Annotated in this window: 83 protein-coding genes, 1 tRNA gene and 1 riboswitch (1 of these 85 running past the window's edge); of the genes, 46 read left to right on the top strand and 38 right to left on the bottom strand. The window is 62.9% G+C overall.

Annotation, left to right across the window (positions count from 1 at the left end; genetic code table 11):
• Positions 1-35: 35 nt before the first annotated feature.
• The 5 genes from ACWF6P_RS15965 to ACWF6P_RS15945 are packed head-to-tail and all read right to left on the bottom strand — an operon-like array spanning position 36 to position 4,594.
• A complete protein-coding gene (locus ACWF6P_RS15965) occupies positions 36-446 on the bottom strand; it encodes a nuclear transport factor 2 family protein (protein ID WP_378535202.1) in 411 nt (136 codons plus the stop codon).
• A gap of 9 nt (positions 447-455) precedes the next feature.
• The gene (locus tag ACWF6P_RS15960) at positions 456-1,319 is read right to left on the bottom strand and encodes a TIGR03619 family F420-dependent LLM class oxidoreductase (protein WP_378535204.1); all 864 of its coding nucleotides are present in this window, start codon (positions 1,317-1,319) and stop codon (positions 456-458) included.
• 35 nt (positions 1,320-1,354) lie between these two features.
• Positions 1,355-2,536, bottom strand: coding sequence for a thiolase domain-containing protein (locus ACWF6P_RS15955; protein WP_378535206.1), 1,182 nt, complete (start codon positions 2,534-2,536; stop codon positions 1,355-1,357).
• On the bottom strand, positions 2,536-3,606 hold the full coding sequence (locus ACWF6P_RS15950) for a thiolase domain-containing protein (protein ID WP_317551508.1): 1,071 nt from the start codon (positions 3,604-3,606) through the stop codon (positions 2,536-2,538). The genes ACWF6P_RS15955 and ACWF6P_RS15950 overlap by 1 nt, the downstream gene beginning before the upstream one ends.
• Before the next feature lie 10 nt (positions 3,607-3,616).
• A complete protein-coding gene (locus tag ACWF6P_RS15945; RefSeq protein ID WP_378535208.1) occupies positions 3,617-4,594 on the bottom strand; it encodes a Zn-ribbon domain-containing OB-fold protein in 978 nt (325 codons plus the stop codon).
• Positions 4,595-4,667: 73 nt separating this feature from the next.
• Between ACWF6P_RS15945 and ACWF6P_RS15940 the strand changes: the two genes are divergently transcribed.
• Entirely contained in the window at positions 4,668-5,705 is a 1,038-nt protein-coding gene (locus ACWF6P_RS15940; protein ID WP_378448954.1) for an LLM class F420-dependent oxidoreductase, read from the top strand.
• A 171-nt stretch (positions 5,706-5,876) separates the two neighbouring features.
• On the top strand, positions 5,877-6,851 hold the full coding sequence (locus ACWF6P_RS15935) for a hypothetical protein (RefSeq protein WP_452621621.1): 975 nt from the start codon (positions 5,877-5,879) through the stop codon (positions 6,849-6,851).
• A 104-nt stretch (positions 6,852-6,955) separates the two neighbouring features.
• Here the strand turns inward: ACWF6P_RS15935 and ACWF6P_RS15930 are convergent, their stop codons facing one another.
• Positions 6,956-7,780: a crotonase/enoyl-CoA hydratase family protein gene (locus tag ACWF6P_RS15930; protein WP_452621620.1), complete on the bottom strand. Its 825-nt coding sequence runs from the start codon at positions 7,778-7,780 to the stop codon at positions 6,956-6,958.
• Positions 7,781-7,859: 79 nt separating this feature from the next.
• Between ACWF6P_RS15930 and ACWF6P_RS15925 the strand changes: the two genes are divergently transcribed.
• On the top strand, positions 7,860-9,533 hold the full coding sequence (locus ACWF6P_RS15925) for an acyl-CoA synthetase (RefSeq protein WP_452621619.1): 1,674 nt from the start codon (positions 7,860-7,862) through the stop codon (positions 9,531-9,533).
• On the top strand, positions 9,533-10,648 hold the full coding sequence (locus tag ACWF6P_RS15920) for an NAD(P)H-dependent flavin oxidoreductase (RefSeq protein WP_003945863.1): 1,116 nt from the start codon (positions 9,533-9,535) through the stop codon (positions 10,646-10,648). The genes ACWF6P_RS15925 and ACWF6P_RS15920 overlap by 1 nt, the downstream gene beginning before the upstream one ends.
• 55 nt (positions 10,649-10,703) lie before the next feature.
• Here ACWF6P_RS15920 and ACWF6P_RS15915 read toward each other — a convergent pair whose 3' ends face one another.
• From ACWF6P_RS15915 to ACWF6P_RS15890, 6 genes are all read right to left on the bottom strand, one after another.
• Positions 10,704-10,859 (bottom strand): hypothetical protein, encoded by a 156-nt coding sequence (locus ACWF6P_RS15915; protein ID WP_230814877.1) that lies wholly within the window; start codon positions 10,857-10,859, stop codon positions 10,704-10,706.
• Between the two features lie 67 nt (positions 10,860-10,926).
• Positions 10,927-11,664, bottom strand: a complete 738-nt coding sequence (locus ACWF6P_RS15910) for a FadR/GntR family transcriptional regulator (RefSeq protein ID WP_007734278.1) — start codon at positions 11,662-11,664, stop codon at positions 10,927-10,929.
• Positions 11,665-11,724: 60 nt separating this feature from the next.
• Positions 11,725-12,543: an ABC transporter ATP-binding protein gene (locus tag ACWF6P_RS15905; protein WP_042449495.1), complete on the bottom strand. Its 819-nt coding sequence runs from the start codon at positions 12,541-12,543 to the stop codon at positions 11,725-11,727.
• Entirely contained in the window at positions 12,540-14,618 is a 2,079-nt protein-coding gene (locus ACWF6P_RS15900) for a dipeptide/oligopeptide/nickel ABC transporter permease/ATP-binding protein (protein ID WP_452621632.1), read from the bottom strand. The genes ACWF6P_RS15905 and ACWF6P_RS15900 overlap by 4 nt, the downstream gene beginning before the upstream one ends.
• Complete coding sequence (locus ACWF6P_RS15895; protein ID WP_020906304.1) at positions 14,618-15,577, bottom strand: ABC transporter permease; 960 nt, start codon at positions 15,575-15,577, stop codon at positions 14,618-14,620. Before ACWF6P_RS15895 ends, ACWF6P_RS15900 begins: the two co-directional genes overlap by 1 nt.
• 43 nt (positions 15,578-15,620) lie before the next feature.
• Positions 15,621-17,246 carry an ABC transporter substrate-binding protein gene (locus ACWF6P_RS15890; RefSeq protein WP_378448958.1) on the bottom strand — a complete coding sequence of 542 codons (1,626 nt, stop codon included), beginning with the start codon at positions 17,244-17,246 and terminating at the stop codon, positions 15,621-15,623.
• Between the two features lie 275 nt (positions 17,247-17,521).
• Here ACWF6P_RS15890 and ACWF6P_RS15885 point away from each other — a divergent pair, with 275 nt between their 5' ends.
• The 9 genes from ACWF6P_RS15885 to nagB are packed head-to-tail and all read left to right on the top strand — an operon-like array spanning position 17,522 to position 25,884.
• On the top strand, positions 17,522-18,580 hold the full coding sequence (locus ACWF6P_RS15885; protein WP_452621618.1) for a Gfo/Idh/MocA family protein: 1,059 nt from the start codon (positions 17,522-17,524) through the stop codon (positions 18,578-18,580).
• A complete protein-coding gene (locus ACWF6P_RS15880; protein WP_452621617.1) occupies positions 18,577-19,572 on the top strand; it encodes a Gfo/Idh/MocA family protein in 996 nt (331 codons plus the stop codon). The genes ACWF6P_RS15885 and ACWF6P_RS15880 overlap by 4 nt, the downstream gene beginning before the upstream one ends.
• The gene (locus ACWF6P_RS15875) at positions 19,569-20,627 is read left to right on the top strand and encodes a Gfo/Idh/MocA family protein (protein ID WP_452621616.1); all 1,059 of its coding nucleotides are present in this window, start codon (positions 19,569-19,571) and stop codon (positions 20,625-20,627) included. The genes ACWF6P_RS15880 and ACWF6P_RS15875 overlap by 4 nt, the downstream gene beginning before the upstream one ends.
• A 46-nt stretch (positions 20,628-20,673) precedes the next feature.
• Positions 20,674-21,603 carry a dihydrodipicolinate synthase family protein gene (locus ACWF6P_RS15870; protein ID WP_452621615.1) on the top strand — a complete coding sequence of 310 codons (930 nt, stop codon included), beginning with the start codon at positions 20,674-20,676 and terminating at the stop codon, positions 21,601-21,603.
• A gap of 1 nt (position 21,604) precedes the next feature.
• Positions 21,605-22,534 (top strand): ROK family protein, encoded by a 930-nt coding sequence (locus ACWF6P_RS15865; RefSeq protein WP_452621614.1) that lies wholly within the window; start codon positions 21,605-21,607, stop codon positions 22,532-22,534.
• A complete protein-coding gene (locus ACWF6P_RS15860; RefSeq protein ID WP_452621613.1) occupies positions 22,531-23,238 on the top strand; it encodes an N-acetylmannosamine-6-phosphate 2-epimerase in 708 nt (235 codons plus the stop codon). The genes ACWF6P_RS15865 and ACWF6P_RS15860 overlap by 4 nt, the downstream gene beginning before the upstream one ends.
• A 5-nt stretch (positions 23,239-23,243) precedes the next feature.
• Positions 23,244-23,927, top strand: a complete 684-nt coding sequence (locus ACWF6P_RS15855; RefSeq protein ID WP_452621612.1) for an SGNH/GDSL hydrolase family protein — start codon at positions 23,244-23,246, stop codon at positions 23,925-23,927.
• Positions 23,924-25,093 (top strand): N-acetylglucosamine-6-phosphate deacetylase, encoded by a 1,170-nt coding sequence (locus tag ACWF6P_RS15850; protein ID WP_452621611.1) that lies wholly within the window; start codon positions 23,924-23,926, stop codon positions 25,091-25,093. Before ACWF6P_RS15855 ends, ACWF6P_RS15850 begins: the two co-directional genes overlap by 4 nt.
• A gap of 11 nt (positions 25,094-25,104) precedes the next feature.
• Entirely contained in the window at positions 25,105-25,884 is a 780-nt protein-coding gene (gene nagB, locus ACWF6P_RS15845; RefSeq protein ID WP_452621610.1) for a glucosamine-6-phosphate deaminase, read from the top strand.
• Between the two features lie 9 nt (positions 25,885-25,893).
• Here the strand turns inward: nagB and ACWF6P_RS15840 are convergent, their stop codons facing one another.
• The 3 genes from ACWF6P_RS15840 to ACWF6P_RS15830 all read right to left on the bottom strand — a co-directional run bounded on the left by ACWF6P_RS15840 (position 25,894) and on the right by ACWF6P_RS15830 (position 29,902).
• The gene (locus tag ACWF6P_RS15840) at positions 25,894-27,525 is read right to left on the bottom strand and encodes a long-chain-fatty-acid--CoA ligase (protein WP_452621609.1); all 1,632 of its coding nucleotides are present in this window, start codon (positions 27,523-27,525) and stop codon (positions 25,894-25,896) included.
• A 61-nt stretch (positions 27,526-27,586) separates the two neighbouring features.
• Entirely contained in the window at positions 27,587-28,708 is a 1,122-nt protein-coding gene (locus ACWF6P_RS15835) for an acyl-CoA dehydrogenase family protein (RefSeq protein WP_452621608.1), read from the bottom strand.
• A 12-nt stretch (positions 28,709-28,720) separates the two neighbouring features.
• Entirely contained in the window at positions 28,721-29,902 is a 1,182-nt protein-coding gene (locus ACWF6P_RS15830; RefSeq protein WP_003945878.1) for an acyl-CoA dehydrogenase family protein, read from the bottom strand.
• Positions 29,903-30,167: 265 nt separating this feature from the next.
• On the opposite strand from ACWF6P_RS15830, the gene ACWF6P_RS15825 reads away from it, so the two are divergent.
• From ACWF6P_RS15825 to ACWF6P_RS15770, 12 genes are all read left to right on the top strand, one after another.
• Positions 30,168-30,359 carry a ferredoxin gene (locus ACWF6P_RS15825; RefSeq protein WP_007734330.1) on the top strand — a complete coding sequence of 64 codons (192 nt, stop codon included), beginning with the start codon at positions 30,168-30,170 and terminating at the stop codon, positions 30,357-30,359.
• Positions 30,360-30,468: 109 nt separating this feature from the next.
• Complete coding sequence (locus ACWF6P_RS15820) at positions 30,469-31,386, top strand: 3-oxoacyl-ACP reductase (protein WP_317551499.1); 918 nt, start codon at positions 30,469-30,471, stop codon at positions 31,384-31,386.
• A 513-nt stretch (positions 31,387-31,899) separates the two neighbouring features.
• Entirely contained in the window at positions 31,900-32,664 is a 765-nt protein-coding gene (locus tag ACWF6P_RS15815; RefSeq protein ID WP_003945687.1) for an MlaE family ABC transporter permease, read from the top strand.
• 64 nt (positions 32,665-32,728) lie between these two features.
• The gene (locus ACWF6P_RS15810) at positions 32,729-33,580 is read left to right on the top strand and encodes an MlaE family ABC transporter permease (protein ID WP_283307006.1); all 852 of its coding nucleotides are present in this window, start codon (positions 32,729-32,731) and stop codon (positions 33,578-33,580) included.
• A gap of 11 nt (positions 33,581-33,591) precedes the next feature.
• Positions 33,592-34,776: an MCE family protein gene (locus ACWF6P_RS15805; protein ID WP_378448970.1), complete on the top strand. Its 1,185-nt coding sequence runs from the start codon at positions 33,592-33,594 to the stop codon at positions 34,774-34,776.
• The gene (locus ACWF6P_RS15800; protein ID WP_452621607.1) at positions 34,776-35,795 is read left to right on the top strand and encodes an MCE family protein; all 1,020 of its coding nucleotides are present in this window, start codon (positions 34,776-34,778) and stop codon (positions 35,793-35,795) included. Before ACWF6P_RS15805 ends, ACWF6P_RS15800 begins: the two co-directional genes overlap by 1 nt.
• Positions 35,792-36,850 (top strand): MCE family protein, encoded by a 1,059-nt coding sequence (locus ACWF6P_RS15795; protein ID WP_378535244.1) that lies wholly within the window; start codon positions 35,792-35,794, stop codon positions 36,848-36,850. The genes ACWF6P_RS15800 and ACWF6P_RS15795 overlap by 4 nt, the downstream gene beginning before the upstream one ends.
• A complete protein-coding gene (locus tag ACWF6P_RS15790) occupies positions 36,847-38,151 on the top strand; it encodes an MCE family protein (RefSeq protein WP_452621606.1) in 1,305 nt (434 codons plus the stop codon). Before ACWF6P_RS15795 ends, ACWF6P_RS15790 begins: the two co-directional genes overlap by 4 nt.
• Complete coding sequence (locus ACWF6P_RS15785; RefSeq protein WP_452621605.1) at positions 38,151-39,398, top strand: MCE family protein; 1,248 nt, start codon at positions 38,151-38,153, stop codon at positions 39,396-39,398. Before ACWF6P_RS15790 ends, ACWF6P_RS15785 begins: the two co-directional genes overlap by 1 nt.
• Positions 39,395-40,789: an MCE family protein gene (locus ACWF6P_RS15780; RefSeq protein ID WP_378547763.1), complete on the top strand. Its 1,395-nt coding sequence runs from the start codon at positions 39,395-39,397 to the stop codon at positions 40,787-40,789. Before ACWF6P_RS15785 ends, ACWF6P_RS15780 begins: the two co-directional genes overlap by 4 nt.
• Positions 40,789-41,559, top strand: a complete 771-nt coding sequence (locus ACWF6P_RS15775) for a hypothetical protein (protein ID WP_452621604.1) — start codon at positions 40,789-40,791, stop codon at positions 41,557-41,559. Before ACWF6P_RS15780 ends, ACWF6P_RS15775 begins: the two co-directional genes overlap by 1 nt.
• Positions 41,556-42,083 carry a twin-arginine translocation pathway signal gene (locus tag ACWF6P_RS15770; protein ID WP_452621603.1) on the top strand — a complete coding sequence of 176 codons (528 nt, stop codon included), beginning with the start codon at positions 41,556-41,558 and terminating at the stop codon, positions 42,081-42,083. The genes ACWF6P_RS15775 and ACWF6P_RS15770 overlap by 4 nt, the downstream gene beginning before the upstream one ends.
• Positions 42,084-42,170: 87 nt before the next feature.
• Here the strand turns inward: ACWF6P_RS15770 and ACWF6P_RS15765 are convergent, their stop codons facing one another.
• Positions 42,171-43,634 (bottom strand): alpha,alpha-trehalose-phosphate synthase (UDP-forming), encoded by a 1,464-nt coding sequence (locus ACWF6P_RS15765; RefSeq protein ID WP_378647926.1) that lies wholly within the window; start codon positions 43,632-43,634, stop codon positions 42,171-42,173.
• 103 nt (positions 43,635-43,737) lie between these two features.
• Positions 43,738-43,911: a hypothetical protein gene (locus ACWF6P_RS15760; protein WP_214886961.1), complete on the bottom strand. Its 174-nt coding sequence runs from the start codon at positions 43,909-43,911 to the stop codon at positions 43,738-43,740.
• A gap of 156 nt (positions 43,912-44,067) precedes the next feature.
• Between ACWF6P_RS15760 and ACWF6P_RS15755 the strand changes: the two genes are divergently transcribed.
• Together ACWF6P_RS15755 and ACWF6P_RS15750 are read left to right on the top strand one after the other, a co-directional pair.
• Positions 44,068-45,822, top strand: a complete 1,755-nt coding sequence (locus ACWF6P_RS15755) for an ABC transporter ATP-binding protein (protein ID WP_452621602.1) — start codon at positions 44,068-44,070, stop codon at positions 45,820-45,822.
• 23 nt (positions 45,823-45,845) lie between these two features.
• Entirely contained in the window at positions 45,846-47,612 is a 1,767-nt protein-coding gene (locus ACWF6P_RS15750; RefSeq protein ID WP_452621631.1) for an ABC transporter ATP-binding protein, read from the top strand.
• Positions 47,613-47,626: 14 nt separating this feature from the next.
• On the opposite strand, the gene ACWF6P_RS15745 is transcribed toward ACWF6P_RS15750, so the two are convergent.
• Entirely contained in the window at positions 47,627-48,562 is a 936-nt protein-coding gene (locus ACWF6P_RS15745) for a methionyl-tRNA formyltransferase (RefSeq protein WP_452621601.1), read from the bottom strand.
• A gap of 111 nt (positions 48,563-48,673) precedes the next feature.
• Between ACWF6P_RS15745 and ACWF6P_RS15740 the strand changes: the two genes are divergently transcribed.
• A complete protein-coding gene (locus tag ACWF6P_RS15740; protein WP_283306994.1) occupies positions 48,674-49,477 on the top strand; it encodes an alpha/beta fold hydrolase in 804 nt (267 codons plus the stop codon).
• 71 nt (positions 49,478-49,548) lie between these two features.
• On the opposite strand, the gene ACWF6P_RS15735 is transcribed toward ACWF6P_RS15740, so the two are convergent.
• The 3 genes from ACWF6P_RS15735 to ACWF6P_RS15725 form a co-directional block, all read right to left on the bottom strand.
• On the bottom strand, positions 49,549-49,818 hold the full coding sequence (locus tag ACWF6P_RS15735) for a metal-sensitive transcriptional regulator (RefSeq protein ID WP_230814895.1): 270 nt from the start codon (positions 49,816-49,818) through the stop codon (positions 49,549-49,551).
• A 90-nt stretch (positions 49,819-49,908) separates the two neighbouring features.
• A complete protein-coding gene (locus ACWF6P_RS15730; RefSeq protein ID WP_452621600.1) occupies positions 49,909-50,319 on the bottom strand; it encodes a DUF302 domain-containing protein in 411 nt (136 codons plus the stop codon).
• Positions 50,320-50,421: 102 nt separating this feature from the next.
• Positions 50,422-52,569 carry an MMPL family transporter gene (locus ACWF6P_RS15725; protein WP_452621599.1) on the bottom strand — a complete coding sequence of 716 codons (2,148 nt, stop codon included), beginning with the start codon at positions 52,567-52,569 and terminating at the stop codon, positions 50,422-50,424.
• A gap of 159 nt (positions 52,570-52,728) precedes the next feature.
• On the opposite strand from ACWF6P_RS15725, the gene ACWF6P_RS15720 reads away from it, so the two are divergent.
• From ACWF6P_RS15720 to ACWF6P_RS15705, 4 genes are all read left to right on the top strand, one after another.
• Positions 52,729-53,313: a class I SAM-dependent methyltransferase gene (locus ACWF6P_RS15720; RefSeq protein WP_452621598.1), complete on the top strand. Its 585-nt coding sequence runs from the start codon at positions 52,729-52,731 to the stop codon at positions 53,311-53,313.
• A gap of 100 nt (positions 53,314-53,413) precedes the next feature.
• Positions 53,414-70,105 carry an amino acid adenylation domain-containing protein gene (locus tag ACWF6P_RS15715; protein WP_452621597.1) on the top strand — a complete coding sequence of 5,564 codons (16,692 nt, stop codon included), beginning with the start codon at positions 53,414-53,416 and terminating at the stop codon, positions 70,103-70,105.
• A gap of 150 nt (positions 70,106-70,255) precedes the next feature.
• Positions 70,256-71,602, top strand: coding sequence for a lysine N(6)-hydroxylase/L-ornithine N(5)-oxygenase family protein (locus ACWF6P_RS15710; protein ID WP_452621596.1), 1,347 nt, complete (start codon positions 70,256-70,258; stop codon positions 71,600-71,602).
• Positions 71,599-71,847 (top strand): MbtH family protein, encoded by a 249-nt coding sequence (locus ACWF6P_RS15705; RefSeq protein ID WP_003945538.1) that lies wholly within the window; start codon positions 71,599-71,601, stop codon positions 71,845-71,847. Before ACWF6P_RS15710 ends, ACWF6P_RS15705 begins: the two co-directional genes overlap by 4 nt.
• An 84-nt stretch (positions 71,848-71,931) precedes the next feature.
• Here ACWF6P_RS15705 and ACWF6P_RS15700 read toward each other — a convergent pair whose 3' ends face one another.
• Positions 71,932-73,359 (bottom strand): threonine/serine ThrE exporter family protein, encoded by a 1,428-nt coding sequence (locus tag ACWF6P_RS15700; protein ID WP_452621595.1) that lies wholly within the window; start codon positions 73,357-73,359, stop codon positions 71,932-71,934.
• Positions 73,360-73,481: 122 nt separating this feature from the next.
• Here ACWF6P_RS15700 and ACWF6P_RS15695 point away from each other — a divergent pair.
• Positions 73,482-73,553: transfer RNA gene (locus ACWF6P_RS15695), tRNA-Thr, on the top strand.
• Between the two features lie 128 nt (positions 73,554-73,681).
• On the opposite strand, the gene ACWF6P_RS15690 is transcribed toward ACWF6P_RS15695, so the two are convergent.
• From ACWF6P_RS15690 to ACWF6P_RS15670, 5 genes are all read right to left on the bottom strand, one after another.
• Positions 73,682-74,479: an ANTAR domain-containing protein gene (locus ACWF6P_RS15690; protein WP_452621594.1), complete on the bottom strand. Its 798-nt coding sequence runs from the start codon at positions 74,477-74,479 to the stop codon at positions 73,682-73,684.
• A 478-nt stretch (positions 74,480-74,957) separates the two neighbouring features.
• Positions 74,958-75,773 carry an ABC transporter gene (locus ACWF6P_RS15685; RefSeq protein ID WP_230814902.1) on the bottom strand — a complete coding sequence of 272 codons (816 nt, stop codon included), beginning with the start codon at positions 75,771-75,773 and terminating at the stop codon, positions 74,958-74,960.
• 47 nt (positions 75,774-75,820) lie between these two features.
• Complete coding sequence (locus ACWF6P_RS15680; RefSeq protein WP_230815099.1) at positions 75,821-76,135, bottom strand: DMT family transporter; 315 nt, start codon at positions 76,133-76,135, stop codon at positions 75,821-75,823.
• Between the two features lie 14 nt (positions 76,136-76,149).
• Positions 76,150-76,212, bottom strand: a riboswitch (guanidine-III (ykkC-III) riboswitch).
• Positions 76,213-76,258: 46 nt separating this feature from the next.
• On the bottom strand, positions 76,259-77,533 hold the full coding sequence (locus ACWF6P_RS15675) for a hypothetical protein (RefSeq protein ID WP_452621593.1): 1,275 nt from the start codon (positions 77,531-77,533) through the stop codon (positions 76,259-76,261).
• Positions 77,520-77,954, bottom strand: a complete 435-nt coding sequence (locus tag ACWF6P_RS15670; protein ID WP_452621592.1) for a hypothetical protein — start codon at positions 77,952-77,954, stop codon at positions 77,520-77,522. The genes ACWF6P_RS15675 and ACWF6P_RS15670 overlap by 14 nt, the downstream gene beginning before the upstream one ends.
• Positions 77,955-78,003: 49 nt before the next feature.
• Between ACWF6P_RS15670 and ACWF6P_RS15665 the strand changes: the two genes are divergently transcribed.
• Both ACWF6P_RS15665 and ACWF6P_RS15660 read left to right on the top strand, forming a co-directional pair.
• Positions 78,004-78,720, top strand: coding sequence for a response regulator transcription factor (locus ACWF6P_RS15665; RefSeq protein ID WP_007734368.1), 717 nt, complete (start codon positions 78,004-78,006; stop codon positions 78,718-78,720).
• Entirely contained in the window at positions 78,717-80,168 is a 1,452-nt protein-coding gene (locus ACWF6P_RS15660) for a sensor histidine kinase (RefSeq protein WP_452621591.1), read from the top strand. The genes ACWF6P_RS15665 and ACWF6P_RS15660 overlap by 4 nt, the downstream gene beginning before the upstream one ends.
• A gap of 24 nt (positions 80,169-80,192) precedes the next feature.
• Here ACWF6P_RS15660 and ACWF6P_RS15655 read toward each other — a convergent pair whose 3' ends face one another.
• Together ACWF6P_RS15655 and ACWF6P_RS15650 are read right to left on the bottom strand one after the other, a co-directional pair.
• Positions 80,193-81,464: an alanine racemase gene (locus tag ACWF6P_RS15655; protein WP_452621590.1), complete on the bottom strand. Its 1,272-nt coding sequence runs from the start codon at positions 81,462-81,464 to the stop codon at positions 80,193-80,195.
• 86 nt (positions 81,465-81,550) lie between these two features.
• Entirely contained in the window at positions 81,551-83,026 is a 1,476-nt protein-coding gene (locus tag ACWF6P_RS15650; protein ID WP_452621589.1) for an amidohydrolase family protein, read from the bottom strand.
• 203 nt (positions 83,027-83,229) lie between these two features.
• On the opposite strand from ACWF6P_RS15650, the gene ACWF6P_RS15645 reads away from it, so the two are divergent.
• From ACWF6P_RS15645 to ACWF6P_RS15615, 7 genes are all read left to right on the top strand, one after another.
• Positions 83,230-84,075 carry a M55 family metallopeptidase gene (locus ACWF6P_RS15645; protein ID WP_007734371.1) on the top strand — a complete coding sequence of 282 codons (846 nt, stop codon included), beginning with the start codon at positions 83,230-83,232 and terminating at the stop codon, positions 84,073-84,075.
• Positions 84,076-84,344: 269 nt separating this feature from the next.
• On the top strand, positions 84,345-85,562 hold the full coding sequence (locus ACWF6P_RS15640; protein WP_452621588.1) for an MFS transporter: 1,218 nt from the start codon (positions 84,345-84,347) through the stop codon (positions 85,560-85,562).
• Between the two features lie 14 nt (positions 85,563-85,576).
• Positions 85,577-86,434, top strand: a complete 858-nt coding sequence (locus ACWF6P_RS15635; protein WP_452621587.1) for a tryptophan 2,3-dioxygenase — start codon at positions 85,577-85,579, stop codon at positions 86,432-86,434.
• 159 nt (positions 86,435-86,593) lie between these two features.
• Entirely contained in the window at positions 86,594-87,688 is a 1,095-nt protein-coding gene (locus ACWF6P_RS15630) for a M20 family metallopeptidase (RefSeq protein WP_378448990.1), read from the top strand.
• A gap of 2 nt (positions 87,689-87,690) precedes the next feature.
• The gene (locus ACWF6P_RS15625; RefSeq protein WP_452621586.1) at positions 87,691-88,629 is read left to right on the top strand and encodes a GNAT family N-acetyltransferase; all 939 of its coding nucleotides are present in this window, start codon (positions 87,691-87,693) and stop codon (positions 88,627-88,629) included.
• On the top strand, positions 88,626-89,741 hold the full coding sequence (gene menC, locus ACWF6P_RS15620) for an o-succinylbenzoate synthase (RefSeq protein ID WP_452621585.1): 1,116 nt from the start codon (positions 88,626-88,628) through the stop codon (positions 89,739-89,741). The genes ACWF6P_RS15625 and menC overlap by 4 nt, the downstream gene beginning before the upstream one ends.
• A gap of 47 nt (positions 89,742-89,788) precedes the next feature.
• Entirely contained in the window at positions 89,789-91,408 is a 1,620-nt protein-coding gene (locus ACWF6P_RS15615) for a PucR family transcriptional regulator (RefSeq protein ID WP_378547702.1), read from the top strand.
• Between the two features lie 70 nt (positions 91,409-91,478).
• Here ACWF6P_RS15615 and ACWF6P_RS15610 read toward each other — a convergent pair whose 3' ends face one another.
• The 3 genes from ACWF6P_RS15610 to ACWF6P_RS15600 form a co-directional block, all read right to left on the bottom strand.
• Entirely contained in the window at positions 91,479-92,375 is an 897-nt protein-coding gene (locus tag ACWF6P_RS15610; RefSeq protein ID WP_378535290.1) for a serine hydrolase, read from the bottom strand.
• A 156-nt stretch (positions 92,376-92,531) separates the two neighbouring features.
• Positions 92,532-93,167 (bottom strand): ScbR family autoregulator-binding transcription factor, encoded by a 636-nt coding sequence (locus tag ACWF6P_RS15605; protein WP_378535293.1) that lies wholly within the window; start codon positions 93,165-93,167, stop codon positions 92,532-92,534.
• Between the two features lie 238 nt (positions 93,168-93,405).
• Complete coding sequence (locus tag ACWF6P_RS15600; RefSeq protein ID WP_019747035.1) at positions 93,406-93,834, bottom strand: HIT family protein; 429 nt, start codon at positions 93,832-93,834, stop codon at positions 93,406-93,408.
• 87 nt (positions 93,835-93,921) lie between these two features.
• Here ACWF6P_RS15600 and ACWF6P_RS15595 point away from each other — a divergent pair, with 87 nt between their 5' ends.
• Both ACWF6P_RS15595 and ACWF6P_RS15590 read left to right on the top strand, forming a co-directional pair.
• Complete coding sequence (locus ACWF6P_RS15595; RefSeq protein WP_452621584.1) at positions 93,922-95,163, top strand: glycosyltransferase; 1,242 nt, start codon at positions 93,922-93,924, stop codon at positions 95,161-95,163.
• Complete coding sequence (locus tag ACWF6P_RS15590; RefSeq protein WP_452621583.1) at positions 95,160-97,286, top strand: ArnT family glycosyltransferase; 2,127 nt, start codon at positions 95,160-95,162, stop codon at positions 97,284-97,286. The genes ACWF6P_RS15595 and ACWF6P_RS15590 overlap by 4 nt, the downstream gene beginning before the upstream one ends.
• Positions 97,287-97,372: 86 nt before the next feature.
• On the opposite strand, the gene ACWF6P_RS15585 is transcribed toward ACWF6P_RS15590, so the two are convergent.
• Positions 97,373-98,671, bottom strand: a complete 1,299-nt coding sequence (locus ACWF6P_RS15585) for a DUF222 domain-containing protein (protein WP_452621582.1) — start codon at positions 98,669-98,671, stop codon at positions 97,373-97,375.
• A 201-nt stretch (positions 98,672-98,872) separates the two neighbouring features.
• Between ACWF6P_RS15585 and ACWF6P_RS15580 the strand changes: the two genes are divergently transcribed.
• Positions 98,873-99,121, top strand: a complete 249-nt coding sequence (locus tag ACWF6P_RS15580; protein WP_452621581.1) for a hypothetical protein — start codon at positions 98,873-98,875, stop codon at positions 99,119-99,121.
• Positions 99,122-99,227: 106 nt separating this feature from the next.
• Here ACWF6P_RS15580 and ACWF6P_RS15575 read toward each other — a convergent pair whose 3' ends face one another.
• The 5 genes from ACWF6P_RS15575 to ACWF6P_RS15555 are packed head-to-tail and all read right to left on the bottom strand — an operon-like array spanning position 99,228 to position 104,258.
• Complete coding sequence (locus ACWF6P_RS15575; protein WP_452621580.1) at positions 99,228-99,875, bottom strand: ABC transporter ATP-binding protein; 648 nt, start codon at positions 99,873-99,875, stop codon at positions 99,228-99,230.
• 1 nt (position 99,876) lies between these two features.
• Complete coding sequence (locus tag ACWF6P_RS15570; protein ID WP_452621579.1) at positions 99,877-100,794, bottom strand: oligopeptide/dipeptide ABC transporter ATP-binding protein; 918 nt, start codon at positions 100,792-100,794, stop codon at positions 99,877-99,879.
• Positions 100,791-101,612 carry an ABC transporter permease gene (locus ACWF6P_RS15565; RefSeq protein WP_378535310.1) on the bottom strand — a complete coding sequence of 274 codons (822 nt, stop codon included), beginning with the start codon at positions 101,610-101,612 and terminating at the stop codon, positions 100,791-100,793. Before ACWF6P_RS15565 ends, ACWF6P_RS15570 begins: the two co-directional genes overlap by 4 nt.
• On the bottom strand, positions 101,605-102,639 hold the full coding sequence (locus tag ACWF6P_RS15560; RefSeq protein ID WP_378547832.1) for an ABC transporter permease: 1,035 nt from the start codon (positions 102,637-102,639) through the stop codon (positions 101,605-101,607). Before ACWF6P_RS15560 ends, ACWF6P_RS15565 begins: the two co-directional genes overlap by 8 nt.
• On the bottom strand, positions 102,636-104,258 hold the full coding sequence (locus ACWF6P_RS15555) for an ABC transporter substrate-binding protein (protein ID WP_452621578.1): 1,623 nt from the start codon (positions 104,256-104,258) through the stop codon (positions 102,636-102,638). The genes ACWF6P_RS15560 and ACWF6P_RS15555 overlap by 4 nt, the downstream gene beginning before the upstream one ends.
• 171 nt (positions 104,259-104,429) lie before the next feature.
• Here ACWF6P_RS15555 and purD point away from each other — a divergent pair, with 171 nt between their 5' ends.
• On the top strand, positions 104,430-104,817 hold the 5' end (the start) of the coding sequence (gene purD / locus ACWF6P_RS15550) for a phosphoribosylamine--glycine ligase (RefSeq protein WP_452621577.1). 869 nt of this gene lie beyond the right edge of the window; only the first 388 of its 1,257 coding nucleotides appear in the window; it begins with the start codon at positions 104,430-104,432; its stop codon lies beyond the right edge, outside the window.

Genomic DNA, 104,817 nt, shown 5'->3' with positions numbered 1-104,817 from the left:
GTCGATGACCGGGGCCGCGCTCGTACTGTGGGTTCTCAGGCTTTGCGTGCCGTCTTCATCGCACGATCCACTTCCCAGAATGCTCGAAGCGACGCGATCTGGCCGGCGTCGTTCACCCGGTAGACGAACACGCCTTCGGCGTCGATGATCGAGCCGCCGATGGTGGTCCGGATCTTGCCGATGTTGACGTTCTCGTTGCCGCACACCAGGGAATCGTCGATCAGAAATTCGAGCTTGTCCGCGTTCGCGATCGTCATGTCGTAGAACTTGGAGATCGCTTCGCGCCCGTGATGCCCTTTGCCTTCGGGATCGAAGCCCGACGGCCCGACCGGATCCTCCACCCAACCGTCCTCGGCGAAGAGGTCCAGCCAGGCTTCCTTGTTCTTGCCACTCGCTGCGGCGCGCGAAGCGTTACCCGCGACGCGGGCGGGGTGTTCGTCACTCATCGCGGCTCCTCAGTTGATGTACTGCTCGGCGAATTTGCGCATCGAATCCTGCTTTGCCTCCAGTGGGGCATCGAATCCGATTCCGTCGAAAACCCAAGGCACGGTGATGATGTCCGTGACGCCGGCATCTTCGAGCTCTGCGTAACCGTCCTTGCCGAAACGGTCGATGCATACCGTCTGGATTTCGAACGGCTCGTTCTCGCGTCCGTACTCGGCGCGCAGTTCACGCAGTCGGGCGATGACACCGACAAGATCGTCGAACTTGATCATTGCCGACGTCCAACCGTCGCTCACGCGCGCAGCACGTTTGAGTGCGACCTCGGTGTGGCCGCCGACGTAGAACGGAACCGGCTTGGTGGGAGCCGGACTCATCTGCAGGCGATCGAAATCGAAGAACTCGCCGTGATACTCGACCATGCCGCCGCCGAGAATCAGTTTGAGGACGTCGATCATCTCGTCCACGCGGGCGCCGCGACGCTTGTACGGCGCGCCGCACCACTCGAACTCTTCCGGAGCCCAACCGATTCCGACGCCGAAGCCGAAGCGGTTGTTCGTCAGTGCCGCTACCGATCCGACCTGCCGCGCGAGCAGGACCGGATTGCGGCTACCGAGCTTGAGTACCTGGGTGTAGAACTCGATCTTCTCGGTCACCGCGCCCATTGCGGCCGCGGCGATCAGCGGATCGACCCAGGGGGTCTCGGCATTCCACATCCGAGACCCATCCGGGGTGTACGGATAATCCGCCGCCTGCGTTTCCATGAAGAACAGTGAATCGGGGAGAGCGATCGACGAAAAGCCGCATTCCTCGGCAGTTTTAGCGATACCGGCTAACTGGTCCAAGGGGTTCATGGCAACCCCGACGGTGTACTTCATCTTCGGCCTCTTCCTGATCGGCGTGTGTGCTGCTGTTACGTGGTGGGACGTTCGGAGCCGACGACCCACATCGAGAAGTACTGCGAGCCACCGCCGTACGCATGGCCGAGAGCCTTGCGAGCGTCGGCCACCTGGTGGTCGCCGGCGCGTCGCATGACCTGCATCGCGGACTCGGCGAAACGGATCATGCCCGAGGCGCCGATCGGGTTGGAGGAGAGAACACCGCCAGAGGCATTGACCGGGAGCTTTCCGCCGATCGCGGTTTCGCCGGCCTCGGTCAGCTTCCAGCCCTGGCCTTCCTCCGCGAAGCCGAGGTTCTCGAGCCACATCGGCTCGAACCACGAGAAGGGGACATAGATTTCGGCGCAGTCGATCTCGTTCAGCGGATCGGTGATTCCCGCGGACTTCCACAGTGCGGCCGCGGCATCGCGTCCGGCCTGCGGATTGACCTGATCGCGTCCGGCGTAGAACGTCGGCTCGGTGCGCATGGCTGTCGCGTGGATCCAGGCGACGGAACGACCCTCGGCCTCCACCTGTGCGGCGGCTTCTTCGTTGCCGATCACCAGCGCGCAAGCGCCGTCCGAGGACGGGCAGGTTTCGTCGTAGCGGATAGGGTCCCAGAGCATCTGAGATGCCTGCACCGATTCGAAAGTGATGTCCGGCTGGCGCAGATGCGCATAAGGATTGAGGCTGCCGTTGAGCCGATCCTTCACCGCGACGAGGTAGCCGATGTGCTCCGGTGCGTTCGATCGACGAATGTACGAACGGACGTGCGGGGCGAAGTATCCACCGGCACCGGCGCCGACGGGCATATTGAACGGAACAGGTACGGACAGGGCCCACATCGCGTTCGACTCGGACTGCTTCTCCCAGGAAACCGTCAGAACCCGCTTGTGGACACCGGATTTGACCAGGCTGGAGGCGACGATAGCCGTCGAACCGCCCACCGAGCCGGCTGTGTGAACACGCAGCAACGGCTTTCCGTTGGCGCCCAGGGCATCCGACATGGCGAGTTCCGGCATCATCGAACCCTCGAACAAGTCGGGGGCCTTTCCGATCACCACGGCGTCGATGTCGTCCCAGCCGACGTTGGCGTCGACCATGGCGGCGTCGATGGCTTCTCGGACCATGCCCGCCATCGAGACGTCGTGACGCTTTGCGACGTAGTGAGTTTGGCCGGTGCCGAGCACGGCCGCGAGTTGAGGCGTTCCGGCCATCAGTTCCGTCCCTCCAAGACTGCTACCAGGTTCTGCTGCAGCACAGGGCCGCTTGTTGCATGGGCCAGAGCGCGATTCGCCTGGCCGTCGAAGATTGCCTTGGCGGCGTGGCCGATTCGTTCCAGACCACCGGCGAACAGCGGGTTGCCGCTGAGCGGACCGCCGGACGGGTTGATCGTGGTGGCGTCGGTCAGACCGATCGCTTCCTTCAGGATCAATTCCTGGTGAGTGAACGGGGCATGCAGTTCGGCGACGTCGATGTTGCCGACCTCGCCGCCCGTTGCCGCCTTGGCTGCCGACGTAGTGGACGGCGACGTCGTCAGGTCACGTGCACCCAGGTTGGGGGAGTCGATGCGATGCTCGAGTCCGGTGATCCACGCCGGCCGCTCGCACAGGTCTCGCGCACGGGTGCCCGAGGCCAGGACGATTGCTGCCGCGCCGTCGGTGATGGGCGCACAATCGTGTGCGCGCAACGGATCTGCAAGGAATGGACTTGCAAGCAGGGCCTCGATGTCGACCTCGCCTGCGAGCTGAGCCTTCGGATTGCTCAGCGCGTGGCGACGGCTGCGAGCGGCAACCTCCGCCATGTCCTCTTGCGTCCACTTGCCCGCGTCGAGTCCGAGCCGGGCTTGAAGTCCGGCGATCGAGACGGAGTCTGGCCACAGCGGAGTGACGAGGTACGGATCGAGCTGCATGGACAGGATCTTGCGCAGGTGCCCGGCGGAGGATTTGCCGAAGCCGTACACCAGCGCGGTCTCGACCTCGCCGGTCAAGATCTTGATCCACGCTTCGTAGAACGCCCACGCGGCGTCCATCTCGACGTGAGATTCGTTGATCGGCGGTACCGCTCCGATGGAGTCGATGGCCGAGATGAAGGAGAACGCACGTCCGGCCAGGTAGTCGGAAGATCCGGAGCACCAGAAGCCGATGTCGGACTTGGTGATTCCCAGATCGCTGTAGAGCTGCTGGAAGCACGGGACGAGCATCTCGACGCCGTTGGTGGTGCCGTTGGTTTCGCGGACGTGGGGTGCCTGAGCAAAGCCCACGACTGCGATGTCTGCAGAAGTCATTTCAGGAGCCTCACAGGTGGTGTTGGAAGGTGGAGTACTCGGCGTCGGGTTCACCTGTCGGCCGGAAGTATTCGATGTTCTCGAGGGTGTAACCCCACTCTTCGCGAGGCTTCCACTTGGCTTCGACCCGCATGCCCATCCGTACGTCCGCGGCATCACATTCGAGGATTAGGTGCAGGAACGGAATGTCGGCCCCGTCGAGGAGCACGTAGGCGGCAACGTAGGGAGGTTTGATCCGCTGCCCGAGGAACGGGACGTTGACGATGCAGAAGGTGGTGACAATTCCCTTGTCCGGCAGTTCGATCTGCTCGCTCGTCGGCTTCCCGTTGGTGGGATTGGCGCCGCGCGGAGGGATGTAGATCTTGTCCTCGGGTCCGCTGCGACCACCGATCAGCTTGCCCTCTGCGAGACCACGGAGGTAGAAACTCTCCTCGGCCGAAGCGGAATGCATGAAGTGCAGGTCGACGGGGGTCGTGATCATGGTGACAGGATCGGCGTTGGAATCGACTGTCGCGATTCCATTTTCGCTCTCACCTGGTTCGAAGCACTCGATGTCCTTGATCTGCCCGATCCGCTCCGACGCCCAGCGAGCACGGACCCGCAGGCCGGTGCTGATGTCGTCGGGGGAGTCGACGTCGACTGCGTGGAGCATGGACGTGTCCGCGCCGTCGAGCTTGATCAGGGCCCACGCGAAGGGTTTCGTCAGGGGTTGCCCCTCGATGGGTTCGGGCATCCACGTCCAACTCACGACCGTTCCGCCGTCGGAGACCCCGACGAAGTCGGTCAGTGGTTCGGCCGTGTCCGGATCGAATTCCGGTGGCGGCACGAAGACACGACCGTTCGACCCACGGGCGCCGATCACCTTGCGATCACGCAGGGCAGTCACGAACGCGCCGATGGTCGGTCCCGTCGATCTGGTGTAGTCGAAATGGAGATTCAATGGTGCGCTCAGGGGCTTGTCGGCCACCCCGCTCTTTCCGATGGTCACAAGATCGAGTAGAACAGGTTCTAGAGATTGTGGCAAGAGTCACTTCTGATCACCGGCAATGTGGAGGCCTGCGATGAAGCTTGGGTTGCAACTCGGATACTGGGGCGCGCAGCCGCCGGCAAACGCCCCGGAACTGATCGAGGCCGCGGAAGGCGCGGGATTCGACGCGGTCTTCGCGGCGGAGTCGTGGGGCTCGGACGCATTCACCCCGCTCGCCTGGTGGGGATCGCGCACCGAGAAGGTTCGGCTCGGTACGTCCGTCGTACAGATTTCGGCGCGAACACCGACCAGTTGCGCCATGCACGCGCTCACTCTCGATCACCTGAACGGCGGACGAACGATCCTCGGACTCGGCGTATCCGGACCCCAGGTCGTCGAAGGTTGGTACGGCCAGCCTTTCGAGAAGCCGCTGGCTCGCACCCGCGAATACGTCTCGATCGTGCGCCAGGTTCTTGCCCGTGAAGCGCCCGTCACCAGTCCCGGACCGCACTACCCTCTGCCCTATGCGGGACCGGGCAGTTCGGGACTTGGCAAGCCGCTCAAGGCCATTACGCACCCGTTGCGTGCGGACATCCCGATCTGGCTCGGCGCCGAAGGGCCGAAGAACGTCGCGCTCGCCGGCGAAATCGCAGACGGATGGCTGGCGATCTACTACACCCCGCGCCTGGCCCCGATGTACAACAAGTGGCTCGACGAAGGGTTCGCGCGCGCCGGGGCCCGTCGTAGCCGCGAAGACTTCGAGGTGGCCGCCACATGTCAGGTCATCGTGACCGACGACCGTGCTGCCGCCATCGCCGCTCTCAAGCCGATGACCGCCCTCTACGTCGGCGGAATGGGCGCCCCGGAGTTGAACTTTCACGCGCAGGTGTACAAGCGGATGGGTTACGAGAAGGAGGTCGACGAGATCGGCCGTCTCTTCATGTCGGGCCGCAAGGACGAAGCCGCTGCCGTCGTCCCCGACGAAATGGTCACCGAGACCATGATCATCGGCAACGTCGACGAGGTGCGCGCCGACGTGAAGCGTTGGGAGGAAGCCGGAGTCACGATGCTGCTGGTGACCTGCCGCGACGCCGACCATGTGCGAGAGCTCGCGGCTGCGGTGGGTGGTTGAGCGAGGCCTGCCCTTTCTCGAGCGGTACCCCCCTTTTTTTCGAGCGAACGGCACGTTCAGCGCATCTGAGGCGCTCAACGTGCCTTTCGCTCGCCCAAAGTTATCCACAGGCACACCGAAACCCCAGGTCGGCGCGGGGGCCCGCGCTGCTGCTCGAGTCATGCTGCAACCATGCGGCGTGGAACGTGGGGCGATGATCTGGACGCGATTTACCGCGTCAGTCGAAGCGGAGTGATCCGAACGGCGGAGTTGGCGCGATTGGGCGTGTCCAACTCAGCAGTGCACACCCGGTGTCGGGTGGGTGGACCGTGGCAGCGCATATTGCCGGGGGTCATCCTGCTCAGGAACGGTCAACCGACGCCACGTCAACGCTCGATCGCGGCGCTCATGTTGAGCGGTGACGAGTCCCTGCTAACTGGGCGATCTGCCATGTCGGAGTACGGATATCGAACGCACTCGGGGGATGTGCAGGTGCTCATCCCCATCGACCGTCGAGTTCAATCGGTCGGGTTCGTCACGGTAGAGCGCACTGTTCGATTGCCTGAGCCGGAGATTCGGAACAGTCTGCGCTGTGCGCCGCTGCCGCGAGCGCTACTCGACGCTGCGAGGCGGTGCAAGGCCCTCGACCCCACACGGGCACTCATCGCTGAGGCTGTTCAGCGCGGCGACGTCTCGGTGCGCGAACTTGCGAAGGAACTCGACGCCGGTAGCAGTCGGGGTTCCGCGCTACCTCGCGGCGTGTTGCGCGAAGTGAACGCGAACGCCCATTCGGTGCCTGAGGTCCACGCGCGAAAACTCTGGCAGCGGAGTGGACTGCCGGAAATGTTGTTCAACCATGAGATCCGAGATGCGAAGGGAGACTTCATCGCAATTCCGGACGGATGGATCGATTCGGTTGCCTTCGCGTGGGACATCGACTCGTTGGAATGGCATGCAGCGCCGACGGACTACAAGCGCACGGTGGAACGCCGGACGCGTATGCAGAATGCGGGAATCATCGTGTTACCGACGGTGCCCAGTGCACTTCGAACGGACCCCGATCGCGTGATCGAGGACCTTCGTGCGCACTACAGATTGGCGCAATCACGGCCCCGGCCGCAGGTGTCGGTGAGGTCTAGGTGGGTGAAACTGGACGAAACCGGCTGAGTGAAAGTGCCTTTCGGCGCACTGAAGGCGCCGAAAGGTACGTTCGCTCGGAAAGGGGGTGGGGGACCGAGAGGGTGCACCGAGAAGGGGGAGGGAAGGGGTGGTCAGACGCCCTTGAACTGGGGCGCTCGCTTCTCGCCGAACGCCCGCGGGCCCTCCTTGGCGTCGGCGCTCATGAACACCTTCATGCCCAACTGTGCGTCGATCTGGAAGGCCTCTTCCTCGTGCATGCCCTCGGTGTCGCGGATGGTCTTGAGGATCGCCTGCACGGCGAGAGGGCCGTTGGCACTGATCAGGTCGGCGAGTTCCAGCGCCTTGTCGAGTGCGTGGCCGTCCGGGACGACGTGGCCGATGAGTCCGATCTCCTTGGCCTCCGGAGCCTTGATGTGACGGCCGGTGAGCAGGATGTCGGCTGCGATCGTGTACGGAATCTGGCGCACCAGACGCACTGCGGATCCACCGAGCGGGAAGAGTCCCCACTTGGCCTCGGAGACGCCGAACTTGGCGCTCTCACCCGCAACGCGAATGTCGGTACCCTGCAGGATTTCGGTTCCGCCGGCGATGGCTGCACCCTCGACGGCGGCGATGAGCGGCTTGGTCAACCGACGACCCTTGAGAAGGCCTTCGATCTTGGACATGTCGACTCCGCCGCCCGCGAAGGAATCTCCCGGCGGCTTGGCGGACATGTTCTTGAGGTCGGCGCCGGCGCAGAAGTCGCCGCCTGCACCGGTGAGGATGGCGACGCGGATCTCGGGGTCGTTGTCGACCTGGTCCCAGGCATCGACCATGATCGCCATCATCTCGCCGGTGATGGCGTTCTTACGCTCGGGGCGGTTCATGGTCACGATGAGGACGTGACCGCGCTTCTCCACGAGGCAATGCGGCGCGGTTTCCGAAATATCTGATTTTTCGGTCGTCGAAGTGGACACTGATGGCTCCTGGCGGGTCTGTGAGCTGGCTCTCAAATTGGGTCTTGCCAGAAACGGTAACACGTTCTACTTTGATCTCGTGGCCCTTAACATCGCAGACTTCGTAGAGCACGCAATCGACCTCGTTCCGGACCGCGTTGCGCTGGTCTCGGACAATCGCGAGTCGACTTATGCGCAGTTGGAGGACCGGGCGAATCGCCTCGGTCACTACCTGCGTGAACATGGCGTTCAGCCGGGTGACAAGGTCGGCATCTACTGCCGGAACGTCATCGAGGCGATCGAGGCCATGGTCGCGGTTTTCAAAATCCGGGCCGTGATGGTCAACATCAACTACCGGTACGTCGAGAACGAGTTGCAGTACATCTTCGACAACTCCGACATGGTTGCGCTCATTCACGAGCGCCGCTACTCGGACAAGGTCGCGAACGTCCTGCCGAACACTCCCAAGGTCAAATCCGTCATCGTGGTCGAGGACGGCACCGATCTGGACTTCAGTGCTTTCGGCATCGGCTACGAGGACGCACTCGCGCAGAGTTCGGGTGAGCGCGATTTCGAAGATCGCAGCAATGACGACATCTTCATGCTCTACACCGGCGGCACGACCGGTAGCCCCAAGGGCGTCATGTGGCGTCACGAGGACTGGTGGCGTGTGCTCGGCGGCGGCATCAACTTCGTCACCGGAGTTCCGGTCGAGGACGAGTACGAGATGGCGAAGGTCGGGGCTGCCAACCCGAGCATGATCCGCTACCCGATCCCCCCGATGATTCACGGCGGCTCCCAGTCGGCGGTGTTCCACAGCCTCTTCGGCGGCGGAACCTGTTTGATGCACCCGGAGTTCGACGCCCACGAGGTGTGGCAGAACATCGACAAGCACAAGGTCAACCTGATCTTCATCACGGGCGATGCAATGGGCCGCCCGATGCTCGACGCACTGATCGCCGGAAACCCGGATACCGGTGAGCCGTACGATCTTTCGACGCTCTACGTGATGGCCAGCAGTGCTGCCCTCTTCTCGCCGAGCATCCAGGAGCAGTTCCTCGAACTGCTGCCCAACCGCCTGCTGACGGACTCCATCGGCGCGTCCGAGACCGGCTTCGGCGGACTGGCAGTATTGAGCAAGGGCCAGAAGCACACTGGCGGTCCGACGGTCAAGATCGACGCCTCCACAACGGTTCTCGACGACGACGGTAACGAGGTCGAGCCCGGTTCGGGCAAGCGCGGCATGCTCGCTCGCAGGGGCAACATCCCGCTCGGTTACTACAAGGACGAGGTCAAGACGGCCGAAACCTTCCGCACGATCAACGGTGTTCGTTACTCGATCCCCGGCGACTACGCGCAGGTCGAAGCCGACGGCACGGTCACGATGCTCGGCCGCGGTTCGGTGTCCATCAACAGCGGCGGCGAGAAGGTGTACCCGGAAGAGGTCGAGGGCGCTTTGAAGGCGCACCCGGACATCTTCGACGTGCTGGTGGTCGGTATCCCCGACGACCGGTTCGGTCAGCGCGTTGCCGCAGTGGTTCAGGTACGCGAAGGCACGTCGCCGACGCTGCACGACATCGCCACCGCAGCGCGCAAAGAGATTGCCGGATACAAGGTTCCGCGCAGCGTGTGGTTCGTGGACCAGATCAAGCGCAACCCGGCAGGCAAGCCCGACTACCGCTGGGCGAAAGCCGAGACGGAATCGCGCGAGGCTGACGATCACAACGGAAACGGCGCTCCTGTGGCGTCACCGGCAGAAAGCGTGGAAGCCTGATGCGTTCGGATCTCGCCGACAAGTTCGGCATCGAATACCCGATCTTCGGATTCACTCCCTCCGAGCACGTCGCGGCCGCCATCAGTCGCGCGGGCGGTCTTGGTGTTCTCGGTTGCGTCAGGTTCAACGACCCGGAAGAGCTCGAAGCCGCACTGACGTGGATGGACGAGAACACCGACGGTAAGCCGTACGGCGTCGACATCGTCATGCCGGCCAAGGTGCCGACCGAGGGCGGCGCCGTCGACCTCGACAAGCTCATTCCGGAGGAGCACCGCGCCTTCGTCAATCGCACACTCGACGAGTTGGGTGTGCCGCCACTTTCCGACGACGTCGAGCATGCGACCGGCGTACTGGGATGGCTTCACTCGGTGGCGCGATCTCACGTCGATGTTGCTCTGGGACATCGGATTGCGTTGATCGCGAATGCACTGGGATCGCCCCCGAAGGACGTGATCGATCAGGCACACGAGAAGGGCGTGCCGGTGGCAGCACTGGCCGGCGCCGTCGAGCATGCGCGTCGTCACGTCGAGAACGGCGTCGACATCGTGATTGCGCAGGGCTACGAGGCCGGCGGTCACACCGGCGAGATTGCGTCGATGGTTCTGGTTCCGGAAATCGTTGATGCACTCGGCGATTCGGCTGCCGTGCTGGCTGCCGGCGGTATCGGCAGCGGCCGTCAGGTGGCTGCTGCACTCGCGCTCGGTGCGTCCGGAGTGTGGATGGGCTCGTACTGGCTCACCACGTCCGAATACAAACTCGGCAGTGCATCGGGCGAAGGCCCGTCCGCTATTCAGCGTGCACTGTTGGGCGCGACGTCGGCCGACACCGTACGTTCGCGCATCTACTCGGGTAAGCCCGCTCGGTTGCTCAAGACCAAGTGGACGGAAGCCTGGTCGAACCCGGGAGCACCGGCGCCCTTGCCGATGCCGCTGCAGAACCTACTGGTCAGCGACGCTCATCAGAGAATCGCTGCATCGGAGAACCCGGAAGTTGTGGCAATGCCCGTCGGTCAGATCGTGGGACGGATGAACGAAATCCGCCCGGTCGCCGAGGTCATGGCCGAGCTGGTGTCAGGGTTCGAGGACGCGCGAACCCGACTGGATTCGATGAAGTAGTAGATGACACGTACGTATGCCCTCGGCCGAGTTTCGGTCGAGGGCATACGTCGTTTCAGCCGGCGAGGTCGTCCGGCCCGACGCTGTCCGACAACCATTCTCCGCGGCTGAGAACGCCGTCGTCGCGGCGACGTGCGATCACGAAAATGACCAAGGCGGCAGCGAGGACAACTGCGAGAACGCGCGAAGGCGTCAGGTTCGGGTTCTTCATACCCGTAATTTTGCCGGAAGAACGGGCGCGATGGTGAGACAGCGGAGCAAAATCACGTGTTTCGAGATTACTGCGCTTCGGACGCATGAAGACTGGCGATCCGCTCGCGCAGGCCACCGAAGTGCACATCGAGAGTGTGCGCCGCCTCGACTGCATCACCCGTACGGATCGCGTCGAGAATCGCACGATGCTTCGACGCGATGTCGATCAGTGGCGTATCCGAATGCCCGATGGCCTGCTGGATCTCGCTGTACACCTGCCAGAAGACGTCCATCAACTGAGCGAGGACCTGGTTGTCGAGCGGGGAGTACAGGCGGGAGTGAAAGGTCGCGTCGATGTCGGAGAAGTTCTTCCCGGCGGCGGCACGGACCTCCATACCGGTGACGAGTTCGTCGAGGTCAGCATGGTCGGCCGACGTCATCTCGGCCATCGCCGCACCGATCAGTCCGGTCTCGAGTGCTTGACGAATGTCGACCAGTTCCATCGCCTCGTGCCCGGTGCCCTGCAAGGACAACCGGCCACGGAAGGTCAGGCCGTCGGCGAGAGCGTCGAAGTTGCTCGGGGCGACGAACATTCCGAAGCCGTGACGGATTTCGACGACGCCCAAGGCCTGCAGAACCTTGAGCGCCTCTCGGAGCGTATTCCGGCCGATTCCCAATTCCTCGGACAGTTCGGCTTCGGTGGGCATCGGGTCGCCGGGGGAGAGTCTGCGTTCGAGGATCAAGTTCATGATGTCCGTCTGAAGTGCGCGCATGCGGTTTTGCGCGCTGAAACGAGCGCCCTGTGTGCCACTCCGGACAGACATCGATTCCCCTTTTCTGATACGAACGTCCTTCATCCTATGTCCGGTCATCCGCTCCATTGGTCAACCCACGTCAACGGTGCGTTGCAGGAGACTGGGCGCCGCACCCAGCAGTTTGGCCGTGTACGCATCCGACGGGTTGTCGAATACTTCCTGCGCCGTTCCCTGCTCGACGATCCGCCCGGCGTTCATGACGACGATGGTGTCGGAGACGTACCGCACCGTCTGTATGTCGTGCGAGATGAACACCATGCCGAGCCCCAACCGAGCTTTGATGTCGCTGAGCAGGTTCAGGATCTGCGCGCGCACCGAGACGTCGAGAGCCGACGTCGGCTCGTCGGCCACGATCACGTCAGGTTCGAGCGCGAGTGCACGTGCGATCGCGACACGTTGACGCTGACCGCCGGAGATCTGGCTCGGGATGACTTCGAGTGCAGATTGGGGGAGCCCGACCAAACCGACCAGCTCGCGAACTCGGGCGGTCCGGCTCGCGCGGTTCCCGATGCCGTGGACGTCGAGCGGATCGGTGAGGATGTCGGCCACCGTCATTCGCGGATTGAGCGCGGTAGCCGGATCCTGGAAGACTATCGAGATCGCCCGCCCGAATTCCTTGCGCACGCCCGCCGACCGGGTCAGAGCGCTTCGGCCGCGGAAGACCACGTCGCCTGACGTCGGTTTCTGCAGTCCGACCATGACTTTCGCCAGAGTGGACTTGCCACAACCCGACTCGCCCACGATGCCGATCGTCGTCCCTCGTCGTACGTCGATACTGACATCGTTGACCGCGTGAACCGTGCCGGGTTTGAAAAGTGATCCCGAACGGGTCTTGTGGACGACGTGAATGTTCTTCAGTTCCAGGATGGGTGCTTCAGCTGTAGTCATCGCACGCTCTCCAATTCCGATTCTGCATGTGCGGGAGTCGCGGACTGGTTGGCGAACCAATGCTCGGTCCCGTCGATACGGACCATCTCCGGCTTTCGCAGGGGATCGGAGTCCGGGCGAGTGGAACGCTCGGCGAAACGGTCTCCCGGCGCGAAGCTTCCGGGTGAGGGCACAGTTCCCTGAATCTGATGCAGTCGCGGCGCTTCGTCCTCGATCGAGAGAACGGCACCGAGAAGGCCCTGGGTGTATTCGTGGCGGGGATCGACGAGCAGATCGCTTGTCGGGGCTGATTCGACGACCTGACCGGCATACATCACCGTGATCTTGTGGGCCAGGGAGGCAACCAGTGCCAGGTCGTGGCTGACGAAGACCATTGCAAATCCCAGCTTTTCCCGAAGGTCGTTGAGCAAGTCCACGACCTGGGCCTGGACGGTGACGTCGAGAGCAGTGGTGGGCTCGTCCGCGACGATCAACCGCGGACTACGGGTGAGCGACATGGCGATCAGGACGCGCTGACGCTGACCACCGGACAACTCGTGCGGGTAGCTGGCGAGAGTGCGTACCGGATCGAGTCCGACGAGTTCGAGCAATTCCTCGGCCGTGCGGGTACCGCCACGCTTGGTGAGCTGTTTGAACTGGGCGCGGATCAGCATCGCCGGATTCAGTGAACTCAGCGCATCCTGGTAGATCATGGCCATGTCGTGCCCGCGCAGCTTGTTTCGCTCGCGGTTGTTCAGCTCGAGGACGTTGACTCCGTCGAACAGGATCTCGCCGGTCACCACTGCCGTCTTGGGTAGCAGGCCCATGATGGCCAGCGAGGTGAGCGACTTTCCGCAACCGGACTCGCCGACGAGCGCCATCGTCTCGTTCGGGCGGACGGTGAAGCTCACGTTGTCGACGATCGCCGTGTCTCCGTAGCGTTCCGGGAACCGGATCGTGAGATTGCGGACCTCGAGGAGTGGCGCTGCATCGCCCTCGTACACAAGACGATCGGAGCGAGACCGCTCGGTTTCCGCCAGGATCTTCAGGTGAGTTTCGAGAGGCGTCGGCTCCGCGGCCGGCTCGAGAGCATCTTTCACGACGCTCGGGTCGGCGAAGTCGTCGGACAACTCCGGAGTGTCGGCGCTCAGTGCCGCTTCGTCCTCCAGAATGAGTTCGTTGGAGGTCTCCTCCGCTGCGGCGGTCTGCGCTGCTTCCAGTGCAGAGGGCGTCTTCTTGGTCTTCTTCAGGCTCGGGTCGGCCATCGCGTCGGTGAGCCCCTCGGCGAGCACGTTGAGGGAGAGCACCGTCAGCAGAATGAGCAGTCCGGGGAACACCGTTGCCCACCAACCACCGAGAAGGACCATGTTCTTGCCGTCGGCGATCACCGAGCCCCACGACGGATCCGGGGGACGGACACCGGCGCCGATGAACGACAGGCTGGCCTCGAGCACGATGGCGTCGGCGACCATGACGGTGCAGAAGACGAGAACGGGCGCAGCGCAGTTGGCCACGACGTGCTTGACGACGATGTGCGAAGTTCTTGCGCCGATGACCTTTTCGGCCGCGACGTAATCCTCGCCGTACTGAGCGAGAACGTTCGCCCGAACGACGCGGGCAACCATCGGTGTGTAGAGGAACGCGATAGTGACGATCAGAACCGGGATGGAACCACCGAATGCTGCGACGAGTACGGCAGCGAGCGCGATGCCCGGGAACGCCATGACCACGTCGAGCACACGCATGATGGTCTCGTCGACGCCTTTTCGGCTCGTTGCGGCCACCGATCCGATGAGAGCGCCGGCGCACAGTGCGAGGAAAGTGGAACCGAGACCGATGGTCAGTGACCAGCGTCCGCCGTAGAGCAAGCGGCTGAACAGATCTCGGCCGAGACTGTCCTGTCCGAACCAGTGTGCGGAGCTGGGGCCGGAGGTACCGACCGCCTGTTCGAGCGGCGTGTACTGCGTGATCAGCGGCGCGAACAGGCAGGCGAGCACGATGATCGCGAGAACGGCCATCGAGAGCCAAGCCGAGAGGGGGAAGCGAGAAAAGGTGATGCCGGGTCGCGAAAGCTTCTCGGTGAGTTTTCTTCTCATCATGCTGCGCTCCGAAGTCGTGGATTGACGAGCAGGTAGAGGATGTCGACGGCGAGGTTGACGACGACGAAGCCGACCGCGATGACGATGACAACACCCTGAACGACTGCGGGGTCACCGTTGGTGACGCCGTTGATCATCAGCTGACCCATGCCGGGCAGGCCGAAGATCTGCTCGATGACCACAGCGCCACCGAGGAGATAACCGACTCGTAGACCCAGGACGGTGAGCGGGTTGATCAGCGCGTTACGCAACACGTTTCGGCCGATCACCACGTGATAGGGCAGGCCGCTGCCGATCGCGGTTCGGACGTAGTCCTTGTCCAACTCCTCGACCATGGACGTACGGATGATGCGCGTGAGTTGTGCTGCGACGGGCAGTGACAGGGACAGAGCGGGGAGTGCCATGTACCAGAGCCAGTCGGTGACGGAGTCGCTCGGATTGACGTAGCCACCGGTGGGGAACCATCCGAGTTGGACGGCAAGATACTGAATCATCAGCAGTGCCAACCAGAATGACGGTGCGGCCACACCACCGAGTGAGATCACCCGGATGACCTGATCCGGCCAACGATCGCGGAACAGTGCACTGGTGACACCGAAGATCAGTGAGAGCACGATGGCGATCACCAGTCCGAGAACCGTGAGCTGAATGGTCAGTGGCAGAGCGGTGGAGATCGAATCCAACACCGGGGTACCGGAAATCAGACTGTCACCCATGTTGCCGCTGACCAGATCGGTCACGAAGTGAACGTATTGCAGCGGAAGCGGATCGAGCAGTCCGTTCTCTTCTTTGAACTGCTGCAACTGCTCCGCAGTCGGGTTGCCGCCGTTGAACGCCGCGGTTGCGGGATCGGTAGGCGCGAACTGCATCACGATGAAGACGAAAGCGATGATGCCGAGGATCAGGGGGATCAGTATCAGTAATCGCCTGATCAGCATAGGGAGGACTCTTGCCATCGGGGGATCTCTCAGTTGTGGGAAACGGCCGAGCGCACGGGTGTCAGGCCGGCTTCGCCTGAAGCAAGTTGACGCCGGGGTACGGCAGCGGAGTGACGTCGGCGATCTTCTTCGGATCCCACGCCGTCAGGAGTTCCTGATGGAGAACCGGGTAGTAGACGGCGTTTTCGGCGATCTGGTTCAGGTACGACTGCACGAGGGTGCTGCGCTTGGCCGGGTCGGTCTCGCGGGTGGCCTCGTCCATGGTGGCGTAGATCTTCTGCGCCTCAGGGGTGTCGTCCCACTTGGCGTAGGTCTTCGTCCACAGGCCGCCCTTGCTGTACGTGTAGCGGACCAGCAGGTCGACGTCGCTGCCGAATGCCTGCGGGTTGGACGTACCGGCAGCGATCTGGAACTTCTGGCCGCTGTTGAGCTTGCTGACCATGGCGCTGGTGTCCTGCGGTTCGAGCGTCGTGTTGAATCCGACTGCATCCCAAGACTCTTTGATGGTCGGCAAGCAGTCGGCCAGCCAGCTGACGTTGGTGGAGAGCAGCGTCAGGTCGAGACCACTGACGCCGGCGGCAGCGAGGAGCGAGCGCGCCTTGTCCGGATCGTAGGAGTAGACCGTCGACGCTCGCGCGTAGTCGGGGTTGCGCTCGTACAGGTAGCTCGAGGCCGGTGCTGCCTTGCCACCGAGGGCGATCTCGATCATCTTCGGGGTGTTGATCGCGTAGAACATCGCCTGGCGAACGCGAACGTCGTCGAACGGCGCCTGGGTGGTGTCGAAGAGCAGGTACATGAGGTTCATGCCCGGGTTGCCCTCGACGGTGCGCCCACCGGAGGTGAGGGTGGGGACGTTGGCGACAGGAATGTTGTCGGCGAGTTGTGCACCGGCATTGTTACCCGAGACTCGTGCGATGCGTGAGGAGGTGTCGACGATGGACAGCCAGTTCATGGTCGCGAAGTTGGCCGGACGCGGCCCGTTGTACGCCTCGAAAGCCTCGAAAGCGGTGTTGCTCTTGGGAGTATGGCTCTTGAGCTTGTACGGACCGGAACCGACGACGAGCGCCCCGGACTTGGCCTCGTCCCAATGCCCGTCGAAGACGTGCTTGGGCATGATCTTGGCGATCGAGAGACGCTGCGCGGCAGCGCTGAACGGGTAGTTGAAGTTCAGGGTCACCGTCTGGTCGTCGACCTTGGTGACGGACTGCAACCAGGAGGAGAAGAAGGAGCGGATCAGTACATTCTGCTGCGGATCGAGGATGCGATCGAAGGTGAAGACGACGTCGTCCGAGGTGACGGGAGTGCCGTCGTGCCAGGTTGCGCCTTCGCGGATCTTCATGGTCCAGCTCGAGGCGGTGGCGTCGGTCGGGACAGCCTGTGCGAGCGCCGCATACGTCTCACCGGTGCCGGGATCGTTTTCGAGCAAGCCCTCGTAGACGTGGTTGACGGCTGCCATGAGGAAACCGGATGCAGTCTGCATCGGGTCGAAGCTCTGGTCGTTTCCGTATCCGATGGCGGTGGTCAGATCGCCGGTGCTCGCGGAACCGCCGACAACCGAGGTCGACGACGGGCCGCCGCCACAGGCTGCGAGAGTCGCGGTGATACCTGCTGCAGCTCCCAACAGCCCGGTGTACCGGAACAGGTCTCGGCGGGTGAACGCGGAGCTCAGCGGTCGTTCGTTCTTCAAGGCGGCCTCCAAGGCGGGGAGCGGGACATCAAGGCGAGTGGATAGGGGATGTCCTATGTTCGACGTCCGATGTTGCGTAACTTACATTGTGGATCAGAAAGCGTCTAGAGAATCTTCTGAACTCGCGTCGCCCAACTTCGCCTTTCGGCGGGTTTCGACGCAGAAATACTGCCTCTACCTGCATAGATGAAGACTGTGTTACCGACCTCGAATTGACGGCCGATGGCGCTGGCCGTATAACATAGGACATCCCTCATCCAATCTTTGGAGACTTCATGACCCGATACAAAGTCGGTGTGGTCGGTTGCGGATTCTTCGGTAGTTCCCTCGCTCGCGAGCTTGCTGCCCATCCACGTTTCGAACTGGCGATGCTGTGTGACCGCGACTTCGAGCGGGCAAAGGACGTCGCCGCGGAGTTCTCGGCAATCCCGACAGACGATCACGACGCGGTGGCTGCCCACCCGGACGTGGACCTCGTTGTCGTCGCAACGCCCAATCACGCGCACGCAGAACCTGCCATCGCAGCACTCGAACACGGCAAGGCAGTTTTTGTCGAAAAGCCACTCGCCGTCGAACTGGTCGATGCGCACAACATGATTGCGAGCGCCGACGCGAGCGGTTCACCGTTGATGGTCGGGCACATCATGCGGATGATGCCGGGTGTACGACGGCTGGCGGACCTGCTGACTTCGGGGGAACTCGGGGAGGTCGCTGCCATCGAAGCGTCGCGCTCACGATGGATCGACACCGGCGGCGCAGATCCACAGTGGTGGAAGCTCGACAAGAGTCGAACAGGTGGAGAACTGACTCACGAAATTCACGAACTGGACCTGATGTGCTGGCTCGGCGGCGAGGTGACTGCCGTGTCGAGCATCGCCACGGCGGATGACGGCTTCCGCAACACTGTGGTCTCGTTTGCCGGCGGCGCGATCGGCAGACACACCATCTCCACGCGTTCACACACCTCTTCCTGGGAGCTGACGGTCAATGCCGCCGAAGGCTCGGTTCACGCGGACTTCCACACCGGCCGGGTCAGCCGACTGCGCGGGGGACAGGTCGAAGAGTCGTGGCCGATCTTCGACGTCGACGCCGAGAATCAATCCTTGATCGACTCCGCCAGCAGGACGCAGAAGTACAACTCGGGCAACGGAGGATCCTCGCTGTGGATGCAGGCTGCGATTCGCCACGAAATCGACGAGATGGCAGCAGTTCTCGACGGCGAGGCTGATCCCCACTCACCGTTGACATACGCACGCGAACGCGCACTCGTCGTCGCCGAACAGGTACGACTCGGTGGCGGCGAACCGGCAGCGTTGTCGGGACGTGCGAAGTGACCGTGCGCGTAGCCGTCATCGGCAGCGGAGGAATCGCGCGGGACCACGTCAGCGCTCTGGCGCGCATTCCGTCGGTCGAAGTCGCCTACGTATTCGGCAGTGACATGGACCGGGCGGCATCGGTCGCGGCGTTGGCTCCAGGCGCGAAGGCCAGTACCGATCTGGCGAAGATTCTTGCAGACCCGACGGTCCACGCGGTCAACGTCGTCGGGGCCACTCCCGACCACGCGCCGGTGACGATCGCCGCCGGCCGCGCGGGAAAGCATGTGCACGTGGAGAAGCCGGCCGCGCTGACAGTCGCGGACTTCGACGCCATGGTCGAGGCCACCGAAGGTCGCGGCACCTCACTGATGGTCGGACAGACCGTACGATTCCAGCCGTCGATCACCTCGATCGGAAACTCGGTTGCTCGAGGCGCCATCGGCGACCCCCGGTTGATCCACCTCAGTTGGTACACCGGGCACGTCTGGCCCGGAGGTTGGCGAGGCTGGCAACACGACAAGGCCCGCTCGGGTGGTCACCCCGTTCACAACGGAACTCACGCACTCGATTTGGTGACGTGGCTGATCGGTCGTCGTCCGATCCGCGTGTTCGCTCGTAGTTTTCCGACTTTCGCGGCGGGGATGCCCGTGCACGACAGCTTCCATCTGACTGTCCGCTTCGAGGACGGATCACTGGCACTCATCGAATTAGCGTACGCACTACCACAATCGGGAAAGATGGTGCGCCGGATCGTGGTGTCCGGAACTTCCGGCACACTCGCGCACGACACCGGAGACGACCCGGGACTGATGACGGACACGACCAACGCGCCGCCGTCGTCGATCGAAGATGCGATGGCGCATCAGATGCGCCACTGGATCGCCACTCTCGACGGTTCCGCGACCCCGATAGTCGAGAACTGGCAGGTGCGTGCAGCTCTCGCGACTGCCGTCGCTGCCCAGCAATCGCTCGACACCGGCCGCGCTGTCTCGATCGGAGAAAACCAATGACCGGCACCGGTTCGATCCGCGTCGGATTTGTCAGCGGCGTCAGGCATGCCGGCTCCTATGCGGACCTGTTGCGTTCCGATCCTCGAGTGAGCCTGGTCGGGGCCTCCGACGAATCCTCGGTTCCCGATTGGATTCGTGAGGACGGAATCGCGATGGCAAAGGCCGCAGACATCGAGTGGATCGACGAACTCGGCGAGCTGCTCGACCCCGAACGGATAGACCTGGCGATCATCTGCAGTGAGCCGACCAGGCATGCACGGCTTGCGATTGCCGCATTGAACGCGGGACTCGACGTCCTCGTGGACAAGCCGGTGGGCATCGACGAGGCGGAGGCAGCGGCGGTTCAGCAAGCCGCACGGTCGAACGGGCGAATCTGCACGGTGGTGAACCGCACTCATTCACCTGCGCTCCGGCGACTGCGCCGATGGATCGACGCCGGAAATCTCGGACTGCCGCGCCACGTGGACATCGAGTTCCTCGCAAGCGGAACACATTTCGCGACCTCGGTGGAGCGTCCCGAACTTGTAGTGGATCCCGCGCTGTCAGGCGGGGGAGAAGTTATGAACTTCGCCGGTTACGCCGCCGACTACCTCAGGTACCTCACCGGCTTGGACGTCACCGAGGTATATGCCGAAATGAGCACTCTCTACGGCGGGGCCCACGAGCAGTTCGGCGTCGAAGACACGGCGTTGATCTCGCTCGCCCTGGAAAACGGCGTCACCGCGACGGTGACCGTCGGAAGAATTCCCGCAGCACCGGGTTTCGGCGCGAATACCGCGACGGTTCGGGTCCTCGGCTCCCACGGATACGCGAGTTCCGACGACGACAAACCCGCGGTGACCCACTTCGCGTCCTCGGGAGACGTGACCGCACTACCCATCGGCGGCTTCGGTTCCGACAACGCGGTGTCGAGCTTTCTCTCTCACGTGCTCGATCGACTTCCCACACGGACCGCACCCGACTACACCGTGGCAGACGCCCGCGCGTCGATGCGCGTGATCGATGCTGCCTATCTGTCCGCCTCGAGCGGTCAGCCGGTCTCCGTTTCTCCCTGACAGCCGCACCCACAACTCAATCCGACAACCAACATATGGAGACCCCATGAGCACGGAAACCACTACCTTCAGCGGAATCGTCCCGCCGATCGTCACACCCCTGACGCTCGAGGGCGAGGTCGACACCAAGTCCCTCGAACGTCTGCTCTCACTGCAGATCGAAGCCGGAGTCGACGGCTTGTTCGTCCTCGGTTCCTCGGGCGAGGTCGGTTACCTCACCGACGCTCAGCGTGCCCAGGTGGTGCAGACGGCCATCGGTCACGTCGGCGGCCAGGTACCGGTCCTCGTCGGAGTGAACGACATGACCACCAACCGGGTCATTGCCGTCGCCGAGCAGGCGCGCGAAGCGGGTGCGGATGCCATCGTCGCGACGGCGCCGTTCTACGCGATCACCGATGCAGCCGAGACGGCAACGCATTTCCGCTCCATCCACGCCGCAGTGAATCTTCCGCTGTTCGCCTACGACGTTCCGGTTCGCGTCCACAGCAAACTCAACCCGGCCATGCTGGTCGAGCTCGGCCGCGAGGGGGTCATCGCCGGCGTGAAGGATTCGAGCGGCGACGACGTCAGTTTCCGTATGTTGCTCCGTCAGTCGGCCGGGCTCGAAAACTTCGCCGTCTTCACCGGGCACGAGGTAGTCGTCGACGGATGCCTGCTGATGGGTGCCTCGGGCGCAGTGCCCGGCCTGGCCAACGTGGACCCGCACGGCTACGTGCGACTGTGGCGCGCTGCGCAGGCAGGAGACTGGGCCGCGGCGAAGGCCGAACAGGATCGACTCACCGATCTGTTCTCCATCGTCGAGGCGCCGACGCCGGGTCGCGTCAGCGCCGGTGCCGCGGGTCTGGGCGCGTTCAAGACGGCTCTGGCCCTGCGCGGCGTCATCACCGGCAATACGATGTGTGCCCCGATGCTCTCGCTCGACGAGTCCGAGACCGCAACGATCAAGGTCGTTCTCGAACGGTCCGGGCTCCTCTGACATGACATCTGGGCAGAAGCGATGGATCGGTATCGACATCGGCGGCACCAAAGTGGCTGCTGCGGTGGTGACGTCCGACGGAGACGTGATCGACACCGTTCGTGCGGCAACACCGACGGCGGGTAGAGAAGCCGTTCTCGGGACCGCTACCGCGTTGATCGACCGTCTGAGGGCGAATCACACGGTAGCCGGAATCGGAGTCGGTGCACCGGGAATCATCGATCGGGTGCGTGGCCGCGTCGTCTTCGCCTCCGACATTCTGTCCGGATGGAGTGGCGCCGAGGTTCGCGGAGAACTCGAGGCGCACTCAGGCCTACCGGTGACGGTGGACAACGACGTGCGCGCGATGGCCCACGGCGAGAACATGATCGGCGCCGGTCGCGGTCGAACCTCTGCACTGTTCGTCTCGATCGGTACCGGAATCGGTGGCGCGTTGACCGTGGGCGGTCAGCTGTACCACGGTGCCCACGGAACAGCCGGAGAGCTTGCCCATCTGTTGGTTCCGGTCTCCGGGGCGATAGGTTGCGGTTGCGGCAGAACCGATCACCTCGAGGCAGTCGCCTCTGGCCCGGCGATGGCGGCCGAGTACGCAGCGCGGGCGGGTGTGCCCACTCAACCGTTGCAGAAAGTAGTGGCACTCATGCACTCCGGCGATCCGATCGCCCGTGCCGTGATCACCGACGCCGGTACTCTGCTGGGTCGCGTTCTGGCCGGGGTCGCCACCGCATTCGATCCCGAGGTGATCGTCGTCGGCGGCGGCGCAGCTCAGATCGGAGCGGACCTCCTGTCGCCTCTGACGTCCGCTTTCCGGGTGGAAGCGATGGGTCCCATAACCGAAACTGCCATTCTTCCTGCCCGTTTGGGTACCGATGCGCCGCTCGTCGGTGCTGCGCTCCTGGCCGCCGCAACACGAATCGAGGTAACACCGTGACTGTCGAAGAGTTGCTCACGATCATCAGCGGAAAGCTGATCGTGTCCTGTCAGGCCGGACACGGCCATGCCTTACGTGACACCGGGACCATCGAGAGGATGGCCCGCGCCGCGGTCGACGGCGGAGCAGTGGCGATCCGCTGCGGCGGTGTGGGTGGAACCCCGGATGTAGCCGCAGTCGTGTCTGCCGTGAAGGTGCCGGTGATCGGTTTGACGAAAATCGGCACGGAAGGTGTGTTCATCACGCCGACAAGGGAATCAGCTCTCGAAGTCGTCGATACCGGTGCACAGATCGTGGCTGCCGATGCCACACTGCGACCTCGTCCGGACGGGCTGACGTTTGCCGACACTGTCGCCGCGGTCCATGATCGCGGCGGTCTCGTCATGGCAGACTGCGGAACCGTCGAAGACGGCATCGCTGCCGCCGCGGCGGGCGCCGACATCATCTCCAGCACACTCGCGGGATATACCGAGAACAGCAGACGGCTGGAAGGTCCGGACCTGGAGCTGATCTCCGAACTGCGGCAGTCACTTCCAGATGCGATCCTCATCGCCGAAGGGCGCTACCACAGCCCGGAGGATGCGGCACGCGCCATCGCCCTGGGTGCAGACTCGGTGGTTGTCGGAACTGCAATCACGGATCCGGCGTTCATCACGTCGAAGTTCGCAGCGGCAGTGTCGAGCGCTGAAAGGCAGAGGGGATGACCCCGATGTCGAAGGCTCTGAAGTCCACGACTGCTGAACGGATTCGACTCGAGGCTTTGCTCGGCGACTCCTCGACGCCGATCCGATGGGTCTTCACCGGCGACAGCATCACTCAGGGATTGACGCACACCGACGGCCACCGAAGCTACGTCGAACACTGCGCCGAGCGCATCCGCGGTGAACTCTCCTTGTTCAACCACATCCTGGTCAACACCGGAGTCAGCGGCAACCGATCCTCCGATGTGCGTGCGGGTTTCGCGCACCGCATCGAAGTGTTCGAACCCTCGGTGGTGTTGATCATGCTCGGAACGAATGACGCCTTGGACGGCGAAGAAGGACTGGATCGGTTTCGAGACGATCTCTCGGACACGATCTTCCGGACGCGCGCGATCGGTGCGGTCCCGATTCTGCAGACGCCGCCACCGATCGACGTCGAGAACGCTCCCACCCGAGCGGGGTTGGTTCGGTACGTCGAGGTCGTGCGGCAAGTAGCAGTCTCGACGCGCGTGGTGTTCGTCGACCACTACGCACAGTGGTCGGCCCATTCTCCCGAAGGCCCACCGCCGGCACTCCTGGCCGACGCGTTCCATCCGAACGAGCACGGGCACTATGTGCTCGCGGACGCGGTGCTTCGCGAGCTGTCGATCGCGGATACCGAGGTTCCCGTGGTACCGAAGGTGATGTCGTGATTCTTCGTGGACAGTTGGTGACCGGTGGTCGACTTCTTTCGGACGGAGTCGTCGAGATCTCCGGTGATCGTGTGGTGTGGGCCGGACCAGCTTCACAGCGAACCGACCCGATACCCGAGCGAGCAGCGCCGGGAACAACGATCATCCCGGGACTCGTGGACGTTCACTGCCACGGCGCCGGTGGTTTCGGTTTCCCCGAGGCGGACGAGGTCGGATCAACCGTGGCCGCCGATCATCATCGGACGAACGGCACAACTTCGGTGATCGGCTCTCTCGTCTCCGCGCCGCCGCAGATCCTGCGCAGTCGCATCGAACTCCTGGCGACACTGGTGGACAAGGGCACGTTGGCCGGAATTCACCTGGAAGGTCCGTTCCTCTCGGTACTGCGCTGCGGCGCCCAGGATCCCGACAGCATCCGCGATGGCGACCCTGCCGTGCTGGAGTCGCTGCTCGAAGCCGGCCGCGGGCACATCCGCTCGATGACGATCGCTCCCGAGACAGCACACTTCGACGAACTTGCCTCGTTGCTGGAGCGTCACGAGGCCGTCGTGAGTATCGGACACACGGATGCGTCCAACCCGATCGCGACACGTTCGATCGCACACTCGGCGCATGCACCGCTCAGTGCCACTCACCTGTTCAACGGAATGGCGCCGATGCATCATCGCGCTCCCGGCGCCGTGGCGGCATGTCTTGCCGCGGCCGCGAAAGGACAGATGGTGGTCGAGTTGGTCGGGGATGGAGTACATCTGGCCGACGAGACGGTGGCGACGGTGTTCGACCTGGTCGGTCCGCATCAGATCGCGTTGGTCTCCGACGCGATGGCTGCCGCCGGAATGCCCGACGGCCGCTACCCACTCGGACCACTCGCCGTCGACGTGGTCGGTGGTGTGGCGCGATTGGCCGGCCAGGGGGACACGGCCATCGCCGGCGGGACGAGTCGGTTGATGGACATAGTCCGCAGAGCCGTCAATCACGCAGGCGTCGATCTGCTTTCGGCCGTCATCGCAGCGACATCAACGCCTGCTTCGCTGGTGGGGCTGGCCGGAATCGTCGGCGATCTCGTGCCGGGTTGCCGCGCCGATCTGATCGTCACCGGTCCCGAACTCGAAACCCGCGCCGTCATGGCCGCTGGAACCTGGCTCACGAACTACACCGAAAGCTGAGGAATCAACCGATGGAAATTGTCATTGTCGACAGTGCAGAGGCGGCCGGCACTGTTGTTGCCGACATCTTCGAGCACGCGGTGCATTCAGGCGCAAGGACTTTGGGCCTGGCGACAGGATCGTCACCGCTCTCGGTGTACCGCGAACTCGCGCGTCGACACCGCGACGACGGTTTGAGTTTCGCCGGCCTGCAGGCATTCCTGTTGGACGAATACGTCGGCCTACCCGCAGACCACCCGGAGTCGTATGCCCAGGTGATCCGAACCGAGCTGGTGAATCACCTGGACCTGGACGCGGCAAGAGTATTCAGCCCCGACGGAACCGCACCGGATCCATTTGCCGCCGCGGCAGCTTACGACCGTGCGATTGCGTCGAATGGTCCGGTGGACGTTCAACTTCTGGGCATCGGCGGCAACGGTCACATCGGTTTCAACGAACCGACGTCCTCGCTGAATTCGAGGACCCGGGTCAAGACGCTGACCGAACAGACTCGAACCGACAACGCCCGGTTCTTCGACAGCCCGGGCGACGTACCACGGCACGTGATCACCCAGGGACTCGGAACTATCTGCGAAGCAAATCATCTGGTGATGATCGCGACCGGCGAGCACAAGGCCGCTGCGATTGCCGCTGCCGTCGAGGGGCCTCTGGCCGCGGTGTGCCCGGCATCGGTCCTCCAACTGCATCCACACGCGACGGTGGTAATCGACGAGGCAGCGGCATCACAGCTTCGGCTCACCGAGTTCTACAAAACGGTGTCGGCGCACAAACCGCTTGCTCAGCCCTACTGACCGATCGGGTTAGACCGACTCTCGCGTCTTCTCGAGGCCGAGTGCCATTTCGGGAGTGAGCAATTGGAAGTCGGCTTCACCGCGCCGGCGGATCCACACCGGATCGGAGGTGTTCCAGCGTTCGGCGCTCTGCGTTCGGGTGACCACCTTGAACGTTGCCGTTCGCGGGAACTCACTGCAGACGCGGATCAAGGTCGGCTTCTGCTTCGGCCCGAGTTCCGGCCGGGAATCGATGTATTCGGCCACCGCGACCGGGTCGAAATTGTCGACGTCGCCGACCGGAATCACCGACGCCATGACGCGGTCGCCGACGTCGCTGTCGGGGACCGCGTACACGGAAACCTGCGCGAAGCCCGGGTAACCGACCAGGGAGCGTTCGATGGGTGCGGCGCCGATGTTCTCGCCGTCCACTCGTAGCCAACCGGAACTGCGGCCGGCGAAGTAGACGTAGCCGTCGCCATCGGTGTACGCCAGATCGCCACTCCAGTACTGGCCGTTGCGCATTCGCTCGGCGTCGGCTTCCGGGTTCTTGTAGTACCCGGCGAACGTGCCTGGACCGGTGACATTGACCAGTTCACCGGTTGCCTCGTCGGCGTTGGTGATCCGGCCGTCGGCGTCGAAGACTGCAGGCGGGCAGGGTGCTCCGGTCTCGGGATCAAGAATCTTGACGCCGTCCGGGAGCAGTCCGAGGGCACCGGTCCGCGGAACCGGTGCGGCGGAGATCGAAATGCCGCCCTCGGTGGAACCGAATCCGTCGATGACGCGGGCGTCGAAACGTCGGACGAAGGTGGCGACGGCGGGAGCCGAACCCTCGTTGCCGTACATGATCCTCAAGGTGTTGTCCCGCTCGTTCGGCACCTCGGGGGTGGACGCGATGAAGGACAACGGCTTTCCGACGTAGTTGGAGTACGTGATCCCGTACTTGTGAACGTCGGGCAGAAAACCTGAAGCGGAGAACTTGCGTCGCATGGCAATTCCCGCGCGAGCGTGCAGCGCGACCGTCCACGCCGCCATCATGGCGTTGGAATGGAACATGGGCATCGCCATGTAGACGACGTCGTCGGCGCCGAGGCCGAAGCGATCTGCAAGCATGACCCCAGGCGAGGCCAACTTGTGGTGCGTGCAGCGAACCGCTTTGGGATCACCGCTGGTTCCGGAGGTGAAGATGAGCATCAACAGATCGTCGGGCTGCGCCGTCGACGCGTAGGCCGGCGTATCGGCGAAGGGTGCCAACAACTCCGTCCAGGCCGGAGAATCCACGTTGATCACCCGGACGCCACCGAGATCGACGTCGTCGAGAAGGTGTGCCTGGTTGTTCTCGGTGAAGATCACCTGGCAGTCGGAGAGCGCAATGTCCCGCGCCAGTGCCGGTCCGCGCCTGGTCGTGTTCAGTCCGGCTGCAACCGAACCCGAGAACGATGCCGCGCCGAGCAGTAGTGAGAACTCGGGGACGTTCTCCATCAGAAGACCGAAATGCCTGGGTCGCGCTCGATCGAGCAGCGTGTCCAGCAGCGCTGCTCGATCGAACGAGCGTTGAACGTGCTCGCGCCAGGAGATGACCTGGTCCTCGAAACGGATGCCGCGGTCGTCGATCTCGCTGACTCCGAGGAGTAGATCGGAAACAGTGGGGCTCTGACTCATAGCTGCATCATCATCGATTCGTCTCGGACCGGGTCATGGATTTCCACTCGGTGGGACTCGTTCAGGCAGGGACTGCGGCGAGTTCCCTGCCCAGTGCCCGTAGCTGATCGGTGGCGCTGCCGAGCAGGAACTCGTGATGCTTGGCAGCGAGGAAGTAGCGGTGAACCGGGTGGTCCTCGTCCAGACCTACACCGCCGTGAACGTGAACCGCAGTGTGCCCGACACGGTGTCCCGCATCTGCAGCCCAGAACTTGGCCGTCTGTACAGCGCCGTCGGACGGAAGTCCTTCGCTCAGTCGCCACGCGGCAGCCCACAGCGTCAGACGAACGCCCTTGACGTCGATGTACCCGTCGGCGAGGCGCTGGGCGACAGCCTGGAAACTACCGATCGGACGACCGAACTGCACACGCTCGGTGGCGTATTCGGCGGTCAGCTTCAGCGCTTGATCGAGCACCCCGTACTGGTAGGCGCTCGAACCGAGTTGGATTCGTTCGACGATCCATGCTGCGATGTCGGATCCCTGGGCAACCGAGCCGAGAACACGATCGGCCGGGATCTGCACCGAATCGAATTCGACGAGACCCGCACTCGAGAAATCGGTGGTCGACTGCCTGGTGACGCTCACGCCTGCGTCCGACGGTTCGACGAGGAGGACCGCGACACCGTCCTCGGTGATCGCGGGGACCAGGAAAAGATCTGCCAGCGGGGCACTGTCGACGGTGATCTTGGCACCGTCGATCCGCCAACCGTCAGCCGTCTTCTCCGCGCGCGTGATCGGGTGGGCCGGGTCGTCGTTGTATTCCTCGGCGAGGGCCGCGGTGAGTATCTTCTCGCCGGCGGCGGCAGCGCTCGCCCATTCGTCTCGCTGCTTGTCCGAGCCGAATTCCGCTATCGCTGCGGCGGACCCGACGATGGACGTCAGGAACGGAACGGCTGCGACGCCGCGTCCGAGTTCGGCGAGGATGCTGCACTGCTCGAGGACACCGAATCCGTCTCCGCCGACCGACTCCGGCAACGCCGCGCCGAGAACGCCGGCCGAGGCCAGAGCGTTCCACAAGATGGCGTCGAAACGGTCTTCGGCGGCGTCGAGTTCACGAAGACGGTCGTTGGTCACCAGTTCGGTGACGACGGATCGTGTCAGGCCGGACAGGTCCTGCTGGGCCTCGGTAAGGGTGAATTCCATGATCGTGGGTCCTTATCGCTTCGATGCGGGAAGCCGCAGAGCTGTCATTCCGATGATGTCGCGTTGCACTTCGTTGGTACCGCCGCCGAACGTCAGGATCAGCGAAGAACGATGCATACGTTCGATGCGGCCGCGCAGAAGAGCGCCGGGGGAGTTCTGCCTGATCGTGGCGGAGGATCCGAGGATCTCCATCAGCAAGCGGTAAGCCTCGGTGGCGAATTCGGTACCGAACACCTTGTTGGCCGACGCCGCCTCCGGACCGGGAGCGTGGTCGGTTGCGGAGGCAATTTCCCAGTTCATCAGCTTCAGGTACTCGGCTTTGGCGTGTACACGCGCCAGATTGATCTGCACCCATTCCTGGTCGATCATGCGTCGGCCGTCGGGCAGTTTGGTGTTCTGTGCCCACTCGCGGACCTCGCGCTGCGCGGTGAGAATCGGTCCGGCCGAGGTGAGCGCAACGCGTTCGTGGTTGAGCTGATTGGTGATCAGTGCCCAGCCGCCGTGTTCTTGACCGACTATCGACGACGCCGGGACCCGTACGTCCTGGTAGTAGGTGGCGCTGGTGTCGGGACCGGCCATGGTGTGAACCGGGGTGTAGGAGAAGCCTTCTGCCGTGGTGGGGACGATCAGCATGCTGATTCCCTTGTGCTTCTTGGCTTCCGGATCGGTTCGGCATGCCAACCACACGTAGTCGGCGTACTGGATCAGGCTGGTCCACATCTTCTGCCCGTTGATGACGTAATCGTCACCGTCGCGGACGGCCGACGTGCGCAGCGACGCCAGGTCGGTACCGGCCTCGGGCTCGGAGTACCCGATCGCGAAGTGCAGCTCACCGCGGGAGATCTTGGGCAGGAAGAAGGCCTTCTGCTCGTCCGTGCCGAAATGCATGATTGTGGGTGCTACGGAGTTGATCGTCAGGAACGGCACGGGCGCACCGGCGATGGCAGCTTCGTCGGTGAAGATCAGCTGGTCCATCGCGGAGCGTTCCTGTCCGCCGTACTCTTTCGGCCAACCCAGGGTGAGCCAGCCGTCCTGGCCCATCTGCGCGACGACTTCGCGGTACACATTGCCTTCGCCGTACTCACCCGTCGTGGCGGCGAGTGCTTCACGCCGCTCGGGAGTCATCAGTTGTGCGAAGTAGGCACGCAACTCCTCCTGGAGCTGTTGCTGCTCAGGGGTGTAGGTGATGTGCATGGTTACCTCTCCATAGAGATACGAATCAAAGCGCCAACCATTCGATTGACACAGGTTCTATCGATGCGTACATCGGCGACAAGGGGCGCCCTCGCCGTCTCCGGCGGATCGTTCGACGTCCGTTCTCGGTACTTTTTCGAATCATTGCACACGACTGAAACAGGTTCTAGTGTTATCGCCAGGAACGGTGTGCGGCACAGCCCTGCGGCACTCGTTTCGTATCCGTGTTCGAGTCAGTAGTTGTGAGTAGAGAAGAGGAATCGCCATGGAGGTCAGGGTTGATCTGGACCGTTGCGAGGCAAACGGTGTGTGCGTCGGGATCGCACCCGATATTTTCGACCTCGACGACAACGAGGAACTCGTGATCAGTTCTGTGCGCCCGCCGGAGGATCGCTGGGAGGATGTCCGTTCCGCGATCGCTCAATGCCCGCGCGCGGCGCTGACCGAACATCCGTGACGATGGTTGCCCAAAATAAGAACACGTTCTAAAGTTGCGAACTCGTGGGTCACGGCAATCGAGCCGGGTAACTCGACACACGACCGCAGAGAACCGGGAGAGCGCTTCGATGAATGCTGTGAACAGCCCAGAAACCAGTCTCGAAGGCAAGGTCGCCATCGTGACCGGTGCCGGATCGGGGCTCGGAAAGTTCGAGGCCATCGGTCTGGCGAAGGCCGGTGCGTCGTTGGTCGTCAACGACCTGGCACCGAACGAGGCCGTCGAAGCAACGCTCGAGGAGATCCGCGGCCTCGGCGCCAAGGTCGAATTCGTGGCAGGCAACGTCGGTGAGCGTTCCACTGCGGATGCACTGATGGAAGCAGCGCAGGGGCAGTTCGGCAGTGTCGACATCGTCGTCAACAATGCCGGTGTCGTGCGTGACCGGATGCTGTTCAACATGTCCGACGAAGACTGGGATCTGGTACTCGAGGTTCACCTTCGAGGCCATTTCCTCTTGTGCCGCAACGCCGCTGCCTACTGGCGGGCGAAATCCAAGGAAGCCGGTGCGCCGGTGTACGGGCGCATCGTCAATACCTCTTCGGAGGCGGGCCTCCTCGGACCGGAAGGGCAGCCCAACTACGGCGCTGCAAAAGCCGGAATCACGGCGCTGACGTTGTCGGCCGCACGTGGGCTCTCGCGCTACGGCGTTCGCGCCAACGCGATCTGCCCGCGGGCGAGGACGTCGATGACCGAAGGCGTGTTCGGTGACGCACCGACCGACGGTATCGATCCGCTCTCACCCGAGCACGTGGCGTCGCTCGTTTCGTACCTGGCGTCACCGGCGGCCGACGCCGTCAACGGCCAGGTATTCGTGGTGTACGGCCCGATGGTTGCGCTGATGGCTGCGCCCGTCGTCGAGCAGAGGTTCGACGCAGACGGAGATTCCTGGTCTCCGGAAGCCCTGTCCGCGGTGATGGGTGACTACTTCGCAGACCGTGACCCGGCAAAGATGTTCTCGGCGTCAGCGGCCCTGCGAGCGCTGGGCTGATCGGCGCGCAGGGCGCTGGGCTGATCAGCGTCCGCGACACGTAGAGCCGTTGTTCGCACATAAACGGCTCTACGTGTCCAGTTCTTGGTAGAAATAGCGTGTTCACGAGTCGGTGGGCGCGGTGCTCTGCCTGCGTTCTGCAATGAGACCAACGGTCTCGAAAAAACTGGACTGTGTTCCAATTTTGCATTTCCATGAGCGGTGCGATATCGCATCGACCCGGCGACCGGGGCAAGTATCGAAAGCCGAATTTCGGTCCCGGGGCCGAGAAGTGCGGATCAGTCAAAAGTATTAATTTCCAGGATATTTCGGCGAGAATCCCACCAAAAAGAGATGCTTTCCTCGTTCCGGATCTTCGGGTTTCGGTTCGGCGCCGCGAGGCTAATTCTTAGAGTTGGACACTTGTTTTTGACAGGTGAACACGTTCTAGTTAATATGACCTGAGTCACAAGCTGTCGGGGGCTGGACTATGAGAACAGACAGTACTGCGGCAACCAAGGACGAGGAGGGCGAATGGTAGACCTCGTCGAGGTGCCATTACGAGCGGTCGGTGGCTTTTTTCAGATGTCCGCCCAAACCTTGCGGGCAGTCTTCTCCCGCCCCTTCCAGCGTCAAGAGTTCATCGATCAGGCCTGGTTCGTGGCCCGAGTCTCGATGGTGCCGACGGTGCTGGTCGCAATCCCGTTCACGGTGCTGGTCAGCTTCACCATCAACATTCTCTTGCGTGAGATCGGTGCAGCCGACCTCAGTGGTGCCGGAGCCGCGCTCGGTACCGTCACGCAGGTCGGACCCATCGTCACCGTGCTGATCGTCGCCGGCGCCGGCGCGACCGCCATCTGCGCGGACCTCTCGGCCCGAACCATTCGCGAAGAGATCGACGCCATGAAGGTGCTCGGTATCAATCCGATCCACCGGTTGGTCGTTCCCCGGGTGCTCGCGTCGACGGGAGTGGCACTGCTCCTCAACGGACTTGTCTGCACCATCGGCATCCTCGGCGGTTTCGTCTTCTCCGTGTTCATCCAGGACGTGAACCCCGGCGCCTTCGTCAACGGCATCACGCTGCTCACCGGATTCGGTGAGCTCATGCTCTCCATGGTCAAAGCCGGACTGTTCGGCATGATCGCCGGTCTGGTTGCGGCCTACCTCGGACTCAACGTCAAGGGCGGCGCCAAGAGCGTCGGTGACGCGGTCAACCAGACCGTCGTGTTCGCGTTCATGGCGCTCTTCGTCGTCAATGTGCTCATCACGACCATCGGTATCAAGTTGACGGCCGGATGAGGCACACGGCAGTCGGAGAGACCGAAGTGGACAGAACGACAAACGACGGACGGGAGGAGATCTGATGGCGTTGGCCGCAGCGGGACGCTTCCCGCGCACACGTCGACAGATCGGATCGATCTCTCGCGGTATCGACAGCATCGGTGATCAAGCGCTGTTCTTCGCGAAGGCTCTCGGTCACGCTCCCAAAGCGCTGATGCGCTATCCGCGTGAAACTCTGCGACTGATCGCCGAGATCAGCATGGGTACAGGCGCGCTCGCCGTCATCGGTGGCACCGTCGTGATCGTCGGCTTCCTGACACTGTTCACCGGTGGAACCATCGCCGTTCAGGGCTACAGCTCGCTGGGCAACATCGGTGTGGAAGCACTGACGGGCTTCTTCGCCGCCTTCATCAACGTTCGCATCGCGGCGCCGGTCATCGCCGGAATCGGCCTCGCCGCGACCATCGGCGCCGGTTCCACCGCGCAGCTCGGCGCAATGCGCGTATCGGAAGAGATCGACGCCCTGGAGACGATGGCGATCCCGTCGATTCCGTATCTGGTCAGCACCCGCGTCATGGCCGGCATGATCGCCATCATCCCGCTGTACTCACTGGCGGTGATCGCGTCGTTCGTCGCCAGCCGCTTTGCGACGGTGTTCCTCTACAACCAGTCCGGCGGTGTGTACGACCACTACTTCACGACCTTCCTGATACCCACGGACATACTGTGGTCGTTCGCTCAGGCGATAGTCATGGCGCTGGCCGTCATGCTCATCCACACCTACTACGGCTTCAACGCAACCGGTGGCCCGGTGGGCGTCGGCGTCGCGGTGGGTAACGCAGTGCGCGCCTCGTTGATCGCGGTCGTCACGGTCACCTTGCTCATCTCACTCGCCATCTACGGCGGGTCCGGCAACTTCAACCTGTCGGGATAGGCGGGCAAGCGATGACCGTACCCAGATGGCACAAGAAGTTGGCCGCAGCCGGCCTGGTCCTCGGACTCGTGGCGATCGTTGCCGTTGCCCTGACCATGTTCTCGGGTGGGTTCACCAAGAGCACGCCCATCACCGTGACGTCCTCGCGCGCCGGTCTGGTCATGGAACCGAATGCGAAGGTGAAGCTGCGCGGAGTGCAGGTCGGCCGCGTCGAATCGATCTCACTCGTCGGCGACCAGGCAAACCTGAAGTTGGCGATGGATCCGGGACAGATGTCGAAGATTCCGTCGAATGCCCGGGTGGAAATCAAGACCACCACGGTGTTCGGTGCGAAGTACGTCAACATCGTGATTCCCGACGATCCCTCGACGCAGCCGATCCAAGAGGGTGCCGTCATTGCCTCGGACAGCGTCACCGTCGAGTTCAACAGTGTCTTCGAACATCTTTCGGACGTACTCGCGAAGATCGAACCGGAGAAGCTCAACGCCACGCTCGGCGCGATCTCCACTGCGCTCAACGGGCGCGGCGAGTCGCTGGGCGAGGTTCTCGAGCTCGGTGACACCTACCTGAAGAAGATGAATCCGGTTCTGCCGCAGCTACAGGAAGACTTGGTCGGAGCCGCCGATGTCACCAACCTGTACGCCGACGTGGCGCCGGATCTGATGCGCATCCTCGACAACGCCACCGCGACAAGCGGATCGATCGTGGCGGAACAGGCGAACCTCGACCTGCTGCTGCTCAACGTCACCGGCCTCGCGAACACCGGCAACGCCTTGTTGACCGACAACGAACAGAACCTGACCACCGCCCTCGACACTCTGACCGCGACGACGACCCTCCTCGACAAGTACTCGTCGGGTCTGACGTGCTTCATCGTCGGCTTGAACGACGGCCGGATCAAGTTCGAGCCATTGGCCGGCACCGGCGACAAAGCGGCGCTCATGCTCAGCGCGAGCTTCATGTACGGCGCCGAGGCGTACCAGAACCCGCAATCTCTTCCCAAGGTCGCGGCCTCCGGCGGACCCAATTGTTACGGTCTGCCCGAATTCGATCCGAAGGTCGACGGGCATGCCCCGTTCGCAGTCACCAACACCGGCAACGTGCCCTTCGTTCCCAACACCGAACTGCGCGTCACCGTGCCGACCATTTTCCAGTACCTCTTCGGTGACTCCTACGAGCAGGAAGACGGGAAGTGATGAGACCGACCACGGTCAAGCTGCTGATTTTCACCGTCGTCATGGCGGTCATCTTCGCCGGACTGGCGATCGTTTTCAGTCAGGTGCGTTTCAGCAGCAGCAACGGATTTCACGCCACCTTCTCGGATGTCTCGGGCCTCAAGTCCGGCGACAAGGTACGTATCGCCGGTGTTCCGGTCGGGTCGGTGACCGGAGTGTCCATCGGTGACTCCAACCAGGCCGAGGTCGAGTTCGACGTCGACACCCAGTACTCGCTGATGAAGAGCACCAAAGCGACTGTGCGCTACGAGAACCTGGTGGGCGATCGCTACATGGAACTGCTCGAGGGCGCCGGTTCCACCGAGACGCTGCCGTCAGGTGGATCCATTCCGGTCGACCAGACCTCACCCGCTCTCGATCTGGACCTGCTGCTCGGGGGGTTCAAGCCACTGCTGCGCTCACTCGACCCCCAGCAGGTCAACGACCTCTCCGGGGCTTTGCTCCAGGTACTCCAAGGCCAGGGCGGGACGTTGGTTTCGCTTCTGGGAAACACCAGTTCGTTCACCAGTACGCTGGCGGACCGAGATCAGCTGATCGGGGACGTCATCACCAACCTCAACGACGTACTCGGCACGATCAACGACAAGGGTGATCAGTTCTCCACCACGATCGATCAGCTCCAGCAGTTGGTCAGCGGATTGGCGAAGGACAGTGGCCCGATCGGTAACTCGATCACCGAGATCGCCGGTGCTACCGGAGATCTCGCGTCGTTGCTGCAGGCGACACGTCCGGACATCCAGACCCTGATCGGAGAGACCAACCGAACGATGACGCAGCTGGACCTCGGCAAGGACGACATCAACACCGCTCTCGGTCGTCTGCCGTCCGACTACCGGAAGCTGATCCGAGTGGGCACGTACGGAGCGTTCTTCCAGTTCTATCTGTGCGCCAACACTTTCAAGTTCTCCGGACCTGACGGAACGACGATCATCTTGCCCACGGCAGTCCAGGACACGGGAAGGTGCGCAAAAGTCTCATGACCCCTACCCGTGAACGCAATCCTGTACAGATCGGTGTCATCGGTCTCGTACTGGCGGTGGCAACCGTCGGTGCCGCACTTCAATACGATCAACTCCAGTTCATCAACGGCGGCATTCGCTACTCGGCGTACTTCCAAGATGCCGGCGGCCTGGTCGCCGGCGACAACGTGACCATGGCAGGCGTGAATGTCGGCAAGGTCAGCGACGTCGAACTCGACGACCAGAAGGTACTGGTCACTTTCACCGTTCAGGACGGTGTCGCCCTGGGCGAGCAGACGGCTGCCGACATCAAGACCAACACGGTGCTCGGCCGGAAGTCGTTGGCGGTACGGCCGGAAGGATCCGGACTGTTGCGTACGGATACGCCGATTCCGATCGAACGCACCAACTCCCCGTACTCGCTCAACGACGCGCTCGGCGACCTCGGGACCACGGTGTCCGAACTCGACACGGAACAGATCAACGATTCGCTCAACGCGATCTCGGACACGCTGGCCGATACCCCGCCGGAACTTCGCACCGCATTGGACGGAATGACGAGGCTCTCGCAGAGCATCAACTCGCGCGACGAAAGCCTGCTCCAATTGCTCTCGCGGGCCGAAGATGTCACAAAGATCCTCTCCGACAGAAGCGGTCAGATCGATTCGTTGCTTGTCGACGGCAACAAGCTGTTTGCCGAACTGAGCCTGCGGCGTGACGCGATCAGCGAACTGATCGTCAATACTGGCGCAGTCTCACGCCAACTCTCAGCGCTGGTGCAGGAGAACGAAGCCCAGATGGGACCGACCCTCGAGAAACTGAATTCCGTCGCCGAGGTTCTTCAGCAGAACAAGGACAACATCGCCGGGGCGCTCGACGGCCTCGGACCGTATATCACCGCGCTCGGTGAGACCGTGGCCAGCGGCCCGTTCTTCGACGCCTTCATCATCAACATTCTGCCGAGTAACTGGTGGAAGACCCTGGTGGACACCAGCGTCGCGCCCGAGCAGGTCCCGGGCGACCTGGAAGACTTCTTCCCCGGTCTTCCTCCGACGATCAGGGGGCCGGGAGAATGACCGAGACATTGGATTCACGGGACTCACAAGGCTCCACCAACTCACGCAAGAAGTGGGTGCTGATCGGCGCGGGTGTGCTGGTCGCTCTGCTCGTGGCCGGAGCGGCATACCTCTTCATCCCAGGCCTGGACAAGACCAAGATCTCCGCGCACTTCGTCTCGACCACCGGTCTCTACGAGGGTGACGTCGTGCGGGTGCTCGGTGTCAACGTCGGCAAGGTGACCAAGATCGAACCGCGTGATCGGGACACCTACGTCGAGATGAAGATCGACTCGGGCGTGGACGTTCCGGCAGATGCCAAGGCGCTCATCGTTGCTCAAAGCCTGGTGTCCGCACGTTTCGTGCAATTGACCCCGGTGTATTCCGGCGGGGAGCAGATGCCCAACGGCGGCGAGATCCCGATCGAGCGCACCGCCGTACCGGTGGAGTGGGACGAGATCAAGACCGAGCTCACCAAACTGTCGGACGCACTCGGACCGGAAGGGCTGGACGATCAGGGCTCCCTCGGACGATTTATCGACACCGTCGGAACGAATCTCGACGCCAACGGCGAGTCCATTCGGTCGACGCTGCGCGAACTTTCCGCCACGATGCACACGCTGTCCGAAGGCCGGACCGATTTGTTCTCCACCATTCGGAACCTGCAGGCGTTCGTCACTGCATTGTCCTCGAGCAACGAGCAGATCGTGCAGTTCAGTGGTCATCTCGCCTCGGTGACAAGCGTTCTCGCGAGCAGCTCCGACGAGTTGGGCACCGCACTGAGCGATCTCGACCTGGCGGTGGGCGACGTTCAGCGGTTCGTCAAGGACAACAGCGAGGGACTGAGCGAATCGGTCGCGCGTCTGGCTGATGCCACCCAGGTACTGACGGACAAGCGCCCCGAGATCGAGCAGGTTCTGCACTCCGGACCGACCTCGCTGGCCAACTTCTACCAGATCTACAAGCCGGCGCAGGGCAGCATGACCGGCGCAATTGCACTGAGTAACTTCAAGAATCCGATCCAGTGGATCTGTGGTTCCATCGAAGGCATCGACAGTGGTAACTCCCAGAACAGTGCTGATCTGTGCAAGCAGTACCTCGGCCCGGTGCTCAGCACGATGATCGGCAACTACCCCGGATTCCTGTTCAACCCGGTCGCGGGCGTGCAGGCTTTCCCGGACCAGATCGTCTACACCGAACCGGGATTGCAAGCGGCAAGTCAGAATCAGCCGGAAACCGTCGCAGGACCGATGTCAGGTGCTCCCATGACGAGTGTTCCCAAGGATCTCGCCGAACTCTTCAACATGGGCGGAGGGAACTGATGCGGGTAGCTCGCAAGACCACGGTTGCCGTGTTGGCCACAGCAGTGGCTCTCGGCGCCAGCGGTTGTGAATGGAACGGCCTCAACTCGGTGCCGATGCCAGGCACTCAGGGCCGGGGCGAAGGAGCGTACGAGGTTCAGATCGAGATGCCGAACGTGACTACGCTGTCGCAGAATTCGCCCGTCCGGGTGGATGACGTCGCAGTGGGAAGCGTCTCGAACATCGAGGTTCAAGGCTGGCACGCTCTGGTGACGGTGTCGCTGAACCCCGAGGTCCAGTTGCCGGCCAATGCGACGGCAAAAATCGGTCAGACCAGCTTGCTCGGCTCTCAGCACATCGAGTTGGCGCCGCCGGTAGGGGAGGAGCCCGAGGGCCGACTCGAAGCCGGTGACCTGATTCCGATCGAGCGGGCAGGCGCTTACCCGACGACGGAACAGACGCTGTCGTCGCTGTCGGTGGTGCTCAACGGCGGCGGTCTCGCTCAGGTGCAGGACATCACGAAGGAACTCAACGCCGCTCTCGGTGGGCGTGAAGATTCCGTTCGCGACCTCCTGCCTCAGCTCGATCAGCTGGTCGGCAGCCTGGACAAGCAACGAGGCGACATCGTTTCGGCGATGGAGGGACTCGATCGACTGTCCTCGACGGTCCAGGCCCAGCACGACACCCTGAACAAAGCGCTCGAAGGTATTCCGCCGGCACTCGAGGTTCTTGTCGCTCAGCGTCAGGACATCACCAACGCCTTGACCTCCCTCGGTGGTCTCAGCGAGGTGGCGAGTCGCGTCATCCAGGAGAGCGGTGACGATTTCGCGACCAACGTTCGCGCGCTGTCGCCGACTCTGAAAGCGTTGGCGGATTCGGGTAACGCTCTCACCCAGGTTCTCGGAGTCCTCTTGACGTTCCCGTTCCCACAGAACGGAATCGACAACGTCATTCGCGGTGACTACGCCAACCTGGCCATGACCATCGATATCTCGCTGCCCCGACTGGACGCGAACTTCCTCACCGGAACTCCGTTGGCCGGAACGCTCTCCGGACCGGAAGGTGTGTTGGGTAAGCAGGCTGGGCTGGCCGGACAGACAGGCAACCCGTTGAGCGATCCGCTCAAGCCTGCCGCACCGCCCGCACAGGCCCCTACCGGACAGGCTCCCGCAGGACAGACTCCGGCAGCGGATCCGAATACCATTCAGATTCCGGGACTTCCGCCGATCAACATTCCAGGACTTCCTCAGGGGGCACCGGCACCATGATGCTCACAAAGTTCGTCCGCATCCAGCTCATCATCTTCGCCGTCTTGACGGTCGTCGGATTGATCGTGATGGCCACTCAGTACGTGCGTGTTCCCGCGATGGTCGGTATCGGCCGGTACGACGTCACCGTCGAATTGCCCGCCACCGGTGGACTGTACAAGAACTCGAACGTCACCTACCGCGGTCAGACCATCGGCGTCGTGAACGCGGTGGAGCTCTCGGAGACGGGAGTGAACGCGCGTCTGTCTCTCGAGAGTGGCGTCAAGGTGCCCTCGGACGTCGACGCAGCAGTCAAGAGTGTGTCGGCGATCGGCGAGCAGTTTGTCGATCTGATTCCGCACACTGACAGTTCCGGTGCGATCGTGGTGGACGGTCATCTCGAGAACGGATCGGTGATTCCCGAAGACCGAACCAGCATCCCGCAGGATGTCGGCGCGATGCTCGACCAGGCAGATGTGTTGCTGCAGAGCATTTCCGACACCAAACTCAAGACCGTCATCGACGAATCCTTCAAGGCGTTCAACGGAGCCGGCCCGGATCTGCAGAAGCTGATCGACTCGGCTCGGCTGTTCGTCGAGGAGGCGAACAACAACTCCGACGCGACCAAGACGTTGATCGAGCAAGCCGGTCCACTCCTGGACACTCAGGTGGTCAGCAGCGACGCCATCCGTTCCTGGACAAGCAATCTGGTGACGTTCACCGACCAGCTCCGAGCCAGCGACCCAGACCTGCGTGCCGTCATCCAGAAGGGCCCGGCAGCTGCCGCGGAAGCGAATACTCTTCTGCAAGACTTGCAGCCGACATTGCCGATTCTTCTGGCGAACCTGGTGTCCGTCGGACAGGTCGGGGTGATCTACAACAACGCGATCGAGCAGATTCTGGTCATCTACCCGCCGCTGGCCGCAGCGCTGGTCACGGTGGCCGGCTCCGGTCCGGCTGCGGACGGCGCGCTGGTGGACTTCCACATGGAGGTCAACGACCCGCCGCCGTGCACAACGGGATTCCTACCCGGAGACCAGTGGCGCAGTCCGAAGGACGAATCACCGATCGAGACGCCGTCGGATCTGTTCTGCCAGGTTGCCCAGGATTCGCCGATCGCGGTGCGCGGCGCGAGAAACCTTCCCTGCGAGGAGTATCCGGGACGTCGTGCGCCGACGGTCGAGCAGTGCCGTTCCGGCTACGTACCGATGGGCACCAACCCGCAATCCGGGCCTCCGGAACCGATAACCGCGACCCCGAGCTCGTACACGTCGACGCCTTCGGTCTCGGCGCGTCGGTACGATCCGATTACAGGCAAGTACATCGGGCCGGACGGAAGGACGTACTCGCAACCGAACCTCGGTGGCGGCGACGTCAGTCTCGAACAGTTCATGAAGGGTCAGCAGGGTTGATGACAGACGAAGATCCACAGGCCGGGCAGCGGGTGCGCCGTCGCGCGTCTCGCAGCGCCGGACCCACGGGTGCGGATGCAGACGCTGCCGCGGTAGTAGTGCCCACCGAAAAGAAACCAGCCGAACAGAAGCCGACCGAACAGAAGCCGGCCGAACAGAAGCCGGCGGTCCCAGTTTCTCTGGGCAAGACCGATACTCCACCTGAGAAGGTCGTCAGCAGTGGCTCGGAAACCGTCACGGCCGGCGAAAGTTTCACCACTCCAGCTCGTTCCGAGCACAAGCCCAAGCCCAAGGCCGGGCTGGTAGTCGGGATCGCCGTAGCTTCGGTGATCGCCATTGCTCTTGCTGCCCTGACGGTGTTTCTCCTCGTCGATCGAAACAAGGCGTCCAATGCCGACGAGGACCGAGCGCGCTACGTCGCCGGAGCCCGGACCACCGCACTGAATCTGACGACGCTGCATGCGGATACAGCGGCCGCCGACCTCGACAAGTTCCTCGCCGGCACCACCGACGAGTTCAAGTCGCAGTTCGACGGACGTAAGGATTCGTTTGTCAACGTCCTAGGGCAGGCCGGAGTTCAGACCGACGGCGAGGTGCTCGAGGCCGGGTTCGAGAAGTCCGACGGCGATTGCGGGACTTCCCTTGTCGCGGTGCGAGCAATGCAGAAGAACGGCGACGAAGCGCCTGCCGAACGCAACTACCGACTCAGAATCACCATGTGCGACGTCGACGGGCAGTTGCTTGCCTCGAATGTGGAGTTTGTGCCATGACCCCAGAAGAAGTCCCAGAGACGGCCAAGCGCGTCTCACCGCTGGCCATCGTTCTGTGTGTGGTCAGTGCAGTGGCCATCGCGCTGGCGGCAGTATCGGCCATTCTCTACTTCGGTCCGGGCGGAACGCGTGACACCGCAGCAATCGATCAGACCAGAGACGAAGTGGCGCAGGCTTCTTCCGACCAGGCGGTCGCGATGTTCCAGTACGACTACAACAACGTCGACCAGCAGTTGCATGCGGCCACAGATGGTTTGACGGGTGATTTCCAGGGCACGTTCACCAATCTGATCGAATCGATGATCATTCCGGGCGCCAAGGAAAAGTCGCTGACCGTTCAGGTCGTCGTGCAGGGCGCCGCGGTTCTCGACGCCGAGGCCGACAGTGCGACGACGATGCTGTTCCTCAATCAGATCACCACGTCTTCTGAGTCGCCCGAAGCCGTCGCCAGTGGCAGTCGCGTCAAGATGAGCCTGGAGAAGCAGGACGGGCGTTGGCTCGTGAACAACGTCCAACCCTTCTGATCAGACACGCGAACGCTAGCGCCGGACATGAAACAGGCTGGAGTCGAGGAGATTTAACTTCCTCGGCTCCAGCCTGTTTGCACTGGCCTAGTGCTCTCCGGATTCGGCCGGGGCGATCAGCGCCGGGCCTGCTGCGCCGCCGTGCGCGAGCGCGTCGAGGAACGAACGTGCCCAGCGGTCGACGTCGTGCGTCAGGACCTGACGACGCAATGCTCGCATGTGGCGACGGCCGTCCTCTCGCGGTTGATTGAGGGCCTTCTCCATCGAATCCTTGACGTCGTCGAGGTCGTGGGGATTGCACAGGAATGCCTGGCGGAGTTCTGCTGCAGCACCGGTGAATTCGCTGAGCAGCAATGCGCCACCCAGATCACTGCGGCAGGCGACGTATTCCTTCGCGACCAGGTTCATGCCGTCGCGAAGCGGCGTGACGAGCATGAGATCGGCAGCGACGAAGAACGCGACCAGTTCGTCGCGTGGGATCGGCCGATGGATGTAATGGACGACGGGGCGGCCGACTTCGCTGAACTCGCCGTTGATTCGGGAGACCTTCTGCTCGATGTCTCCGCGCATCTGTACGTAGCTTTCGACGCGTTCGCGGCTCGGGGTCGCCAACTGCACCATGACGGTGTCGGCGGGATCGATGCGCTTCTCCATGAGAAGTTCGTGGAGTGCGGCGAGCCTGACGTCGATGCCCTTGGTGTAGTCGAGGCGGTCGACGCCCAGCATGATGTGCTTGGGGTTTCCGAGTTCTTTGCGAATCTGCTTGGCGCGGTCCCGAATTGCCTTGGTGCGCGAGAGTTCGTCGAGCTTGCCGGAGTCGATGGAGATGGGGAAGGCGCCGACGCGGACGCTGCGGAAACCTACTTGCACCACACCGAGTTTGGAGCGGACGCCGACGGTTCCGCGTGAAGTCTGCTGCCCGGCAAGGCGTCTCGCCAGGTAAAGGAAGTTCTGTGCGCCACCCGGAAGATGGAAGCCGATGAGGTCGGCGCCCAGGAGGCCTTCGACGATCTCGGTTCGCCAGGGCATCTGCATGAACAGCTCGACCGGGGGGAACGGAATGTGCAGGAAGAAACCGATGGTGAGGTCGGGACGAAGCATCCGCAGCATCTTCGGTACCAACTGCAGCTGGTAGTCCTGGATCCAGACGGTCGCGCCCTGTGCCGCTGCCTTGGAAGTGGCTTCGGCGAACCGCCGGTTCACCTCGACGTAGGCGTTCCACCATTCACGGTGATACTCGGGTTTGACGATGACGTCGTGATAGAGCGGCCAGAGGGTGGCGTTGGAGAATCCCTCGTAGTACTCGTTGATCTCCTCGGCGCTCAGCGGCACAGGGTAGAGCTCGAGTCCGTCTTCGACGATCGGGTCGAGGTCTGCGTCCGGGACGCCGGCCCAGCCCACCCAGGCGCCCTGATTGCTGCGCAGGATCGGCTCGAGGGCGGTGACCAGTCCGCCGGGGCTCCGCTTCCAGCGGGTGGTGCCGTCGGGAAGTCGTTCCAAGTCGACGGGCAGGCGGTTCGCTACGACGACGAACTCGGCCTGCCCGGACACGGTGTCACCGGTCGAAGAAGCAGGTGCGCTGTCAGAGAGGGTTGAACTGGTCGAATCCGGACTGACAGGCACGTGGTTCCTTCTCGGTCGGTGAGGGAAAGATTCAGTCGAGCTTGGCGGCGGGGGAGATACCGAGCATCGAGAGCAGCATCCTGCACTCGTCGGCATCTTCTGCGTAGGCAGCGACAACGCGCTGCGCCATGCGCGCTGTTTCCTCGGCGACGGTCTCGATTTCCTCGTCCGCGATCTCGGTTTCGACGGTCGTGTTCTCAGCCATCATGTTCCTCTCGTGCTTGCCTGCACGGCGCAAGCAATGATTCTTACTCGCGACTCTATGAGAACTGGGCGTGTCGACGCTAGTTGCTCATGTATTAGGGTCGACTTACTTATCTCTGTACTCAACTTTATCGCTTCCATCGATGCTTGGAGTTCCATGAGTTCGACCCCCTCGAGTGTGACCGTCGACTCGGACGAGCCGGAGAGTGGCAATCACAGCGGTGCTGCGATTTTGCGACGCGTCCTGGTCCGCAACCGTGTCCCGCTCGCTATCGGCACTGCCCTGGTCTGTCTGCACCAACTCACCGAGACGGCGGTGCCGATCTCCATCGGTGTGATCATCGACCGTGCAGTGGAGACTTCGGACACCACAGCCTTGATCGTCTCGATCCTCGGTCTCGCCGCTCTGTTTCTCGTTCTGACGGCCGCGTGGCGTTTCGGCGCCCGGTTCATCGTCACCGCGATGCAGCAGGAGGCTCATCGTCTCAGGCTCGAGGTGGCGCACCGCGTCCTCGATCCACGCGGGGTGCGTACTGATCTGCGATCGGGCGAATTGCTGACGGTTTCGACCTCGGACGCCGAACAGACTTCGTGGATCGCGGACATCGTCCCGCGTGCCGCTGCGGCCCTGACCGCTGCGGTGGCGTCGGCGGTGGCGTTGGTGTGGATCGATCTGTGGCTGGGACTGGCCGTTCTGATCGGTACTCCGGTCATTCTCGGTCTGCTGCAATTGGCGGCGCCGCTCATCACGTCGCGGGCCACCGGTCAGCAGGCGTCGATCGCTCGGGCGTCGGCGATGGCTACGGATCTGGTCAGTGGACTGCGTCCGCTGCGCGGTATCGGCGGTGAGAAGACCGCGTCGACGCGCTACCGCACGGTCAGCCGGCAGGCGCTCGCGTCGACGATCGGCACGGCGAAGGCCACCGGTATCTACACCGGTGTTGCCGCGACCATCAGTGCGTTGCTCGCAGTCGGTGTTGCCGGCTTCGCGGGTTACTTCGCGCTGCAGGGCCGGATCACGGTCGGTGAACTGATCACCGTGGTGGGGCTCGCGCAGTTCATCATCGAACCGCTCGGATTGCTCGCGTCGATTCCCGGATACTTCGCGGTGGCGAGGGCGTCGTCGGATCGTCTGGCATTGGTCTTGGACGCGGAGCCGCTGCGGGGTGCGGGTTCGCAGACCGAGCTCGAAGGTACCGACCTGACCCTCGACGCCGTCGAGTACAAGTCTCTCAAAGGCATCGATCTGCACCTGCCTGCCGGAGAACTGCTGGGTGTCGTCGCTTATCAACCGCAGGATGCCGACGCTCTTGTCGCCGTCCTGTCCGGTCAGCTGGCGCAGGATGCGTACCGCGGCGTGGTCCGAGTGGGCGGAATCAGCCTGTCCGACATGGACTTGCGATTGGCGCGTCGCACAGTGCTGGTGGAGCCGCACATCACCGATCTGTTCTCCGGATCCCTCGCGTCGAATGTCACCGCGGGCGCCGGTGATGCCGCTGCTCTCGAAATCCAGAGCGCTTTGACCGCCTCTGCGGCGGCTGATGTCGTCGACGCGCATCCGGACGGCCTCGACCTCGAGGTGACCGATCGAGGCGCGAGTTTGTCGGGAGGCCAGCGTCAACGCGTCGCCCTTGCACGCGCATTGGTGGCAAAGGCGCCCGTGATGGTCCTGCACGATCCGACTACGGCGGTCGACGCGGTGACCGAGGCGTCGATCGCCGAAGGAATCGCGGAACTGCGGCACGAGGGTGCCGGTGGCATCCACACGACGGTATTGATCACCAGCAGCCCAGCTCTTCTGGCCGTGACGGATCGAGTGATCGTGTTGAACGACGGAGTGATTGCCTCGATCGGCACACATTCCGAACTCTCTCGCGGCGACGCGAACTACCGAGGAGCGGTGCTGCGGTGACGGCCACGGACATGACAACCGATATGCCGGCCGCAGAGAAGGTGACAGAGCGCGAGTTGCTGCCGATCGCGAGTGGTCGCCAGACTTGGAAGTGGTTGCGGGCAGCGCTGGCCGAACACCGGATGCAGAGCCTGCTGGTCCTGATCGTCGCGGCTTCGGCGTCGGCGATGGCCTTGGTTCCGATTTACGTCTTCGGTGTCCTGGTCGACCGGGTCCGGGACAACGCGCCCACATCGACGATCGTCGGGGTGGTCGTGATCATCGCCGCCGCCGCAATCGTGGGCGGTGTGTTCACAGGTGTGGCTGCCTATCTGATCAAGCGACTCGGCGAGACGATCCTGGCGGATCTGCGCGAGCGAACCGTGGACCGGGCGTTGCGCCTGCCGATCCAGACCGTCGAGAAGGTGGGAAAGGGTGATCTGCTCTCACGAGTCGGCGACGACGTGTCGGTGATCGCCAAGGCTGTGTCCGACGTGGTTCCCGGCATGATCGCGGCAGTTCTGCTCGTGGCTCTGAGCATGGTGACCATGCTGGGCCTCGACTGGCGACTCGGCCTCGCCGGAATGGTCGCGCTGCCGATGTACGCGCTGGCACTCAAGTGGTACCTGCCGCGATCGGCTCCCATTTACGCTGCCGAGCGAGTTGCGATGGGCGCTCGTTCACAGGCGCTGATCAGTAGCCTCCAGGGCGCCAAGACGGTACGCGCGTACAGCCTCGAGAAGGAACATCTCGGTCAGATCGATGCGGCGTCGGCAAAAGCGCGTGATCTGGCCGTCGGAGTGTTCGGTCTGTTCACGAGATTTGCCGGTCGCGGTAACCGTGCCGAATTCGTGGGTCTGTCCATGATCCTCGTCGTCGGATTCCTGCTGGTTCGTGAGGACGTCGTGACAGTCGGTCAGACGACGACGGCTGCACTGCTGTTCCATCGCCTGTTCAACCCGATCGGCTCACTGCTCTACACCTTCGACGAAGTGCAGTCCGCCGGCGCCAGCCTCGCGAGACTGGTCGGCGTTGTCGAGATCCCCGAAACAGAACGTTCGACGGATACGGGTTCCGTTCCGACCGACGGCTCCCTTCGTCTGGACGACATCCGACACAGCTACGACGGCGGTCACGAGGTACTCCACGGAGTGACGCTCAGCCTGCGAGCGGGGGAGCGGGTGGCGCTCGTCGGTTCGACCGGAGCCGGAAAGACGACGCTTGCTGCGATCGCTGCCGGTTCGATCACTCCGACGTCGGGGCGCGTGTCGATCGGCGGTGCCCCGCTTGCCGACCTCGATGACCTACGACGCCACATCGCGATCGTGAGTCAGGAGGTCCACGTCTTTGCCGGACCCCTGATCGAGGATCTGAGATTGGCCGCTCCCGAATCCTCGGACGAGGACGTTGCCGCTGCGCTGCGGACCGTCGGCGCGTACGAGTGGGTTGAGGCTCTCGACGAGGGAATGCTGACCGTCGTGGGCGAGGGCGGGCACGAGATGACGGCAGCGCAGGCGCAGCAGTTGGCCTTGGCGAGACTGGTATTGGCCGACCCTGCCGTCGCTGTACTGGACGAAGCGACAGCGGAGGCAGGTAGCGCCGGAGCACGGGAACTGGAAGCGACTGCCGAAGCCGCTACCGAGGGGCGTACCACTCTGGTTGTCGCACACCGGCTTACCCAAGCCGCGGGCGCCGACCGAGTGATCGTGCTCGAGCACGGGCAGATCGTAGAAGAAGGCCCGCACCGCGAACTGGTGTCCGCGGGCGGGCGTTACGCGCAACTGTGGGCGGCCTGGGAGGGTCGCGACTGAGGGCGTTCAGACGATCAGGTGAGGTACCCGCCGCCGTGGGGGAAGAACTCGGCGGCGGTGTACTCACTGCCGTCGTCGAGTCGGATGCGCTCGATTCGCAGTCCCTTGTTCTTGCCCGACCACGCGTCGGGGCCCGCGACGATCACCATGCCGTCGTCTTCCTGGATGAAGACTCGGCCGGGGGTTCCGCCGTAGTGCCCGCGTGAGACGGACGCCTTCAGGATGCGGATGCGCTGGCCTTTGAACTCCGCGAAAGCGTTGGGGTACGGATCGGACTGGGCCCGGACGAAACGCTCGATGACCTCGGCCGGCCAGGACCAGTCGACGTGGCTGTCCTGCGGTGCACGCTTGTGGAAGAAGGTGGCCTGCGAGCGGTCTTGCGGCGTCCAGTCGGTCCGCCCGGACGCGATCAGATCCAGGGCGTCGAGTGTGATGGGGCCGATCATGTCGATCGTGCGGTGGAACAGATCGGTGACGGTGTCCGTGGGGCCGACCGTCGTCGAACGCTGCAGGACGATGTCGCCCGCGTCGAGTTCCTCGTCCATCAGGTGCGCCGTGAGGCCGACTTCTTCTTCGCCGTTGATCAAGGCCCAGATGAGCGGGGAGAACCCCGTGTACTTGGGCAGCAGCGAATCGTGGATGTTGAGGGTGCCGTACTTGGGCGCGTCGAAGACCTCCGCGGGCAGCCAGGTGCGCCAGTTGTTGGCGACGATGATGTCGGGCGCAGCTTCGGCCAGCGCGGCTTTGAAGGCGTCGTCAGGCTTGTTCGCCACGTGAACGGGTACACCGTTCTCGGCCGCCAGATCTGCAACCGAGTCCGCCCACATCTGTTCGTAGACGTGATCACTCTTCGGGTGTGTGATTGCCAGCACAACCTCGTGATCGGAGTCGATCAAGGCCTGCAGGGTACGGTGGCCCCAGGTTTGGTATCCGAGCGTAGCGACTCTCAACGGGGGTCCTCCTGGACGAGCATGGGCTGGGGCTGGCGGTCACACGACCGCCCATCAGCTTAGGCTATCCAACCAAAATTGTTGATCACACGTACGAGGAGGAAGGCTGACATGACGGTCGCCACAATCAACGGAATCCCCATCAATTACCAGGTCAAGGGTGATGGAGATCTGGTGGTGCTCATCATGGGGACCGGTAGCCCCGGCCGCGTCTGGGATCTGCACCAGACTCCGGCATTGGTGGCCGCCGGCTATCGCGTCGCCACCTTCGACAACCGCGGAATCGCACCGTCCGGCGAGAGCCTCGGCGGCATCACGATGCCCGACATGGTTGCAGACACCGCCGGACTGATCGAGCATCTCGGCGGCGGCCCGGCCCATGTCATCGGCACCTCGATGGGCGCCCGGGTTGCGCAGGAACTGACGCTCGCCAGGCCGGATCTGGTTCGCAAAGCAGTGTTCCTCGCCGGCCACGCTCGGATGGATCATTTCCAGCAGGTTCTGACCGAGGGTGAGCGTCAGTTGTTCGACAGCGGCGTCGCCCTGCCGGCCAAATACCGTGCGGCAGTGACGGCGGTGATGAACCTCTCGCCGGCCACGCTGGCCGACGATCACTCCGCGCGTGACTGGATGGACATCTTCGAGTTCACCGGCGGCGCAACGTCACCGGGTGTTCGCGCGCAGCTCGGCATGGACCGTGCTTTCGATCGACGTAACGAGTACAAGTCGATCATGCGCCCGTGCCTGTCCGTCGCTTTCGCCGACGACCGCATGATCCCGCCTTACCTCTCCCGCGAGGTGGCGGACTGCATCGCGACGGCGTCGTACGAAGAGATTCCCGACGCCGGGCACTACGGATACCTCGAGCGTCCGGAGGCCGTGAACAAGGTGCTGATCGACTTCCTGGCGAAGTAGTTTTTCGCAGTTCTTTCGCACGCGAGAAAGGGCCTGATCCGCTACCTGCGGGTCAGGCCCTTCCTCTTGTTTCATGCCAGTGCCAGGAACAGCTTCTCGAGTTCGGCCTCGGTCATCGGTTCCTGACCTTCGGCGCTTTCGCCGGTGAGGCATTCACGCAGCCCCGAAGCGACGATCTTGAACCCTGCTCGGTCCAGCGCTTTGGACACGGCTGCGAGCTGCGTGACGACGTCCTTGCAGTCGCGGCCGTTCTCGATCATCGAGATGACCCCGGCAAGTTGGCCGTGAGCACGCCGCAGTCTGTTCAATACGAGCGAAATGCTCTCTTCGTCGCCGGTCATGGTGGCCCCTTCTCGAGTGTTCGTGCTGCGACCGAGGGTACCCCTGGGGGCATGTCTGTGTTTGATCCAGTGTTCGATCCGACTGTGGTGTCAGATGATCGAGGTGACTGCCGCGCGCAACTTGACGGCGGCGTCGGCAGCTACGGACTCCAGGCCTGGTTCGCCGGAAACCTGAACCATGAGAGCGGGATTCATCGCTTCGACGAAGAACGAGTTCTCGTTAGTCGTATCTTCGCGGACGACGACGTTGCACGGCAGTAGGAGGCCGATCTGACGATCCACCGACACTGCCTGATGGGCCAGCGGCGGATTGCAGGCACCCAGGATCAGGTACTTCTCCATGTCCTCGTCCAACTTTTCCTTGAGGGTGGCCTGCATGTCGATCTCGGTCAGGATGCCGAAGCCCTGCTCGGCGAGCGCGGCACGCGTGCGGGTGACGACCTCGTCGAAAGTTCCGGTGACCTTGGTTGCGATCGCTATCGGTTCCGTGGGGGTTGTCATTGCCCGCTCCTGTTCGTTGGTTTCGATGTCTTCGGCTTCGATTTCCGTTGTCTCTATGATACCCCTGGGGGTATCAATTCAACAGTGATGTCGGGTACACGGTCAGCCATGCGAGAAGCTGATGTTCGGCAGGATGCGTCGTAGCCATGCCGGTGTCCACCAGGCTGCCCGGCCGGTGAGACGCAGGAGTACGGGCAGGAGCACCAAGCGGACGAGCACCGCGTCCAGGAGCACAGCCACACCGAGGATGATTCCCATCTCCTTGGGCGGCAGCGGATCTGCGAGCGCGAAAGTGAAGAAGACCGCAACCATCACCGCTGCCGCCGCCGCGATGACCCGACCCGAATGCGCGAGGCCGTCGATGTGTGCGATCTCGGGGTCACCTGTCCGTTCGTAGTGCTCCTTTGCGCTCGAGAGCAGGAACACGGTGTAGTCCATCGCGATGGCAAAGATCATGGCGAAGAAGAAGACCGGACCCCATCCGTTCAGAAATCCCTGGGGATCGAAACCGAGCAGGCCGGATCCGTGACCGTCCTGGAATATCAGCTTCGCAATTCCGAACGCGGCCCCTGTGGACAGTAGGCTGACCAGCGTGCCGATCAAGGCGATCAGAGGTGCCTGAAGAGCGATCAGCAGCAACAGGAATCCGAGCGTCAGAATCACGACCACGACGATGGGCAGGTAGTCGTTCAACGCCTGCTGAAGGTCGAGATTTTCGGCCGGAGCGCCGCCGACGAGCGCTGATTCCGGCAGCTGCGACCGAAGGTCCGCAAGGATGGTTTCCATCGCAGGATCCGACGGGTCGACAGTGGGAACTGCTTGCAGCATAACCAGATCGGATCCGTCGGCTGCGTGCTGCGCCGGCGTGACCATGGCCACGCCGTCAATGTTCACGGCAACACGCGAGGTGTCTGCTGCATCGTCTGCGGACGTGACGATCTGCAACATTCCGGGAGCGCCGTCACCGAATTGCTGCTGCGCCAGTTCGTAACCCTGCCGAACCGGGGCGTCCTCGGGAACCACGGCGATGGAGGGCATTGCCACCTTCAGTCCGAAGACCGGCACGACGAGTGCTATCAGGATGAGCAGGGCGCCGACGCCGAAGGGCCACGGGTGCTTGTGCAGCAGCGACGCCCAGGCTGCGAACATCGGGGAGCGGTGCTGCTGGCGCTTTGCGTACGGTAGCGAACCACCGTTGACCTTGGCTCCTATCCTGCCGAGCACGGAGGGTAGCAGGGTGAGGGTTGCGGCGAGAACGAAGATCACGGCGAGCATGATGCCGACAGCCATCGTGCGTACGGCGGGAGCCGGAACGAGAAGAACCGCAGACAAACTGACCAGAACTGTGAGGCCGGAGAGGACAATTGCTTTGCCGGCGGTGTCCATCGTCTGGGCCACGGCGGCCCGCGGATCCGGATCGGTTCGCAGTGCTTCTCGGAACCTGGCGACGAGGAAGAGTGCGTAGTCGATGCCGAGCGCGAGGGCGAACATCATCGCGAAGTTCATGGCCCACACGGAAATCGGCGTGATCTCGTTGAGGATCACGAGTCCGCCCGCCGAAGCGACCAGGCCCGCAAGGGTCAGCAGTAGCGGGAGTCCCGCGGCAACCAGGGATCCGAAGGCCAACACCATGATCGCGAGAGTGACGGGCCAGGACATCATTTCGGCCTTGATCATCGCTTCGTGATTGGCCTTGTTGAAATCGCTCCACAACGCCGACGCGCCGGTGGGGTACACCTCGATCGTGTCCGTGGACAGTGCCGTGAGTTTCTTGCCGAGTTCGTCTACCGCGCGCACCATGTCGTCGGTATTCGCATTGGCACCCGCGATCATGATTCCGGTATGTCCGTCCGGGCTGATGGTCATGCCGGGCTGTGGGGCGATCACTTCGCCGAAACGAGGGTCCGCGGTAAACAGTTCGGTTGCCGCGGCCAGAGTCTGCTGCATCGACGGATCGGTGATGGGTAGAGAATTCGAGTGAACGACCACTTGCACTGCGGCGGAGGAGTTTCCGCCGAAATGCTGCTCGGCCAACTCGCGAACCTGCACCGACTCGGATCCGTTTGCCTGCCAACCCGCGCCGGCCAGGGAGGTGAAGACACTGGGCGCTGCGGCGCCGAGTGCAACCAGCGCGATCAACCAGACGCCGACGACCAGGCGGGTGTGCGCCGCCATCGATCGACCGAGTCGCGCGAGTATGCCGTCGGCTTGGTCGGGTGGGTCCGCGGTGACAGTTCTGGTCGCTGACATCTTCACTCCTGATACGGGTGGGGGTATTCCTGACTGTTCCTTGTATACCCCTAGGGGTATCTGATTGTCACTTCCGAAGGTTCTCTATGCTGCTGGGGGCGCCGTCTGATCAGTGACGGTGGAACGAACTTCGGTGATACGGATATGGGGAGAGCGATCGTGGACGCACAGGACTGGGACGAGCGATACCGAGCGGTGACGGAGCCGTGGGGAGTGGACCCGGCGGGAACCGTCGCTACAAGAATTGCCGACCTGAGGCCGGGCACCGCGATCGATCTGGCCTGCGGCGACGGCCGTCACGCGCGGTGGATGGCCGGGCAGGGTTGGTCGGTGACCGCGGTCGACTATTCGTCGGTGGCGATCGATCTGGCACGGGCGAGTGACCGGGACAAGGCCGTCGACTGGCGGGTCGGCGATGCGACCACGTGGCAACCGGAAGGTTCGGTCGACCTGGTGTTGGTCAGCTTTCTGCACCTCGAGGTCGACGAGTTGGCCGAAACGCTGAAGCGCGTCGGGCAGTGGGTTGCTCCCGGCGGACGCGTCCTCTATCTGGGGCATTCCATCGAGAACTTCCACCGTGGGGTGGGCGGCCCACCCGAACCGACCATTCTGCCCGGTATTTCCGATCTAGCCAGGGCAGCGGAGGGATCGAGGGTCTACGCACTCGAACACGTGGTTCGGCCACAGGACGGTAAGACGGCAATCGACGTTCTGCTCGAATTCGGTCCGTGGGACCAGGTCTGACCAGGGCGGGAGTGCACCTTCACGTTCCTGGGTAGCCTACCCTAAACTGGCGAGGGTGTTCGTCGTTCGATGAGCATGAACGACGATGATCGGATTCTCGATGTCTGACCACTCTCAGGTAGCTCACCCGGCTGTATCGGGCGGTGGCCATCTGGACGCAGCGCTCCCGGCGACGGCCGCTCAGCGTGAAGTGTGGGTTGCTCAGAACGTCGATCCGAACAGCCCGGTCTACAACATCGGACTGGTTGTCGAGGTCGACGGCACGATCGACGTCGAGCGCGCGGCAGCGGCGATCAAGGCCACCGTCGGCCGCGTCGAAGCGCTGTTCGTGCACTTTCAGGTGGATCCCGACAACCGGCTGATTCAGGTGCCGATTCCGGAGGCGCACTGGGACGTGGAAGTACTCGACCTTCGGGGCGAGTCGGATCCCGATTCGGCTGCGCAATTGTGGATGGACACCGACATGGCTCGGGTCTTCGGTCCGGACGATCTGCTTTTCCGCCAGGTACTTCTGCTGACCGCCGACGATCGAGTCATCTGGTACCAGCGCTATCACCACAGTGTGGTCGACGGGTACGGCATCTCGCTCATCGTCGCCGACGTCGCCGAACGATACGACGATCCGAATCTCGAGACTGCCGCACCGCTGTGGACACTCGGTGCGGTGGTTGCAGCCGATCTGGAATATCGAAACTCTCCACGGTTCTTGCTCGACCGTCAGTACTGGGTGGAGCGAGTTGAAGCAGGACCGGAAGCGACGCGCATTCTGCATGGGCAGGTGGACGATTCGCTGCCGCCGATCTCGGCGATGCTCACGCTCGATGCCGATCGCGCAGCGCAGCTCTATCGCTATGCGGCCGACGCCGGGATTCGACGAACTCGCCTGCCCATGGCCGCGCTGATCGCATACATTGCGCGCACCACCGGACAGCACGACGTCGTCGTCTCGGTGCCGATGGCAGCTCGGGTGGGCCGCGACATGCGTCGCACCCCCTCGATGGCGTCGACGATTCTGCCGCTGAGTATTCGAGTCGAGCGCTCGGAAACCATCGGCCAGTTGGCAACTCGTCTCGACACCGCCCTGATCTCGATTCTCAAGCACGGGCGGTACCGGGGCGAGGATCTCGCTCGCGACATTCGGGCGATCGATCCCGACCGTCAGGTCTTCGGCCCCGGCATCAACTCGATGATGTTCGAGCACACTCTCACCTTCGGCGGTTGCCCGGTGCGCGTGCGTAATTCGGTAACCGGGCGGGTCGGCGACCTTGATCTGAGTGTGCGCGGCGGACAGGACGGGGAACCGATCGAAATCGACGTCCGCGCACCGTTCGGATTCGACCGCGAACTGGCTGATCACACCGCCAGAATCGAACAGTTCCTCGATCGGTTCGTAGCCGAGCCGCAGCTTCCGATCTCGGCACTCGACCCCATGGCGCCGGCCGAGCGAGAACTCGTGCTCCACGGGTGGAACGACACAGCAGAGCCGCAGCCCGTCACGACGGTGCCGGATTTGTTGCGTAGCAGCTTCTCCGCCGATCGGGACGCCGTCGCCGTGGTCGACGGCGACGTCCGGCTGACCTACGGCGAACTCGAATCTCGGGTATCGCAGCTCGCCGCACACTTGATCTCTCGCGGTGCTGCATCCGAAACCGTTGTGGCAATCGGGCTTCCGAGATCCGCCGAGATGGTGGTGGGGTTGTTGGCCGCCATGTGCGCCGGTAGCGCTTTCGTGCCGCTGGATCCGTCGTGGCCCGCAGAGCGCCGCGAATCAGTGCTCGCCGATGCCGGTGCCACACAGGTGCTCACCTCCGACGGCGCTGACGACTCCGTTCCGGTCGATCTCTCCGCGTGGGCGTACGAGGACGGCCCTTGGCGCCTGTCCGAGGTCATGACCCCCGACGTCCGTATTCACGGTGCCCAACTGGCGTATGTCATCTTCACGTCCGGTTCGACCGGTCGTCCGAAGGGCGCCATGATCCGCCACGAGGCAATCTGTGCAAGATTGCTGTGGCAGCGGGAGCGGATTCTCGGGTTCGGGTCCGGCGATGCCTCTCTGTTCAAAGCTCCACTCTCGTTCGATATCTCGATCAACGAGATCCTGCTCCCGCTCGTATCCGGCGGTCGATTGGTGATCGCGAAGCCCGAGGGGGAGCGCGACCCGCAATACCTGCTCGACCTGATCGCCGGAGAATCGGTCACCTTCGTCTACCTGGTTTCGTCGATGCTCGACATCCTTCTGGACCTGGCGAACGGGACTGATCAGCTCGATTCGTTGAAGCACGTGTGGTGCGGCGGTGAAGTTCTCACGCCTGAACTCTTCGATCGGTTCCGCGCCCAACTGTCCACGACGCTGTATCACGGCTACGGGCCGGCGGAAGCGACTATCGGTGTCTCCCATGTGATCTACCGCGAGGACGCGGAACGAATCGCCACATCCATCGGGCGCCCGAACCCCAACACTCGCCTGTACGTATTGGACGGCGACCTGCAACCGGTTCCGGTCGGCACCGGCGGCGAACTCTACGCGGCGGGCTTCCTGCTGGGGCGCGGATACGTGGGTGCGTCGGCATTGACCGCGTCTCGTTTTGTCGCGGATCCCTTTGTTTCCGGTGATCTGGCCGGATCCCGGATGTATCGCACCGGTGACTTGGCCCGATGGACCGCGGACGGCACCCTCGACTTCCTCGGACGCACGGACAATCAGGTGAAGATCCGTGGCATGCGTCTCGAACTCGAGGATGTCGAAGCCGCCGTGATCTCGCACCCCCAAGTGCGTCACGTGGCAGTTCTGGTGCGTCAAGCACCCACAGGCGCAAAGTATCTCGCCGCCTACGTGAGTGCAGCGTCGGGGGCTAACCTCGCAATCGACTCACGGGACATTCGCGAGTGGGCGGCGAGCAAGCTGCCCGACTACATGGTCCCGACCACCGTGACTGTCCTCGACGAGTTTCCGCTCACGGCCAACGGCAAACTCGACCGCCGCGCACTTCCCGAGCCCGATCTCGCCGAACTGAGTGCGCATGTCGCCGCGAGAAACGAAGTAGAACAACAATTCTGCACGTTGATCGCGTCGGCAGTCGGACTCGAGTCAGTCGGCGTGACCGACGACTTCTTTGCACTGGGCGGCGACAGCATCGTCGCGATCTCGCTCGTGACCGCGGCTCGTGCGGCCGGTTTGTCGATCAGTCCACGCGAGGTGTTCCAACTGCGCACCGCAGAGGCCCTGGCGCGTGCCCAGTCCGGCCGAACGGCTGAGATCGTCGACCACAGGGACCAGCCGATCGGCCACGTAGCCACGACGCCGATTGCCGCCAGGGTTCTCGGAGTGTCGGATGCACTGCGAACCTTCCACCAGCGTGCGCTGATTCAGACCCCGTCAGCCTTGACATCCGAGCATGTCCAGGCGGCGCTCGACGCCCTGGTGGCGCGCCACGATGCACTTCGTGCGACGTTGACGTCCGAAGGAACGCTGCTTGTTCCGGAGGCAAACGAAGCGGCTGTGGTCTTCGAGACCTGTGCACTGCCGGCACCTCTCGAAGAATGCGGACCGTTGATCCTCGCCGAGACCGAGCGAGCCGTCGGTCGTCTGAATCCGGCCGCCGGCACGATGGTCAGTGCTGTTCTGTTCCGCACCGTGACCGGTCCAGGACGACTGTTGCTGGTCGTCCACCACGCAGTGGTTGACGGAGTCTCCTGGCGCATCATTCTCGAGGACCTCGCGCGCGCCGGCATCGCAGCGATGAATGGCGACGAACCCGAACTTGCTCCGGTCGGCACGTCGGTGAGGAGATACGCCGAACTCGTTACAGAAGCGGTTGGAGCAGGGCGACTGGACACCGAGATCGAATTCTGGGACTCGGTGACGGCCGCACAACAGTCGCGTCTCGGGCGTCGGGCACTCGACCCGGCGATCGACATCGCGCGCACCGCTTCGGCGCGGTCGATCACCTTACCTCCAGAATTTGCAGATCAGCTGTTGGGCAGTGTCCCAAGGGCGTTCGGGGCCGATGTGAGCGAAGTGCTGGTCACCGCACTTGCCGTGGCGCTGACCCGTTGGAGCGGGGCCGGATCGGTGACGATCGACCTGGAGGGGCACGGACGCGACGAAGACATCGTTCGCGGCGACGGCGCTGCGCACGTGGACCTGACACGAACTGTCGGTTGGTTCACCACGGTGTTCCCGGTTGCGCTCGAGATCGGCACAGCCGCTCCGGATCTCGACGCGACTGACGATCTGGCGGGGGTTCTCAAGAGCGTCAAGGAGCAACTTCGACGGGTTCCGAACGCAGGCTTCGGGTACGGAGCATTGCGACACCTCGGCGGCTCGGATCAGTTGCGTAGTTTTGCAGCGCCCGAGGTGGTGCTCAACTATCTGGGACGCACGGCCGCGGCGAAAGGGGCCTGGTTCCCGGTGTCGATGGACGGCGCTGCCGATCCGTCCATGCCGTTGGGACACGCGTTGTCTGTCGACGTCGTAGCCGAGGACGCCGCCGGTGGACCACGCCTGCGAGCCACTCTGACCTGGGCGTCGAACATCTTCCTGCGTAGCGACATCGACAGGTTTGCGCGGCTGTGGCTGGACTCGCTCAAGGCCGTGTCCGGGCTCGCAGCCTTCGGCGGAGCCACACCCTCGGACTACCCTCTGGTGGCGCTCGCTCAGGCAGATGTGGACGAGTTGCCGAAGGCTGAAGAGATTCTCCCACTCACTCCGCTGCAGGAAGGGATCTACTTCCATTCGGCGTTTGCCGATCCGGGGACGGATCAGTATGTCGTGCAACAGGTTGTGGAGCTGACCGGCACCGTGGACAGTGCGGCGCTGCGCCGTGCGCTGCAATCCGTCGTCGATCGGCATGAGGCGCTGCGCACCGGATTCTCGGTCCTGGGTGACGGCCGTGTGGTGCAGGTGGTGCACCCGAGCGCTGTCGTGGAGATGGCGGTAGTCGAGGTTGCCGGCGCCGACGTCGATGAACTGCTCTCCGCCGACCGTGCGCGTGGGTTCGACCTCGCGCAACCGCCACTCGTCCGCTACACACTTGTCCGTGCAACTTCGGAGAAATATCTTCTGCTGCAGTCGATTCACCACGCGGTTGCAGATGGATGGTCGGTCCCGGTGATGCTGCGGGAACTGATGGCGTCGTACAGCGTCGGCGATTCCCACGTCGTGTTCCCGGCGCCGGCGGCGTACCGCAGCTATCTCGAATGGCTGGCCGGTCACGATCACGAGGCTTCGGCAGCAGTGTGGAAGAAGGCACTGAACTCTCCCGGTCCCGCCGTCGAACTGCCCGCCCCGAGTGCCGGCAGCAGCGGAATCCGCGCAACTCGGGTCGAACTGACCGGCAGTGACACTCGCGCACTGACGACCAACGGACGCTCACACGGACTCACGCTGAGCACACTGGTGCATGGCGCCTGGGGATTGGTGCTCGGCCGAATGGCCGGCCGAACGGACGTGCTGTTCGGCTCGACCGTATCGGGGCGCGGCGGCGACCTACCCGGTATCGAGACCATGGTGGGCTTGTTCATCAACACTGTGCCGGCCCGACTGCGCTTCGACCCGGCGGAGCCTGCCTCGCAAGCACTTTCTCGCTGGCAGGAAGAACAATCGGAACTCCTCGACCATCAGTACGTGGGGCTGCCCGAACTGCGACGGACCGGCGGACTGGAGCAGAACTTCGAAACACTGGTCGTATTCGAGAACTATCCCCTCGGTAACACGGCAATCGCTGATCCGACGGATTCGGTGCGACTGACGGGAATTCGATTCGACGAGCGACCGGCCTACCCACTGACGCTGATCGTCGTCCCCGGCGATCGGTTGGCGTTGGAGCTGAAGTACGACGCCGCTCAGGTGGACGGCAACGCCGCGCAGGCGCTGGCCGAAGCTCTCGCAGTGGTGCTCACAGAGCTTTCCCGCGATCTCGAACAGGTGATCGGCCGGATCGCGCTGGCACCCGTCCAGCCAGGGAGCGTCGGCACGGTCTTGGACCAGCCGCGTGCAACGCTGACCGAGCTGCTGCGGGATCAAGCTGAGCGCGCGCCCGAAGCCACCGCTGTGATCTTCCGCGACGAGGTGTTTACCTACGCCGAACTTCACTCTCGCGCTGATCGTTTTGCGCACCTGCTGCGCGAACGGGGCGTCGGACGCGAATCGTTGGTGGCCGTTGCCTTGCCGCGCTCGATCGAGCTGATGGTCGCGATACTCGGCATCGGCAAGGCCGGGGGAGCGTACGTTCCCCTCGACACCGGCTACCCAGCGGAGCGGCTGACCTACATGCTGGGTGACGCCGATCCGGTGTGCGTCGTGGTGTCGGAGGATTCTTCACTCGATTCGGGTTCGGTTCCGCGGGTGACGGTATCGGAGTCCGCGCAGTTCCCCGCCGATCCGCTGAGTGTTCCGGGATCGCCCCCGGATGCCGCGTACATGATCTACACCTCGGGTTCGACCGGTCGCCCCAAAGGTGTTGTGGTCACCCACGAGGGGGCGGTCAACCGATTGCTCTGGGCGCAGCAGATACGTCCGATGGACACCTCTGACCGGATGCTGCAGAAGACCCCGTCGAGTTTCGACGTCTCCGTCCCCGAATTCTTCTGGCCGTTCCTGGTGGGGGCAACCCTGGTGATGGCCGAGCCGGACGGGCACAAGGACCCGGGCTATCTGGCCGACGTCATAGTCGAACAGTCCGTGACCCGAGTGCACTTTGTTCCGTCGATGCTCGAAGTGTTTCTCGCGGAGCCGAAAGCGGCACTGTGCACGTCCCTCGAAATCGTCAACTGCAGCGGTGAGGCACTGCCCGTTCACGTTGCACGCAAGGTCGCGGACATCCTGCCGAATGCTCTGGTGGACAACCTGTACGGCCCCACCGAAGCTGCCGTCGACGTCAGTTGGCAGCCGTCGGTGCAGGACACTCCGGCCGACGCCGTCAGCGTCCCGATCGGCGCACCCGCCGCCAACACAGGACTGTTCGTTCTCGATCCGTATCTTCAGAACGTTCCGGCCGGTGCCACCGGTGAGCTGTATCTGGCAGGGCCACAACTGGCGCGTGGCTACCACGGACGTGGGGGATTGACCTCCGAGAGATTTGTGGCGAACCCGTACGGACATGCAGGCTCGCGGATGTACCGGACCGGTGACATCGTGCGTTGGAATGCCGACGAAGTTCTCGAGTACCTCGGCCGCGTCGACGAGCAGGTGAAGGTTCGTGGATTCCGCATCGAACTCGGTGAAATCGAAGCTCAGTTGGCGCTGTGCCCCGGAGTCGCGGCAAGTGCCGTGATCGTCCGCTCCGACGGTCCGAGTAACCGCGCACAGGTGGTTGCCTACCTGGTCGGAGACGTTGACGAAGCTGCGGTGCGAGGGCAGTTGTTGTCGGTGCTTCCGGAGTTCATGGTGCCCAGCGCCTTCGTGCGGCTGGAGTCACTGCCACTGAGTCCGAGCGGCAAGCTCGACCGGAGGGCACTGCCTGCACCGGATTTCGCGGCACAGGTGGGCGAAACGGTGGGAGGTATCTCTTCGGGTGTTGCAGACCTCCTCGCCGGGCATTTCGCGACGGTTCTCGGACTGCCCCGCGTCGGGGTGCGCGACGACTTCTTCACGCTGGGCGGCGACAGTATTCTGGCGATCCGACTGGTCAACCTGGCTCGTCGGGATTCGGTAGTACTGACCCCGCGTCAGATCTTCGAATTGCGTACTCCCGCTGCGATCGCCGCAGCAGTGGGTGATGTTGTCACCTCGGCAACTACTGTCACGACCGACATCGGCGTGGGTGATCTGGTTCCGCTGCCGGTGGTCCACCGCTTGTCCGAATGGACGGGCAATACCGATCGCTTCAATCAGTCAGTTCTGATCCATTCTCCGGCAACATCTCTCGAATCGATCACCGGCGCGTTGCAGGCCGTACTCGATCACCACGACGGGCTTCGGCAAACCTTGATCCGACACGACCGCGGAATGTGGTCGGCGCGGGTGCAGGAACCCGGCAGCGTCCGGGCAGCGGACATCGTCGAACGAGTCGACGCGCGGGGACTGGGCGACGCCGAGCTGCGAACACGCGTCACTGAGCACTCCGAAACAGCGACCAGTCGATTGGATCCGTCTGCTGGGCGGATGATCTCGGTGGTCTGGTTCGATTGTGGTGCCGAGAATCTCGGGCGGCTCGCCATAGTTGCGCATCACCTGGTCGTGGACGGCGTGTCCTGGGGAACCCTGCTCGAGGACTTGGCGATGGCCTGGGTGGCGGTCGAGGCCGGAGAGCCCGCCGCACTCGATGGTGTCGGAACTTCGCTGCGCACCTTCTCCCGCACGGTGGCCGAACACGCCCACTCGGCTCATCGATTTGCCGAACTCGATCACTGGCTGACGGTGACCGCTCCGGGCGCGCATCTGATTCCCGGTGTCGAGGGCTATGCCGTTGTATCCGGAGGCTCGAGACGCACGGTCACGGTGGACGGAGCAATCTCCGAGGCGGCACTTGGATCGGTTGCGGCACTGGTGGGTGCGGAGGGAACGGACGTTCTGCTGGCAGCACTGACGATGTCCGTCGATCACTGGCGTCGTTCCACCGGTCGTAGCGAGCGTGAACTTCTGGTCGATCTCGAAAGGCACGGCCGCGAGGAATTGGTACCGGGAACCGATCTGTCGCGAACAGTCGGCTGGTTCACCACCATCGCGCCCACGCGACTGCACGCCGGGACCGACCCGGTAGCCACACTGCGCGAGGTGAAGGAGAGCCTGCGCAGTGCACCGGACGGCGGTATCGGCTACGGAATGTTGCGGTACGTGAACGCCCGCACGGCACCGACATTGGCGGGGCGATCCGAATCTCAGATCCTGTTCAACTACCTCGGACGTTCGGCGGCTGCTGGATCGACCGCATGGTCCCTGGCAGCCGAATCCGAAGCCATGTCCACCGATCCCGACGCGGACATGGGAGGGCCGTACCGGCTGATCGTCAATGTCGTCAGTGTGGATTCGGAGCTTCGCGCCGACTTCGCCTGGGCAAGTGAAGATTTGTCCGAGGAGGACGCGCGGGCACTGTCCGACGGCTGGGTTTCGGCGCTCGGTGATCTGTCGGTCGCGGCTGCGGAGCACGACGGGCCTCCCATCCTGACTCCGTCCGATGTGGGGTTGCTCGACCTGAGTCAGGCCGAGATCGACGCGATAGCCGACGCGAGCCCGACAGGTGTCAGCAGCATCCTCCCGCTCTCACCCTTGCAGGAAGGCCTGTACTTCCAGGCCGGATACTCAGACAGCGGTGACAGTGCTGGCGGGGACATTTACACGGCACAGTTCTCGATGGACTTCGGACACACGCTCGATGTAGACAGGTTGGCTGCGGCCGCCCGGACACTTCAACGACGAAATCCCACCCTGCGTGCGGGATTCGTGAGCGAAGGTCTGAACGAGCCGGTGCAGTTCTTCAGCGTGGGACTCGACGTTCCGGTTGCCGTCCACGATCTCCGTGAACTGGACGACTCGACTGCGCGTGAGCGCGCCGACGGCATTGCTGCCCAAGACAGAGTGACTCCATTCGACCTGACCGCGCCGCCGCTGTGGCGTATGAGCGTGCTGCATCTTCCTGGGGGACACGATCGCCTGGTGATCAACAGGCAGTTCCTGCTGTGGGACGGCTGGTCCAACGGCCTTGTCGTCAGCCAGCTTCTGGCGCTTTACGACACCGGCGGCGACGACAGCACCTTCGGCGAACCCGAGGGGTCGTTCGAGACCTACCTCGCCTGGTTGGCCGGCCGCGACGGAGCTGCCGCCGACGAGGCGTGGCGCGGAGCGCTGGCGGGACTCGAAGAGCCGACGCTTGTTGCCGAGCCGGCGCCGGGCGCCGAACGTCAGCTTCCGGATCGCCGTGATGTGGTTCTGTCGGAATCGCTTTCGCGTGCATTGCGTGAGCGCGCTGCCGCGTCCGGCGTCACGTTCAACACGGTACTGAACGCAGCGCTGGCACTGGTGCTGGCGTCGGCCACCGGTCGACAGGACGTCGTCTTCGGCTCCACCGTTGCCGGAAGGCCTCCCGAGGTGCCGGGAATCGACACCGTGGTGGGAATGTTCCTCAACACGGTTCCCGTTCGGCTGCAATTGAATCCGAACGAGAGCGTCGAGGAATTTCTTCGCCGCACGCAGGCGGATCGTCTCTCGCTGATGCCGTACGACTACCTCGGCTTGGCATCGATCCAACGTGTCTCCGAGCATCGTCAGTTGTTCGACGTGCTGATAGTCCTGCAGAACTTCGTGGACGAGAAGCAAGTAGACGCTCTCAATGCCGCCCACGACGTCAGTGGCAGCGACAGCATCGATCACACGCACTATCCGCTGACCGTCGTGGTCACACCGGGCGCCACCGTCAACGTCAAGTTCGAGTTCCATCCGCATCTGGTGACCGCGCGTCGAGCCGAGGACCTACTGGGTCACTTCGTCGAACTGTTGCAGAGTTGGTCGCAGGACATGACAGGTTCGGTCGTTGCGACACCGGTTCCCGCAGTGGTGCAACAGACGCAGAGCCGAGAGTTGCCGGAGCGCACCATTGCCGACCTGTTCGAAGAGGCGGCGTCGGCGCAACCGAACGACACTGCACTCGTGTTCGGGAAGCGCCGGATGACCTACGCCGATCTCGACGGCGAGATCAACCGGATGGCGCGGTTGCTGATTAACTGCGGTGCCGGCCCGGAAAAGATCGTGGCTCTCGGTCTACCACGGTCGGTGGACATGGTCGTCGCCCTCTTCGCCGTATTGCGGACCGGTGCCGCCTACCTGCCCCTCGAACTCGACCACCCCGCCGAGCGGTTGGCCGTGATGATCGACGACGCGCATCCTGTCGTGTTGCTGACGACCGTTGCCGCCGCATCGAAGTTCGAAGGAGCGGACGTCCGCACTATCGTGATCGACGAGCCGGACACAGCGGCAAGGAGACTGACGATCTCGGCGCGGGCGCTCTCCGCGTCGGAACTCGGAGCATTCGCCCCGGGGACACCGCATCGACTCGACCACCCCGCGTACGTCATCTACACCTCCGGTTCGACCGGCAAGCCCAAGGGCGTGGTCACCGGTTACCGCGGCCTGACGAACATGCAGTTCAACCACCGCGAGGCGATCTTCGAACCGGTGATCGCCGCGGCGGGCCGACGCCTGCGGATCGCGCACACCGTGTCCTTCGCCTTCGACATGTCGTGGGAGGAACTGCTGTGGCTCGTGGAAGGCCACGAGGTGCACATCTGCGACGAGGATCTGCGTCGTGACGCCGAGGCGTTGGTTGCGTACTGCGACGCACAGGACATCGACGTCGTCAACGTGACGCCGACCTACGCGACGCACCTGATCGAGAGCGGACTTCTCGACGACGGTGTGGGACAACACCGCCCGCCGCTTGTCCTGCTCGGGGGTGAAGCCGTTCCGGATTCGGTGTGGAACAAGCTGCGCGACACCGAAGGAACCGTAGGTTACAACCTCTACGGACCGACGGAATACACGATCAACACCCTCGGCGGCGGAACGTCCGACAGCGACACCCCGACCGTCGGCAAGCCGATCTGGAACACGACTGCGCACATTCTCGACGGCTGGCTGCGTCCGGTTCCCGACGGAGTTGCCGGCGAACTGTACATTGCCGGAGCCGGTTTGGCTCGCGGCTACCTCGGACGCTTCGCGCTGACGTGCGAGCGTTTCGTCGCCGATCCTGCCGGGACCGGAGAACGCATGTACCGCACGGGCGATCTGGTGCGTCGACGCGGTGACGGAAACCTGGACTTCCTCGGCCGCACCGACGACCAGGTGAAGATCCGAGGTCATCGGATCGAGCCGAGCGAAATCGTCTCCGTTCTCGAATCCGACGAACACGTGCGTCAAGCAGCGGTGGTGGTCGACGTCGGGGCAGGTGGAGTCAAGAGGCTCGTCGGTTACGTGACACCGGTGCGCCTGGGCGTCGCGCACGATTACCGTGCGCGAGCACGAGTTCTCCTACCCGACTACATGGTTCCGGCTGTGGTGATCGAAGTGGAGGCACTACCGATGACCGTCAACGGAAAGCTCGACGTCAAGGCGCTGCCCACGGCCGATTCAGTGCTGGGGGAGCGGAGTGGGATGGCGATCGCGCCCCGGAACCACACGGAAGAGGTCCTGTGCGAACTCTTCTCGGACGTGCTGGACGTGGAGGGTATCGGTGTCGACGACAACTTCTTCGACCTCGGTGGGCACTCGCTTCTGGCCACCAAACTGATCAGTCGCACGCGGATCGCCATTCCCAACAGTCTGACCATGCGTGATCTCTTCGAAGCGCCGACTGTCGCGGAACTCGCGGAACGTATTGTGGCCGAGCAGGGATCGACGCGGCCGGTACTGGTGGCGAAGCCTCGACCGGATCACCTTCCTCTTTCTGCAGCTCAACAGCGATTGTGGCTGATCGGACAGATGGAGGAGAGCTCCGCGGCCTACAACTTCCCGATCGTGCTCCGCCTGGACGGTGCTCTGGACGCGGATGTGTTCGCGGCGGCGCTGGATGACGTCGTGGAACGACACGAATCGTTGCGCACGGTGTTCCGGTTGGTGGACGGAACACCGGAACAGATCATTCTCCAATCGGCGACGGTTCCGGTCGAGACAGTTCATATCGAGACAGTTCCTTCAGCGGAATCCGACGTCGCCGGCGAAGTTGCAGTGGCAGTGGGTCGTCCGTTCGACCTGTCGAACGAGATTCCGATCCGCGCACGTCTGATCTGGGCGGACGACGCCGTAGTGGTCGTGATCGTCCTGCATCACATCACTACCGACGAATGGTCCGATCGCCCCTTCCTTCGGGATCTGATGTCTGCCTACTCCTCTCGTATTCAGGGCGAAGAACCAGCTTTCGAACCGCTTCCCGTTCAGTACGCGGATTACACCCTGTGGCAACGGGAATTGCTGGGCAGCGCCGACGATCCGTCGAGCGTCCTGAGTGCGCAGTTGGACTTCTGGGCGAAAAGTTTGGACGGAGCCCCGGAAGAACTGCTGCTCCCCACCGACCGGAGCCGACCGGCAAGACCGAGTTTCTCCGGTGGTGCAGTGGTGACACGGTTAGGCGTAGACACCACTGCTGCACTGCGAGATCTGGCGCGCGAGAGCCAGAGTTCGATGTTCATGGTCCTGCACGCGGCGTCGGCGGCGTTGCTGACCGCGCTCGGTGCTGGTGAAGACCTTCCGCTCGGGGCTCCCGTGGCCGGGCGCAGTGAACAGGGGCTCGACGAACTCGTCGGCTTCTTCGTCAATACCATTGTGCTTCGCACGGATACGTCGGGTAACCCGACGTTCCGGCAGTTGGTGGATCGCGTTCGCGAGGGAGATCTCGAGGCCTTCGCCAACGCCGACGTTCCGTTCGAAACTGTGGTGGAGCGTCTCAATCCGTCGCGTACTTTGGCCCGCAACCCGCTGTTCCAGGTCATGGTCGGCTATCACAGTCGCGAGGAAATGGGCGGGGATCCGTTCGAACTCGAGGAATACACGGCCAAGTTCGATCTGGTGTTCAATTTCACCGAGTATCTCGGCGACGAAGGCTGCATCGATATCCGGCTCGAATACGGCAGCGACCTCTTCGATCGCGAGACCGCACAGCGAATTTCGAATCGATTGGAATCGGTGATCGCGGCAGTCGTGGAATCGGCCGACATCGAGATCGGTGAGATCGACATCTTCTTGCCAGGCGAACTCGAACAGGTTGTCACCTCGTTCAACGACACCGCCGTCGACGTGCCGGAAGAGACGTTCTACGACGCTTTTGCGCGTGGGGTCGTTGCTACACCCGAGGCGATCGCCGTGCGCGACGAGGCGGGGCAAGTCACCTACCGCGAGCTTTCCGAGCAGTGTGATCGGATAGCCGGTCTGCTGTATCGGCACGGAGTGTCGGTCGAAGACGTGGTGGGACTTGCCGTCCCGCGCTCGGTGGAGATGGTCGCGTCGGTCCTCGCCGTGCTCAAGCTGGGGGCAGCGTATCTTCCCCTGGACTTGAGTCACCCGAGCGAGCGCATCACGTACATGCTCACCGATTCCCGCGCCTCGATACTGCTGTCCACCTCCGAGGAGAGTTCTCGAATCGACGATGTGGTCGGTGTCGAGCGAATCCTCCTGGACGATCCGTTGATCCGGAGGGAACTGGACGAGGCAGTGATCGTCGAGACCCCCAGGCCACCAGTCGGCGTCAGCCACGCGGCGTACGTCATCTACACCTCGGGATCGACCGGCAAGCCGAAGGGAGCTGTCCTCTCCCATGACGGTATCCCGAGCCTTGTTGCCACAGCCGAGGTTCGGATGCGACTGGTACCGGGTTCGGTGGTGATGCAGTTCGCTTCGGTCGGCTTCGACGTCGCGGTATTCGAGTTGGCCATGGCTCTGTGCACGAGCAGCACCCTGGTGATCGTGCCGCAGAACGCCCGCGTTGCCGGTCCGGCGCTCACGGATTTCATGACGAGCAATCGCGTGACCCACGCAATCATCCCTCCCTCGTTGCTGGCCGCCCTGCCGGCAGGATGCGAAGTACCGCAGGGTTGCACGGTGTTGGTAGGAACCGAGACGGTGCCGCCGGAGCTGATCGGGCGATGGGCGGAACGGCTGAATTTGCTTGCCGCGTACGGCCTCACCGAAGCCACGGTGAACAACACACTGTGGCAGGCGGAGCCCGGTTGGAACGGTGCTGTGCCCATCGGAATCCCCGATCCCAACGAACAGGCGTATGTGCTCGACGATCAACTGCGTCCGGTTCCGCCGGGGGTATCCGGCGAACTGTACATCGCAGGCCGCGGCTTGGCCCGAGGGTACCTGGGCCGATTCGATCTGACGGCACAGAGATTCATCGCAGATCCCTTCGGCGCGGGCGATCGTATGTACCGCACCGGGGACCGCGCACGGTGGCGCTCGGACGGGAACATCGACTTCCTCGGCCGCGTGGACGATCAGGTCAAGATCCGCGGTTTCCGAATCGAATTGGGTGAAATCATCGGAGCACTCAGTGCCCATCCATCGGTGAAGCAGGCGACGGTCGTCGCGGATCGACAGGGCGAAATCACGCGCCTGGTCGGGTACGTGTCACCGGAACCCGGTGTTGTCGTCGATACGACGGCAGTGCGGAACCTCGCGGCAGTGTCGTTGCCCGACTACATGGTTCCGACCTTGGTTGTCGCCCTTGACGGTCCGCTGCCGCTGACGCCCAACGGAAAGCTCGACCGTAAGGCGCTGCCTGCCCCGGACTGGTCGGAGCTGGCGGGAGATGTTGCTCCTCGCACGGCGGTGGAGTCCACGGTCGCGGCTGCCTTCGCGGAGATACTGCAACTCCGGAGCGTCGGAGTCCACGACAGTTTCTTCGAACTCGGTGGGCATTCGATGGCATCGATGAAACTGGTCGGTCGCATTCGCGAAGCGTTCGGCGTGGACGTCAGTATTCGAGACGTTTTCGACGCGCCGAGTGTTGCGGAGTTGGCCGCCGTCGTTGCGCGTTCGGAAGGTGGGCGTCCGATCCTGGCGCCGGCGGTGAAACGTCCGGAGACGATGGGTCTGTCTGCGCCGCAACGTCGTCAGTGGGAGTTGTTCCGCGCGGCCGGCGAGCACGCGCAAGCAAGCCACGCTCTGGCACTGACCCTGAAATCGAAGATCGATCCGGAGATTCTCGGCCACGCCTTGGACGATGTGACGTCGCGGCACGAACCACTGCGGACAACCTTCGTCGAGGTCGACGGCATCGTCGTGGCAAGAGAATCGGTGCGACCGACTGTCGATGTGGTCGATGTCGGCGCCGGCGATGTGGGTCGAGTGGTGTTCGAACTGGCTCAACTTCCGATGGATCTGCGTGAGCAATCGCCGTTGCGGGTTCATCTGGTGCTCGGTGAAGACGGCTCTCGGACACTGCTTCTCGTCATGCACTACATCGCCGTCGACGAGTGGTCCGTTGTGCCCTTGCTGGGAGATCTGGTCTCGGCCTATGCGGCCAGGTCGCAGGGAGATCAACCGATCTGGGACGAGTTGGCGTTGACGTACGCCGACTACACCGTGTGGTCCGACGAGCTGTTGGGAGACCCCTCGGATGGCACCAGTCGTGCGTCGAAGCAACTTGCGTACTGGCAGGATGCGCTCGACGGAATACCGACCAGTGTGAATCTTCCGTTGCCGGAAGGTGACTCGGAGCAGCGAGGTGACGTGGTCGCTGTCGACATCGACGCGGATCTGCACGCCAGAATCGACGCCCTGGCTGCGCGCACCGGCACGAGTATGTTCATGGTCCTGCAGGCCGCACTTGCCAGCGTTCTCACGAAGGCCGGCGCGGGTACCGATCTTCCTATCGGTTCATTGGTTGCGGGCAGGTCGGATCCCCGTCTCGAACCGATGATCGGATCGTTCTTCAATGTTGTTCTCCTGCGCACGGATACGTCCGGTAGTCCGACGTTTGCAGAGTTGCTGGCTCGCATCCGGGAAAACAATCTGGAAGCGCTGAGCAATCAGGACGTCTCATATGTGTATGTCGAGCAGGCACTGGGTAATCCGGCGACCATGAGACCTCAGGTGATGGTGATCCATCACCAACAGGCCGATTTGGACGGGCTCGGCGACTTCGGTTCTCTCGTACCGATTCCGGTGGGAGTGCCCGATGCCGATGTGGCGTTGAGTTTTTACGAGCCGGTCGGCGAAGGGCCTGTTTTTGCAACTCTCGGGTTCCGTGCCGACCGCGTCGATGCGGGCGCGGTCCGTGAATGGGCAGGTCAGCTGGTCGACGTGATCGAGGCTGCGGCGCTCGTCGAAGGCGATGACGTGAGCGAGGGGGCGAAACTATGACATACGTCGCATCGCTCCGCGGGGTCGACCGCTATACGGGGGCTCGCAGTGTTGATACCCTCACCTCATTAAGGGTAGCCTTTGCTACTTACTTCGGGACATCGATTGGCGGCCGTACCAGGTCGTCCCGTCGGGGATGGACTACCTGTAATGAGTGAATCACCGAGAGACTCCAGCGCCGAACCCGCCGTGGTCGACATCGTCGGCGTCGGGTTCGGTCCGGCCAACCTTGCGCTGGCCATCGCTGTCGAAGAACACAACGCAAATTGTGCAGCCGTTGATCGGGTGAACGCGCGGTTCTTCGAAAAGCAGTCTCAGTTCGCGTGGCATCCCGGGATGCTGCTCGACGGTGCCACGATGCAGATCGCGTTTCCGAAGGACCTGGTGACGTTCCGCAACCCGCAGAGTGGATACAGCTTCTTCTCGTATCTGTTCGAGCAGGGGCGTCTGGTCGACTTCGTCAACCACCAGACCTTCTTTCCCACGCGCCACGAGTTCAACGACTACCTGTGCTGGGCAGCTCGACGAGTCGACGCGGACGTGCAGTTCGGTACGACCGTCGACGGGGTCGAGGGCATCAGGAACTCCGACGGCGTGATCGATCGCTTTGCGGTTCGCACGGCCGACGGTGAAACGGTGATCGCGCGCAACATCGTCGTCGGCGCCGGACTGAAAGAGCGGATCCCGGAGTGGGCAACGCCGTCGTCCCGGTGCTTCCACAATCACCAGTTCCTCTTCCACCTCGAAGCAATGCCCGAGCCCGTGCACAACAGGTTCGTCGTTCTCGGCGCCGGTCAGAGTGCCGCGGAGATCGTCGACTACCTGCACGCGAACTACCCGAACGCCGAAGTCCACAGTGTTTTTGCCCGCTACGGCTACAGCCCGGCAGACGACAGCCCCTACGCAAATCGCATCTTCGATCCCGAAGCCGTCGACCAACTGCACGGCGCCGACGCCGCGGAACGACGTCGACTTCTCGATTTGCACCGCAGTACCAATTACTCGGTCGTCGACATCGAACTGATCAACAAGCTCTATGCCACCGAGTACCAGGAGATGGTTCGCGGGCCGCGGCGGCTGTTCATGCGTCGGGCCTCGGAGATCACGAGTTCCGTGGAGACCGAATCCGGCATCGAACTGGCTGTTCGTAGCAATCTCGACGGCTTGACCGACACGCTCTCGTGCGACGCACTCATTCTGGCCACGGGTTTCACCCCGGCACCGCTGGACAATTTGTTGGGTGAACTCGTGCCGGATTCGTCCGTTCCGCGTAACGTCAGTCGGGATTATCGACTGGCTGTAACGGAGGACGTGACAGGCGGTATCTATCTGCAGGGTGGGACAGAACAGACTCACGGATTGACGTCGTCGCTGCTGTCGAACGTGGCAGTGCGGGCGGGGGAGATTCTGGCGTCGGTACTGAGCCACCAGAACCGAACTGGTGCGCTTGCTAGTCTGGGCGCACAAGACACGTACGTAACGAGTGAGGCGAGATGAGCACTAACCCTTTCGATGACGAAGACGGCCGCTTCTACGTGCTGGTGAACGACGAGGACCAGCACTCGCTGTGGCCCACGTTTTCCGAGGTCCCCGCCGGCTGGCGCGTGGTGTTCGGTGAAGACAGCCGCAAGGCATGCCTCGAATACGTCGAGGCGAACTGGACCGACATGCGTCCGAAGAGCCTGCGCGAAGCCATGGAAGCCGATCAGGCTGCCGGCGGAAAGCACGCAGTCGAGAGCTGATTCTCTCACCGCTCGGAAACCCCCGAGTGAACAGAAAAGAGCTGGGCACCGTCGGGTGCCCAGCTCCTTCTGCTTGAACGACGCCTATCTCTCGGTGATGGGAACTCGACGCCTTCGCTTGCGGACCATCGGTCGACGTAGCGAGTCCACGCGCATCAGAATTCGTGGACGACGCAGCGTCCGCGCTCCCCATTCGCCGAGCGTCACGCCCGCGGCGAGGGCGCAGCCGATACCGAAGGCCGACAGCAAGGCGGTCAACCCGATCAGTACCTGGTCGTTGAGCAGCGCGTACAGGCCTCGGTACAGCGAAAGACCGGGGAGCAGCGGAGTGATGCCTGCGACCGCGACAACCAGCGGAGGCGTCAGGGCGCGGCGAGCCATCAGACCACCGGCAAGGCCGACGACTGTCGCTGCGATCGCGGCCGCGATCACGGGGCCGACGTCGAGTGTCTGCACGAAGATCGACACACCACTGCCTGCCGCACCGCCCAGGAACGCCGCGGTGAGTGCACGACGCTCGGCGTAGCAGGCGAGTGCATAGAAGACCGACGCACAGGCGCCGGAGAGCATGAGGATCGGCAACTGGGTGATGGTCGATACTTCGACGTTGATCGGTGGAAGCGTCGAACCCAACATTCCGGTCATCCGCAGTGAGATTGCGACACCCGCGATGATGCCGCCCGTCATCATCACCACTTCGAAGAACCGCGCGACAGCTGTAATGGGTGCACCCATGATCGCGTCCTGGACCGAGCCCACCAACGACAGCCCGGACAGTAGGACGACAACTCCGGCCGCGATGACCAACGACGGCCGGATACTGATCCCCAGCTGGTCCTGAAATGTATAGAGCGTGGCAGCGGGCGCAGCCGCGATGAGACCGCCGACAACCTGCTGGAAGAAGAACGGCAGGCCGAACCGGTTCAGCACACGGTTGACGCGGTCGATCACCATCGTCGTCAAGAACGCGACTGTGGCAACGAGGAACCCGCCCCCGAGCAGGACGGAGACCGAAGCCGCCATCGCCGCCCAGGCCATTGTCGCGGTCCACCGGTTGTACGGGTGCGGCGCCGTCGTGATGGCTGTGAGAGCGTCGTGCGCTTGGTCCGGGGTGATCGCCTCACGGCGGATGCGACGCGTCAGACGGTCGACAGCCGCCAGTCGCGTGAAGTCCATCGACCGGTAGTGGACGATGCGCATCGTGCTCGCCGGCGGTCGCGTGGGGCCGCGATAGGCAGAGAGCACAATCGAGTTGTACGTGACGTCGACGTCACACTGGGCCAGGCCGTACGTGGCGGCGATGAACTGCACCTGCTCAGCGGTGTCCATGGCTGCGGTTCCGGATGCGAGGAGGACTTCGCCTACCCGAACCGCGAGGTCCAGGACCTCTGCGACGACGGCGTCGTCTGTCAGGTCGATCGGTTGAAGCGGCGCGGGAGCCGACGTGACCGTGTCGACGGTGGCTTGCCGGTTTCCCGTCAGGCGTGTGAGTACTTCGGTGAATTTCGCCATCAGGGGGCGGAGTGGGAGTTGCGCATGGGGCCCACGCTATCTAACGTGACCCGGGCGCGGCCACCGTGACGGCTTGGATATGATGGCTCCGCAAAGTCAGTCGCGGCAACGCGTCGGTCTTCGCCTCCTTAGCTCAGTGGTAGAGCACTCGCCTTGTAAGCGAAAGGTCGTCGGTTCAATCCCGACAGGAGGCTCCGAAAACTCAGAGGCACTCACCGAGAATGTGGTGGGTGCCTCTGTGTTTGCTCGGGTGCTGTGTTTGCTCAGGTGCTGCGTTTGCCGAGACGCTGTGTTTGCCAGGTCTCTCGGCTGCCTGCCAGGTTCAGTTGGTCTCAGGCTTGTTCGAAGCCTGGCGCGGGTCGATCGCGCCGTCGATGTACTGCTGGGCAATCACTCGCAGTTTGACGTTGCTTCGCTGCGAGTCCTGGATGAGGATGCGGAAGGCTCGGTCGGCGTCGACGCGGTGGGTGCCCATGATGATGCCCTTGGCCTGTTCGATGACGCCTCGCGATTCGAGTGCACGCTCGAGGTCCATCGCGTGCTTTCTGGCCATGTCGAGGCGCTGCGAGCTGTGCAGTGCGTAGGCCGAGGTGACGGCGAAGAGTTGGAGCAATGCCGCGTCGGCTCCGGTGAAACCTCGGAGGTCGTGGCTGTAGAGATTGAGAGTTCCGAGCGGGCGATCTCTACCGGGTAGCGGCATCGACAAGAAGCTGACGGCGCCGACTGCCTTTGCCGCGCTTGCGAATTGAGGCCACCGGCTGTGGGCTTCGCTGGCATGTGCGCGTACAACCGTGCCGGTGCGTGATGACGTCACGCTCGGTCCGTAATTCAGTCGGAATTGGATCGAGTCGACGGTACGAACAAGTTGGTGGGTGGCGGCTACGGTTCGAAACGTCGAATCCGAACCCCCGATGGCAATGCCGGCCATGTCGGCGTCGGCGATGAGGTCGACGGCATGCTTGCAGACCTGTTCGAGGAATTGCTCTGCCTGGGCATGTGGATCGAGGTGTGCGTAGAGCGATTGCAAGGCGTCCGAGGCGGCATCCAAGCTGTCCTGCGCAGCGGAATTTCGGCCCCCGGCAGGGGTGCGGTGTTCCCTGGCAATGCGCGGCGCCGTCATTGTCTCAACCACCCTTCCCCATCACGTCGCAGGCATGTCCGATTCGTCTCATTGTTGCACCGGACTAACTGTTGTGCACTCTGTTTCGGTGGACAAGTGTCTGATGGGCCGGACGGTTATGTGGGGCGCGCCACGTATGCCCAATCGTGATGTTTGATTCGGCCATTAGCGGGTAGTGCGCCAACTTCGGAATTATGTTGTCCTGCAACAGTTAACGTGAAAACTGCGACCGAAGTACAAGTTTTCTCCGCAATGGCGCGCAGGTCGCGAACTTGGCCTATTGTCAGCGCCAGCGCACAATCTTGTACGCGTAACCCGTAGACAGTGAAGGGGATACGACGATGAACGGACTGATCGCGGCTCTGAACAGTGGAATGACGGTCGGCTTGGCCAACACGATCCTGACTTTCGGCGGAATCATCATCAATCTCAATATCGTGATCAACAACTGACCGCGTAATCGGCGAGTAACCGTCTGTTATGCCGATTCGATCGGAAGGTCCGGCCCTGGGCGATCGCTTCGGCTCTTGAGCCATCGATTGGGAAGTTTGCCGGCCAGTTCTCCGAGTGGACCGACTGCAGCACTGAGGATTCCGACTGTTTCCTGAAGTACCTCGATGCTCGCGCTCATACGCTCGAGGTTGGGAGCAAGCGAAGTCAAGGTGTCGGACAGTGCAACGATCTGGTCAAGCGGGCCGCCTTCGGCGATGAGCCGTTCGAAGGCACCGTTCTCCGCCAAGAGTGTTTCGAGGATGCCGTTCTCGGCAAGTGCGCGATCGATGACGCCGTCCTTGGCAGTCAGGCGTTCGACGGCACCGTCCTGTGCTGTCAGGCGTTCCAGTGGGCCGTCCTCGGCCATCATTCGGTCGAGGAGTCCGTCCGGGGCGAGCAACCGCTCCAAAGCGCCATTCTCGGCGAGCACTCGATCCAACGGTCCGCCCGGGGCCAGAAGTCTTTCGAGTGGTCCGCCGGGAGCGAGTAGTCGTTCGAGTGTGCCGTCGGGTGCAGTCAGTTTGTCGACCGGACCGCCAGGTGAGAGCAGCCGGTCGAGCGGCCCACCGGGGGCCAAGGCCTGCCCGATGGGCCGATCGTCTGCAGTAAGCGAAGACAACTGCTGGATCATCTGCATGGGTCCGCGGGGGCTTGCCAGGGTGGCAGCGCCCGCCGTCACGGCACCGGTATTACTGACGGCGATGCGAACTGTCGTCACCGTCAGCTCGGCGATCCCCAAACTGATCTCTGCGGCTGCAATGCCCGCACGTAGGGGAAGCGTGAGCATCTCCAGCAGTTTCATGCGTTAACTGTAACCGGTAACACACAAACACTCACCTGGATCGCCGGTCAGTGAAGGACCTTCAGGCCGACGACACAACCGACGATTCCCAGGATCAGCAGAATCTTGACGATCGACGTGGACTCCGCGCCGGTGACCATCGCATATCCGACGGTCAGGGCGGCGCCGATGCCGACCCAGACCGCGTACGCAGTCCCGATGGGAAGGGTGCGCATTGCATACGCGAGGCCCGCCATACTGACGATCAGGCCGAGGATGAAGACGACGGTGGGGGACATTTTGCTGAATCCGTCGGACTTACCGAGTGCGGTAGCCCAGACAGCTTCGAAAAGTCCGGAAATGACGAGCACGATCCATGCCATGGTGAACAACTCCCAAGGCACCGTCTTTTCGCTGGCCGGGTACGGTGCGCTCGTCCGGATGTCGTCGTTGACCAACCAACCATAGCAACAGAATTCTGCGCTACGACCTGATCAGGTGGCGATTTAGGTCACCACCGCCGGTCGAACCCGCTTCAGATGGATGGTCACCATGGCCACCACGATGGTCGCCGTTGCAGCGAGAACAGCCAGAGGAATCGGCGTGTTCACCGAGACAGGGCCGTGTTCGACGAGCGGACCGGTCGACCACCCGAATTCTTGTGCGGCCGGCTCCAAGAAGGTCGCTGAAACCGAGAACAGCGTAAGAGTGAAGGGCAGTACCGCCCCGCTCGAGACTGCCCCGACGGCAACAGGCAGGCAAGACGTGACGGCCAATCCCAACGCGAGCGGCAGAACAACGACGTACGAAACCGTGGTCAAGGGGCTGTCCGACAATCCCGAGAGTGCGGTCACGCCAAGGAGTCCCAGCCCGAGTTGGGGCATCGGTCTTTTCCAGCCGACGACGACACCGAGCGTCAGGGCAGCAGCGCCCGCGGGCGCCGCCCAAGTCCAGTCGGACGAAAAGTGGGTCGTACTGACCGAAACCGCGCTGACTGCCAGTCCGACGAGTATGAAACGGCCGTCGTGTGGCGACAAGCGCCAAGCCAGCGCGACCGTTACGGCAACCGCGATCACCACTGCAGTAACCCAGGACCCAGGTGATGTCGACGTCGAGCCCAACGTCACATAGAGAGCCGTGAATGCCAGGGGCAGAACAACTCCCAGCGTCACCAGGCGCGTGTCTATGTCGCCCGGCTCCTGATTCGGTCGTGCGACTGCGGCGACTCCACCCACGAGAAGGGTTGCAGCGAGCAGAATCCAGACGGGAACCGTGGACGGCGCGGGGTAGGAATCGCCCGGAAGTGTGAGCGACCACCTGGCGACGCGATCGCGCCACAAGTCTGCGGCGCCGAAGTACAGGGTCGTCGCGGTCACCCCGAGTGCGAGAGCAATTTGTGCTGCGCGGTGACTCTTCGTCGGATATGCCGCTGCTGCGAGGAAAGCGCCGGCTCCGATTGCGTTCAGAGTCACCGAAATCTGGGCGGAGACGGGGACGAATGCAGGTAGCGCGATGGCGAGGGCGCCGGCTACAGCGAAGACGGTCGCGAGACTGCCGCGAGCCCAGCGCTGTAGTAGTGCAACTCCGACGGCCGCAACCACAGCGGCAGTTGCTCCCGCCCACTGCGGCGTGATCACCACCGAGGTGAGGCCGTCGTCGGAGAACGAGAAGTCGTCGACTCGGGACTCGGCCACTGCGTACACAGCCACCACACCGCCGACCAGCGCAGACGCCACCGGGCCGTAGAGCTGAGCGATTTGAACTGGGCTACGTTGCTGCATAATTCGTCGAATTTTCGCACAACTCGCCGATACGACTGATCGTCACATCGCCGTGCGGATCCATCCACACCGGTTCCCCGTCTCGAAGTCGAGGAAGAAGCAGATGGCGCCCTCGGCTCGGCCACTGAACGAAGTCGTATCCGGCCAATTTGGTCTGAACGATATCGGCGACCCACACCGCAGCGTCCGCGAATTCAGTATCCATCGACAGTGCGTTGAAGTAGCTGAATCCGCTGATGTCACGTGCGCCTTGCCAGCCGATCGTGACGTTGTAGTCGCTGTTTATCGAAAATTCCCAGATCAGACGATCGACAACAACTTCAGGTCCGAATCGCAGGCAACGCAGATCTTGGGCAACAGCCGCGAGGGCTTGTGCCCAAGACTCCTGCACTCGGCCATTCACCTGCACCCAGCCGTTCACAGGAAGCTCCCAGGGAACATACAGCGAGAATCCAGTGGCAGGGGAGAAGATGGTTCTCGTGACCGACAAGACCCCCGAAGCCCGCATCCTCGTCGTCGACGACGAACCCACCATCGTGGAGTTGCTCTCCGTGAGCCTCCGGTTCCAGGGCTTCGAGGTGGCAACTGCATCGAGCGGCGCCCAAGGCCTGGACGTCGCACGGACATTCCGTCCCGACGCGATTGTTCTCGACGTCATGATGCCCGGGATGGACGGCTTCGGTCTGCTTCGACGCCTCCGTGCCGACGGTGTGGACGCACCGGTCCTGTTTCTGACGGCGAAGGATTCGCTCGACGACAAGATCAGCGGCCTGACCCTCGGCGCGGACGACTACGTGACCAAGCCGTTCAGCCTCGAAGAGGTCGTGACGAGGTTGCGGGTCATCCTGCGCCGCGCCGGCCGCGGTGTCGCGCCGGAGCAGTCGCCGCGGGTGAAGTTCGCCGACATCGAACTCGACGACGACACCCGCGAGGTCTGGAAGAAGGGCGAACTGGTTGCACTCTCGCCCACCGAGTTCACATTGCTCCGATACTTCATGGTCAACGCCGGGACTGTTCTCAGCAAGCCTCGGATTCTCGACCATGTCTGGAACTACGATTTCGGCGGGGAGGTCGGAGTTGTCGAGTCCTACGTGTCCTACCTACGTCGCAAGGTGGATACGGGGGAGACGCCGCTGATCCACACGTTGCGTGGGGTCGGCTACGTGATGCGTGAACCGCGGCAATGATCGCCGCCGCGGAAAACGATCAGCTTACGAAGCGGGGTCGTTTCCGTCTCCACTCACTGCCGCTGCGCTTCACCCTGGTTGCGGCCTTGCTGGTGTTGGCGGCGCTGGGGTTGTTGGCGTCGGGCGTGGCGGTCACTTCGGCGCTCGAGAATTCACTGACCCAGCGAACCGACAAAACGCTGTACGAGGCGGTCGACGGTTGGGCAAAGCCGCACACAAGAGATCTACAGCCGCCCAGTGACGTCGGCCCGGGCACCCGCCCACCCAGCCCCTTCTTCGTCCGGACAGTGACCCCGGACGGTCGGGTGATCGTCCTGAACGACAAGTCGACGACCACCGAACCCGACCTGTCCAAAGATTCCACCAACGGTCCGATCACCGTCGGATCGAGCGATGGTTCCGACGTGAACTGGCGAGTTCTCACGACGGTCCGCGACGGCACGACCACGACTATCGGTGTGCGACTGACGGATAACGAGCAGACCGTCGACGACTTGGTCGGGCTGCAACTCGGCATCGGTCTGGTTGTTCTGCTGATCCTCGGCGGCGGAGCGTATTTCGTCGTTCGTCGGAGCCTGCGTCCTCTCGTCGAGGTGGAGGAAACCGCCGCTGCCATTGCCGCCGGCGACCTTCATCGACGCGTTCCGGAGCGTGACGACCGCACCGAAGTCGGCCGATTGTCCGTGGCGCTCAACGGAATGCTCGCGCAGATTCAACACGCATTTGCCGCGACCGAGGCTTCGGAGGAATCAGCACGGCGTTCCGAGGAGAAGATGCGTAGATTTGTCGGCGACGCGAGCCACGAGTTGCGCACACCCTTGACGACTATTCGTGGGTTCGCCGAGTTGTATCGCCAAGGCGCCATGACTGATACGGAAACGCTGATGAACCGGATCGAGGGCGAGGCGTCGAGGATGGGACTTCTGGTCGAAGATCTGCTCATGCTGGCCAGACTCGACGAACAGCGACCACTCGAGAACAAGCCGGTGGATCTGCTTGCAGTTGCGGCGGATTCGGTACAGGCGGCGCGAGCGATCGCACCGGATCGAATCGTCAAACTGCAGATGACCGGCGGCCCAGGCCTACCCGAGGTGCACGGCGACGAGGCCAGACTGCGTCAGGTAGTCGCCAATCTGGTGGGCAACGCGATCAAACACACGCCGTCGGATGCACAGGTCACAGTTCGTGTCGGTACAACCGGGAACTCCGCGGTGGTCGAGGTTTCGGATACCGGTCAGGGCCTGAGTGAAGAGGATGCCGCGCGGATCTTCGAGCGTTTCTACCGCGCGGACACCTCTCGCACCCGCGAGACCGGAGGCGCCGGTCTCGGCCTGTCCATTGTTTCGGCTTTGGTTGCCGCGCACGCCGGAACCGTCAGCGTCGAGACGGCCCTCGGGCAAGGGACGACGTTCCGCGTCGAATTGCCGCGTGATCCGAAGGACGACTGACGAGGAACTACCGGAACCGGTCTCTCAGAAGTAGGTGTGCACCGTACCGACGACGCGGTAGTCCGAGTCCACCTCGGGAATCAGTGACCACTTGTCGAAAGTGGTGCAGGGGTGCGAGATTCCGCAACCGAGCAGATCGCCGACCTTCACGTCGAAGTCAGCCGGAACGTCGACGTACGCGTGCTGGTCGTTGAGGGCGGTGATCGTCAGCTCTCGCGCCGATCGGTTGGATCCGTCGCGTCGGCGCCACAGGACTATGGGGAAGCCTGCGTCGGATCCGACGTCGCGACGACCGAAGCCCAGGATCGCGCGGCCGGGCTCAGGTATGGAGAGCACTACGCCCCAGACCTCAGCGGCTCCCTGCAGGGTTCGCGGACCATCCGCCCACGGCGAAGTCTCGGCATAGAGACCGTGATCGTGGGTGATGTAGCAACCGCTGCGCAGTACGACGCGTACACCGTTGTCGAGTGCCCACCGGCCGGCCAGCTCGCGCACCACAAGATCGTGGAATGCGCTGCCGCCGAACGTGACCAGTGGCCTGGGAGCCTTCGCGGAGTTGTTCTCGAACAGGTTCTCGGCGACACAGATTTCCGTGAACACCCGCGCGGATTTGAGATATGAATCGACGGAAATGCGGCGGGCAGCCACCGAGGCTCCGGGCATCATGCCCTCGAATCCCTCGACTCCGGTGACTGTCAACGAAGGAGCCTGCGCCGCCGCACGTGCAACGTCGAGAGCTTGCTCGACAGTGCGAGCACCCGCGCGTCCGCTGTCGTATCCGAGTTCGACGAGAACCCGGATACGGCTGGCCGGTGAGACTTTCGCGATCAACTGTTCCATCAGCCGGACGCTCTCGACGGAGTCGACGAGGGTGGTGACGAAGAAATCGGGGTCGGTGGCCTGAGCGTCGCAGATCCACCGAATGCCGGCGGGATCGAGAACCTGGCTGGCGATGATGATGGTGTCCACACCGAATTCACGCAGAATGCGTGCCTGCGCAACGGTTGCCGCCGTCATCGCCCAAGCACCGGCGTCGAGTTGGCGACGAACCAGTTCGGGGCTCATCGTGGTCTTCGCGTGAGGCGCCAGATCCACGTCGTGATCGGAACAGAACTGAGCCATGAGGTCGACGTTGTGCGCGATCGCCGCACGGTTGAGTGTCATCACCGGCAGCAAGAGGTTGCCGTCGAGTGCAGAGATCCCCAGTGGCTCGAGGTCGGAGCCGTCGCGACCTTCGAGGTCGGTGCCGAATGCCTTGTGCTGCCAACCGATCGGGGGGTTCGCGAAATCCGTCATGGCATCGATTGTGCCGTCAATTGCAGGCGAAGTGTTCATGTGTAGTGACTTTCTGTCAGAACTATGCAGGTCAGAACGTAATCGGGCTACGAGCGGCGTACCGGACGACCGGGCAACGCGTCCTCGAGCACGACACCGCCTTCGACGACGGGTACTCCGCCGACGAGCACGCGGCTGATTCCGGTGGAGGGGCGGGTGCCGTCGATGTAGGTGGCGTTGTCGGTGATCCGCTCGGGGTCGAAAACGAGGATGTCCGCGTCGCTACCGGGGCTGATCCGACCTTTCGACGCCATCGAGGGAACCGACTCCTCCAGAATCTGCGCGGGGATCAACGAGCAGCGCGCGATGATCTCCGACAGCGACAGCAGTTTGCGCTCGCGGTACAGGGTACGAATCGCACGTGCGTAGGTACCGGCGCCGCGGGGATGGCCGAGTGCCTTCTCCGGCAACGGCCACTGCAATGCATCGGCAGACGAACGGCCAGGCCAGGTCAGTGGCATCGCGTCGCTCGCGATGGCGGCGCGGTCGAAAGTCATCGCCCTTTCGAGGAACTCGCGCTGCACGGTGTCGTTCTCGTCGAGGAACTCCACCAGCACCAGTCCACCGGGGTCGGTTGCCCGAAGGTGTTCCAGCTGTTTGCGGTCCGCGATACGTTCACCGGTGGGTACGAATGTCAGCGATCGTGGTGTCAGATTCATCAGATGAAGTTTGTCGGGATCGAGAAACGCAGCGCCGACGGCCGTCGACCCGGAACCGTACGGATACGCTTCCGTCGTGACGCGTGATCCGGCAGCCTGAACTTGTGCCACCACCGACAACGCATGGTCGACGTGCATTCCCGAGGTGCTGTTGACGTGGCAGTAGTGCATGTGTGCGCCGGTTTCGGCTGCTGCACGGGCGATTTCGACGGCGCCGTCCACCGGGCTCGACGGATCGGCCGAGATGAGCGGGCGCGCATGGGTGTAGGTGGGAACACCGGCGCGGGCCGCGAGATCCGCCACCTGCAAGTACTCGGTCGGATCGGATTTCGGGGCGTACCCGACCACCACACCGATACCGAGAGCGCCTGCGGCCAGATCGTTTTCGAGAAGTTCGAGAATGTGTGCACGCTGCGAGGCAGAGGGTTCGCCCTGCCAGCTCGGGGAACCGAGATGGTGCAGGAGCGTTCTGATGTCGCCGTCGGGATCGGCTCCCGAGAGTTCGATCATTCGGGCGTGAGCCCACGACGTCGCGTAGCCGTAGTTGATCGGGCGGCCCTCGGCGCCGGCCCGCGCATATGCTTTCGCGACAGGAATGACACCGGCTTCCAGTTCGAGGGCCGTCGTGACTCCGTCCAACGCCTGAAGTCGCTGCTCGGCGATTTCCTGTCCGTGGCTGTGCAGGTCGATGAATCCGGGGCAGATCACCTGACCGGTCACGTCGATCGTCTGCCGGGCTTCGATCGCGTCGTGACCCCACGCCGAGACCTTGCCGCCGGTGATCGCGATGCCCCGAACCTCGTCGGTTCCCGATGCGGGATCGACGACGCGGCCGCCGGTGAACACGATGTCGTGGACCTGCATCAGAGTTGCACTCCTGTCGTTGGTCGAACCGCCTGGCCCGGCGAATGTCCCGATGGTTTCACGGCTCGGGTATCGGATTCTGGTGTGAACGTCCCAAATGGAGGCCGACTCACCGTTCGAGCGGACAAGAAACGGATGCGCTCGAGTGTGAAGGTGAAAGCGAAGTTATCAATTCAGCCGATTGAGATCGATGGAGGACAGGAATGCACGTCTATATTTCGGTGGACATGGAGGGTATCGCGGGTATCGCGACGCTCGATCAGACGATCCGCGGCGGTGGCGGCTACCACCGTGCGCAGATGCTCATGACCGCCGAGACCAATGCTGCGATCGCCGGTGCGTTCGACGCCGGTGCGACGAGCGTCCTGGTCAACGACAGCCACGGAACGATGGACAATCTGCTTCACGCCGACCTGGATCCACGGGCGCGTCTGATCTTCGGAACACCGAAGATGCAGTGCATGGCGGAGGGACTGACGTCCGATCACGACGTCGCCCTGTTCGTCGGCTACCACGCACCCGCCGGTGGCCCCGGCGTCCTGGCACACACGTTCTCGAGTTTGTTCGCGGACGTCCGCCTCGATGGCAAGTCCGTCTCCGAGACCGACGTCAACACTCTCTACGCTGCGACGCAAGGCGTTCCCGTCGGCCTGGTGACGGGTGACGACATCATCTGCGGCCTGGTGGACGCGGCCTCGCCGACCACGGAGACCGTCGAGGTGAAGAAGGCGCACGGTTGGTCGGCAACCAATTCGCTGCCGCCGTCGCTGGCGTGCGAGCAGATCCGAGCAGGCGCCGAGCGTGCAGTGCGCAAGGCCGACACACTGAAGCCGGTCGAGCTGCGTGACGAATGGACCCTTGAGATCGTTCACCCCACCACCACGGGAGCTGAACTGGCCGAGGCTGTTCCCGGCTCGCGACGGATTTCGGATCGTACGATTTCGCACACACTCGGCAGCGTCGACGACATTCTCGGTCTGATCACTGTCAATGCTCGGCTCGCGGCCGCAGGCGTCTCGACGATCGTGGCAGTCGCCAATCGCACGTAATGCAGTAACGACTCGACCTCGAATGCCGCCGACACCGTGTGTGTCGGCGGCATTTGTCATCTGTTGGGGCAGAACATGTTCCGATCGACCAAACGTTGCTTCGGGTATTGGTGGGACGAACCAATGCGGTAGACGTGTTCGCTGTCACACTTCATCAGGCTTTCAATGTTCTAGTCCATGCGGCACAAGACAATCCGGGAGGCTTGATGAAGGCGGAACGCGTCACAGTCGAAGAACCATCGCACACAAGTGGTGGAGCGGTTCGAAAAATGATGGACAACAAGTCGATTCGACGCACAACCACCGTTACGGTGGGACTGCTCAGTACGATCTGGTTGATCGACATGGTGGATCGTGTGATGATCGGGCTTGCGCTTCCGATGATCGGCGACGAATTCTCGCTCAGCAGTACGCAGTTGGGTGGCGTGGTCTCGGTATTCGCGATCTTCTACATGCTCGGGCAGGTCCCCGGCGGCATGCTGGCCGACCGCTACGGACCCCGGCCACTGTTGATCGTGGCTTTGATCCTGTGGTCGGTGTTCACCGCATTGACAGGGTTCGCGTGGGGTCTCGTCTCGCTGATGGTCATGCGTGCGATGTTCGGCATCAGCCAGGGGCTCTTTCCGGCTGCGTCGTTCAAGGCGTTGGCAGAGCGGACGCGTCCGAAAACCAGAGCAACCGCGATGGGTTTCATGCTCGGTGCCAACAATCTCGGCCCCGGCGTCGCACCGCTGATCATCGCGCCGGTTCTCATGGCGGTGGGGTGGCGTGACGCGTTCTGGCTGGTGGCGATCGTCGGCGCCGTGATCGGCACGGTGGTGTGGTTGGTGCTGCCGGCACCGTTGGACACGGAAATCTCGGAAGATCCCGAGGCTGCGCTGCAACCGCTGGCGAGTGAGCACTCGCGCGCCGCGGTGTTCAAGTCCGCGTCGGTCTGGAAGTTTGCGATTCTGTTCTGCTTGGCCAACATGTCCGCGTACGGGCTGATGACCTGGGTGCCGAGTTATCTGCTCAACGACAAGGGGCTCTCGCTGATCGACACGGGGATCTTCGCCGCGATCCCCTTCATCGTCACGGCGCTGGCCACGATTCTGGGCGGTCGATTGGTGGACAAGTACTTCCACGACCGGGCCCGGATCCTTCTGGTTCCGTGTATGGCCACGTCGGCAGTCCTGTTGTTCCTGATGACCACCGCTGACACCGTCGCGATGTTCACGTTCTACGAGACGTTGGCTCTAGGCATCAGCGGTCTGTGTTCGATGTCGATCTTCGCGATGCCGTTGCGGGCACTTCCGGCCGAATTCCTTGGTTCCGGAATGGGTTTGATCAACGGTTGTGGTCAGTTCGCCGGTTTCATCACCCCGCTCGTGATGGGATGGATGGTGGACCAGTTCTCGTACATGGCTGCATTCGGAGTCCTGGTCGGAGTTACGAGCGCTGCCGCATTGGTGGCCATGATCGTTCCGCAGACCCCGGCGAAATTCTGACAAGGAGACCGAAGATGTCGGCAACGGACGGCACACGAAAGATCGAAGACGACGTCGTCACCGATTTTTCCGGGAAGATGAGTTACGGGGCCTACCTCGGACTCGATACCCTCCTGGATTCGCAGCATCCGGTGAGCGATCCGGAGCACCACGACGAACTCTTGTTCATCATTCAGCACCAGACCAGCGAGTTGTGGCTCAAGCTGTTTCTCCACGAGATACGGGCGGCCAGAGCAGCTATAGCTGCCGACGACATCCGGGTCGCTTTCAAGCGCATCGCGCGCGTCAAACACATTCAGGCCACACTGACCGAGCAGTGGTCGGTGTTGGCGACACTGACGCCGGCGGAGTACGCGGAGTTCAGAGGCGTTCTCGGTAACTCGTCGGGGTTCCAGTCGTACCAGTACCGCGCCGTGGAATTCGTGCTCGGAAACAAGAACGCGGACATGCTGAAAGTCTTCGAATCGGATCCGTCTGCCCACCAATTGTTGGAAACCTTGCTCGGGGAGCCGACACTGTACGACGAGTTCTGGCGATACCTGTCCAGGCAGGGCTACGACGTTCCGGCGTCGGCTCTCGAACGAGACGTCAGCGCGCCCTACGTGCGCAACGACGAGTTGATTCCGCTGGTCAAGGCAATCTACGAAAACGTCGAACAGCACTGGACGGCGTACGAGGCATTCGAGGAGTTGGTCGACCTCGAGGAGAGCTTCCAGTTGTGGCGGTTCCGGCACCTTCGGACGGTGCTGCGGGTGATCGGCATGAAGAAGGGGACCGGTGGATCGAGTGGTGGTGCCGGGTTCCTGCAACGAGCGTTGGAGTTGAGCTTCTTCCCGGAGCTCTTAGCCGCCCGAACCGAGATCGGAACCTGACATACCTGCTTCATGACACGGCTGCCTATTACAGGCAGTCGTTCGTGGCACACGACGAATCCCGGCCCGAAGGACAGGAGTCTTCGACAAGATCCAACCGGGGTGGTTCGACCAAGCTGAACTTGCGAAGTTGCAAGTCGGTGACAGGAGAGCGTCGGAGTGGACAAGAAGACAATGGTGGCGGACCTGGCGGCACTGGTAACCGCCGAGTCGCCCAGTTCCGACCTCAGCGCAGTCGATGCGTGTGCGGACGTGGTGGCCCAGATCGGTGAACGCCATCTCGGGAGCGCACCGGAACGTATTCGCATCGACGGTCGTCAGCACTTGCGTTGGTCCTTCGGCACGGAACCGAAGGTGATGCTCCTGGGCCATTTCGACACTGTCTGGCCGCTCGGAACGCTCGCGGAGTTGCCCTGGTCGGTCACCGACAACATCGCCACCGGACCCGGAGTCTTTGACATGAAGGCCGGCATCGTCCAGCTCTTCCACGCGCTCGCATCGCTTCCGTCGCTCGACGGGGTGGTCGTGCTCCTCAATTCCGACGAGGAAATCGGCTCCCCGACCTCGCGCGCACTGATCGAGGAGCAAGCACGTCAGGTCGACGCGGTGCTGGTCCTCGAGGCCGCCGCCGACGGCGCGGTGAAGACGGCACGCAAGGGCATGTCGCTGTACTGCGTCGATATCGAGGGACGCGCTGCACACGCCGGACTGGAACCGGAACGAGGTGTGAACGCTGTCGTGGAGCTCGCACATCAGATTCAGGCGGTTGTGGAGCTCGCGGACCCGGCGGCGGGCACGTCGGTGGTTCCGTCCGTGATCAGTGGCGGCACGACCACCAATACCGTTGCAGCGCAAGCGCAACTGTGGTGTGACGTTCGCATGTGGTCGGCGAAGGAGCAGGAACGCATCGACCGTTCGATCCGTGCACTGACACCGGCGCTGGCCGAAAGTCGAATTTCGGTGTCCGGAGGGCCCAACCGTGGACCACTGGAATCAGCGTCTTCGGAGAAGCTGTACTTTCTCGCTCACCAGGTCAGCAGTGAGAGCGGTTTGGGGATGCTGCGCGACTGCGCCGTCGGCGGTGCCTCGGACGGAAACTTCACCGCTGCAGTCGGAACCCCGACGTTGGACGGCCTCGGTGCCGTTGGCGGTGGGGCCCATGCAGCCACAGAACACGTAGAGATAGATCAGATGATCCCGCGCGCCACGTTGCTGGCCGGTCTGGTGACTCGAGTCCTGGAGGGAGGACTGTGACGATGACGTCGCCGAACAATGTCCAACGCAAGATTGCTCAACCGGTGGGAGGTGTTTCGCCTTCGCGGATGCGTCAGGCGATCAGCCAAGCCGAACAGGCAGCTCTGCTTGCGTGTGTGACCATCGAAACCGTCACCGGGCATGCCGAGTTGGAACAGGTATTCGGCTTGTTCGAGAAGGTATGGCAGCCGGAGAGCGGAAATCCGCCCGTACACCGGGACATGATGAAAGCACTCTCGCACTCCGGTAATTACGTCGCCGGTGCTTTTCGTGGCGGAGACCTGATCGGCGGCTCGGTTGCCTTCTTCGAAGAGCCACAACATCGTTCGTTGCATTCGCACATCACGGGGATTCTCCCGAACGTGCAGAACGGGCACATCGGCCTGGCGTTGAAACTGTTCCAGCGGGCGTGGGCACTGGAACGGGGAATTCTCCACGTGCGGTGGACTTTCGACCCGCTCGTCGCGCGCAATGCCTATTTCAACGTCTCGAAACTCGGTGCGTTTCCGGTCCAATATCTGCCGCGTTTCTACGCGCCGATGAACGACAGCCTCAACGGCGGCGCAGACAGCGACCGGTTGTTGATCGACTGGGAGATCGGTAGCAGCAAGGTTTCCGACGTCGTCGCCGGTTCGGGAGAAGTCCCGACTCCCGAGTCCTTGGGGGCGAGCGAACTGCTGTCCGTCTCCGAAGCCGGCCTGCCCGTGTTGAAGTCGACGAAGAATCGTTTTGTCACGGTGGCTACGCCGAATGACGTCTACGCACTGCGTAAGTCGGACCCGGCGGCGGCGAACGATTGGCGGCTGGCCGTCCGCGAAACTCTCGGGGGCGTGCTCGCCGAGAACGGAGTGGTTCTCGCCGTCACCAGAACCGGAAAGTACGTGCTGGACCGTGCGCCGGGAACACAGGTCGGCAGGACAACAGCGGAGGCTACATCGTGAAGATCGACGGAGTTGAATTACGCCGGGCGGCAATGCCGTTGAAGGCGCCGTTTCGAACCTCGTTCGGCACCGAGACCACCAAGGACGTGTTGTTCGTCAAGGTCGTCACCTCGGAGTCGGAGGGCTGGGGCGAGTGCGTAGCGATGTCCGATCCTCGCTACTGCTCCGAATACACGGACGGCGCCGCCGAAGTCCTTCGCAAGTTCCTGATTCCGTCTCTGGGTGAACTCACCGATCCCGACGTGCACGCACTGAGCGCGACGATGGAACAGTTCGCCGGGCACCCGATGGCCAAAGCTGCCCTGGAAACCGCCTTCCTCGACGCCGAATTGCGCGCCGCCGGGACGAGCATGTCCTCGTATCTCGGCGCAGTGGTCGATCGGGTACCCGCGGGTGTTTCGGTGGGTATCAAGAATTCGATCGACGAACTGCTCGACGAGGTGGGCGGCTTCCTCGACGCCGGATACCTACGCATCAAACTGAAAATCGAACCGGGCTGGGACATCGAGCCGGTTCGCGCAGTCCGCGAGCGGTTCGGCGACGACGTACTCCTCCAGGTCGACGCGAACACCGCGTACACCTTGGCTGACGCGCGCCATCTCCAGCGGCTCGACGACTTCGACCTCCTGCTGATCGAGCAGCCGCTTCCCGAAGAGGAACTGCGCGGCCATGCCAGGTTGGCCGAGATGATGCGGACGCCCGTCTGTCTAGACGAGTCGATCACCTCCGCCAAGGTCACTGCAGACGCGCTGGCCATCGGCGCGTGCAGCGTGGTGAACATCAAACCGGGACGTGTCGGCGGTTATCTCGAATCGCGTCGAATCCACGACGTCTGCAAGGCCAACGGAATTGCCGTGTGGTGCGGCGGAATGCTCGAGACCGGAATCGGCCGGGCCGCCAACGTCGCTCTTGCCGCGCTCCCTGGATTTGTCCTACCAGGCGATACGTCAGCCTCCGACCGGTACTTCGCCGAAGACATCACTGAGCCGTTCGTGCTCGACGACGGTTACGTGAAAGTTCCGGAAGGACCGGGCATCGGCGTCGAACCGATCCCTGACCTGCTCGAAGCAATTACCACGTCGGTCGAATGGATCGGTATGGATCGGCTTTGACGAATCACTATGACACACTTCGTTCACAGGACGAAGGAGTGATAGACGTGGGCACCGTACGACCTCGCATCAGTTTGGTGCGGCTTCTCGAAGATGTGGGAACTACGGTGCTGAATCCGGTTGTCGGCGACCCGGAGGCGGTCCAGGAGATCGCCTCGGTGGTCATTCACGACCCCGACGACGACTCACCCTCGACGGCTGACTCCATGGTGCTGCTGGTCGGGATCACCGGCGGTCAACGTATCGCGGAGTCCGTGGCCGGCCTGGCCGAGCGCGGAGTGCGCGTGGTGGTCGCGCGGGTGACCACCGAGGTCAGCGATGCGGACCGCGAATCCGTCATCTCCTCCGGTGTCGTCCTGTTGGCTCTGTCGCGTGGAGTTTCGTGGGTTCAGCTGACAAGCCTGCTTCATTCGGTGCTCTCCGCCCGAAACGAAGTCGGGCACATCCACTCACGCGGAGGTGGACCGGCCGGCGATCTGTTCGCCTTCGCCAACGCCGTCAGCGCACTCTTGGATGCCCCGATCACGATCGAGGACCGAAGCTCACGGGTCATCGCCTTCTCCGGCCGCCAGGAAGAAGGAGACGGTCCACGTATCGCGACCGTTCTGGAGCGGCAGGTTCCTGACCAGTACATTCGAGTGCTCGAAGAGGCAGGGGTCTTCGACCGGCTCTATCGCAGCGACGATCCGGTGTGGGTCTCTGCCGAGACCCTCGGTACCAAAATGGGACGTATCGCCGTGTCCATCAGAGCCGGCGACGAGTTCCTCGGCTCCATGTGGGTGGCAACCGGTGAGCCGATGTCCGAGGACCGGATGCGTGCACTGCGCGATTCGGCCGGGTTGATCGCGCTGCAGATGTTGCGGTTGCGCGGCGGCGCCGACGCCGAGCGTCGACTGCGCGCAGACCTGATCGCAACCCTGCTCGACGGTGGGTCCGGTGCGGTCGACGCGATGAATCGCCTCGGCCTCGGGACCGGTCCCGCACTCGTGATGGCCTTGGGCCGTAGGTCTTTCGAGGGATCGTCGAAACCGGACGACGCCGCCCACGTGGTGCGGCTGACCGACGCTCTGGCCATGCATCTCGGCGCCGTCCACTCGCAGTCGGCGGCTGCATTGGTCAACGGAACCGGCTACGCGGTGCTTTCTGTGCGAGGGCATTCCCCCGCAGAAGCCGAGCTGCAGGCGTTCCGTGTGGCTTCGGATTTCCTGGATCGCACCGGAGCGTCCGGCGACACGATCATCGGGATCGGCCGGGTCGTGACCAGACCGGCTCAGTTGAGCCGATCGAAGCGCGACGCCGAACATGCCCTCGAAGTGTTGTTGGCGGGACGAGCGTCGGGCAGCGTCGCCACTTTCAGCAGTGTCCACGTCGACGCCATTCTGTTGGAGATCGCGTCGGAAGCTGCAGCCGAAGGATTCTCGGACCTCGGGCCCATCGAGGCGATCGCCAGCCACGATGCTGCCCATGCGACCTCGTTCGTCGACACCCTCGATGCGTGGCTCAACGCCTTCGGTGACGTCGGTGACGCAGCGGCGTCATTGCACGTGCACCCCAACACCTTTCGGTATCGACTCAGCAAGTTGAAGGGTATGGCCGCGTTGGATCTCGACGACCCCAACGTCCGCTTCCGGTTGATGGTGCATCTTCGTCTGCGCGGTCCACGCTAGTTCGAAAGTCGAAAAATGCGGGTCGCGCCGGCTTCTCGGCGCGACCCGCATTTTCGTCGGTGGGTTCAGATCAGCTGTTGTTGCGGAGAGCTTCGACAGCGATGCGGCCGACGGTTCCGATGGAAGCGTCGATCTTCGGGGCGCGATGGGTGAGCTCGTGGGACTTGGTGAAGACACCGACGGCATAGCGCTTGCCGTCCGGGTACACCACGACGCCGGCTTCGTTTCGTACCAGTCCCAGCGTTCCGGTCTTGGCAGCGACGGTGACCTCGTCGGGGAAGCCAGATGAAAGGCGGTGCGGCCAGACCTGCTTGCTCATGATCGTTCGGACCTCTTCGCAGGCCGAAGCAGGGCCGGCTTCGTCCCGCCAGATTGCAGCCAGCAACATTGTGATCTCACGAGGAGTGCTGGAGTTGGAGCGGGCCGGATCCATGATGGAAATCGTCCGGAGAATTTCGATCGGGGGGTATTCCAGCAAGGTTTCCTTGTCGACTCCGAGGTCTTCGTAGACTGTTTTGAAGAGACCGCGGCAGTCACGTACCAGGTTGGTCTTCTCCAAACCGAGCCCGCGCAGCGTCGCGACGATGTTGTCGAGTCCGAGACGCTCGTACAAGAAATCAGTGGCGGCGTTGTCGCTGAAGCTCATCATGAGCAGAGCGAGATCTCGCCAGCTGGCGGTGACATCGTCGGCGCAACCGCCGATACCGATGCCGCCCGAGCGGAACTCGGCGGTCACCGTGGCGTGCTCGGTCGGATCAAGGGTGCCTGCCGCTACTTCACGTGCGTACTGGAGTACGACAGGAATCTTGAACACGGAGGCGAGGATGACACCTTCGTCAGCGCCGTAGCCGAACTCTTCGCCGGAATCGATGTCGCGCGCGTGGACGAACGCATCTGTCTTCGCTTCGGCCAGCACAGCAGCGATCTCCTGCTGTGCGCTCTCAACGTACGTGGCGGTGTCGGTCATTCGAGAAGCCCTTTCGTCGGTATCCGTATATCTGGGTTATTCGTGGATCTGACGATAGTGAGTCGGTGCCGGAGGGTCTTGTACGAATCGACGAAGGTTGGCCCACGGTTCGGTGCTGATACGCCGAATCATCCGGGCGTCGGGGTGTTCTCCAGATCAGGAGGCGTACGTTTCGAGCCGGCAGCGGACAAGGCTGTCGAGATCCCCGCGGCGCTTGTCGGAGACGATGCCTGCCAACAGGAGAGTGAACAACTCGTCGATACGGTCGTTCAAATCGCTTCGCCTGGTGAGTACGTTCGAAACCAGTTGGACGCCGGTGAATGCCGAGATCGCCACGCGGCCCACAGATTCCGGCTCCACGTCGTCGCGGATATCGCCTTCGCGCTTAGCAGCGTCGGCCAGTTTTCGAAGTTCGCGAATCCACGCGAGGTACGGACCTTGTGAACCGTCGGCAGATGCCAATTCGAGGGTAAGCCGGACTCCCGCACGAACAATCGGGTCCGCGACAAGCTGGCGGCCCATCTCGTGGCACACCATGACGAGCTGTTCCAGTGCCGGTGCGCCTGTGGCTGCAACTGCGGTGAAGGCGGTGATCGAGATCTGGTGCTGTTCTTCGATGACAGCTTGAGCCAATTCGTCTTTGGACGAGAAGTGGAAATAGACCGCGCCCTTGGTCATCTGCGCCGCGGACACGATGTCGTTCATGCTCGTGCTGCCGTACCCCGTGACTTCGAACCGATCGGCAGCGCCACGAAGAATCTGACGCCGACTGATCTTGGCACGTTCCTGCATTGCTCCCTTGTCCTCCGACTGTTAACACGTGAACTAGTTTTAGGGCCCTAGGTCCCGGACCAGCGCCTCACGGTAGCAGCGAAACTCGTGCTCGCGCGACAGCGCGAAACGGACTGTTCGGTGTGCAATCGCAGGTCACGGTCGGTAGGAGCGACAAATGCGACCGCCGCAACCTCCGTTGGAGGCTGCGGCGGGGAGTCCAGTTATCGGCCAGCGAAATTCGGTCGAAGGTACGCGATCAACGAGTCGAGACAGTTGCCTCGAAGCCGAGGTCGCGTAGTGCCGACTTGAGTTTGGTCTGTGCCTCGTCGAGAGATTCGGGTGACGGCGAAGTGTCGGCGCCACTGATGTCGAAGTTCCCCATGTCGTATGCGGGGAAGACGTGAACGTGAAGATGCGGAACTTCCAGACCTGCGATGAGGAGACCGGCCCGAGGCGCGTCGAACGCCTTCCTCACAGCCTGACCCAGGGTGCGGGCAACCGCGGTGACCTTGGCAAAGAGTTCAGGATCTACGTCCTGCCACTGATCGACCTCGGCGCGCGGTACGACAAGTACGTGACCCTGCGTTACCGGTGCGATGGTCAGGAACGCGACAACGTCGTCGTCCTCCCACACGAAACGTCCTGGTAGATCCCCGTTGATGATGGCGCTGAAGACTGAAGGCATACCCCGAGATTAGCCCGCGTCCGGTTGCCAGGAAACTCCCAGGCTGGATGCAGGTTCGTCGGAGCCGGCCCGACAAATCTAGGACGCATGACGACAGAAGCCATGCAGACCGCGGGCAGCACGGACGCAGGGGAGCTCTCCGCGACGACTGTAGTGCTGGACGTGGTCGTCCCGGTATACAACGAAGAGGCGGGCCTCGAGACGTGCGTGCGCCGCTTGCGCCATCATTTACGCACGCAGGTGCCATTTTCTGCCCGAATTACCATCGCGGACAACGCCAGTGTCGACGGTACGTTGGCGCTCGCTCGTTCCCTCGTCGAAGAATTCGACGACGTCCGGGTCGTGCACCTGGATGCCAAGGGCCGCGGCCGAGCACTGCGGCAGGTGTGGAGCGATTCCGACGCGGACGTGGTCGCGTACATGGACGTCGACCTCTCGACTGATCTCAACGCCCTGATGCCGTTGATTGCTCCGTTGCTTTCGGGGCACTCGGACATCGCCATCGGTTCTCGGTTGGCACGTTCGTCCCGCGTGGTCCGTGGCCCCAAGCGTGAGTTCATCTCGCGTAGTTACAACCTCATTCTCCGAAGCGCACTGCATGCTCGCTTCTCCGACGCTCAGTGTGGTTTCAAAGCCATGCGCGTCGACGTTGCGCGACAACTACTTCCGCTGGTGGAGGACACCGGATGGTTCTTCGACACCGAATTGTTGGTGCTGGCCGAGCGGGCCGGGATGCGAATTCACGAGGTCCCCGTCGACTGGGTGGACGATCCGGACAGTCGGGTAGACATCGTCGCCACGGCAGTCGCCGACCTCAAAGGTGTGGTGCGCGTCGGGCGAGCACTCTCGACCGGCTCACTCCCACTGGCCGAGCTCAGGGCGAGTTTCGGACGTGAACCGTTGGTTCCGGGTGTTCCGCGAGGCATGGTCGGGCAGCTCTCACGCTTTGCAGTGGTGGGGGTCATTTCTACGCTTGCGTACGCGCTGCTCTATCTCGCACTGCACTCGATTATGGGTGCGCAGTGGGCCAATGCCGTCGCATTGTTGGTGACCGCGGTGTTCAACACCGCCGCCAATCGCGCCTTCACCTTCGGGATCCGGGGGTCGGAAGGATCCGCCCGTCACCAAATGCAGGGCCTGCTCGTATTCGGGTTCGGCTTGCTGCTCACCAGCGGATCGTTGTTCGTGCTCGACGTGGTGGCACCCGATGCGTCCAAACACGTCGAGCTTGCAGTACTTGTCATTGCCAATCTTGTTGCCACAGTGAGTCGATTCATCGCACTGCGCTGGGTGTTTCGCACCGCACAACCCGTAGGAGCCAATCGATGACCGCCACAGCAGAGAGACTCGCCGCGTCGGTTCCGGCGCCGGAACCGCAGCGTCGGGTGCGCTGGGAACCGTGGGCGCTCGGAGTGCTGTTGGTGGGGACCGGAGTCGCCTACATCTGGGGTCTGGGTGCATCCGGATGGGCCAACTCGTTCTATGCCGCTGCGGTACAGGCAGGTTCGGTGTCGTGGAAGGCCTTCTTCTTCGGTTCTTCGGACGCTGCCAACTCGATCACCGTCGACAAGCCGCCGATGTCCCTGTGGTTGATGTCGCTGTCGGTTCGCATCTTCGGACTCAACTCCTGGGCGATGTTGGTGCCGCAGGCACTCCTCGGGGTCGGATCGGTAGCGCTGTTGTGGGGAACGGTTCGACGCTACTTCGGTGCCGCTGCCGGACTCCTCGCCGGTTTGGTGCTGGCGCTTACTCCCGTAGCAGCGCTGATGTTCCGGTTCAACAACCCGGATGCCCTGCTGGTGCTCCTGATGATCGCAGCAGTGTGGGCGATGATGCGCGCCGTGCAGGACGGCCGGACCCGCTGGCTCGTGTTGGTCGGCGTCTTCTGTGGATTCGGTTTCCTGACAAAGCAATTGCAGGTCATGTTGGTGGTTCCGCCACTGGCACTCACCTATCTGATCGCCGGACCGCCGAAACTGGGTAAGCGGGTCCTTCAACTGTTTGCTGCACTGGGCGGGTTGATCGTCTCCGCCGGATGGTGGTTGGCAATCGTCGAACTGTGGCCGGCCGACTCACGTCCTTGGATCGGTGGTTCGCAGAACAATTCGATTCTCGAGCTGACGCTCGGTTACAACGGGCTCGGACGCTTGAGCGGCAACGAGACCGGAAGCGTCGGCGGCGGCGGAATGCGCGGTGCTGGTGATGCTGCGGCCGGCGCTGCTGCGGGAGGTTTCCCCGGAATGGGCGAGGCAGCAGGTGGCATGACAGCAGGCGGTATGGCACCAGGTGGTGGAGCCGGCGGCGGTATGTGGGGGAGTACCGGCATTACCCGACTGTTCGAATCTGCCCAGGGCGGGCAGATTGCCTGGTTGATTCCTGCCGCAGTGATACTTCTGGTGGCTGGAATCGTGCTGCGAGGCAGGGCTCCGCGCGTCGACACACAGCGCGCCTCGTTCATCGTCTGGGGCCTGTGGCTGTTGGTGACCGGACTGACCTTCAGTTTCATGGCGGGAATCTTCCACGCCTACTACACCGTTGCGCTGGCGCCGGCGATCGCCGCACTGATCGGTTCAGGATCCGTAGTGGCGTGGCGTCACCGTGACGTCCTCTGGGTTCGCATCATTCTGGCGGTGTCATTGGCCGCAACCGTCGCGATGGCGTGGGTACTGCTCGGACGTTCGCCTTCATTCGTACCGTGGCTCCGGTGGGCCATTCTGGTAGTCGGCATCGTCGCTGCCGTGGCAGTGCTGATTCCGGCGGTGTCGAGAGGTCGACTGGCCGTGGCAGTGATTCTCGCGGCGATCTTCACCGGTCTGGCGGGTCCGACTGCCTACGCAATCGACACGATCAACACTCCGCATACCGGTTCCATAGTTTCGGCCGGACCGAGCGTCGAAGGTGGAATGGGCGGGCCCGGCGGCGGCCGTGGAGGATTCGGCGGATTCGGTGGCACGGCTGATGGCGGCAACCGTCGGACGGACGGAACGCCACCTGCAGGAATGGGCCAGATACCCGGTGGTGCAACACCTCCAGGTACCACCACATCGACCACTGACGGAACGCGAGGCGCAATGGGAGGCGGCGCTGGTGGTCTACTTCAGGGCAGCACGCCGGGAGCAGCTGTTGTGTCCACACTTGAAGTGAACTCCGACCAGTTCATGTGGGTAGCCGCGGCAATCGGGTCCAACAGCGCCTCGGGCTATCAGCTTGCGACGCAATCACCGGTCATGGCTATCGGAGGGTTCAACGGCAGCGATCCGTCCCCGACGCTCGCGCAGTTCCAGCAGTACGTTGCAGAGGGCAAGATTCACTTCTTCATCGCCGGCGGCGGGATGGGTGGCGGTATGAACGCCGAGGGCACCGCTACCGCTATCTCGACATGGGTGACCGAAAACTTCACCGCCACAACAGTGGACGGAGTTACCCTCTACGACTTGACGGTTGGGGGCTGACCAGCACGAACGCACACCAGGTCCGCATCGGAGGAGCACTTCCGATGCGGACCTGGCTGTGTTCTGTTGTGCCTGAGAAGCTGTTCTCAGGTTTTGAAGGTGGTGTTCGCCGGCCTGGGGTGCTGTCCGGGGTCGATCGAGGGCGGCGGGATGAACCACGGTTTGTTGTCGACACCGATCCGGATTTCCCACTTTCCGACGAACCCCGATTTGCGGTGCATCAACCGGTGATGCGAACGGCACAGCAGGACAAGGTTGTTCATCACCGTCGGACCACCGTTCGCCCAGTGCCTAATATGGTGCGCATCCGTCCACGCCGGTACGCAAGAACACCCCGGGAACGCGCAGCCCTTGTCGCGGGCAATCAACGCCACTCTCTGTTCCGCGCTGACCAACCGTTTCCCAGGTTTCGCATCCAACGGCGCGCCGTGAGCGTCCAGTAGAACAGTCGACAGGAAACAATCACACCCCAACAACCTCGTCTGCGACACCGACAGCGGCCCGAGCCACGGCATATGCCCGACATCAAGATCCGACCGAGGCTCTCCACCGTCAGAAGGCGCGGCGGCGCAATCCCGATGCTCAGCGAGATCGCGAGCATTGATATGCACGTTCACATGCGGACGCTGCCCACCATCAGCACCGGTCTTGGCGCAGTCCAGATATCGGCGGATCAGTTCGGTGAACCCGTCCGCGGTCCGCTTCGCCGCCGACCGGGCATCGGGAGTTCCATCGGGTGCTGGGGTCGGCATCGTCAGATTCGACAACGCCGACAGCAGCATTTCGCCGGTGAGAGCGTCGAAATCACCGCGCACCACTACCCGACCATTAAGTGTCGAGGCGATACGCAACTCATTGAGATCCACGTCTTCAGCCGGCGGAATCTCATCGGACTCGAACACCCGCTCCAAGGTCGCGATGACATGCCGCACCTTCGTCGTCGTCGCCTCTATCCCCGACGCAGCCGCCAACAACAAATCGATGCAGCGAGGCAACGCTTCCTCCGGCATCCCCTTCGGCGGGGATTCACAGAACGCCACGATCAAGACGGCGTGATCGAACGAGCAATCCCCGTCATCGAAGCCTGCTGCCACGGCCGGGAACGGCCGTAGCGCGGCGCCCAGGGCGGCGATCTTCTTCCCGTCCCGAACCTGCAGCATCGTGTTGGCCGCCAACCATGCACCGACGCCGCGGGACGCGATCACCTGATCGTCCGGACGCATCGAGAGTTCGTCCACCACCGCCACCCGAACGGCTTCGAGCCGCAGAATCTCCGCACTCGCCGACACCGCAGCCTCACGCAACTCCGCAGCAGACAACTGCCACAGGCGTCCGCGTAACCCCACCGCAGAACCCGACACCACGTCCGACAGATAGACACTCATTGAATCCCCCGATCCCCTCCCCAAAGCATACTCGAACATGCGTTCGAGTCAAGGGTCAATTTCGTTGGGGCTGGGGTGTATTGCTCGAGGTGCCAGATGAGACTGTTGTTACCGCGGGCTCTCGAGTCGATGAGAGACTGAACCGTGCCTGATCGACCTGAGATTGTCTGTATTTGCGGCTCTGCCCGATTCGCTGAAGAGATGCGGGAGGTGAACCGTGACCTGACGTTCGCAGGCGTCATCGTCGTCGCGCCGGGTGAAGCAGGCGAGGTGATCTCTGTCGAGCAGAAGGCACTGCTCGACGCGCTCCACTTGCGCAAGATCGACCTGGCTGATCGGGTTCTGGTCGTCAACCCAGGCGGATACATCGGCGAGTCCACGCGCCGAGAGGTCGCGTATGCGCGCGCCACCGGCAAACCAGTGTCGTTCACGGTGCCGTTTGATCAGTAAGCGCCTCTTTGGTGCAGGCGGCAACGAAACAGTCCAGATTCCCGACTGCTGCGCGAGGGAAAGTGTTCTCCAGTAGCCGAGCCCACACGCCCTGCTCGGGCCACCGCTAAGCGCGAATGACGTCGAGGTCGTGGACCGTGTCGCAGCAGGCGTCGAGTAATTCGCGATCATGGCTGATGAGTAGTACGCCGACGTCGGTTTCGGCGGCGCGACTCTCGATCAACCGAGTGAGCGCGGCCGTCGTGGCGGCGTCGAGCATCGCCGTCGCCTCGTCGCAGATGAGGTATTTCGGCTGTTGTGCCAGCGATCTCGCGAGGCAGGCGCGCTGCAGTTGGCCGTCGCTGACCTGGTGTGGTCTGCGGGACAAGAGATCGGGGGTGAGGCCCACTTCTGCGGCCAGCGCGGCGACATCGATTGTCCTGCCGGCAATATCACCGGGTTGCCCGATGATCGAGGCGAGCGTCTGCCGAGGGTCGGTCGATGCACGAGGCGACTGAAACAGCATTGATACCGTGCCGCGTAACGCCGAAGGTACCGAGAATTTGGTACCCACGACGGGTGATCCGTCGATCCGCACCTCGCCTGACCATGGTGCATCCAGTGAGGCGAGAATTCTTGCAAGTGTGGACTTTCCGGTTCCCGACGGCCCGGTCAGGCCGATCAACTTTCCCGACGGAATCTCGAGGGAAATGTTTTCGAGCACCGGTCGGTTTCGGTGGTACCCACTGGTGATTCCCAATGCCTGCAGACTCATGTCAGCCCACCTTCCGCAATGTTCGGTACGTGCGTTCGCCGAGGGTTATCAACTCGGTCGGTCCACCGGACTGTTTCGACGCCGGGCGTCGTAGGTGATAGACGCACTCGTCGGGGAGATCGGTCAGTTGCGGTGGCGAGCCGGGGATCGGATTCAAACCGCGGGAAGGTAAGGCGCCGAGCAGGTCTCGGGTGTAGTCGTGGAGTGGATCCTGGAACACCAGAGTAGCCGGACCGGTTTCCATGATGCGTGATGCGTACATGACGGCAAGTCGATCCGCGACGCCGCTGCGGGTAAGGGATGTCAGGTCGTGGGTGATGAGCAGGACTGCCGCCCCGGCGTCCGCGCACTCGCGAAGTAGGCTCATGACGTGGTCGGTGAGTTCGCGGTCGAGGTTGGCGGTGGGTTCGTCAGCCACGATCACCGATGGATTCCCGGCCAATGCACCGGCAATGGCGACGCGTTGCGCCATGCCACCCGACAGTTCGTGTGGGTAGCATTCCAGAGCCGAGGGCTCGAGTCCGACGCGAAGCGCCAAGCCGTCACAGGTGTGATCGCTGCCGAGCGCGTCGATGGTTTCTTGCAGTTGCGATCTCGCAGTTCGAACGGGGGTGAGATGTGTTGCGGCAGATTGCGGAACGAGCGCGGCATACCGCCCCCGGAACGCGGTGCCGGAGAAGACATCGATCTCCTGGTCCGGGGTACCGACAGTGACCGTTCCGGTTCGAGTAGCTGTCGGCGGCAACATGTTCATGACCGAGGTGGCGATGATCGACTTGCCACACCCGGATTCGCCGACGAGTGCGGTCACGGTGCCGGCCGGGACCGAGAGGTCTATGTCGCTCGCGGCGCGGACTACGGATCCTCCGGGTAGAGGGATCCGGACGGTGAGGGATTCGATGCGTAGGCCGTGGTTCACAGTCGCAACTCCGAAGGTCGTGGGGGAGTGAGCATCGACCGCAGGGCCGAACCGGCGACGGCAACTGCGACGGTGGCGATCACGAGGACTGCGGCGGGGAATACCAGCGTCCACCAACCGCCGAGGAGCAGAGAACTGCGTGCCTCTTCGAGAAGCGTTCCTAGACTGGGCTTGTGCGGGGGAAGGCCGAAACCCAGGAAGGACAAAGTCGATTCGTGCCAGACGGCGTGGGGTAAGAGGAGAACAACCGCGATCAAGGCCTGCGGCGCCGTCGCCGGCACGAGGTGTCGCAGGATCACGTGACGCCGACTTGCCCCCGCCAGAATGGCGGCGTCGATGTACGGTCGTTCGCGCAGACTCAAGATTTCGGAGCGGATGATCCGGGCCACTTGGGTCCAGTGGGTCAGTGCGATCGAAAGCACTATGGCGGCAATGCTTCCGCGGAACATCGCGACGATGACGATGCCGAGCAACAGGTGGGGGAGTGCGTTGACGGCGTCGGTGCCGCGCATGACGAACCTGTCCACCCAGCCGCCGACCAGCCCAGCCGTGGTACCGACGGCGACGCCGATCACCGTGGCGAGCAGCGCGCAGGCGAGTGCGATGAGTAGTGAGGTTCGAATGCCTGCAGCTATGCGCACGAACAGATCTCGTCCCGCAGAGTCCGTTCCGAACGGGTGATCGAAGGATGGAGCCAGGCGGGCCGCCGAGAAGTCGGTGACTCGGTCGTCGACGTCGGCCAACCATGGGACCAGCGCCGCGTACAGCGCAACGAGGATCAGCACGCCGAGGGCGATCTTGAAGCGTCGCTCAGCCATCGGTACTCACTCTCGGGTCGAGTACTGCAACCAGGACGTCGGCAAGTAGTGAACCGAGCATGACCGTCAATGTCGTACCGACGGTGAGGAATGCGAGTAGGGCCATGTCGAGGTCGCGGGCAGAGGAAACGATGGCGCCGGCGATCCCCGGCCAACTGAAGACCTCTTCCACCAGCACTGCCCCGACTATCAGTTCGGGCAATCGCACGCCGACGATGTTCACGAAGGGCGCCAGTGACGTCGGCAGTATGTGGCGCTTCGTAATGGTCGGCGTCGGGATTCCGCGCGCTACTGCGCCCGCCACAAACCCTTCGCCTTTCGAACCCACGACGGATTCTCGGACGGCGAGGAGGAGCCACGGCATCTGCGAAATGGCGAGCACCGTCACCGGTAGGACCAAGTGTCGGACGACCTGTCCCGGTGTGGGATCGGCACCCCCGTCGGTCAGTCCGGCGACCGGGAGCCAGCCAAGAGTCAAAGCGAAGAGCGCGATGGCCCCCAGTGACAAGACAAACGGCGGAAGTCCCTGAACGACGACGCTCAGCCCGGACACGATCTTGTCCAGGAATCCTCCACTGCGGATTCCGGCGAGAACACCGAGTGCCAGCGAGGCGAGAATCGCGATGACGAGTGAGATGCCGACCAGCAGCAGGGTCCACGGCAGACGCTCGGAGATAACCTGGGAAACAGGCTGATTGAACGATCTGGAGATCCCGAGATCGCCGGTGAACACACCCTGGAGCCAATTCCAGTACGTGCTGTACCAGGGGTTGTCGAAACCCATCTGATCGGCGATCAACGCTTTGTCCGCGTCGCTGGTCGTCATGTATCGCGTGCCGAGATAGCCGACCAGAGGATCGAACGGTGAAATTGCCGCGGCGGCAAAGAGTCCCGCGGACACCACGGCGATCACCGGCACGATGAACAACACCCGCCGACCGACCATCGTGAGGATGGCCTTTCGGCGGGAGTTGTCACGGTGGCCCCGCGACGCCGGCGCGTCTGCCCGAACGTCGACCGCTGTCATTGCCCTCGGGCCCACGTCTGCAGTGACCACCACGGGCCCCAGGTCACACCGTGTGAGTGTGGCTCGAGTACCGGTCCGGACATCTGCCAGTCGGAATCCTTCGATACGTACGTATGGTCGAGGAAAACGAGGATGACAAATCCAGGATCTTCGACGTACGCCTGCTGAACGTCGCGATACGCGGCGTCACGCGTTGCCGGATCGAGGCTGCGGCGTCCTACTTCCAAGCCTGCGTCGACTGCTGGATTGGAGTAGTCGCTGGCGTTGTCGTAGATGCTGCCGACCCCAGGTGCGATGTACCTCGAGTTCAGCGCGTCGTACGCCTGTGTGTCAGGGTCGAAAGGTTCGTCGCCGCCGCCGAGAAGTGTTGAATCCTGGTTGATGCGAGGGTCTATGCGGTCCCAGGAGAGCGCTTCGAGATCCACCTCGATGCCGACGGCGAGAGCGTCGGAGGCGAATGCCTGAGCGAGATCACGTCGGACGGTGTCGACGGAGTTGTACATGATCGTGAACTGCGCGCGCCGGCCGTCTTTCGAACGGATTCCGTCGGCACCTTCGATCCAGCCGGCCTCGGTCAGAATTCGCTCGGCCTCGGCCGGGTCGTAGGCGAAGGTCGCGTTCGGGTTGTACGAGTCGCCGTAGACCTCGGGGATCGGAGTGGCGGCAACTCTGCCGTGTCCGCCCAGGACGTTGTCGATCATCGACTGGCGATTGGCGGCGAGGTTGAGCGCCATACGCACGGCTTTGTCGCCTGCGACGGGATTGTTCGTGGGGAGTGAGAGGCCGCGCCAGTCTGCCGACTGATGGGCTGTCACGGACATGTTGTCTTTGCCTGAGAACGTATTGGCAAGCAGTGGAGGGAGATTGGTTCCGTCGATCTCACCGGACACCATTCGTTGGGCGCGGGTGTTGTCATCGGGAACGTAGAGAAGAGTCAGCTTCTTGATCTCCGGCGCTCCGTCCCAGTAGTTCTCGTTCGCCTCGAAGACCGCTCGATCCGGTGAGAGGTCGACGAGTGTGTACGGACCCGTACCGACGGGCGCAGTGTTCAACGGTGACTCGGCGGCCAGTCCGGGTGTCGCGAGGAACTCCGAGGGAACCATACCGATCAGCATCTTCGTCAGCAACGGCGCATACGAGTAGGCGAGGCGAAACTCGACTGTGCTGTCGTCGACGGCCACGACATCGCTGATCATGTCGTACGACGACCGTGCCTCCGAGGCGGAAGCGGGATCGAGGATCGCCTGGTACGTGGCAACCACGTCGGCGGCATCGAAGGTCGATCCGTCGGAGAAGGTGACCCCGTCACGGAGCTTGACCGTCCAGACTGTCGCATCGGCGTTGGCCGTCGGCATCTCCGCGGCCAAAGACGGCTCGAATCCAGGCATGCCGGTGCCGCCGGTGAGCCGGACGAGACCGTCGTACATCTTGGCTTCACCGGCAGCACCGAAGCCTGCGACCGGGTTGTAGCCGCCCAGTTCGTAGCCATCGGCCAAGACGAGGCCGTCGTTGTTGCCCGAAGAGTCGGTGCCAGTCGGGCTACTGCACGACGTGATCAGAAGTGCGCCGATTGCGGCGGTTGCGGTGAGCGTCAGAACGCCTGGTTTGTGGAGTTTCACGGGAGTCCTTTCCTCGGTGGACAGGTGTCCGAAAACATCTGTTCACCTATTCAGGTATTCATATGATCTCATCTCGAAACGGATATTTCGCACAAAGGCCAAACCCTGCGACCTTGGCCCCACCCGCAGCACTCCGAGAGCGCTGTTACTGCAGGCCGTAGTCTGTTCCCCGTGCGCGTACTAGTAATCGGCTCCGGAGCCCGTGAACATGCCCTCCTTCTCTCTCTTGCTCGCGATCCAGGTGTCACGGCCCTGATCTGCGCGCCTGGCAATGCCGGGATCGCGAAAATCGCCGAGCAGCATCCCGTCGACGTTGCTTCGGGTGACGCGGTTACCGCGCTGGCCAAGAAAGTCGAGGCCGACCTCGTCGTCATCGGACCCGAGGTTCCCCTGGTTCTCGGTGTCGCAGATGCGGTGCGCGCAGCAGGTATCGCCTGCTTCGGGCCGTCGGCCGACGCCGCCCGCATCGAGGGCTCGAAAGCTTTCGCCAAGGACGTGATGGCTGTCGCCGGCGTCAAGACCGCACACAGCGAGATCGTCGACAATCCGGCAAAGCTCG

Source organism: Rhodococcus sp. NPDC055024 (genome assembly GCF_053608585.1).
The sequence above is the reverse complement of the archived record's forward strand: the minus strand, read 5'-3'. Positions and strand labels throughout refer to the sequence as shown.

What these genes read in the sequence shown, in the direction of transcription:
- ACWF6P_RS15595 (WP_452621584.1), top strand. Translation starts at nt 93,922, where the DNA reads ATGACGACAGAAGCCATGCAGACCGCGGGCAGCACGGACGCAGGGGAG.
- ACWF6P_RS15645 (WP_007734371.1), top strand. Translation starts at nt 83,230, where the DNA reads ATGCACGTCTATATTTCGGTGGACATGGAGGGTATCGCGGGTATCGCG.
- ACWF6P_RS15690 (WP_452621594.1), bottom strand. Translation starts at nt 74,479, where the DNA reads ATGACGGCGCCGCGCATTGCCAGGGAACACCGCACCCCTGCCGGGGGC.
- ACWF6P_RS15775 (WP_452621604.1), top strand. Translation starts at nt 40,789, where the DNA reads ATGACAGACGAAGATCCACAGGCCGGGCAGCGGGTGCGCCGTCGCGCG.
- ACWF6P_RS15910 (WP_007734278.1), bottom strand. Translation starts at nt 11,664, where the DNA reads ATGTCTGTCCGGAGTGGCACACAGGGCGCTCGTTTCAGCGCGCAAAAC.
- ACWF6P_RS15700 (WP_452621595.1), bottom strand. Translation starts at nt 73,359, where the DNA reads ATGGCGAAATTCACCGAAGTACTCACACGCCTGACGGGAAACCGGCAA.
- ACWF6P_RS15625 (WP_452621586.1), top strand. Translation starts at nt 87,691, where the DNA reads ATGACGTCGCCGAACAATGTCCAACGCAAGATTGCTCAACCGGTGGGA.
- nagB (WP_452621610.1), top strand. Translation starts at nt 25,105, where the DNA reads ATGGAAATTGTCATTGTCGACAGTGCAGAGGCGGCCGGCACTGTTGTT.
- ACWF6P_RS15875 (WP_452621616.1), top strand. Translation starts at nt 19,569, where the DNA reads ATGACCGGCACCGGTTCGATCCGCGTCGGATTTGTCAGCGGCGTCAGG.
- ACWF6P_RS15805 (WP_378448970.1), top strand. Translation starts at nt 33,592, where the DNA reads ATGACCGTACCCAGATGGCACAAGAAGTTGGCCGCAGCCGGCCTGGTC.
- ACWF6P_RS15840 (WP_452621609.1), bottom strand. Translation starts at nt 27,525, where the DNA reads ATGAGTCAGAGCCCCACTGTTTCCGATCTACTCCTCGGAGTCAGCGAG.
- ACWF6P_RS15755 (WP_452621602.1), top strand. Translation starts at nt 44,068, where the DNA reads ATGAGTTCGACCCCCTCGAGTGTGACCGTCGACTCGGACGAGCCGGAG.
- ACWF6P_RS15900 (WP_452621632.1), bottom strand. Translation starts at nt 14,618, where the DNA reads ATGAGAAGAAAACTCACCGAGAAGCTTTCGCGACCCGGCATCACCTTT.
- ACWF6P_RS15815 (WP_003945687.1), top strand. Translation starts at nt 31,900, where the DNA reads ATGGTAGACCTCGTCGAGGTGCCATTACGAGCGGTCGGTGGCTTTTTT.
- ACWF6P_RS15960 (WP_378535204.1), bottom strand. Translation starts at nt 1,319, where the DNA reads ATGAAGTACACCGTCGGGGTTGCCATGAACCCCTTGGACCAGTTAGCC.
- ACWF6P_RS15965 (WP_378535202.1), bottom strand. Translation starts at nt 446, where the DNA reads ATGAGTGACGAACACCCCGCCCGCGTCGCGGGTAACGCTTCGCGCGCC.
- ACWF6P_RS15810 (WP_283307006.1), top strand. Translation starts at nt 32,729, where the DNA reads ATGGCGTTGGCCGCAGCGGGACGCTTCCCGCGCACACGTCGACAGATC.
- ACWF6P_RS15735 (WP_230814895.1), bottom strand. Translation starts at nt 49,818, where the DNA reads ATGACCGGCGACGAAGAGAGCATTTCGCTCGTATTGAACAGACTGCGG.
- ACWF6P_RS15950 (WP_317551508.1), bottom strand. Translation starts at nt 3,606, where the DNA reads ATGACTTCTGCAGACATCGCAGTCGTGGGCTTTGCTCAGGCACCCCAC.
- ACWF6P_RS15830 (WP_003945878.1), bottom strand. Translation starts at nt 29,902, where the DNA reads ATGCACATCACCTACACCCCTGAGCAGCAACAGCTCCAGGAGGAGTTG.
- ACWF6P_RS15905 (WP_042449495.1), bottom strand. Translation starts at nt 12,543, where the DNA reads ATGACTACAGCTGAAGCACCCATCCTGGAACTGAAGAACATTCACGTC.
- ACWF6P_RS15790 (WP_452621606.1), top strand. Translation starts at nt 36,847, where the DNA reads ATGACCGAGACATTGGATTCACGGGACTCACAAGGCTCCACCAACTCA.
- ACWF6P_RS15685 (WP_230814902.1), bottom strand. Translation starts at nt 75,773, where the DNA reads ATGAAACTGCTGGAGATGCTCACGCTTCCCCTACGTGCGGGCATTGCA.
- ACWF6P_RS15780 (WP_378547763.1), top strand. Translation starts at nt 39,395, where the DNA reads ATGATGCTCACAAAGTTCGTCCGCATCCAGCTCATCATCTTCGCCGTC.
- ACWF6P_RS15705 (WP_003945538.1), top strand. Translation starts at nt 71,599, where the DNA reads ATGAGCACTAACCCTTTCGATGACGAAGACGGCCGCTTCTACGTGCTG.
- ACWF6P_RS15865 (WP_452621614.1), top strand. Translation starts at nt 21,605, where the DNA reads ATGACATCTGGGCAGAAGCGATGGATCGGTATCGACATCGGCGGCACC.
- ACWF6P_RS15770 (WP_452621603.1), top strand. Translation starts at nt 41,556, where the DNA reads ATGACCCCAGAAGAAGTCCCAGAGACGGCCAAGCGCGTCTCACCGCTG.
- ACWF6P_RS15750 (WP_452621631.1), top strand. Translation starts at nt 45,846, where the DNA reads ATGCCGGCCGCAGAGAAGGTGACAGAGCGCGAGTTGCTGCCGATCGCG.
- ACWF6P_RS15560 (WP_378547832.1), bottom strand. Translation starts at nt 102,639, where the DNA reads ATGACAGCGGTCGACGTTCGGGCAGACGCGCCGGCGTCGCGGGGCCAC.
- ACWF6P_RS15895 (WP_020906304.1), bottom strand. Translation starts at nt 15,577, where the DNA reads ATGGCAAGAGTCCTCCCTATGCTGATCAGGCGATTACTGATACTGATC.
- ACWF6P_RS15605 (WP_378535293.1), bottom strand. Translation starts at nt 93,167, where the DNA reads ATGCAGGAACGTGCCAAGATCAGTCGGCGTCAGATTCTTCGTGGCGCT.
- ACWF6P_RS15800 (WP_452621607.1), top strand. Translation starts at nt 34,776, where the DNA reads ATGAGACCGACCACGGTCAAGCTGCTGATTTTCACCGTCGTCATGGCG.
- ACWF6P_RS15915 (WP_230814877.1), bottom strand. Translation starts at nt 10,859, where the DNA reads ATGAAGAACCCGAACCTGACGCCTTCGCGCGTTCTCGCAGTTGTCCTC.
- ACWF6P_RS15610 (WP_378535290.1), bottom strand. Translation starts at nt 92,375, where the DNA reads ATGACCGACACCGCCACGTACGTTGAGAGCGCACAGCAGGAGATCGCT.
- ACWF6P_RS15650 (WP_452621589.1), bottom strand. Translation starts at nt 83,026, where the DNA reads ATGCAGGTCCACGACATCGTGTTCACCGGCGGCCGCGTCGTCGATCCC.
- ACWF6P_RS15635 (WP_452621587.1), top strand. Translation starts at nt 85,577, where the DNA reads ATGTCGGCAACGGACGGCACACGAAAGATCGAAGACGACGTCGTCACC.
- ACWF6P_RS15715 (WP_452621597.1), top strand. Translation starts at nt 53,414, where the DNA reads ATGTCTGACCACTCTCAGGTAGCTCACCCGGCTGTATCGGGCGGTGGC.
- ACWF6P_RS15825 (WP_007734330.1), top strand. Translation starts at nt 30,168, where the DNA reads ATGGAGGTCAGGGTTGATCTGGACCGTTGCGAGGCAAACGGTGTGTGC.
- ACWF6P_RS15740 (WP_283306994.1), top strand. Translation starts at nt 48,674, where the DNA reads ATGACGGTCGCCACAATCAACGGAATCCCCATCAATTACCAGGTCAAG.
- ACWF6P_RS15855 (WP_452621612.1), top strand. Translation starts at nt 23,244, where the DNA reads ATGTCGAAGGCTCTGAAGTCCACGACTGCTGAACGGATTCGACTCGAG.
- ACWF6P_RS15955 (WP_378535206.1), bottom strand. Translation starts at nt 2,536, where the DNA reads ATGGCCGGAACGCCTCAACTCGCGGCCGTGCTCGGCACCGGCCAAACT.
- ACWF6P_RS15935 (WP_452621621.1), top strand. Translation starts at nt 5,877, where the DNA reads ATGCGGCGTGGAACGTGGGGCGATGATCTGGACGCGATTTACCGCGTC.
- ACWF6P_RS15795 (WP_378535244.1), top strand. Translation starts at nt 35,792, where the DNA reads ATGACCCCTACCCGTGAACGCAATCCTGTACAGATCGGTGTCATCGGT.
- ACWF6P_RS15565 (WP_378535310.1), bottom strand. Translation starts at nt 101,612, where the DNA reads ATGGCTGAGCGACGCTTCAAGATCGCCCTCGGCGTGCTGATCCTCGTT.
- ACWF6P_RS15885 (WP_452621618.1), top strand. Translation starts at nt 17,522, where the DNA reads ATGACCCGATACAAAGTCGGTGTGGTCGGTTGCGGATTCTTCGGTAGT.
- ACWF6P_RS15760 (WP_214886961.1), bottom strand. Translation starts at nt 43,911, where the DNA reads ATGGCTGAGAACACGACCGTCGAAACCGAGATCGCGGACGAGGAAATC.
- ACWF6P_RS15785 (WP_452621605.1), top strand. Translation starts at nt 38,151, where the DNA reads ATGCGGGTAGCTCGCAAGACCACGGTTGCCGTGTTGGCCACAGCAGTG.
- ACWF6P_RS15870 (WP_452621615.1), top strand. Translation starts at nt 20,674, where the DNA reads ATGAGCACGGAAACCACTACCTTCAGCGGAATCGTCCCGCCGATCGTC.
- ACWF6P_RS15585 (WP_452621582.1), bottom strand. Translation starts at nt 98,671, where the DNA reads ATGAGTGTCTATCTGTCGGACGTGGTGTCGGGTTCTGCGGTGGGGTTA.
- ACWF6P_RS15580 (WP_452621581.1), top strand. Translation starts at nt 98,873, where the DNA reads ATGCGGGAGGTGAACCGTGACCTGACGTTCGCAGGCGTCATCGTCGTC.
- ACWF6P_RS15730 (WP_452621600.1), bottom strand. Translation starts at nt 50,319, where the DNA reads ATGACAACCCCCACGGAACCGATAGCGATCGCAACCAAGGTCACCGGA.
- ACWF6P_RS15920 (WP_003945863.1), top strand. Translation starts at nt 9,533, where the DNA reads ATGCGTTCGGATCTCGCCGACAAGTTCGGCATCGAATACCCGATCTTC.
- ACWF6P_RS15665 (WP_007734368.1), top strand. Translation starts at nt 78,004, where the DNA reads ATGGTTCTCGTGACCGACAAGACCCCCGAAGCCCGCATCCTCGTCGTC.
- ACWF6P_RS15655 (WP_452621590.1), bottom strand. Translation starts at nt 81,464, where the DNA reads ATGACGGATTTCGCGAACCCCCCGATCGGTTGGCAGCACAAGGCATTC.
- ACWF6P_RS15575 (WP_452621580.1), bottom strand. Translation starts at nt 99,875, where the DNA reads ATGAGTCTGCAGGCATTGGGAATCACCAGTGGGTACCACCGAAACCGA.
- ACWF6P_RS15660 (WP_452621591.1), top strand. Translation starts at nt 78,717, where the DNA reads ATGATCGCCGCCGCGGAAAACGATCAGCTTACGAAGCGGGGTCGTTTC.
- ACWF6P_RS15940 (WP_378448954.1), top strand. Translation starts at nt 4,668, where the DNA reads ATGAAGCTTGGGTTGCAACTCGGATACTGGGGCGCGCAGCCGCCGGCA.
- ACWF6P_RS15725 (WP_452621599.1), bottom strand. Translation starts at nt 52,569, where the DNA reads ATGTCAGCGACCAGAACTGTCACCGCGGACCCACCCGACCAAGCCGAC.
- ACWF6P_RS15835 (WP_452621608.1), bottom strand. Translation starts at nt 28,708, where the DNA reads ATGGAATTCACCCTTACCGAGGCCCAGCAGGACCTGTCCGGCCTGACA.
- ACWF6P_RS15600 (WP_019747035.1), bottom strand. Translation starts at nt 93,834, where the DNA reads ATGCCTTCAGTCTTCAGCGCCATCATCAACGGGGATCTACCAGGACGT.
- ACWF6P_RS15640 (WP_452621588.1), top strand. Translation starts at nt 84,345, where the DNA reads ATGATGGACAACAAGTCGATTCGACGCACAACCACCGTTACGGTGGGA.
- ACWF6P_RS15675 (WP_452621593.1), bottom strand. Translation starts at nt 77,533, where the DNA reads ATGCAGCAACGTAGCCCAGTTCAAATCGCTCAGCTCTACGGCCCGGTG.
- ACWF6P_RS15680 (WP_230815099.1), bottom strand. Translation starts at nt 76,135, where the DNA reads ATGGCATGGATCGTGCTCGTCATTTCCGGACTTTTCGAAGCTGTCTGG.
- ACWF6P_RS15820 (WP_317551499.1), top strand. Translation starts at nt 30,469, where the DNA reads ATGAATGCTGTGAACAGCCCAGAAACCAGTCTCGAAGGCAAGGTCGCC.
- ACWF6P_RS15710 (WP_452621596.1), top strand. Translation starts at nt 70,256, where the DNA reads ATGAGTGAATCACCGAGAGACTCCAGCGCCGAACCCGCCGTGGTCGAC.
- ACWF6P_RS15590 (WP_452621583.1), top strand. Translation starts at nt 95,160, where the DNA reads ATGACCGCCACAGCAGAGAGACTCGCCGCGTCGGTTCCGGCGCCGGAA.